The organism is Pseudolysinimonas sp. 10J20-29, assembly GCF_055809595.1.
Map to the genome: position 1 here is coordinate 334,967 of NZ_CM147917.1, position 113,591 is coordinate 448,557.

99 protein-coding genes, 2 tRNA genes and 4 pseudogenes (2 of these 105 running past the window's edge) are annotated in these 113,591 nt (G+C 70.0%); 66 read left to right on the forward strand and 39 right to left on the reverse strand.

Features of this window, described 5'->3' with window-relative positions:
* Positions 1 to 405, forward strand: partial view of a GNAT family N-acetyltransferase gene (locus AC0L6Y_RS01720; RefSeq protein WP_473554109.1) — the 3' portion only. The gene continues 135 nt to the left of window position 1, outside the view; only the last 405 of its 540 coding nucleotides appear in the window; its start codon lies beyond the left edge, outside the window; the stop codon is at positions 403 to 405.
* Here the strand turns inward: AC0L6Y_RS01720 and hrpA are convergent.
* From hrpA to AC0L6Y_RS01740, 4 genes are read right to left on the reverse strand one after another with little or no spacing between them, the layout of a single operon-like run.
* On the reverse strand, positions 383 to 4,231 hold the full coding sequence (gene hrpA, locus AC0L6Y_RS01725) for an ATP-dependent RNA helicase HrpA (protein ID WP_473554114.1): 3,849 nt from the start codon (positions 4,229 to 4,231) through the stop codon (positions 383 to 385). The genes AC0L6Y_RS01720 and hrpA overlap by 23 nt on opposite strands.
* Before the next feature lie 37 nt (positions 4,232 to 4,268).
* Positions 4,269 to 5,078: a MetQ/NlpA family ABC transporter substrate-binding protein gene (locus tag AC0L6Y_RS01730; RefSeq protein ID WP_473554120.1), complete on the reverse strand. Its 810-nt coding sequence runs from the start codon at positions 5,076 to 5,078 to the stop codon at positions 4,269 to 4,271.
* Between the two features lie 18 nt (positions 5,079 to 5,096).
* Positions 5,097 to 5,798: a methionine ABC transporter permease gene (locus AC0L6Y_RS01735; protein ID WP_473554126.1), complete on the reverse strand. Its 702-nt coding sequence runs from the start codon at positions 5,796 to 5,798 to the stop codon at positions 5,097 to 5,099.
* Complete coding sequence (locus AC0L6Y_RS01740) at positions 5,795 to 6,802, reverse strand: methionine ABC transporter ATP-binding protein (protein WP_473554131.1); 1,008 nt, start codon at positions 6,800 to 6,802, stop codon at positions 5,795 to 5,797. The genes AC0L6Y_RS01735 and AC0L6Y_RS01740 overlap by 4 nt, the downstream gene beginning before the upstream one ends.
* Positions 6,803 to 7,013: 211 nt before the next feature.
* On the opposite strand from AC0L6Y_RS01740, the gene AC0L6Y_RS01745 reads away from it, so the two are divergent.
* The 3 genes from AC0L6Y_RS01745 to AC0L6Y_RS01755 are packed head-to-tail and all read left to right on the forward strand — an operon-like array spanning position 7,014 to position 9,524.
* Positions 7,014 to 7,487, forward strand: a complete 474-nt coding sequence (locus tag AC0L6Y_RS01745; protein ID WP_473554134.1) for an ArsR/SmtB family transcription factor — start codon at positions 7,014 to 7,016, stop codon at positions 7,485 to 7,487.
* Positions 7,484 to 8,314 (forward strand): aldo/keto reductase, encoded by an 831-nt coding sequence (locus AC0L6Y_RS01750; RefSeq protein ID WP_473554138.1) that lies wholly within the window; start codon positions 7,484 to 7,486, stop codon positions 8,312 to 8,314. Before AC0L6Y_RS01745 ends, AC0L6Y_RS01750 begins: the two co-directional genes overlap by 4 nt.
* 16 nt (positions 8,315 to 8,330) lie before the next feature.
* Positions 8,331 to 9,524, forward strand: coding sequence for an MFS transporter (locus AC0L6Y_RS01755; protein WP_473558593.1), 1,194 nt, complete (start codon positions 8,331 to 8,333; stop codon positions 9,522 to 9,524).
* On the opposite strand, the gene AC0L6Y_RS01760 is transcribed toward AC0L6Y_RS01755, so the two are convergent.
* The 4 genes from AC0L6Y_RS01760 to AC0L6Y_RS01775 all read right to left on the reverse strand — a co-directional run bounded on the left by AC0L6Y_RS01760 (position 9,499) and on the right by AC0L6Y_RS01775 (position 16,493).
* Entirely contained in the window at positions 9,499 to 9,987 is a 489-nt protein-coding gene (locus AC0L6Y_RS01760) for a CoA-binding protein (RefSeq protein ID WP_473558598.1), read from the reverse strand. The two genes, AC0L6Y_RS01755 and AC0L6Y_RS01760, sit on opposite strands and share 26 nt — an antisense overlap.
* 162 nt (positions 9,988 to 10,149) lie before the next feature.
* Positions 10,150 to 11,487 carry an O-acetylhomoserine aminocarboxypropyltransferase/cysteine synthase family protein gene (locus AC0L6Y_RS01765; protein ID WP_473554143.1) on the reverse strand — a complete coding sequence of 446 codons (1,338 nt, stop codon included), beginning with the start codon at positions 11,485 to 11,487 and terminating at the stop codon, positions 10,150 to 10,152.
* A gap of 28 nt (positions 11,488 to 11,515) precedes the next feature.
* Positions 11,516 to 14,872, reverse strand: coding sequence for a hypothetical protein (locus AC0L6Y_RS01770; RefSeq protein ID WP_473554148.1), 3,357 nt, complete (start codon positions 14,870 to 14,872; stop codon positions 11,516 to 11,518).
* A 115-nt stretch (positions 14,873 to 14,987) separates the two neighbouring features.
* Positions 14,988 to 16,493: a dolichyl-phosphate-mannose--protein mannosyltransferase gene (locus AC0L6Y_RS01775; protein ID WP_473554151.1), complete on the reverse strand. Its 1,506-nt coding sequence runs from the start codon at positions 16,491 to 16,493 to the stop codon at positions 14,988 to 14,990.
* A 25-nt stretch (positions 16,494 to 16,518) separates the two neighbouring features.
* Between AC0L6Y_RS01775 and rsmI the strand changes: the two genes are divergently transcribed.
* Positions 16,519 to 17,328 carry a 16S rRNA (cytidine(1402)-2'-O)-methyltransferase gene (gene rsmI, locus AC0L6Y_RS01780; RefSeq protein ID WP_473554155.1) on the forward strand — a complete coding sequence of 270 codons (810 nt, stop codon included), beginning with the start codon at positions 16,519 to 16,521 and terminating at the stop codon, positions 17,326 to 17,328.
* A gap of 19 nt (positions 17,329 to 17,347) precedes the next feature.
* Here rsmI and AC0L6Y_RS01785 read toward each other — a convergent pair whose 3' ends face one another.
* Together AC0L6Y_RS01785 and AC0L6Y_RS01790 are read right to left on the reverse strand one after the other, a co-directional pair.
* Entirely contained in the window at positions 17,348 to 20,929 is a 3,582-nt protein-coding gene (locus tag AC0L6Y_RS01785) for a polysaccharide lyase family 8 super-sandwich domain-containing protein (RefSeq protein WP_473554159.1), read from the reverse strand.
* A gap of 161 nt (positions 20,930 to 21,090) precedes the next feature.
* The gene (locus AC0L6Y_RS01790; RefSeq protein ID WP_473554164.1) at positions 21,091 to 22,251 is read right to left on the reverse strand and encodes an enolase C-terminal domain-like protein; all 1,161 of its coding nucleotides are present in this window, start codon (positions 22,249 to 22,251) and stop codon (positions 21,091 to 21,093) included.
* A 171-nt stretch (positions 22,252 to 22,422) separates the two neighbouring features.
* On the opposite strand from AC0L6Y_RS01790, the gene AC0L6Y_RS01795 reads away from it, so the two are divergent.
* From AC0L6Y_RS01795 to AC0L6Y_RS01815, 5 genes are all read left to right on the forward strand, one after another.
* Positions 22,423 to 23,124 (forward strand): RraA family protein, encoded by a 702-nt coding sequence (locus tag AC0L6Y_RS01795; RefSeq protein WP_473554168.1) that lies wholly within the window; start codon positions 22,423 to 22,425, stop codon positions 23,122 to 23,124.
* Between the two features lie 74 nt (positions 23,125 to 23,198).
* Positions 23,199 to 23,870, forward strand: a complete 672-nt coding sequence (locus tag AC0L6Y_RS01800; protein WP_473554172.1) for an SDR family NAD(P)-dependent oxidoreductase — start codon at positions 23,199 to 23,201, stop codon at positions 23,868 to 23,870.
* Positions 23,867 to 24,478 (forward strand): bifunctional 4-hydroxy-2-oxoglutarate aldolase/2-dehydro-3-deoxy-phosphogluconate aldolase, encoded by a 612-nt coding sequence (locus AC0L6Y_RS01805; protein WP_473554176.1) that lies wholly within the window; start codon positions 23,867 to 23,869, stop codon positions 24,476 to 24,478. Before AC0L6Y_RS01800 ends, AC0L6Y_RS01805 begins: the two co-directional genes overlap by 4 nt.
* Entirely contained in the window at positions 24,475 to 25,425 is a 951-nt protein-coding gene (locus AC0L6Y_RS01810; RefSeq protein ID WP_473554180.1) for a sugar kinase, read from the forward strand. Before AC0L6Y_RS01805 ends, AC0L6Y_RS01810 begins: the two co-directional genes overlap by 4 nt.
* A gap of 14 nt (positions 25,426 to 25,439) precedes the next feature.
* A complete protein-coding gene (locus tag AC0L6Y_RS01815) occupies positions 25,440 to 26,399 on the forward strand; it encodes an acetylxylan esterase (protein ID WP_473554184.1) in 960 nt (319 codons plus the stop codon).
* 24 nt (positions 26,400 to 26,423) lie between these two features.
* Here AC0L6Y_RS01815 and AC0L6Y_RS01820 read toward each other — a convergent pair whose 3' ends face one another.
* Complete coding sequence (locus tag AC0L6Y_RS01820; RefSeq protein WP_473554188.1) at positions 26,424 to 27,095, reverse strand: IclR family transcriptional regulator; 672 nt, start codon at positions 27,093 to 27,095, stop codon at positions 26,424 to 26,426.
* Positions 27,096 to 27,329: 234 nt separating this feature from the next.
* Between AC0L6Y_RS01820 and AC0L6Y_RS01825 the strand changes: the two genes are divergently transcribed.
* From AC0L6Y_RS01825 to AC0L6Y_RS01860, 8 genes and pseudogenes are all read left to right on the forward strand, one after another.
* Positions 27,330 to 28,268 (forward strand): carbohydrate ABC transporter permease, encoded by a 939-nt coding sequence (locus tag AC0L6Y_RS01825; RefSeq protein ID WP_473554196.1) that lies wholly within the window; start codon positions 27,330 to 27,332, stop codon positions 28,266 to 28,268.
* 88 nt (positions 28,269 to 28,356) lie between these two features.
* Positions 28,357 to 29,163 carry a carbohydrate ABC transporter permease gene (locus AC0L6Y_RS01830; RefSeq protein ID WP_473554199.1) on the forward strand — a complete coding sequence of 269 codons (807 nt, stop codon included), beginning with the start codon at positions 28,357 to 28,359 and terminating at the stop codon, positions 29,161 to 29,163.
* 61 nt (positions 29,164 to 29,224) lie between these two features.
* Positions 29,225 to 30,517, forward strand: a complete 1,293-nt coding sequence (locus tag AC0L6Y_RS01835) for an extracellular solute-binding protein (protein WP_473554203.1) — start codon at positions 29,225 to 29,227, stop codon at positions 30,515 to 30,517.
* A 7-nt stretch (positions 30,518 to 30,524) separates the two neighbouring features.
* Entirely contained in the window at positions 30,525 to 31,373 is an 849-nt protein-coding gene (locus tag AC0L6Y_RS01840; RefSeq protein ID WP_473554209.1) for a hypothetical protein, read from the forward strand.
* Between the two features lie 5 nt (positions 31,374 to 31,378).
* The gene (gene metG / locus AC0L6Y_RS01845) at positions 31,379 to 32,974 is read left to right on the forward strand and encodes a methionine--tRNA ligase (RefSeq protein ID WP_473554213.1); all 1,596 of its coding nucleotides are present in this window, start codon (positions 31,379 to 31,381) and stop codon (positions 32,972 to 32,974) included.
* Positions 32,971 to 33,930 (forward strand): TatD family hydrolase, encoded by a 960-nt coding sequence (locus AC0L6Y_RS01850; protein ID WP_473554218.1) that lies wholly within the window; start codon positions 32,971 to 32,973, stop codon positions 33,928 to 33,930. The genes metG and AC0L6Y_RS01850 overlap by 4 nt, the downstream gene beginning before the upstream one ends.
* Positions 33,927 to 34,770, forward strand: a pseudogene (rsmA, locus tag AC0L6Y_RS01855) (16S rRNA (adenine(1518)-N(6)/adenine(1519)-N(6))-dimethyltransferase RsmA). Before AC0L6Y_RS01850 ends, rsmA begins: the two are co-directional and overlap by 4 nt.
* A 33-nt stretch (positions 34,771 to 34,803) precedes the next feature.
* Entirely contained in the window at positions 34,804 to 35,739 is a 936-nt protein-coding gene (locus AC0L6Y_RS01860) for a 4-(cytidine 5'-diphospho)-2-C-methyl-D-erythritol kinase (protein ID WP_473554220.1), read from the forward strand.
* A 166-nt stretch (positions 35,740 to 35,905) separates the two neighbouring features.
* Here AC0L6Y_RS01860 and AC0L6Y_RS01865 read toward each other — a convergent pair whose 3' ends face one another.
* Positions 35,906 to 36,436, reverse strand: a complete 531-nt coding sequence (locus AC0L6Y_RS01865) for a molybdenum cofactor biosysynthesis protein (RefSeq protein WP_473554225.1) — start codon at positions 36,434 to 36,436, stop codon at positions 35,906 to 35,908.
* Positions 36,437 to 36,459: 23 nt separating this feature from the next.
* Here AC0L6Y_RS01865 and AC0L6Y_RS01870 point away from each other — a divergent pair, with 23 nt between their 5' ends.
* Positions 36,460 to 38,283: an ABC-F family ATP-binding cassette domain-containing protein gene (locus AC0L6Y_RS01870; protein WP_473554229.1), complete on the forward strand. Its 1,824-nt coding sequence runs from the start codon at positions 36,460 to 36,462 to the stop codon at positions 38,281 to 38,283.
* Positions 38,284 to 38,351: 68 nt separating this feature from the next.
* On the opposite strand, the gene AC0L6Y_RS01875 is transcribed toward AC0L6Y_RS01870, so the two are convergent.
* Positions 38,352 to 40,214 (reverse strand): DUF2207 domain-containing protein, encoded by a 1,863-nt coding sequence (locus AC0L6Y_RS01875; protein ID WP_473554235.1) that lies wholly within the window; start codon positions 40,212 to 40,214, stop codon positions 38,352 to 38,354.
* Positions 40,215 to 40,283: 69 nt separating this feature from the next.
* Positions 40,284 to 41,001 (reverse strand): annotated as a pseudogene (locus AC0L6Y_RS01880) (DJ-1/PfpI family protein).
* A gap of 6 nt (positions 41,002 to 41,007) precedes the next feature.
* Between AC0L6Y_RS01880 and AC0L6Y_RS01885 the strand changes: the two are divergent.
* Positions 41,008 to 41,784 (forward strand): IclR family transcriptional regulator, encoded by a 777-nt coding sequence (locus tag AC0L6Y_RS01885; protein WP_473554238.1) that lies wholly within the window; start codon positions 41,008 to 41,010, stop codon positions 41,782 to 41,784.
* A 9-nt stretch (positions 41,785 to 41,793) separates the two neighbouring features.
* Here the strand turns inward: AC0L6Y_RS01885 and epsC are convergent, their stop codons facing one another.
* On the reverse strand, positions 41,794 to 42,348 hold the full coding sequence (gene epsC, locus AC0L6Y_RS01890) for a serine O-acetyltransferase EpsC (RefSeq protein ID WP_473558603.1): 555 nt from the start codon (positions 42,346 to 42,348) through the stop codon (positions 41,794 to 41,796).
* Complete coding sequence (gene cysK, locus AC0L6Y_RS01895; RefSeq protein WP_473554244.1) at positions 42,345 to 43,280, reverse strand: cysteine synthase A; 936 nt, start codon at positions 43,278 to 43,280, stop codon at positions 42,345 to 42,347. Before cysK ends, epsC begins: the two co-directional genes overlap by 4 nt.
* A gap of 169 nt (positions 43,281 to 43,449) precedes the next feature.
* On the opposite strand from cysK, the gene AC0L6Y_RS01900 reads away from it, so the two are divergent.
* Together AC0L6Y_RS01900 and AC0L6Y_RS01905 are read left to right on the forward strand one after the other, a co-directional pair.
* Positions 43,450 to 44,343, forward strand: a complete 894-nt coding sequence (locus tag AC0L6Y_RS01900) for a metalloregulator ArsR/SmtB family transcription factor (protein ID WP_473554249.1) — start codon at positions 43,450 to 43,452, stop codon at positions 44,341 to 44,343.
* A gap of 21 nt (positions 44,344 to 44,364) precedes the next feature.
* On the forward strand, positions 44,365 to 44,769 hold the full coding sequence (locus AC0L6Y_RS01905; RefSeq protein WP_473554253.1) for an arsenate reductase ArsC: 405 nt from the start codon (positions 44,365 to 44,367) through the stop codon (positions 44,767 to 44,769).
* Here the strand turns inward: AC0L6Y_RS01905 and AC0L6Y_RS01910 are convergent.
* Positions 44,766 to 45,266 (reverse strand): MarR family winged helix-turn-helix transcriptional regulator, encoded by a 501-nt coding sequence (locus AC0L6Y_RS01910; protein WP_473554257.1) that lies wholly within the window; start codon positions 45,264 to 45,266, stop codon positions 44,766 to 44,768. The two genes, AC0L6Y_RS01905 and AC0L6Y_RS01910, sit on opposite strands and share 4 nt — an antisense overlap.
* A 75-nt stretch (positions 45,267 to 45,341) precedes the next feature.
* Here AC0L6Y_RS01910 and AC0L6Y_RS01915 point away from each other — a divergent pair.
* The 3 genes from AC0L6Y_RS01915 (at position 45,342) to AC0L6Y_RS01925 (ending at position 49,368) form a co-directional block, all read left to right on the forward strand.
* A tRNA-Gln gene (locus AC0L6Y_RS01915) sits at positions 45,342 to 45,413 on the forward strand.
* A gap of 261 nt (positions 45,414 to 45,674) precedes the next feature.
* Positions 45,675 to 46,937: an MFS transporter gene (locus tag AC0L6Y_RS01920; RefSeq protein ID WP_473554262.1), complete on the forward strand. Its 1,263-nt coding sequence runs from the start codon at positions 45,675 to 45,677 to the stop codon at positions 46,935 to 46,937.
* A gap of 1,975 nt (positions 46,938 to 48,912) precedes the next feature.
* The gene (locus AC0L6Y_RS01925; protein ID WP_473554267.1) at positions 48,913 to 49,368 is read left to right on the forward strand and encodes a hypothetical protein; all 456 of its coding nucleotides are present in this window, start codon (positions 48,913 to 48,915) and stop codon (positions 49,366 to 49,368) included.
* Positions 49,369 to 49,580: 212 nt separating this feature from the next.
* On the opposite strand, the gene AC0L6Y_RS01930 is transcribed toward AC0L6Y_RS01925, so the two are convergent.
* A complete protein-coding gene (locus AC0L6Y_RS01930) occupies positions 49,581 to 51,125 on the reverse strand; it encodes a helix-turn-helix domain-containing protein (RefSeq protein WP_473554272.1) in 1,545 nt (514 codons plus the stop codon).
* 93 nt (positions 51,126 to 51,218) lie between these two features.
* Here AC0L6Y_RS01930 and AC0L6Y_RS01935 point away from each other — a divergent pair, with 93 nt between their 5' ends.
* The 6 genes from AC0L6Y_RS01935 (at position 51,219) to AC0L6Y_RS01960 (ending at position 58,316) form a co-directional block, all read left to right on the forward strand.
* Positions 51,219 to 52,337, forward strand: coding sequence for an alcohol dehydrogenase catalytic domain-containing protein (locus tag AC0L6Y_RS01935; protein WP_473554279.1), 1,119 nt, complete (start codon positions 51,219 to 51,221; stop codon positions 52,335 to 52,337).
* A complete protein-coding gene (locus AC0L6Y_RS01940; RefSeq protein WP_473554284.1) occupies positions 52,334 to 53,149 on the forward strand; it encodes an alpha/beta fold hydrolase in 816 nt (271 codons plus the stop codon). The genes AC0L6Y_RS01935 and AC0L6Y_RS01940 overlap by 4 nt, the downstream gene beginning before the upstream one ends.
* 12 nt (positions 53,150 to 53,161) lie before the next feature.
* Positions 53,162 to 54,004 carry an alpha/beta fold hydrolase gene (locus AC0L6Y_RS01945; protein WP_473554291.1) on the forward strand — a complete coding sequence of 281 codons (843 nt, stop codon included), beginning with the start codon at positions 53,162 to 53,164 and terminating at the stop codon, positions 54,002 to 54,004.
* 107 nt (positions 54,005 to 54,111) lie between these two features.
* Positions 54,112 to 55,359 carry an esterase/lipase family protein gene (locus AC0L6Y_RS01950; protein ID WP_473554296.1) on the forward strand — a complete coding sequence of 416 codons (1,248 nt, stop codon included), beginning with the start codon at positions 54,112 to 54,114 and terminating at the stop codon, positions 55,357 to 55,359.
* A gap of 69 nt (positions 55,360 to 55,428) precedes the next feature.
* Positions 55,429 to 56,805 carry an NADP-dependent succinic semialdehyde dehydrogenase gene (locus AC0L6Y_RS01955; protein WP_473554302.1) on the forward strand — a complete coding sequence of 459 codons (1,377 nt, stop codon included), beginning with the start codon at positions 55,429 to 55,431 and terminating at the stop codon, positions 56,803 to 56,805.
* 134 nt (positions 56,806 to 56,939) lie between these two features.
* The gene (locus AC0L6Y_RS01960) at positions 56,940 to 58,316 is read left to right on the forward strand and encodes an FAD-binding oxidoreductase (RefSeq protein ID WP_473554307.1); all 1,377 of its coding nucleotides are present in this window, start codon (positions 56,940 to 56,942) and stop codon (positions 58,314 to 58,316) included.
* A gap of 48 nt (positions 58,317 to 58,364) precedes the next feature.
* Here the strand turns inward: AC0L6Y_RS01960 and AC0L6Y_RS01965 are convergent, their stop codons facing one another.
* From AC0L6Y_RS01965 to AC0L6Y_RS02015, 11 genes and pseudogenes are all read right to left on the reverse strand, one after another.
* Positions 58,365 to 59,726: a HupE/UreJ family protein gene (locus AC0L6Y_RS01965; protein WP_473554313.1), complete on the reverse strand. Its 1,362-nt coding sequence runs from the start codon at positions 59,724 to 59,726 to the stop codon at positions 58,365 to 58,367.
* Positions 59,707 to 60,801 (reverse strand): DUF3500 domain-containing protein, encoded by a 1,095-nt coding sequence (locus AC0L6Y_RS01970; RefSeq protein ID WP_473554316.1) that lies wholly within the window; start codon positions 60,799 to 60,801, stop codon positions 59,707 to 59,709. Before AC0L6Y_RS01970 ends, AC0L6Y_RS01965 begins: the two co-directional genes overlap by 20 nt.
* A gap of 129 nt (positions 60,802 to 60,930) precedes the next feature.
* Positions 60,931 to 62,253, reverse strand: a complete 1,323-nt coding sequence (locus tag AC0L6Y_RS01975; protein WP_473554321.1) for an ABC transporter substrate-binding protein — start codon at positions 62,251 to 62,253, stop codon at positions 60,931 to 60,933.
* Between the two features lie 56 nt (positions 62,254 to 62,309).
* Positions 62,310 to 63,197 carry a carbohydrate ABC transporter permease gene (locus AC0L6Y_RS01980; protein WP_473554327.1) on the reverse strand — a complete coding sequence of 296 codons (888 nt, stop codon included), beginning with the start codon at positions 63,195 to 63,197 and terminating at the stop codon, positions 62,310 to 62,312.
* Positions 63,194 to 64,075 carry a carbohydrate ABC transporter permease gene (locus AC0L6Y_RS01985; RefSeq protein WP_473554331.1) on the reverse strand — a complete coding sequence of 294 codons (882 nt, stop codon included), beginning with the start codon at positions 64,073 to 64,075 and terminating at the stop codon, positions 63,194 to 63,196. The genes AC0L6Y_RS01980 and AC0L6Y_RS01985 overlap by 4 nt, the downstream gene beginning before the upstream one ends.
* Complete coding sequence (locus AC0L6Y_RS01990; RefSeq protein WP_473558609.1) at positions 64,072 to 64,689, reverse strand: TOBE domain-containing protein; 618 nt, start codon at positions 64,687 to 64,689, stop codon at positions 64,072 to 64,074. The genes AC0L6Y_RS01985 and AC0L6Y_RS01990 overlap by 4 nt, the downstream gene beginning before the upstream one ends.
* Positions 64,690 to 64,707: 18 nt before the next feature.
* A pseudogene (locus tag AC0L6Y_RS01995) lies at positions 64,708 to 65,131 on the reverse strand (ABC transporter ATP-binding protein); the annotation flags it as partial.
* Positions 65,128 to 65,883 (reverse strand): glycerophosphodiester phosphodiesterase, encoded by a 756-nt coding sequence (locus tag AC0L6Y_RS02000; protein ID WP_473554334.1) that lies wholly within the window; start codon positions 65,881 to 65,883, stop codon positions 65,128 to 65,130. The gene AC0L6Y_RS02000 and the pseudogene AC0L6Y_RS01995, both read right to left, overlap by 4 nt.
* Entirely contained in the window at positions 65,880 to 66,620 is a 741-nt protein-coding gene (locus AC0L6Y_RS02005; RefSeq protein ID WP_473554339.1) for a glycerophosphodiester phosphodiesterase, read from the reverse strand. The genes AC0L6Y_RS02000 and AC0L6Y_RS02005 overlap by 4 nt, the downstream gene beginning before the upstream one ends.
* Complete coding sequence (locus AC0L6Y_RS02010) at positions 66,617 to 67,381, reverse strand: glycerophosphodiester phosphodiesterase family protein (RefSeq protein WP_473554343.1); 765 nt, start codon at positions 67,379 to 67,381, stop codon at positions 66,617 to 66,619. The genes AC0L6Y_RS02005 and AC0L6Y_RS02010 overlap by 4 nt, the downstream gene beginning before the upstream one ends.
* A 159-nt stretch (positions 67,382 to 67,540) precedes the next feature.
* Complete coding sequence (locus AC0L6Y_RS02015) at positions 67,541 to 68,134, reverse strand: glycerol-3-phosphate responsive antiterminator (RefSeq protein WP_473554349.1); 594 nt, start codon at positions 68,132 to 68,134, stop codon at positions 67,541 to 67,543.
* A 192-nt stretch (positions 68,135 to 68,326) separates the two neighbouring features.
* Between AC0L6Y_RS02015 and AC0L6Y_RS02020 the strand changes: the two genes are divergently transcribed.
* The 3 genes from AC0L6Y_RS02020 (at position 68,327) to AC0L6Y_RS02030 (ending at position 71,619) form a co-directional block, all read left to right on the forward strand.
* On the forward strand, positions 68,327 to 69,073 hold the full coding sequence (locus AC0L6Y_RS02020; RefSeq protein ID WP_473554356.1) for a glutamine amidotransferase: 747 nt from the start codon (positions 68,327 to 68,329) through the stop codon (positions 69,071 to 69,073).
* Positions 69,074 to 69,149: 76 nt separating this feature from the next.
* A complete protein-coding gene (gene glmU / locus AC0L6Y_RS02025; RefSeq protein ID WP_473554362.1) occupies positions 69,150 to 70,592 on the forward strand; it encodes a bifunctional UDP-N-acetylglucosamine diphosphorylase/glucosamine-1-phosphate N-acetyltransferase GlmU in 1,443 nt (480 codons plus the stop codon).
* 109 nt (positions 70,593 to 70,701) lie between these two features.
* Complete coding sequence (locus AC0L6Y_RS02030) at positions 70,702 to 71,619, forward strand: ribose-phosphate diphosphokinase (RefSeq protein WP_473558614.1); 918 nt, start codon at positions 70,702 to 70,704, stop codon at positions 71,617 to 71,619.
* Positions 71,620 to 71,631: 12 nt separating this feature from the next.
* Here the strand turns inward: AC0L6Y_RS02030 and AC0L6Y_RS02035 are convergent, their stop codons facing one another.
* Together AC0L6Y_RS02035 and AC0L6Y_RS02040 are read right to left on the reverse strand one after the other, a co-directional pair.
* On the reverse strand, positions 71,632 to 71,994 hold the full coding sequence (locus tag AC0L6Y_RS02035; RefSeq protein ID WP_473554367.1) for a hypothetical protein: 363 nt from the start codon (positions 71,992 to 71,994) through the stop codon (positions 71,632 to 71,634).
* Positions 71,991 to 73,262, reverse strand: a complete 1,272-nt coding sequence (locus AC0L6Y_RS02040; protein WP_473554370.1) for an APC family permease — start codon at positions 73,260 to 73,262, stop codon at positions 71,991 to 71,993. Before AC0L6Y_RS02040 ends, AC0L6Y_RS02035 begins: the two co-directional genes overlap by 4 nt.
* A gap of 87 nt (positions 73,263 to 73,349) precedes the next feature.
* Between AC0L6Y_RS02040 and AC0L6Y_RS02045 the strand changes: the two genes are divergently transcribed.
* The 3 genes from AC0L6Y_RS02045 (at position 73,350) to AC0L6Y_RS02055 (ending at position 77,219) form a co-directional block, all read left to right on the forward strand.
* Positions 73,350 to 74,759: a CoA transferase gene (locus tag AC0L6Y_RS02045; RefSeq protein ID WP_473554374.1), complete on the forward strand. Its 1,410-nt coding sequence runs from the start codon at positions 73,350 to 73,352 to the stop codon at positions 74,757 to 74,759.
* Positions 74,760 to 74,925: 166 nt separating this feature from the next.
* Positions 74,926 to 75,921, forward strand: coding sequence for an aldo/keto reductase (locus tag AC0L6Y_RS02050; RefSeq protein WP_473554377.1), 996 nt, complete (start codon positions 74,926 to 74,928; stop codon positions 75,919 to 75,921).
* Positions 75,918 to 77,219, forward strand: coding sequence for an L-fuconate dehydratase (locus tag AC0L6Y_RS02055; RefSeq protein WP_473554382.1), 1,302 nt, complete (start codon positions 75,918 to 75,920; stop codon positions 77,217 to 77,219). The genes AC0L6Y_RS02050 and AC0L6Y_RS02055 overlap by 4 nt, the downstream gene beginning before the upstream one ends.
* A gap of 36 nt (positions 77,220 to 77,255) precedes the next feature.
* Here the strand turns inward: AC0L6Y_RS02055 and AC0L6Y_RS02060 are convergent, their stop codons facing one another.
* Positions 77,256 to 77,690: a FadR/GntR family transcriptional regulator gene (locus AC0L6Y_RS02060; protein WP_473554387.1), complete on the reverse strand. Its 435-nt coding sequence runs from the start codon at positions 77,688 to 77,690 to the stop codon at positions 77,256 to 77,258.
* A 157-nt stretch (positions 77,691 to 77,847) separates the two neighbouring features.
* Positions 77,848 to 78,015, reverse strand: a pseudogene (locus AC0L6Y_RS02065) (GntR family transcriptional regulator); the annotation flags it as partial.
* 125 nt (positions 78,016 to 78,140) lie between these two features.
* Between AC0L6Y_RS02065 and AC0L6Y_RS02070 the strand changes: the two are divergent.
* The 4 genes from AC0L6Y_RS02070 (at position 78,141) to AC0L6Y_RS02085 (ending at position 81,091) form a co-directional block, all read left to right on the forward strand.
* A complete protein-coding gene (locus tag AC0L6Y_RS02070; protein ID WP_473554392.1) occupies positions 78,141 to 79,007 on the forward strand; it encodes an amidohydrolase family protein in 867 nt (288 codons plus the stop codon).
* A gap of 163 nt (positions 79,008 to 79,170) precedes the next feature.
* Positions 79,171 to 80,019 (forward strand): fumarylacetoacetate hydrolase family protein, encoded by an 849-nt coding sequence (locus tag AC0L6Y_RS02075; RefSeq protein WP_473554397.1) that lies wholly within the window; start codon positions 79,171 to 79,173, stop codon positions 80,017 to 80,019.
* Complete coding sequence (locus AC0L6Y_RS02080) at positions 80,016 to 80,771, forward strand: SDR family NAD(P)-dependent oxidoreductase (protein ID WP_473554401.1); 756 nt, start codon at positions 80,016 to 80,018, stop codon at positions 80,769 to 80,771. Before AC0L6Y_RS02075 ends, AC0L6Y_RS02080 begins: the two co-directional genes overlap by 4 nt.
* Positions 80,768 to 81,091, forward strand: coding sequence for an L-rhamnose mutarotase (locus tag AC0L6Y_RS02085; RefSeq protein ID WP_473554406.1), 324 nt, complete (start codon positions 80,768 to 80,770; stop codon positions 81,089 to 81,091). The genes AC0L6Y_RS02080 and AC0L6Y_RS02085 overlap by 4 nt, the downstream gene beginning before the upstream one ends.
* 77 nt (positions 81,092 to 81,168) lie before the next feature.
* Here AC0L6Y_RS02085 and gndA read toward each other — a convergent pair whose 3' ends face one another.
* Together gndA and AC0L6Y_RS02095 are read right to left on the reverse strand one after the other, a co-directional pair.
* The gene (gene gndA, locus AC0L6Y_RS02090) at positions 81,169 to 82,572 is read right to left on the reverse strand and encodes an NADP-dependent phosphogluconate dehydrogenase (protein ID WP_473558618.1); all 1,404 of its coding nucleotides are present in this window, start codon (positions 82,570 to 82,572) and stop codon (positions 81,169 to 81,171) included.
* Between the two features lie 116 nt (positions 82,573 to 82,688).
* Positions 82,689 to 83,426, reverse strand: a complete 738-nt coding sequence (locus AC0L6Y_RS02095) for a FadR/GntR family transcriptional regulator (RefSeq protein WP_473554412.1) — start codon at positions 83,424 to 83,426, stop codon at positions 82,689 to 82,691.
* A gap of 190 nt (positions 83,427 to 83,616) precedes the next feature.
* On the opposite strand from AC0L6Y_RS02095, the gene AC0L6Y_RS02100 reads away from it, so the two are divergent.
* The 8 genes from AC0L6Y_RS02100 (at position 83,617) to mfd (ending at position 94,655) form a co-directional block, all read left to right on the forward strand.
* On the forward strand, positions 83,617 to 85,008 hold the full coding sequence (locus AC0L6Y_RS02100; protein ID WP_473554418.1) for a GntP family permease: 1,392 nt from the start codon (positions 83,617 to 83,619) through the stop codon (positions 85,006 to 85,008).
* 87 nt (positions 85,009 to 85,095) lie between these two features.
* Positions 85,096 to 85,863, forward strand: coding sequence for an SDR family oxidoreductase (locus tag AC0L6Y_RS02105; protein ID WP_473554422.1), 768 nt, complete (start codon positions 85,096 to 85,098; stop codon positions 85,861 to 85,863).
* A gap of 55 nt (positions 85,864 to 85,918) precedes the next feature.
* Positions 85,919 to 86,944, forward strand: a complete 1,026-nt coding sequence (locus tag AC0L6Y_RS02110) for an L-idonate 5-dehydrogenase (RefSeq protein WP_473554424.1) — start codon at positions 85,919 to 85,921, stop codon at positions 86,942 to 86,944.
* A gap of 12 nt (positions 86,945 to 86,956) precedes the next feature.
* Positions 86,957 to 88,504 (forward strand): gluconokinase, encoded by a 1,548-nt coding sequence (locus AC0L6Y_RS02115; protein WP_473554428.1) that lies wholly within the window; start codon positions 86,957 to 86,959, stop codon positions 88,502 to 88,504.
* Positions 88,505 to 88,561: 57 nt separating this feature from the next.
* Positions 88,562 to 89,578, forward strand: a complete 1,017-nt coding sequence (locus tag AC0L6Y_RS02120; protein WP_473554433.1) for a D-2-hydroxyacid dehydrogenase — start codon at positions 88,562 to 88,564, stop codon at positions 89,576 to 89,578.
* A 255-nt stretch (positions 89,579 to 89,833) separates the two neighbouring features.
* Positions 89,834 to 90,466 (forward strand): 50S ribosomal protein L25/general stress protein Ctc, encoded by a 633-nt coding sequence (locus AC0L6Y_RS02125; RefSeq protein WP_473554437.1) that lies wholly within the window; start codon positions 89,834 to 89,836, stop codon positions 90,464 to 90,466.
* Between the two features lie 24 nt (positions 90,467 to 90,490).
* Positions 90,491 to 91,063: an aminoacyl-tRNA hydrolase gene (gene pth, locus AC0L6Y_RS02130; protein WP_473554441.1), complete on the forward strand. Its 573-nt coding sequence runs from the start codon at positions 90,491 to 90,493 to the stop codon at positions 91,061 to 91,063.
* Between the two features lie 10 nt (positions 91,064 to 91,073).
* A complete protein-coding gene (gene mfd, locus AC0L6Y_RS02135; protein WP_473554447.1) occupies positions 91,074 to 94,655 on the forward strand; it encodes a transcription-repair coupling factor in 3,582 nt (1,193 codons plus the stop codon).
* Here the strand turns inward: mfd and AC0L6Y_RS02140 are convergent.
* Complete coding sequence (locus tag AC0L6Y_RS02140) at positions 94,606 to 95,415, reverse strand: CPBP family intramembrane glutamic endopeptidase (RefSeq protein ID WP_473554451.1); 810 nt, start codon at positions 95,413 to 95,415, stop codon at positions 94,606 to 94,608. The two genes, mfd and AC0L6Y_RS02140, sit on opposite strands and share 50 nt — an antisense overlap.
* 111 nt (positions 95,416 to 95,526) lie before the next feature.
* Here AC0L6Y_RS02140 and AC0L6Y_RS02145 point away from each other — a divergent pair, with 111 nt between their 5' ends.
* From AC0L6Y_RS02145 to AC0L6Y_RS02210, 14 genes are all read left to right on the forward strand, one after another.
* Positions 95,527 to 96,930: an MFS transporter gene (locus AC0L6Y_RS02145; protein ID WP_473558625.1), complete on the forward strand. Its 1,404-nt coding sequence runs from the start codon at positions 95,527 to 95,529 to the stop codon at positions 96,928 to 96,930.
* A gap of 41 nt (positions 96,931 to 96,971) precedes the next feature.
* Positions 96,972 to 97,574 carry a gamma carbonic anhydrase family protein gene (locus AC0L6Y_RS02150; RefSeq protein WP_473554455.1) on the forward strand — a complete coding sequence of 201 codons (603 nt, stop codon included), beginning with the start codon at positions 96,972 to 96,974 and terminating at the stop codon, positions 97,572 to 97,574.
* The gene (gene mazG / locus AC0L6Y_RS02155; protein WP_473554459.1) at positions 97,571 to 98,227 is read left to right on the forward strand and encodes a nucleoside triphosphate pyrophosphohydrolase; all 657 of its coding nucleotides are present in this window, start codon (positions 97,571 to 97,573) and stop codon (positions 98,225 to 98,227) included. Before AC0L6Y_RS02150 ends, mazG begins: the two co-directional genes overlap by 4 nt.
* 34 nt (positions 98,228 to 98,261) lie before the next feature.
* A complete protein-coding gene (locus AC0L6Y_RS02160) occupies positions 98,262 to 99,512 on the forward strand; it encodes a histidine--tRNA ligase (protein ID WP_473558628.1) in 1,251 nt (416 codons plus the stop codon).
* A 95-nt stretch (positions 99,513 to 99,607) separates the two neighbouring features.
* On the forward strand, positions 99,608 to 101,278 hold the full coding sequence (locus AC0L6Y_RS02165) for an MDR family MFS transporter (protein ID WP_473558631.1): 1,671 nt from the start codon (positions 99,608 to 99,610) through the stop codon (positions 101,276 to 101,278).
* Positions 101,279 to 101,304: 26 nt separating this feature from the next.
* Positions 101,305 to 101,763, forward strand: a complete 459-nt coding sequence (locus AC0L6Y_RS02170; protein ID WP_473554464.1) for a MarR family winged helix-turn-helix transcriptional regulator — start codon at positions 101,305 to 101,307, stop codon at positions 101,761 to 101,763.
* Between the two features lie 88 nt (positions 101,764 to 101,851).
* Entirely contained in the window at positions 101,852 to 103,132 is a 1,281-nt protein-coding gene (gene eno / locus AC0L6Y_RS02175; RefSeq protein ID WP_473554468.1) for a phosphopyruvate hydratase, read from the forward strand.
* A gap of 18 nt (positions 103,133 to 103,150) precedes the next feature.
* A complete protein-coding gene (locus AC0L6Y_RS02180) occupies positions 103,151 to 103,681 on the forward strand; it encodes an FtsB family cell division protein (RefSeq protein ID WP_473554473.1) in 531 nt (176 codons plus the stop codon).
* Positions 103,678 to 104,205 carry a DUF501 domain-containing protein gene (locus AC0L6Y_RS02185; RefSeq protein ID WP_473554478.1) on the forward strand — a complete coding sequence of 176 codons (528 nt, stop codon included), beginning with the start codon at positions 103,678 to 103,680 and terminating at the stop codon, positions 104,203 to 104,205. Before AC0L6Y_RS02180 ends, AC0L6Y_RS02185 begins: the two co-directional genes overlap by 4 nt.
* Positions 104,206 to 104,209: 4 nt before the next feature.
* Positions 104,210 to 105,457, forward strand: a complete 1,248-nt coding sequence (locus AC0L6Y_RS02190; RefSeq protein WP_473554482.1) for a S8 family peptidase — start codon at positions 104,210 to 104,212, stop codon at positions 105,455 to 105,457.
* Positions 105,458 to 105,492: 35 nt separating this feature from the next.
* Entirely contained in the window at positions 105,493 to 106,821 is a 1,329-nt protein-coding gene (locus tag AC0L6Y_RS02195) for an NAD(P)/FAD-dependent oxidoreductase (RefSeq protein ID WP_473554489.1), read from the forward strand.
* Positions 106,822 to 107,265: 444 nt separating this feature from the next.
* Positions 107,266 to 107,339 (forward strand) — tRNA-Leu (locus AC0L6Y_RS02200).
* Between the two features lie 60 nt (positions 107,340 to 107,399).
* Positions 107,400 to 107,966, forward strand: a complete 567-nt coding sequence (locus tag AC0L6Y_RS02205) for a LemA family protein (protein ID WP_473554493.1) — start codon at positions 107,400 to 107,402, stop codon at positions 107,964 to 107,966.
* 36 nt (positions 107,967 to 108,002) lie between these two features.
* On the forward strand, positions 108,003 to 108,887 hold the full coding sequence (locus tag AC0L6Y_RS02210; RefSeq protein ID WP_473554497.1) for a M48 family metallopeptidase: 885 nt from the start codon (positions 108,003 to 108,005) through the stop codon (positions 108,885 to 108,887).
* 173 nt (positions 108,888 to 109,060) lie between these two features.
* Here the strand turns inward: AC0L6Y_RS02210 and AC0L6Y_RS02215 are convergent, their stop codons facing one another.
* On the reverse strand, positions 109,061 to 110,269 hold the full coding sequence (locus tag AC0L6Y_RS02215; protein WP_473554501.1) for a winged helix-turn-helix domain-containing protein: 1,209 nt from the start codon (positions 110,267 to 110,269) through the stop codon (positions 109,061 to 109,063).
* Between the two features lie 90 nt (positions 110,270 to 110,359).
* Here AC0L6Y_RS02215 and AC0L6Y_RS02220 point away from each other — a divergent pair, with 90 nt between their 5' ends.
* Positions 110,360 to 111,589 carry an AI-2E family transporter gene (locus tag AC0L6Y_RS02220; RefSeq protein ID WP_473554506.1) on the forward strand — a complete coding sequence of 410 codons (1,230 nt, stop codon included), beginning with the start codon at positions 110,360 to 110,362 and terminating at the stop codon, positions 111,587 to 111,589.
* Positions 111,586 to 112,848, forward strand: coding sequence for a threonine ammonia-lyase (ilvA, locus tag AC0L6Y_RS02225; protein ID WP_473554511.1), 1,263 nt, complete (start codon positions 111,586 to 111,588; stop codon positions 112,846 to 112,848). The genes AC0L6Y_RS02220 and ilvA overlap by 4 nt, the downstream gene beginning before the upstream one ends.
* 6 nt (positions 112,849 to 112,854) lie before the next feature.
* Here the strand turns inward: ilvA and AC0L6Y_RS02230 are convergent, their stop codons facing one another.
* The gene (locus AC0L6Y_RS02230) at positions 112,855 to 112,992 is read right to left on the reverse strand and encodes a hypothetical protein (protein ID WP_473554516.1); all 138 of its coding nucleotides are present in this window, start codon (positions 112,990 to 112,992) and stop codon (positions 112,855 to 112,857) included.
* Between the two features lie 56 nt (positions 112,993 to 113,048).
* Here AC0L6Y_RS02230 and AC0L6Y_RS02235 point away from each other — a divergent pair, with 56 nt between their 5' ends.
* The gene (locus AC0L6Y_RS02235; protein WP_473554521.1) at positions 113,049 to 113,189 is read left to right on the forward strand and encodes a hypothetical protein; all 141 of its coding nucleotides are present in this window, start codon (positions 113,049 to 113,051) and stop codon (positions 113,187 to 113,189) included.
* A 101-nt stretch (positions 113,190 to 113,290) separates the two neighbouring features.
* On the opposite strand, the gene greA is transcribed toward AC0L6Y_RS02235, so the two are convergent.
* Positions 113,291 to 113,591, reverse strand: the 3' portion of a protein-coding gene (gene greA, locus AC0L6Y_RS02240; RefSeq protein WP_473554529.1) for a transcription elongation factor GreA. 191 nt of this gene lie beyond the right edge of the window; 301 of the gene's 492 nt are visible here — the last part of the coding sequence; its start codon lies beyond the right edge, outside the window — the gene reads right to left on this strand; the stop codon is at positions 113,291 to 113,293.

The window sequence follows — 113,591 nt, forward strand, 5'->3', positions numbered from 1 at the left end:
CTCGACCCCGAGGTCGCCGCGAGGTCGGCGCGCGCGCTCGCGATCGATCCGGCGGCGATCGCCGTGACCGTGCTCGCGCTCGTCGACGGCGCGCCCGTCGGGCATGCCGCACTCCGTCCGTTCGGTGCGGAGTTCGAGGTGAAGAAGCTGTTCGTCGCGCCCGAGGCGCGCGGCACCGCGGCGGCGCGGCGGCTGATGGCGTGGCTCGAGGAGTTCGCGCGGGAGCGCGGCGCTGCATCCCTGGTGCTGCAGACCGGACCGCTGCAGGCCGCCGCCATCGCGCTCTACGAACGCCTCGGCTTTCGGGCGATCCCGCCGTACGGGCTCTACGGCGACATGGTCGATGCGCGCTGCTATCGCAAGATGCTCGGCGCGGAGCCGCCTAGCCCGCGAGCGCCTTCGTGATCCGCTGAACGCTCACCGGGCCCTGGGCTCCCAGGTGCTGGGCGAAGAGCGACAGCCGCAGTTCCTCGAGCATCCAGCGGGCAGTGCGGATCCGCTCGGGCGCGGCGAGCGGCAGCGGCAGCTCGCCGCCCGCATCCCGGTACGTCGAGGTGGCCTTCTCGACCTCGGTCTGCCACTGCCGATCGCGGCCGAGGTTCTCGGCCATCTTCTCGGCGCGGTGCGTGATGCCGGCGAGGTACACCGGCACGCGGCGCAGCCGCTCGAGTCCGGTGGCGCGCACGAAACCGGGGTAGACAAGGCTGTCTAGTTGGGCGCGCGCGTCGGCGAGCGGCGACATCAGCGCCAGGCTCGACCGGGCCGAGATCGCCTTGTCGGCGACGCGCGCGGCGTCGAGCACCCGCGCGGTCAGCTGCACGGCCTCGAACGCCCCGTCGATGAGCCCCGCCGAGACCTCGGCGCGCAGCGCCTCGAACTCCGGCTGGCTGAACGGCGCGCGGCCGTCGGCGGCCTGGTCGATCACCGCGAGCAGGGCGTCATCCAGCAGCGCCGCGGTGGAGCGGTAGGGGCTCGCCGCGAGCTCGAGCTTCTCGGCGCCGGTGAGGTGCTCCTGCACGTAGCCGAGCGGGCTCGGCAGGCTCAGCGCGATCAGGCGTCGCACGCCGAACGGATGCGCCGCCGCCTGCTCGGCGGCCGTGCCGAAGACCCGAATCGCGACGCTCTGGCCCTCGTCGACCAGCGCCGGGAAGGCCCGCACCGTCGAGCCGCCCTGCTTCGCCTCGACGAGCTTCGGCAGCTCGCCGAGATCCCAGCCGGTGATGCCCGAGCGCTCCAGATCGCGCCCCGGGGTGACCGTCTCGGCGACCTTCGCGACGCTCGAGCGTGCCCGTTCGGCGAAGCGCGCCTGCAGCTCGGCGAGGCTCTTCGACAGCCCCACGCGGCGGCCCCGACCGTCGATCGCGGCGAACCCCATCCGCAGGTGCGCCGCCACCCGCTCGAGGTCGAAGTCGGTGGGCGAGACGACGGTGTGCGTCGCGCGCCGGATCTCCTGGGCGAGCAGCTCGGTCAGCGGCGTCTCGGCGTGCTCGGGCAGCTCGGCCATGAGCTTCCGCGCCCAGTCGGCGGCGGGCACCACGTTCTTGCGGATGTGCTTGGGCAGGCTCTTGATGAGCGCCGTCACCAGCTCCTCGCGCAGCCCCGGCACCAGCCAGTCGAAGCCGCGATCCTCCAGCCGCGGCAGCACGGCGAGCGGAACCTCGAGCGTGACCCCGTCGTCCTCGGCGCCGGGCTCGAAGCGGTAGGCGAGCCGCAGCCGCTGCTCGCCCGCCTGCCAGTGCGCGGGGAAGCCCTGCTCGTCGCGCTCGGGCGCGGCCTCCTGCTCGCCGAGCAGCGCCTCCCGGGTCATCGTGAGCAGCTCGGGGGTCTTCGTTCGCGCGTCGCGCCACCAGCGCTCGAAGCGCCGGACGTCGGTGACGTCGGCGGGAATCCGCCGGTCGTAGAAGTCGACCACCGCCTCGTCGTCGACCAGGATGTCGCGGCGGCGGGTGCGCTCCTCCAGCTGCTCGAGCTCGCGGCGCAGCGCCCGGTTCCGGCGGTCGAAGTCGTAGAGGGCGTTGCTGCGGATCTCGAACGGCCACTCGCCGGGCTTGCCGTCGAGCCCGACGAGGGCGTGCCGGATGAACAGCTCGCGGGCCTGCTCGGCGTCGATCCGCGCCAGCTGGATGCGCCGCTTCGGCACGATCGGCACGCCGTAGAGGGTGACCTTCTCGTCGGCGACCGCCGAGCCCTGCCGCTTCTCCCAGCGCGGCAGACCGTAGCTGCGCTTCACCAGGTGCTCGGCCAGCGGCTCCGCCCAGGCGGGGTCGATGCGCGCGACGGTGCGCGCGAACAGTCGGCTGGTCTCCACCAGCTCGGCGGCCATCACCGCGGCCGGCGGCTTCTTCGCGAGCACCGAGCCGGGGAACACGGTGAAGCGCTGCTGCCGGGAGCCGAGGAACTCGGTGGGGCGGCGCCCCTTCTCGCCCGGCTTCGCGCGCACCCGCTCGTCGAGCAGCCCGATGCGGCTGAGCAGCCCGGAGAGCAGCGAGATGTGGATGGCGTCGGCGTCGGTGCTGGCCCCGCGGGCGACGATGCCGAGCGGCTTCGCGGCGCGGGCCAGCTGGCGATACAGCTCCTGCCATTCGCGCACCCGCATGTAGTTGAGGAACTCGGCCTTGCACAGCCGCCGGAACGCGCTGCTGGAGAGCTCGCGCTGCTGGTGCTCGAGGTGGTTCCAGAGGTTCAGCAGGCTGATGAAGTCGCTCGTCGGGTCGGTGAAGCGGGCGTGCGAGGCATCCGCCGTTCCGCGCTTCTCGAGCGGGCGCTCGCGCGGGTCCTGGATGCTCAGCCCCGCCACGATCGCCATCACCTCGCGCGCGACACCGCGGCGCTCGGCCTCGACGATCATGCGGCCGAAGCGCGGGTCGACGGGCAGCCGGGCGAGGTCGCGACCGACCTTGGTGATGCGGGTGTGGCCGGTCGTCGCGTCGGCCGAGATCGCGCCGAGCTCCAGCAGCAGGTCGGTGCCGTCCTTGATGCCGCGGGCATCCGGCGGTTCGACGAAGGGGAACTCGGAGATGTCGCCGAGGCGCAGGTCGATCATCTGCAGGATCACCGCCGCGAGGCTGGTGCGCAGGATCTCGGGGTCGGTGAACTCGGGGCGGGAGTCGAAGTCCTCCTCCGAGTAGAGCCGGATCGCGATGCCGTCGCTCGTGCGCCCGGCGCGACCGGAGCGCTGGTTGGCGCTGGCCTGGCTGATCGCCTCGATCGGCAGGCGCTGCACCTTGGAGCGGGCCGAGTAGCGGCTGATGCGGGCGGTGCCGGTGTCGATGACGTACTTGATGCCGGGCACCGTGAGGCTCGTCTCGGCGACGTTGGTGGCGAGCACGATGCGGCGGCGGATGCCGGGGCGCGCGCGCTCGAACACGCGGTGCTGCTCGGCGGAGCTCAGCCGACCGTAGAGGGGCAGCACCTCGGTGGCCTCGCCAGCCGCGCCGCGCGCGGTGAGGCGGCCGCGGATCGCGTCGGCGGCATCCCGGATCTCGTTCTCGCCGCTGAAGAAGACCAGCACGTCGCCGTTGCCCTCGCGCTCCAGCTCGTCGAGGCCATCCAGCACGCCCTGCACGATGTCGCGATCGTCGCGGGTCGCGCCGTCGTCGCTGTCGTCGTCGCCGGACTCGGCGACGAGCGGACGGTAGCGGATCTCGACCGGGTAGCTGCGCCCGCTCACCTCGACGATGGGGGCGGGGGTGCCGTCGGCGCGGGCAAAGTGCTTCGCGAAGCGCTCCGGGTCGATCGTCGCGCTCGTGATGATGACCTTGAGCTCGGGGCGACGCGGCAGCAGACGCGTCAGATAGCCGAGCAGGAAGTCGATGGTGAGGCTGCGCTCGTGGGCCTCGTCGATGATGATCGTGTCGTAGCGGCGCAGGTCGCGGTCGCGGTTGATCTCGGCCAGCAGCACGCCGTCGGTCATCAGCTTGACTGCGGTCTCGCGCTTCGTGCGGTCATCGAACCGCACCTGGTATCCGACGAGGGTGCCGAGCTCGACGTCGAGCTCTTCGGCGATGCGCTCGGCGACGCTGCGCGCGGCGATGCGGCGGGGCTGGGTGTGCCCGATCTTCTCGCGCCCCAGCTCGAGCAGGATCTTCGGCAGCTGGGTCGTCTTGCCCGAGCCGGTGGCCCCCGCCACGATCACCACCTGGTTCGCGGCGATGGTGCGCGCGAGCTCCTCCCGCGCGGCGCTGACGGGCAGCTCCGGCGGGTAGGTGATCGGCGGCAGGTCGAGGGGCATAGCCGTCCAGGCTAGCGCCCCTCGACCCGCGTCCGCGTTACGCGGCCGGGGTGACCAGGCCCGAGTACTGCTCCAGGATCCAGGCGGCCGTCTCCTCGGAGGTCAGCAGCTCGTAGAGCGTGGCGACGCGCGGGTCGTCGGCGAGCTCGGCGCGGGTGGCGAGGATGTTGAAGTAGCTGCTCTCGGCGCCCTCGGCGAAGAGCTGCAGGTCGCTGGAGAGCCCGGCGGCGGCCGCGAAGCTGAAGTTCACGATCGCGGCGTCCTTCTCGTCGAGCGCCTGCGGCAGGCTCGCGGCGTCGATCTCGCTGAACTCGAAACCGCGCGGGTTGGCGGTGATGTCGGCGACGGTGCTCGGGGCGTCCGCCGTCTCGATCAGGCCGTGCGCGGCGAGCAGCAGCAGCGCGCGCGACTCGTTGCTCGCGTCGTTCGGCAGCGCGATGCTCGCGCCGTCCGGCAGGTCGGCGATGTCGTCGACGGTGTTCGAGTAGAGCGCGAGCGGCGGCAGGTAGACCTTGCCGACGGCGACCAGGTCGTCGCCGGACTCCGAGTTGTACAGGTTCAGGTACGGCTCGTGCTGGAACAGGTTGGCGTCGTTGGTGCCGTCGGAGAGCGCCTGGTTGGGGGTGACGTAGTCGGCGTACTCCTGGACGGTGATGGTGAGTCCCGCCTCCTCGGCCTGGCCGGAGTCGATCACGAACTGCAGGATCTCGGCGGCCGGAACGGCGGTCGCGCCGACGCTCAGCGTCGACTCGTCGTCGGAGGCGGCGGCACCGCAGGCGCTGAGCGCGAGGGTCGCGGCGAGGGCGGCGGTGGTGGCGAGCGCGGCTCGCGAGAAGCGGTGGGACATGAGGGGCCTTTCGATGGTTCAGCGGTGGGAGAGTCGGGTGGCGAGGCGGTTGCCGAGCCACTGCAGAAGGTGAACGAGCGCGACCAGCAGCGCGACCACGGCGAGGATGTGGATCACGCTGTAGCGCTGGTAGCCGTTCACGTAGGCGAAGGAGCCGAGGCCGTAGTTGCCGACCACGGTCACGATCGCCGAGTAGTTCACGATGGTGACGAGCGTCGTGGTGAAGCCGCGCAGCAGCGCCGGCACGGCCTCCGGCACGAGCACCTTGACGAGCAGCTGCACCGGGGAGGCGCCCATCGCGGTGCCCGCCTCGACCAGGCCGCTCGGCACCTCGCGCAGCGCGATCTCGGCGATGCGGGCGAAGAACGGCACGGCGGCGACGCACAGCGGCACGATGGCGCCCTCGAGGCTGAAGGCGCTGCCGACGAGGAATCGCGAGACCGGGATCAGCGCGACCATCAGGATGATGAACGGCACCGAGCGACCGATGTTGACGATCGTGCCGAGCACGAGGTTGATGCCACGGCCGAGCGCGCGTGAGCCGAACGGAGCGGCGAGCACGCCGTCGGCATCCGTCGCGACCAGGATCACGCCGAGCGCGAGACCGCCGATGAGCGTGACCAGGCCGGTGACGATGAGCATGATGAGGGTCTCGCCGCTCGCGACGAGCAGGCCGTCGAGCAGGCGCGGCCAGAACTCCGGATCGGTGGGGTCGATCATGAGGCACCTCCGTTCGCGGCGACGACGTCGACGACGTAGCCCTCAGCTCGCAGGCTCTCGATGGCGGCCGACTTCGCGGTCTCGGTGCCGGGCAGCTCGAGGCGGATGCGCCCCGTCTGCTCACCGGAGACCGTCTCGATCATGGCGCCGAGGATGCTGATGTCGAGCCCGTGGTCGCGTGCGAGGCGCGCGATGACGGGGCGGCTCGAGTCGAGGCCCGTGAAGGTGACCTCGACGATCGTGTTGCCGCGCTCGGGGGCGTGCTCGCCGAGCGGGAAGAGCTGGTGCGCGATGCGCGATCCGGGAGTCTGCAGCAGGTCGTGGATGCGGCCCTGCTCGACGATGCGGCCGTGCTCGATCAGCGCGGCCGAGTGGCACACCTGCTTGATGACCTCCATCTCGTGCGTGATCAGCACGATGGTGAGGCCGAGCTCGCGATTGAGCTTGGCCAGCAGGTCGAGGATCGAGCGGGTCGTCGCCGGGTCCAGGGCGCTGGTGGCCTCGTCGGAGAGCAGCACCCGCGGGCGCGGGGCGAGGGCGCGGGCGATGCCGACCCGCTGCTTCTGGCCGCCGGAGAGCTGCGCCGGGTAGGCATCCGCCCGGTCGGTGAGTCCGACCAGGTCGAGGATCTCGTCGACGCGGGCGCGCCGTTCGCGCGCGGGGATGCCGAGCACCTCGAGCGGGAGGGCGACGTTCTCGCGCACGGTGCGGCGCGACAGCAGCTGGAACTGCTGGAAGATCATGCCGATCTGGTGACGCTCGCGGCGCAGTGCGCGCTCATCCAGCGCGGTGAGGTCGGTGCCGTCGAGAATCACGCTGCCGGAGTCGGGGCGCTCCAGCAGGTTGAGCAGTCGCACCAGGGTGCTCTTGCCGGCGCCGCTCTGCCCCACGATGCCGAAGATCTCGCCCTCGGCAATGCGCAGGCTCACATCATCGACCGCGTGCACGGGGCTCTGGGAGTCGGTGCTCGCGAAGGTCTTCACGAGCCGTTCGGCGACAATCACGCGCGTTCCTCTCTGCTGGTCGGGTTCGCGCGTCATCGAGCGGGGGAGGCGTGGCCTCGGGACCCTCCGACACTAGATCGCGTTCCCGCGCGCTCGAAATCGCGTGACGAAATGTTGCCGCGCCTCCTCCCCACGCCCGCTCCCCACCCGGCCTCTCTCAGATGAGCTGCCAATTGAACCTGGCGCCAAGCTGAATTGGCACCATGTTCTCGTGCATGTGTTCGAGGTGGTGGCGGAGCCGATCCGGCGGCGGCTCGTGGAGGTGCTGGCGTCCGGCTCGCACTACCTGGGCGACCTGGAGGACGTCATCCGGCACGAATTCGGCGTCAGTCGGGCGGCCGTGCATCACCACCTGAAGGTGCTGCGCGAGCACGGCGCGGTGCTGCAGCACGACGACTGGCCGCGCAGCCTGTACGAGCTCGACTCGGCGATCCTGGAGCAGCTCGCGAGCGAGCTCGACCACTGGGACTACCTGTTCGATCGCCGCATCGGCTGGCGCACCCCGCAGGAGCTGCTCCCGGACGAGGAGTCGGGGCCGGCGAGCGCGCGCGGGTGGCGTGGGCACGACCTGGACCCGGATGACCCGTGGCGGCGACCGTCCCGCCGCGCGAGCAGCGGACGGCGCGCCGAATGGGAGGCACCGACCGGCGCGCCCCCGCCGAGTCGTGCCAGCATAGGAGCATGACTGTTCCCACCATTGCGCTCAACGACGGCCACCAGATCCCGCAGCTCGGCTTCGGCGTGTTCAAGGTCGACCCCGTCGAAACCGAGCGCATCGTGCTCGACGCGCTCGAGGTGGGCTACCGCCACATCGACACGGCGGCCGTCTACGGCAACGAGGAGGGCGTCGGTCGCGCCCTCGCCGCCTCCGGCATCCCGCGCGAGGAGCTGTTCGTCACCACGAAGCTCTGGAACTCCGACCACGTCGCCGGCACCGCGCCCGCCGCGATCGCCGCGAGCCTGGAGAAGCTCGGACTCGACTTCGTCGACCTGTACCTGATCCACTGGCCGCGTCCCGACGCCGACAAGTACGTGGATGCCTGGAAGGCGCTGGAGCAGATCAACTCCGCCGGACTCGCCCGCTCCATCGGCGTCAGCAACTTCCACGTGCCGCACCTGGAGCGCCTCGCGGCCGAGACCGGCACCGTTCCCGCGGTCAACCAGATCGAGCTGCACCCGGGCCTGGCCCAGAAGGAGCTGCGCGCCTACGGCGCTGACCACGGCATCGTCACCGAGGCGTGGGGTCCGCTCGGGCAGGGCAAGTACCCGCTGCTCGAGATGGCGCCCATCGCCGGAGCCGCCGCCGCGCACGGGGTCACCCCGGCTCAGATCGTGCTGCGCTGGCACCTGCAGCAGGGCATCGTCGTCTTCCCGAAGACGACCAGCCGCGAGCGGATGGCCGAGAACTTCGACGTCTTCGGCTTCGAGCTGAGCGGCGACGAGATGGCGGCGATCGACCGCCTCGACGCCGGACTGCGCCAGGGCGCGGACCCGGACACCGCCACCTTCTGATCCGCGCGTGCGGGACATGACCGCGGCGAGCTACCTCGTCGCTTCGGTGCCGTTGCGCCTCGCCACCTCGGGGGTCATGGTCGCGCTGCCGATTCTGGCGGCGACGGAGTTCGGCGATCTCGCGCTCGGCGGGCAGCTCGTCGCGGCGACCCTGGGGCCGAGCGTGCTGGCGGCTCCGCTCGTCGGGGTGATCCTCGACCGGACGCGCCGGCCGCGTCAGTGGATGCTCGCCGGTGCGGTGCTCACCGCGGCGTCGTTCGCGCTCGCCGCCGCCCTCGGAAGCGTGCCGATCCCGCTCGTGATGATCGCGCTCGTGCTCAGCGGCATCGCCGCACCGTTCTTCATGGGCGGCCTGTCGAGCTTCGTCGCCGACGAGTTCGCGGATGCGCGACGCGGCTACGCGCACGACGCGCTCTCCTACAACGTCGGCTCGGTCGGCGGCCCGGCCCTGGTCGCGGTGCTCGCCGTGGCCGGCTCCGCCCGCACCGCGCTGCTGGTACTCGGCGCGATCTGCCTGCTCGGATGCGCGGGATTGTTCGCGCTGCGGCTCGCGCCGCGCCCCGCGCCCGGCGTCGGCGCGCTGCGCACCATGGCGACGGGGCTCCGGCATCTGGTGGCGCACCGACCGATCGCGATCGTCACCCTGTCGGGCACACTCAGTCAGCTGGGCGCGGGCGGTCTGGCGGTCGCGGCGGTCGCGGTTGCGATCGAGCGCTCCGGCAGCGCCGAGCGGGCGGCGTGGATCGTCACCGCCTTCGCCGTCGGCGGGCTGCTCGGTGCGCTGGCTGCCGCCGCGCGACGCTGGGGCTCCGCCCCGCCGATCGTCGTCATGGGGGCCGGATTCGCGGCGACCGGCGTGGCCACCATCGTGGCCGCGATCGACCTGGGGCTGGCGTGGACGGTCGCCGCGATCGGGGTGTCGGGGCTGTTCACGGCCTCCAGTGCGGCGGCCATGCTGCTGCTGCGCAAGGAGCAGAGCCCGCTCGCGGTGCGCTCGCAGGTCTTCACCGTCGGCTCCGGACTGCGCGCCTCGGCCGCGGCGGGCGGCGCGGCCATCGCCGGAGCCCTCGCGCACGCGAGCGGCGGGACGCTGCTGGCCGTGATCGGCGCCGTCTGGGTGCTCTCGGCGCTCGTGCTGCTGGCGTATCCGCGCGGCGCCGTGCCCCTGGCGACCGGGCCGATTCCTACCGGAGCTGCTTCTTCGAGCTGATCACGCCGGTGTCGAATCCGAGCAGGTGCAGCCCGCCGTGGAAGCGCGCGTGCTCGACCTTGATGCAGCGATCCATCACGACCGTGAGGCCGTGCTCTTCGCCGTAGCGCGCCGCCTCCTCGTTCCAGATGCCGAGCTGCACCCAGACGGTCGTCGCGCCGATCGCGATCGCGTCCTCCATCACCTGCGGGATGTCGCTCGCGCGCCGGAACACGTCGACGATGTCGGGCACGACCGGCAGGTCGGCGAGCGACTTGTATACCGGGCGGCCGAGGATCTCGGTCGCGTTCGGGTTCACGAAGTACAGCTCGTAGTCGCTGGACTGCGACAGATAGGTGGCGACGAAGTAGCTGGAGCGCGCCGGATTCGCCGAAGCGCCGACGATCGCGACCGACTTCGCGCGGCGCAGGATGCCGAGGCGCTCCTGCGCGCTGGGACCCACCCAGGTGCGCTGGCCGCGCATCAGCTTCGCGAGCGGCGAGCTCGCGGGCAGGCTGCAGCTCAGCCCATTCGTCAGCTGCACCGTCTCCACCGAGTCGACCTCGCCGGTTGAGCCTGTCGAAACCGAGCCGGTTGAGCCCGTCGAAACCGAGCCTGTCGAAACCCCTGTCGCGCCCATGCCCGATTATCCCTCCACCGCGACCGACAGCGCTCGATCGAGGTCGTAGATGATGTCGTCGACCTCTTCGATGCCGACGCTGATGCGGATCAGGCCCGGCAGCACGCCGCCGTCGAGCAGCTGCTGCTCGGAGAGCTGCGCGTGGGTGGTCGACGCCGGGTGGATGACGAGCGTCTTCGCGTCGCCGATGTTCGCCAGATGGCTGGCGAGCTCCACGTTCTCGATGACGCGCTGGCCGATCTCGCGGCTGCTCGCCGTGCCGGAGGCGCGCACCCCGAAGCTGAACACCGATCCGGGGCCGAGCGGCAGGTACGCGTTCGCGCGCTCGTGATGCGGATGCGAGGCGAGCCCCGCCCAGTTGACGAACTCGATGCGCGGGTCGGCCTCCAGGAACTCGGCGACCGCGCGCGCGTTGCTCACGTGCGCCTGCATCCGGTAGGGGAGCGTCTCGACGCCCTGCGCGAGCAGGAACGCGGAGTGCGGCGCGAGCGTGGGACCGACGTCGCGCAGCTGCTCGGCGCGCAGCCGGGTGAGGAAGGCGTACTCGCCGAAGTTGCCGTGCCAGTTGAGGCCGCCGTAGTGGGCCGCATCCTCGCTGAACAGCGGGAAGCGCTCGCTCGCCCAGTCGAAGCGGCCCGACTCGACGACGACACCTCCGAGGGTGGTGCCGTGCCCGCCGAGGAACTTGGTGGCGGAGTGGATGACGATGTCGGCACCCCACTCGATCGGCCGGTTCAGGTACGGGGTGGCGACGGTCGAGTCGATGATGAGCGGGATGCCGGCGGCGTGGGCCACGTCGGCCAGGCCCTCCAGATCGGCGATCTCGCCCGAGGGGTTCGCGATCGTCTCGGCGAAGATCAGCTTCGTCTTGTCGGTGATCGCGGCCGCGTAGTCGGCCGGGTCGGTGCCCGGCACGAAGGTCGTCTCCACGCCGAAGCGTCGCAGCGTCACGTCGAGCTGGGTGACGGTGCCGCCGTACAGGCTCTGCGCGGCGACGATGTGGTCGCCGGCGCCCGCGAGCGAGGCGAAGGTGATGAACTCGGCGCTCAGGCCCGAGGCGGTGGCGACGGCGCCGAGGCCGCCCTCGAGGGAGGCGATCCGCTCCTCGAAGCTGGCGACGGTCGGGTTCGAGACGCGCGAGTAGATGTTGCCGTACTTCTGCAGCGCGAAGCGGGCCGCGGCGTCCTCGGTGGAGTCGAAGACGAACGCGCTGGTCTGGTGGATCGGGAGCGCGCGCGAGCCGTGCACCGCATCCGGGATGTTGCCCGCATGGATGGCTCGGGTGCGGAACCCCCAGTTGCGGTCGGACGCGCGCGGGACCTCGGGCAGGGCGGAGTCTGGCATGCCGCCAGGCTACCGGCGCACCCTGCGCCTAAGCCGTTGTGTTGCGTTCCGTTGCGTCGGCCTCGGCGCGCTCGCCGACGCGCGCCCGCCAGGCGAAGTAGCCCCACGCGGCGAAGGCGAGCGCGCCGAACACGGCGAGCACCACGTACCAGACGCCGACATCCGCCGGATCGGTCTCCTCCAGCGCGGTCGGCAGCACGATCAGGGAGAACGAGGTCGCGATCACCAGGAAGGTGCCGAACCACAGCGACTTGGAGGCCTCCCACAGGGTGCGGCCCTCGAGGAACGCCAGCGGAAGGATCGCGATCGCGACACCGGTGAGGCCCTCCGAGGTGATGGCGGCCAGGGTGTCGACGGTCAGCGCGCCCCAGAAGTCGTGCGGGTCGCCTGCGACGGTCAGCGCGGAGTAGCCGAACCAGGCGGCGATGCTCAGCGCGAAGACGCCCGTGAACTGCACGAGTGCCGCCCCGAGCTCGGCCCGCCGCGAGGCGTTGAACATCTCGATGCCGATCACGACGCCGATGAAGATCCCGGGGGCGAAGCCGACGAGGCGCGAGAACACCACGCCGAGGATCGCGAACAGCACGATCGACGGCTGGATCGTGACGACGGAGGGCACCTGCCAGCCGCGTTCGACGATCAGTCCGGTCAGCCAGCTCACCCCGTAGAACAGGATGAAGAAGGCGATCGCGAGCGAGAGGACGAGGCGCAGCGACACCAGGTCGACGCCGAAGGCCGGATCGCTGAAGCCGAAGACGATGCTCACCAGCACGACGAGCACCGCGGCGGCGGCGGCGCGACTGCCGGTGAGGGCGATGAACCGGTCGCGCAGCCGATCGGCGGCGGCCTCGACGCGCGCGATCCCGCGGCCCATCCGGCCGGTGTTCGACGACAGCGTCGCCGTCAGCAGCTCGGTCGGAATCGCGACGAGGAACAGCAGCGCCAGGGCGAGGCCGCCCGCGGCGGCGAGCAGCCCCGGATTGTCGAGGATCCGCCCGAACGTCACCAGCGCCTCGGTGAGCACGCTCGGCGCGGCCGGCTCCGATCGCGGCGCGACCTCGCCGCCCGCGGCTGACGCGCCGCCGTCGTCGACGACGGTGGTGGGGCCGGCTTCGTCGGGAGAGCCGTCGGGGCTCGCGGTGGGAAGGTCGATGACGATCGGCTGGGTGACGACCGAGAGCGCTCCGCTCTCGCCCATCACCATGATCACGAACTCGTGCTCGCCGGGCTCGACATCCTCCGGGATGACGGCGACGATCCGGAATCCGCCGTCGCTGTCGGCGGTCGTCTGCCCGAGCACCACCGGCGTGGAGTGCAGCTCCGCGGTCACGGGCGCGCCCGCGGGAGCCCCGCTGCCGCTGAAGGTCACGGTGTCGCCCGGGAAGTACGGTCCCGGCGAGACCGTGAAGCTGAGCGCCGTCGCTGTCGCTGTCGCAGTTGTCGGCGCCGGCGCGGGCGCGGAGGTCGGGGGCGACGTCACGGCGACGCTCGCCACGGTGGTGGCGCTCCACGTCGAGAACCCCTGGAAGGAGCTGCCGTACTCGTCCGGCCGATGGAGGGCGTCGACGTTGATCTCGAAGCCCAGCGAGCGGGAGATCGCGCGGTAGCTGTGCGTTCCCGCGCCGGGAGTGTCGCTGCAGGTCCAGGTGTCGGATGCGGTGGCCGTGGTCGAGCACGCCTCGGCGCCCTCCAGGGTGAACACGCTCACCCGGTCGCCGGCGTCGGCGATCCCGCTGAAGGTCACCGAGCCCGAGGAGCTCACGGTGGATCCGAGGGTCGGGGTGCTCGGGATCATCACGTAGTCGTCGCGGTAGTGGGTCTCCGCAGACTCATCGCCGAAGAAGACCGCTGCCCACGAGTACACGTTCCAGATGCCCGGCTCGAGTCCGTCCAGACCGCACTCGATGCTCGAGGTGTCACCCTCCGTCGCGCCGTGCTCGCAGGATTCGACCGGGTACCCGTAGGAGTAGCCGCCCTCGCCGTCGCTGGTCACGCGGTAGAACTCGACGCCGGTCAGGCTTCCGGCGACGCCGGTGACCAGCACCTCGATGGCGGCGGCATCGAGGGTGAGCGAGCTCGCCGGGCGGAACGGGGCGACCTCCACCTCGACGGTCGCGGATCGCGGGGAGACTCCGTCGTGGTAGCCGTCGAGCACGCCGGCGACGTCCGGGTCGTCGGCGAAGCCTCGCGAGATCGCGTACGCGTCGACGGTCTGCAGGCCGCTCGGGGCGAGTCCCGTGCACTCCCAGGCCCCGCTCGCGTCGGTGTCGGCCTCGCAGATGTCGAATTCACTGACGAGCTCGACGACAACGGTGCTGCCCGCGTGGACGGTCGGAAACGCGCTGTCCCACGTCGGGTCGACCGTGCCGCGGAACGTGAGCGAGCCATCGGGGTTGGTGACGATCTCGCTGATGACCGGGACCTCGGGGATCCGCACGAGATCGCCGCGGTCGAAGGAGTGAGTGCCGTTGACGAAGTCGATGCTCGTGAGCAGATACACACCCGGGGTCGGCTCCGGCACGGCGCAGGAGACCACGGGGCCGTCGTCGGGCCGGTCTTCGCCGTAGTCGCCGGACCAGCCGACGGGGCAGCGCCAGAATCCGGTGACCGACTCGCCGTCGAACTCGCGCCAGATCGCGCCGGCGTCGCCGCCGGAGGTCGCGGTGGTGAGCGACTGGAGCAGCCCCGGGCCGGCGGCGATCGCCACGTCGGGCTTGGGGGGATACACCTCGAGCCACTGCCATTCGCTCGCGTCGGGAGCGCCATCGATGCGCGTCGCGTCGATGCCGACGTTGTAGTAGCCCGGGTCGATCGCGTCGACGGTGCAGCTCCAAGTGCCGTCGAGGGCGACCTCGACGTCGCACCACGACGTGACGACTTCGCCGTCCGAGTGGCCGAGGTTGACGCGTCCGAGCGCGGGGCCGGTGCCCGAGAAGCTCACACTGCCCGTTTCGAAGGCGGCGTCGGGGGCGGGGGAGTCGATCGTGGGCGATTGCGTTCCGCCGCGGGTGATCGTGATCTGGTCGGTGCCGCCGGTCTCCTCGTCGGCGAAGGTCTCGGCGGTGATGAGGTTGTCGCCGAGCAGCAGATCGACGTCGCAGCTCCACTCGGTCTCGTAGTACTCCAACCAGCCGGAGTCGCACGTGCCGACCACGACTCCGTCGTTGGTGGCCGTGACCTCGACGTAGCCGCCCGTGCCGCCCCAGTCGGCGACGCTGCCGCTGATCGTCGCCGTGTCGCTGGTCGTAACCGCGCCGTCGCTCGGCGCGACGATGACCGGCGCGTCGGGCGCGGCGAGGGCGGCGGGCGCCGCGCCGAACACGATGACCGCGATCGCGATCAGGGGCGCGGCGAAGCCGACGGCGCGACGATGCGGGGAGGGCACAGAACGGGAGGAGCGTGGAGCGAACATGGGGGACTCCAGCGGGGGACGCTGCTTCGGGCGCAGGGTGAGAACACTGTAGCGCCAACGATCACTGTGCGACAGAGCGAAGTTGAGGTTATATCCAGCTGGCGAACCAGTAGTGCGCGCGCAGGTACTCGATCGGGATCGGCTCCCCGATCCACAGCGGCCAGAAGAACACGCTGAGCGCGGCCACGGCGACCAGGAACACCGCGACCAGCCCGCGACCGACCACGTAGTGCCGCTCGGGGTCACCGGGTGGGCCGATCAGCAGTCCGATCGCCGCCACCAGTGCGAGCACCAGAAACGCCTCAAAGGCGATCGTGTAGAACTGGAACACCGTGCGGTGCAGGTAGAGCATCCACGGCAGGTAGCCGGCCGCCATCCCGGTGAGGATGAACGCCTCGGCGCGCGCATCCCGTCCGTGCCGCAGCAGCCAGCCGAAGCGCACCAGCACCGCGACAAGCGCGGCCGTGCCCGCCCACCAGATCAGCGGATTTCCGAGGTCGAGGATCTCGGCTGCCGTGCCGTCGCCGAAGTCCTCGTAGTACATGCTCGTCGGGCGCACCAGCAGCAGCCAGCCGAGCGGACTCGCCTGGTAGGAGTGGGGGGTGTTCTCGCCGACGTGGTAGCCGTACATCGACGCCTGGTAGTGCCACCAGTTCTGGACGTCGACCGGTACCCAGGAGAGAAGCCCCGACCAGGCTTCGCCGCCCTCTTCCACCCAGCGGCGGTAGTAGCCGCCGTCGGTGGCGAACCAGCCGGTCCAGCTGGCGACGTTGACGAGCAGGGCGAGAGGAACGAGCAGCACGGCGTTGACGGGCGCCTGGCGCAGCACGGCGCCGCTGGCCCAGAGATCGACGCCCGCGCGCCGGCGGTCGAGCGCATCCGCCACGACCGAGTAGATCCCGAACACCGCCAGGAAGTACAGCCCGCTCCACTTGACCGCCGAGGCCAGCCCGAAGGTGAGCGCCGCGGCGAGCAGCCACGGCCTCGCCCAGAAGACGGGGCCCCACTCCCGCACGGCCACCATGCCGTCGCCCGCGGCGAGCCAGGAGGCAAGCCGGACGCGCGCCTGCACCCGGTCGAGCAGCATGAAGCACGCCCCGAGCAGGGCGAACAGGGCGAGGGCGCTGTCCAGCAGGGCGACGCGGCTGAGCACGATCGCGTTGCCATCGATCGCGATCAGCCCGCCGGCGATCGTCGTCAGCAGCGGGCGGTGGAACAACAGGTGCGCGGCGAACATCGTGACGGCGACGAGCAGGATGCCGGTGACGGCGATCCCGATCCGCCAGCCCCAGCTCGACTCGGCCCCGAACGCCGCGAGCCCCGCGGCGATGATCCACTTGCCGAGCGGCGGGTGGGCGATGAACGACGGATTCGACGAGTAGCCGTCCGGGTTGCCGCCCGCGAAGCTCTCGTTCGCCCCCTCGCCCCACGAGCCCTCGTAGCCGAGATTCATCAGCGTGTAGGCGTCTTTGACGTAGTAGGTCTCGTCGAAGACGAGCTCGTGCGGGCGGTCGAGCGCCCACAACCGGGTCGCCGCGGCGACGGCCATGACGGCCGCCGGGCCCACCCAGGTCGGGAGTCGCGAGACGATCACCCGCTCATGCTAGGAGAATGGACGCGTGCTCATCCTCGCCGCGACGCCCATCGGCAATCTTGGCGACGCCTCCCGCCGCCTGATCGAGGCGCTGCAGAACGCCGAGACGATCGCCGCGGAGGACACCCGCACGGCGATCCAACTGATGCGCGCGCTCGGCGTCGACAACCGTCCGCGCCTCGTGGCGCTGCACGAGCACAACGAGCGCGAGCGCGCCGCATCGCTGGCCGAGGAGGCACGGGAGGCCGACATCCTGGTGCTGACGGATGCCGGAATGCCGACCGTGAGCGACCCCGGCTTCGTGCTCGTGCAGACCGCCGTCGCCGCCGGGGTGACGGTGACCGCGATCCCCGGACCGAGTGCGGTGCTGACGGCGCTCGCGCTCAGCGGGCTGCCGACCGACCGGTTCGCCTTCGAGGGCTTCGTGCCGCGTAAGGGCCGGGTCGCGTCGTTCCGGGCGGTCGCCGCCGAGGCGCGCACGCTCGTGTTCTTCGAGAGCCCGCACCGCATCGGCGACGCCCTGCGAGATGCGGCGACGGCGTTCGGCGAGGATCGCCGCGCGGCCGTCTGCCGCGAACTCACCAAGCTGCACGAGGAGGTCGCGCGCGGCACGCTCGCCGAGCTGGCCGAGCGCTTCGCCGACGGCGCCCGCGGCGAGATCGTGCTCGTGGTCGCCGGCGCCGACCCGGTCGAGGCCTCCCTCGAGGACGGCGTCGGCCGCGTGCTCACCCTCGTGGCGGAGGGCTCGCGGCTCAAGGAGGCGAGCGCCGAGGTGGCCGAGCAGACCGGGCTCTCGCGCAAAGAGCTCTACGACGCGGCGCTGAAGGCGCGGTGACGGTCCGCGAGCTCGTGCATCACGGTGCGAGCGCCAGGCGGACGACGAACGCGGCGCCGCGGGCGTTGGTCACATTGATCGAGAGCTGCGCCGTGGGCCCCGTCCGCACCACGCTCACACCGGGGGAGCTCTCGATCACGGCGTCGGCGTCGAGGTGGAGCTCTACGGTCACCGTCCCGGTTCGGGCCCGAGTGGGCTCGACGATCGTGAGGGCGATCTCGTCACCGGCTTGCTCCGTGGTCACCGACAGCGGGGCTGAGGTGGTCAGGTAGTCTACGTCGTCGCGGGTGAGTGTCGCCGCATCCCAGAAGTTCGCGGCGATGGCCGAGTTGGCCGTATCCTCAGCCGCGGAGACGGTCGGCCCGTCGGCGAGAATCCGAATCGTGGGGGCCGCGGCGAATGCCTGAGTCGTGGCCTCGGTTGCGCCGGGGAGAATGATGTACGCGTACCCGGCGTTGCTCGGAGTCGTCCCGTGGTCAATCCAGAGCGTCGAGTAGTCACCGGTCCGCGTCGTCGAGGAGCCACTCGCCGAGTTGATCGTCGCCCAGCTCCCGGTGCGCGACTCGCGCAGAACCTCAAGGTCGATTCCGCCAGGAAAGACGTAGCCGAGGCGGCTGTCGCCATTGGTCAGCTGCGCCCACTCCGCTCCAGAGATCGATTCGACCGCGCCGCTCGTCGTGCCTGCGGCGCTGCCATTGACGACGAGGCTCGATCCTGGCTCGGTGCGGCGATTCTCGATGATCGTCTCGATGTGGCGAGCGGTCCCGTCCCAACCGTTGCCCGCAACACTCGAGCGCGAGATCTCACTTCCCACCGCCACGATTGCGCCGTCGAAGAAGAACCACGACTTCTGTGCTTCGAGGTCGCTTCCGTAGGCGTCGAGCACCATGCCGGACGCGGCGGCGGTCCCATCGACTCCGGCGGACGTCCCCGCGAAGGTATTCGTCGGCTTGTATCCGGCGCCGTTGGTCGCCGAACGTGTGTGGGTGTCGACCGTTGTGCCGGGAAGGCGGTAGCGATTGACCGTGGCCCAGTAGTCCTCAGAGAACTGCTCGCCGTCGGCGTCGTGAATGTACGTCATGCCGTCGGCTGTGTACCACGACCGGAAGTTCTCGTTGTTGATCGATTCGAATGTCGCCAGCCGGTTGCTGGACATGGCGACGGCGACCGCGTAGTCGCCGTCGTGATGGACGACGCGCGCCATGCTGGTGAACGCCCAGGTGCCGTTCAGGGCGGCGGCGGGCCCCGAGGCAATAGCGGCTTCGCCGAGCGCGAGTTCGCTCAGCGATCCGTTCTCCCAGAAGGTGGTGACGTCGCTGCCGAGGTGGCGGGCGACGATCGCGCGGATGCCGTCGGAGTCGCCCACCGGGGCCGACTCGGCCAGGACGAGCAGCGCACGCAACGCGGTTGATCCCGCTTCCACATCGGGGTTGTACTCCCGCGACATCTCGCGGCCGCGCACGCTGTCCATCATGATGCCGTCGAACATGACCGGGTCGAATGCGTCGCTGGCCCACGCATAGACCCGAGCGACATCCGGGTCGGTCACCTCCCACGGAGTGCCGCTGAGGAGCAACAGGATGTCGGCAAGGTTGAGCAGGAGCGAGCTCCCGTAGCCTCCCGTGTACGGGTACCAGGCGTGTTGGACGAATGACCCATCGGCGTAGAAGCCGTCTCCCGATGTCACCAGATCGAACACCGGCGAGAGGCCGGTGCTCGCCGCGCTGATCTTCGCGCTGTCCCCGACGATGACGCCGCGGAGTCCGACGACCATCGCCTTCCAGACCCGATTGGCGCCGGTGAGGTTCACGCTCGGGCTGAAATGGTCGACGGCGTCCATCGCTGCGTTGATGTCGGCCGCGGCCAGTTCGTCGTGCAGCACGACGACGATTTCGTTGACCTCGAGCGGAAAGCCGATCTGGGGGTACCACCAGTTGCCAGTCGCGGGCATTCCGTCGTAGTAACGCTGCGCGATCACCCAGTTGAACGTCGTCACGGTGTCCTCGAGCAGGTCGGGGTCGTCGCTCAGTGCCGACCCCGGCGTTGCCCACGCGACTGCCATCGCCTTGATCCTGCGAAGCGCCTCGAGGGTGTCCGCCTGCGCCGCGGTGCTGAGGTCGCTCCAGGGCTCCGCGCCGGGCGACACGCTCGACCAGTAGCCGAGCGCCGTCGCGGTCTGCGCGGCGAGACGGGATGCGTACGGCTCATGCGTCGTGTCGATGGCGGTATCGCCGATCAGGTGGGCGCGCCACGCCTCGCGCGCTGTTGCCGCGGGTCCGGTCGTCGGGTCGGTCGTCGGATGCCCGCATTCGATCAGCTCGGACGACGTCGGCGACCAGCGGAACCACTCGAAGTGGGCGTTGACCGAGCCGGCACTGCTCGCGGCGCCGCGGAGAGCCGTCGGGCCGACGCCGGTGGGTGCGAAGGCGCCGAGCGCAACACTGCCGGACAATCCCGAGAAGGTTTCGCCGTCGAGCGAGTACGAGCCGGTGATACTCCCGTTGGTGTTCGTCAGTCGAAACCAGTAACTCGACCCGTGCCCGGAGGGAACCGAGATGAAGCCGGAGTTGGTGCCGCTGCGATTGAACTGAATCCGACGTTCGCCAGACGACCAGTACACGTCGAGGACTATCCACTCGTCGGAGTCATCCCACAGCAGCAGCCCCGCCTGCTGGTAGCTGCCGGTCGGATCGATGGTGACCTGCGTCGTCACCTGCCAATCGCCGCTGGGGACCGGTTGGAGTGGCGCCGGCGCCGCGGAGGAGTTGGCGGCGACCGTGGGCATGATGAGCTGGCCCGCCGCCAGGCTGGAGCTGACGGGGCCGTTCGCACTCGCCGTCCAGATCGCTGGGTCGAGGGCGGTCCCCTCGAACTCATCAGAGCCCTCGGCAGCGCAGATGTTGAAGAGAGGGCCGTCGCATGCCGCGAAGGCTTCGGCGTCGGGCGTCAACCGGAACCAGGAGAAGCGGGCGTCAATCTCTGCTGCCGAGCTCGAAGCGCCGCGCAGCGCCGTCGGCCCGATCCCGCTGGGCGCGAACGCGCCGAGCGGGATCGTCGCGCCGACGCTCTGAAAGGTTTCGCCGTCGGTGGAGTACTCGCCGCGGATGTGGGTGCCGTCGCTCGACATCCGCAGCAGATAGCTCGGGCCGGCGCCCCCGGGCAGGGTGATCGGGCCGGCGTTCGCGCCGCCGAAGTTGAGCTGCACGCGTTGTTGTCCATTCGAGTGATACACGGTCAGTGCAAGCCACTCGCTCGCGTTCTCGCGCAGCATCAGTCCGGCCTGCTGGTACGAGCCGATGGGTGAGATCTCGACCTCGGTCGTGATCTCCCATGTGCCCTCGGGCACCGGTTGCTGCAGGTGTGGCACGGTCGCGGAGTTCTCGGCGACGGTGGTCAGGACGAGATCGCCGTCGTGGAGGGTGTACGGAACGGGCGCCCCGGTGCTCGACGCCCAGAGGGACGTGTCGAGCGTTGCGTCAGAGAACTCGTCCGACCCGGGGGCGGCGCACGCTTGCGCGAGGGGGTCGCCGGGCGCCGCGGCGGTTGCGGAAGGGGCGTGCGGTGCGATCAAGGCCGTGACGGCGACGAGGGTCGCTACCACGAGCGACGCGGTGGCGGTTCGGCGTGACGGCGCAGGGAATGCGAACATCTCAACTCTCCATTGAGTCCAGCCGCTTGTTGCATTTAGTGCAACAAGCGAATCATCTGACACAACGAACAGTAGGCGCCTGCGGCGCGCGCGTCAACGGTGCGAGTGGTCCGTCACAGCCCCGCGACGGTCGGAACCCAGTCGGGCCGACGCTCGTCGACGTGAAAGCGTGCGTAGTAGTCGCCGACCTTCTCGTAGTGACGCTCGTACTTGTCCATCTTCTCCGGGTCGAGTTCGACGCCGAGGCCGGGGCCCGTCGGGACGCGGATGGCGCCGTCGACGTAGGGCATCTTGCCGCCGACGATGATGTCGTCGACAAGGTAGTGGTAGTGGGCATCGCCGGCGGTCGACATCTCCGGAATCGTGCTCGCCGTGTGGAGCATGGCGGCGAGTTCGACTCCGAACTCCACTCCTGAGTGCATGGCGACACCGAGGCCGAACGTGCGGCAGATTGCGGCAAGCTCTTTCACTCCGCGCGGGCCTTCCCAGTAGTGCACGTCCGTGAGCACGATGTCGACGGCGCCGAGCTTGATGGACGGTGCGAGGTCGTCGAACTTGGCTGGGTACATGTTGGTCGCGATCGGGATCCGCACTTGCTCGCGAACCGCCGCGTTGCCGGTGAGCCCCCATGCGGGGTCTTCGAAGTACTCCGGGCGCACGGCCTCGAGTCGCTGGCCCATCCGGATCGCGGTCGGCACGGACCAGACGCCGTTTGGATCGATGCGGAGGCGGTAGTCGTCGCCGAGCCGCTCGCGACAGACCTCGAGCACTCGCACTTCTTCTTCCGGCGACATGACGCCAGCCTTCAGCTTCATCGCGCTGACTCCGAGATCTTCGGTGAGCTGCTCGCAGAAGTCGGCCATGTCTTCGGCGCGCTCGTCGTCCCCGCCGCCCGGGCGGTCGTAGCGCCAGAAGAGGTAGGCGATGAACGGGATCTCGTCGTGCACGGCACCGCCGAGCAGATCGCTCACGGGGCGCCCGACGGCCTTGCCCTGGATGTCGAGGCAGGCCATCTCGATGGCGGCATAGAGGCGCGCGTTCGACATGTAGTAGATCGATCGGAGCACCTTGAGCTTGATCATTTCGAGGTGGAACGGGTCGAGCCCGATGACGCGCTCCCGCAACTTCATGAGCGCTCCGCGCTGGTCTCCGCCGCCGACCTCGCCGAGGCCGACGATGCCCTCGTCGGTGACGAGCTCGAGGATCGTGCGCAAGAAGTAGCCAGGGTGCACACCCGTGGAGTGGCGGAGCTTGCCATCGGTGGGAATTGCCACGGTCCGGGCCCGGAGGTCGACGATCTTCACTGTTCTGTTCCGCCTCTTTCGTCATGATGCTGCGTCGAGTGTCAGCGTAGCGAAGTATCGAGCACTTGTCTTGTTGAGTGCAACAGCTGTATTGTCTAGTGCAACGACACGATCTTGTCGATCCACGAACAAGGAAGCTCAATGACGAACCCTTACTCCTACTCGCTTCCGGTCCCCGAACTCATCGAGCGATACCGCGCGACGTACTCGGGTGCCGTCTACGACATCCTTGATGAACTCGGCTACCCGAACCAGGCGCTCGCAATGGATATCAAGCCCATCGACAACAGCTGGGTGATGGCCGGCCCCGCCTTCACGATGAAGGGCATCCCGGAGCCGACCGGCGACGCGAAGCTGCGCGAGCGGCGCATCCACATGTTCGGGGCGATGAAGGAAGCGGGGGTTCCGATCATCAACGTGCGCGACTGCAGCTTCGACATGCAGGCCGCGCACTACGGCGAGATGAATGCGACCGTCGGCGGCGCCTGCGGTGTCATCGGCGCTCTCGTCGACGGAGGATCGCGCGACACCAAGTTCCTGCTCGAGCGCGACTTCCCCGTGTTCGCGCGCTACCTGACACCCGTCGAGGCCGTGAAGCGGTGGAGCTACTATGACTGGCAGCTCACGGTGTCGCTGCGCGGCGCCCTCACCACGACGGTCCAGGTTTCTCCAGGCGACTTCATCATGGGGGACCTCGACGGCGTCGTCGTGATCCCGCGCGAACTCGTGGTCTCGGTGCTCGAGAAGACCGAAGAACTGATCCGCCACGAAGACGCTGTGCGCACGGAGTTCGAAGCCGGCGAAGACCCGGTGGCGGTCTACCAGCGGCATGGTCGGCTCTGACCCGATCCGATAGCCTCGCGTAACAAGGATGTGAGGGGAGCGGGGTGTTCGACTTCACAGGTCTTCGCGCACTCGTGACGGGCGCGACGAGCGGCATCGGGCGTGCTGTCTCGGACGGCCTCGCCGCGGCGGGTGCCGATGTTGTCCGACACGGGCTCGAATCCGATGATCCGGAGCTCGCGGTCGATCTTGCGGCGGCGGGCGCGGCTGAGAAACTGGCGAGCACCGCGCTCGCCGGGGGGCCGATTGACATCCTGGTGCTGTCGGCATCGCTCCAGGTTCGGGCGCCCTGGCTCGCCGCTGCCCCCGTCAATGTCGAGCGGCAGCTGCGAGTCAACCTGATGGCGAGCCTCGAACTCCTGCAAGAGATCGTGCCGGACATGCAGGCGCGGGGTTTCGGTCGCGTGCTCGTGCTCGGCAGCGTTCAGCAGCGGCGGCCGCACCCCGACATGGTCGCCTATGCGGCGTCGAAGGCGGCGCTCGCCAATGTGGTGCAGAACGTCGCGCGTCAACTCGCACCGTTCGGGACGACGGTCAACATGCTGTCGCCTGGTGTCATCGAGACGCCGCGCAACTCTGAGGCGCTGGCAAATTCCGCGTATCGAGACCAGGTGCTGTCTGCGATCCCCGCCGGGCGGATCGGGTCGACGGATGACTGCATCGCGGCCGCCCTCCTTCTGTGTTCGCGCGGCAGCGGCTACATCACAGGTCAAGACCTCGTTGTCGATGGGGGCATGACGCTGTGATCGACGTCGAGAGCCGCCTCCGACGGCTCAGGGTGCTGCCGGTGCTCACCGTCGAGGATCCGGGCCGGGCAGTCGAAGTTGCCCGTGCGCTCGCCGCCGGCGGGATCCCCGGTGCCGAGGTCACGCTGCGAACCCGCGCGGGGATCGAGGCGATCGCCCGCCTCGCGGAGATCGAGGGCTTCCTTGTCGCGGCGGGGACGGTGATGCATCCCGAGGATGTCGAGCGCGTCCAGGACGCTGGCGCAGCTTTTGCTGTGTCGCCGGGATTCGACGCGGCGGTCTTCGACCGCTCGACGCGGTGCGAGCTGCCGATGCTTCCGGGGGTTGCCACCGCGACGGAGGTTCAGGCCGCCGTGCGCGCGGGGGCGAGTGCCGTCAAAGTCTTCCCGGCAGGGCAGCTCGGCGGACCGCCATTCGTGCAGGCCCTGACCGGTCCGTTCCCCGACGTCACGTTTCTTCCCAGCGGGGGCATCCGGTTGGCGTCCGCGCGCGAGTATCTGGCTGTTCCGAGCGTGCTCGCCGCCAGCGGAAGCTGGATGGTGCCGACCGGGGCTGGGCCCGAGGAGATCGAGCGCCTGGCCCGCGAAACCGTTGAGGCGCTGCGATGACGGGTCTCGTGCTGACTCTCGGAGAGAGCCTGGGGCTGGCCCGTGCGGTCGAACCGGGGCGCCTCGAGCTGGTCTCGACGATGACACTCGGGTTCGGCGGTGCCGAGTCCAACGTCGCCATCGCGCTCGCGAGGCTTGGCACCCCGGTGCGCTGGGTCGGTCGCGTCGGCGCTGACGGCGTCGGTCGGCGGATCTCTCGCGAGCTTCGCGCCGAAGGGGTCGATGCTGTGGCGATCGAGCAGCACGATGCGCCGACGGCGCTCATGCTCAAGAACGTGGTCGCGGGCACGACGGTCGTGACCTACTACCGCGCGGGAAGCGCGGGAAGCATGCTCAACCCCGGTGATGTCGAGGCCTTGGATCTCTCCGGTGTCACCCTCGTACATCTGACCGGGATCACTCTCGCCATCTCGGAAAGCGCGCGTGCCGCGGCCCGGCGCCTCCTCGATCGTGCGCGAGAGGCGGGGTGTCTTGTCTCCTTCGACGTGAATCACCGCTCGAAGCTGTGGGCGGCCGACGCCGCCGCCGCGCAGTATCGGGAGCTGGTCGCGCACGCCGACATCGTCTTCGCCGGCGCCGACGAGGCTGAGCTCGTGCTCGGCGACCGAGGTGCGCCTGCTGATCTCGCTCGCGGCCTGCGGGCGCTCGGCCCGCGAGAAGTGGTGGTCAAGCTCGGGGATGCGGGCTGCCACGCGCTGTCGGACGAGTCATCCGTCGACCAAGCCGCGTACGCCGTCGACGTGGTGGATACCGTGGGCGCGGGCGACGCCTTCGTCGCGGGCTATCTCGCCGAGTTCCTTGCGGGGTCGCCGCTCGAGAAGCGCGTTCGCACCGCAGTTCTCGCAGGCGCTCTGGCCTGCACGAGTCCGGGAGATTGGGAGGGGGCCGGGTCGCGCGACGAGCTCGAGGAGTTCGCGACGCGCGGAACAGATCCGGTGAAACGCTGATGCCGCAATGGGATATGCCGCTTGATCAACTCGAGCGCTATCGCTCCGACTACCAGGAGCCGACCGATTTCGATGACTTCTGGTCGCGAACGCTCGCCGAGTCGCGCGAACATGCGATCGGGCCCGAGGTCATCGAGCTCGACACCCCGCTTCGGCAGCTCGAGGTGTCCGACGTCACGTTCGCCGGATTCGGCGGACATCCGATTCGCGGATGGCTGATCCGGCCGCGCGCCGCGGGACCTCTGCCAGTCATCGTGAGCTTCCAGGGTTATGGCGGCGGTCGAGGGATCCCGGTCGAGTGGACGCTGTTCGCCAGCGCGGGGTATGCGCATTTCGTCGTCGACTCGAGGGGCCAGGGCTCCGTGCATCGCACCGGGGCGACGACCGATCCGGTCGGCTCGGCGCCGCACGCGCCCGGGTTTGTGACGCGGGGGATTCGGAACCCCGAGGACTCCTACTATCGTCGATTGTTCACCGATGCGGCACGCGCGATCGAGGCAGCCGCTCTGTTGCCAGGAGTCGATGCGAGCCGAGTCATCTCGGCAGGGATCAGCCAAGGCGGCGGCATGGCGCTGGCCGCGGCGGCGCTCAGCGCCGACCAGCCGTGCTCACCGATTGCGGTGCTTGTCGATGTGCCATTCCTGCAGGACATCGGCCGATCGATGCGCATCGTTGGGAACGGCGCCGCGTCGGAGATCGCCGGGTACCTGCACGCTCACCGAGACGCCCTCGATGATGTTCAGCGCACGATCGGGTACCTCGACGGCCTCGCGTTCGCGGGACGGATCGTCGTCCCGGCCCTGTACTCGGTCGGACTGATGGATGAGGTCTGTCCGCCGTCGACGGTGTACGCGTCTTTCAATCGCTATGCCGGGCCGAAGCGGCTGATCAGCTACCCGTTCAATGGTCACGAGGGCGGAGGGCCGTTTCAGCTCACGGAGCAGCTGAACTTCCTCGCCGACCTCCTCGAGTGAGGCGAGGCGACCCGGACAACGCGCTCAGATCCTGAGCGCGGCACTCAGCGCGCGAGCCGTGCGAAGCACCTGGCTTCCCAGCTCCTCGATCCGAGGTTCAACGCGGTAGTTCGGCCCGGAGAGCGTCAGTGCCGCGATCGGCTCCCCATCGCTGTCGACAATCGCCGCCGCGAGGCGGGTGACGTCGTCGTGTCGATCGACGGCGGCCCATCCGCGTTCCACCGCTTCGGCGACGTCGGCCCGAAGCTGCTCGACATCGATCTCCTCACCGCGCGCATGGGCATCGGCCTCGAGTTCGGCGATCAGGTGGTCGCGGGTCTCGACGTCGAGCTCCGCAAGCAGGGCGCGACCCATTGCCGTCCGGTGCATCGCGAGACGTGAGCCTACGGCGCTTCGCACCCGGATCGATCGGTCCGGCTGCTCTTGCGCGATGAACACGACGAAGTTCTCTTCGCGAATCGCAAGATGCACCGTCTCCTCGCTCAAGTCGCGCAGCTCGGCGAGGAAGGGTCGGGCAACGTTGCTGAGCTCCTCTTGATGGGATCGGTACTCCCGGGCAAGCCACAGGCACCGGCTGCCGAGAACGAAGCGGCGGTCGGTGGCTCGTTGTTGGACATAGCCCATCTGGCGCAGCGTCGCGAGGAGTCGAGAGACCGTCCCTTTGTCGAGATCCGCGTGGGTCGCGATCTCGGTCACGCCGATCCCGTCGGGGTTGCTGGCGACGATCTCGAGCACCGTCACGCCACGCACGAGGGTGCGAGACGGCGAAGCGGGTGCCGGCGTCTTCGCGGGCATGGGGACTCCTTGCGCTGGGGATTCTTGGACGATATTCGATGTCGACTTGACATTGGGCCAACAGGGCCGCATTCTGGTATCTCATTCTACACAACCGTGTTGCAAAAGATGCAACACCTCAATGACGAGGCGCAGATGATCAGAACCACCGAACGCGCGGCCCGCCGGGGCTCCGGTTCGCACCCCGTGCGCCGGGGACGCCTTGAACGTATCGACAGTCTGTACGGCTACGCGTTCATCGCTCCGGCGGTGCTCGGATTCATCGTGTTCGTCGCCGTCCCCATCGTGGGCGTCTTCGCGTTCAGTTTTCAGGACTACAACAGCCTGTCGGGGCGAACTAGCTTCGCGGGTTTCGACAACTACGCCGAACTCGTCGCCTCGGGCACCTTTGCCCGGGTGCTTCAGAACACCGCGCTGTTCTCCGCGTTCGTCATTCCCGCGAACATCCTGATCGGCCTCGCGCTCGCCGTGCTCGTCAACCAGCGCATTCCCGGAATCGCGATCTTCCGCACGGCGTACTTCGTGCCCGTCGTGGTCTCGCTGGTCGCTTGGTCGTTGGTGTGGGAGGTGCTGCTGCAGGACTCCGGCGGACTCAACGGCTGGCTCGCGATGGTGGGCATCGACGGCCCGAACTGGCTGGCGAGCACCGAGTGGGCCATGACGACGATCATCGGCATCCAGGTGCTGAAGTCGGTCGGCGTGAGCATGATCCTCTTCCTTGCGGCTCTGCAGGAGGTGCCGGTCGAACTGATCGAAGCGAGCCGCATTGATGGCGCACGCCGGTGGCAGTCGTTCCGCCACGTCACGGCGCCGCTGATCGCGCCGACGACGGTCATGGTCGGAATCCTCGCCACGATCGGCTCTCTGAAGGCCTTCGCCCAGGTGTACCTGCTAACCGAAGGCGGGCCGCAGCTGTCGACCTCAATCCTCGGCTACTACATCTACGAGCAGGCGTTCCGCGCGTTCCAGGTCGGCTACGCCAGCACAGCGGCCGTGTTCTTGTTCGCGATTGTCCTCGCCCTCACCCTGCTGCAGTGGTGGACCAGAAAGCGCTGGGTCTTCAATGAGTCTTGATCTCGACTACAACATCGGCGTTGACGCCGCGGCGCCGCCGCGCGAGCGACGCCGCGGCTCCTCACGAACCGGATTCGCGCGCGTCGGCATGTTCGTGCTGATGGGCCTGATTGCGATTCCGTTCGTCTTCCCCGTCTATTGGATGTTCTCGACGGCGCTGAAGACCTACGGCGGGGTCTTCGAAAGCCCGCCGGTGATCTTCCCCGCCGACCCTCAGTGGCACAACTTCCTGGCGCCGTTCGCGCAAGGGCCATTCCTCCAGCAGTTCGTCAATTCGCTCTACATCGCGACCTTGACGACGGCGGGCGTGATCGCCGTTGCGTCTCTGGCGGGCTACGCCTTCGCCCGCATTCAGTTCCGCGGTCGCAATGCGTTGTTCGTCATGCTGCTCAGCGCGCTTCTCGTCCCGCCGGAGGTCACGATCATCCCGCTGTTCCGGCTGATCTCGGCATTCGGGTGGGTGGATTCCCACCTCTCGCTCATCATTCCGTCGATGTTCGGAGTGCCCGCGGTGCTTGGGATCTTCTTGATGCGCCAGTTCTTCATCAGCATGCCGGTCGAACTCGAGCAGGCCGGGCGTGTCGATGGACTGGGACGATTCGGCATCTTCTGGCGAATCGCCATGCCGCTGGCGAAGGCACCCGTCGCGGCGCTCGCGATCTTGACCTTCTTGAACAGCTGGAACGACTTTCTTGAGCCGCTCGTCTTCTTGCGAAGCCGCGAGATGCTCACGATCCCGATTGCCCTGCAATCGTTCACAGACCCGATCACGGGTGTCCCCATCTGGAACGTCCAGATGGCGGCCACGACCTTGAGCGTGCTCCCGGTGCTCGCGGTGTTCGTCATCGCGCAGCGTCAGTTCGTCCAGGGCATCGCCGGGACCGGCATCAAATAGCGCACCACCGCGTGAGTGACATGCTCACGCATTTCCCCCCAATGATGAGGAGAACCACACCATGACACAGCGAAACTGGCGGCTGGCGGCAATCGCCGCCACCTCAGCTGGAGCTCTCGCTCTCGCGGGATGCGCCGGAAGCGGCGCCCCGACGTACGACGAGCCCGTCGACCTGACCATGACGGTCTGGACCGGCGACGAGACGATTCTCGCGACCTTCCAGACCCTCGCCGACGAATTCCGCGAGGAGAACCCCGAACTCGGCGAGCTCACGATCGAGACGATTCCGTTCGCGGAGTACAACTCCCAGCTCGCGATTCGTCTCAGCGGCGGCGACGCACCCGACCTCGGCTGGATCGTCGAGTCGGCGACCCCGGCGTGGGTCGACTCGGGAGCGCTCCACGACATCAGCGTGCTCAAGGATGACGCTGACTGGGACTTCGACGACATCATCCCGAACCTCTACGCGGAGCTGGAAGGCGACAACGGCGAGATCTTCGGCTACCCGTTCGCCGGCACGACCCACCCGGTCATGTACAACGTCGACGTCTTCGAAGAAGCGGGCGTGACGACTCCGGCGGAGCTCCTGGAGCGGGGCGAGTGGACCTGGCAGTCGCTGCGGCAGATCTCGAAAGAGCTCGTCGACTCCGGTGTCGTGACCTACGGGTTCGACATCCCCCAGTGGAACTTCACCAGCTACGCGCTGTTCACGCCGTTCTTGAAGGGCTTCGGCGGTGTCGCCTACCCCGGTGGCGACACATGCGGGTTCACCGACCCCGGAACGGTTGAAGCCTTCGAGTTCGTGCACGACATGATCTTCGAGGACGGCAGCTATCCGACCCCCGGAAACACGTCGAGCTTCCCGACCGGCGACACCGCGATGTTCCTCGGTGCACCGAGCGCGCTCGCCCAGATCGCGGACTCGACGTTCGCGTTCGACATGGTGCCGCAGCCCGAGGGCGACGTGCCCTTCAGCCCGTTCATCGGACAGGCGTCGATGGTTGTGTGGGAGGCGGGCGAGACGACCGAGCTCGCGACTCGCCTGTTCGCGCACTTCACGAGCAAGCACGGCTCGGAAGAGCTTCCGTACGTCGCGCCGCGGTTCTCGCTCGCGACCCCGGAGTTCATTCCGGCTCGCTACGCCGAAGAGTACCCGGGACTCTCGGAGGCATCGGCCCAGCGCTCGCTGATCGACACGCTCTCCGTTGCCCAGCAGATCCCCTACCCGGTCGAGTTCCCGCAGCTCGAGACGGCCACGAAGCCGGCGCTTGATGGCGTCTGGGTCGCGGACGCGGACGTCGCGGCGCAGCTGGCCGCGGTGTGCGAGATCGCCGACCCGATTCTCGCGGGCTGATCTCGGCATGAGCAACGGCGGTGGGGACGAACGACTTGGTTCGTCCCCGCCGTCGTTCGCGGATGTCCCGCCGCCGCTCGTCGAGTGGGACTTCCGGGCCCGCTTCCGCGCCGTCGACGACAGCGGGCACGGCCTGCGGCTTCGTCCGCTGTCCGGAGCCGGGCCGCGATGGCGGGCGGACAGTGAAGTCGGCGGCGCGATGCACTTCGACGGGGTCACGGATGCTCTGGCAATCCCCGCCGGCGAAACCGGAGCGCTTGACGTGTCCAGACGCGGCGACCGCGTGACCGTCGTCGCCTTGGTGCGTCGCAGCTCGCTCGCGACCGGATTCATCGCCGGCATGTGGCAAGAAGACGATTGCGATCCCCGACGGCAGTACGGTCTCTTCGTGAGCCTGCCCACCTACGGCGGCGCGCAACAAGTGTGCGGGCACGTGTCAGCGACGGGCGGCGCCAACCCGGGAATCCCGTTCAGTCGTGACTACGCCGCGAGCGAGCGGCACGTCGCCCTGGGGCGATGGAGCGTCGTTGCGTTCAGCTACGACGGCGACCAGATCGTCGCCTATCTCGATGGCGAGGCCGACCCGCGCCCCCTGTACCGTGAGCCGGAGCCACCGCTCGGCGCCGGGCTGTCGTACGCGAAGAACCCCTACCAATTCGCTGATGGCCTGAACCGGCGCGTGACCTCCGACTTCACGATCGGTGCTGTCCGGCTTTCGGCGGGCATGGGGAACCATTTCGCCGGCGACCTCGCTCGGGTTGCGGTCTGGGCGGCCGCTCTCGACGCTCCGCAGCATCTCGCGCTGGCGCGCGCCTGGCGCGACCGCAGTAACGCACCGGCGCGCTCAGTAGACTGACCCTCATGCCTGCAGGCGCCTCCTTCTACATCGCGACGCCCATCTTCTATGTCAACGACGTGCCCCACATCGGCCACGCGTACACGGAGGTGGCCGCCGATGTTCTTGCGCGCTGGCACCGGCAGGCCGGTGACGACGCCTGGCTGCTGACCGGCACCGATGAGCACGGCCAGAAGATCCTGCGCACCGCGGTCGCCAACGACACCACCCCGAAGGCCTGGGCCGACAAGCTCGTGGCGGAGGCGTGGCAGCCGCTGCTGCAGACGATCAACATCGCCAACGACGACTTCATCCGCACCACCGACGAGCGGCACGAGAAGGCCGTCGCGGTGTTCCTGCAGCAGCTCTACGACGACGGGCACATCTACGAGGGCTTCTACGAGGGCTTCTACTGCGTCGGCTGCGAGGAGTACAAGCAGCTCGACGATCTGATGGAGACCGAGTCGGGCGAGTTCGCCGGGCAGAAGCTGTGCAAGATCCACTCGCGCCCGGTGGAGATCCTGAAGGAGAAGAACTACTTCTTCCGGATGAGCGCCTTCGCCGACGATCTGATGAACCTGTACCAGTCGCAGCCGGACTTCATCCAGCCGGAGAGCGTGCGCAACGAGATCATGCAGTTCGTGCGCCAGGGGCTGTCGGATCTGTCGATCTCGCGCTCGAGCTTCGACTGGGGCATCAAGGTGCCGTGGGACGAGACGCACGTCGTCTACGTGTGGTTCGACGCGCTGCTGAACTACATCTCGGCGATCGGCTACGGCGTCGACGACGAGCAGTTCCGTCGCCGCTGGCCCGCCGTGCAGCTGGTCGGCAAGGACATCGCGCGGTTCCACGCGGTCATCTGGCCCGCGATGCTGCTGGCGGCCGGGCTCCCTGTGCCGACGCGCGTGTTCGGGCACGGCTGGCTGCTGGTCGGCGGCGAGAAGATGTCGAAGTCGAAGCTGACCGGCATCGCGCCGAGCCAGATCACCGACACCTTCGGCTCGGATGCGTTCCGCTACTACTTCATGAGCGCCATCACCTTCGGCCAGGACGGCTCGTTCTCGTGGGAGGACCTGTCGGCCCGCTACCACTCCGAGCTCGCCAACGGCTTCGGCAACCTCGCGTCGCGCGTGATCGCGATGCTCAACAAGTACTTCGACGGCGTCGTGCCGGAGGCGGGACCGTCGCAGGACGCCGACCTCGCGATCCAGCGCACGGTGGCGGCCGCCGCCCTGAACGCGGATGCCGCGATCGAGCGCCTCGCCATCAACGAGGCCATCGACGCCATCTGGACGATCGTCGACGAGCTGAACGGCTACATCACCGAGCAGGAGCCGTGGGTGCTTGCGAAGGACCCGGCGACGCGCGAGCGACTCGGCACGGTGCTCTACACCGCGGTCGAAGGTCTGCGCGCGCTCGCCGTGCTGCTGCACCCGGTGATCCCCGAGTCGACCGCGAAGCTGTGGGCGGCGCTCGGCGCGGAGCCGGCGCTCGGCGTGCTCGAGGATCAGCAGATCCGCGAGGCGGGAAGCTGGGGCCAGCTGCCGGCGGGAACGACGGTGTCGGCGCTGCAGGCGCTGTTCCCCCGCATCGAGGAGACCGCGGAGGTGGGCTCGGCGTGAGCGACTCCTTCCTCCGGGCGCGAGAGCACGCCGTCGCCGCGCGCGGCCGCGACTACCCGCCGCTGCCGGAGGCGCTCGTGGTTCCGGTCTACGACAACCACACGCACATGGAGATCGCCGACGGCGACGAGCCGCTCGACTACCGCGAGCAGCTCGACCGCGCCTCCAGCGTCGGTGTGCGCGGGGTCGTGCAGGTCGGCACCGACCTGGAGACTTCGCGCTGGAGCGCCGAGGTCGCCGCGCGCGAGCCGCGGGTGCTCGCCGCCGTCGCCATCCATCCGAACGAAGCGCCCGAGCTTGCCGAGCGCGGCGAGCTCGACGACCACCTCGCCGGCATCGCCGAACTGGCGGCGAAGCCGCGGGTGCGCGCGATCGGCGAGACGGGGCTGGACTACTTCCGCACCGAGAGCGACGAGGGCAAGGCCGCCCAGGTGCGCGCCTTCGAGGCGCACATCGCGATCGCCAAGGAGCGCGGGCTCGCGCTGCAGATCCACGACCGCGACGCGCACCTCGACATCGTGCGCGTGCTCGACCGGGTCGGGGCCCCCGACCGCGTCGTGTTCCACTGCTTCAGCGGCGACGCCGAGTTCGCCGAGCTGGTGGCGCGCCGCGGCTGGTACCTCTCCTTCGCCGGCACGGTCACGTTCAAGAACGCGCAGGGCCTGCGCGACGCGCTCGCCGCCGTGCCGCGGGCCAACCTGCTGGTGGAGACCGACGCGCCGTACCTGACGCCGACGCCGTTCCGCGGTCGGCCGAATTCGGCCTACCTGATGCCGCACACCGTGCGGGCGATGGCCGCCCACCTGGGCACGGATGCCTCGATGCTCGCCGCGCAGCTCAGCTCCAACACGGAGCTCGTCTACGGGAACTGGGACGACGAGCCGGTCGACGCGCCGCCCGGACCGTTCGCGCCGCCGACGACGCCGATCGACCTTCCCCCGCTGGGCCCCCGGTGAGCCTGCTCGGTCCCGCCGAGATCCGCGACCTCGCGACCCTGCTGGACGTTCAACCCACCAAGAAGCTCGGCCAGAACTTCGTCGTCGACGCCAACACGGTGCGGCGCATCGTCCGCCTGGCGAAGGTCGAGTCCGGCGACGAGGTGCTTGAGGTCGGTCCGGGGCTCGGCTCGCTGACCCTCGGCATCCTGGAGGCCGGAGCCCGGCTGACGGCGGTGGAGATCGATCCGCGGCTCGCCGCGCAGCTGCCGACCACGGTCGAGACGCTGCGAGCCGGGGGCGCCGCTTCAGGTCATCACGGCGGATGCGCTGCGCGTGACCGAACTGCCCGCGCCGCCGCGTCGCCTCGTCGCCAACCTCCCGTACAACGTGTCGGTTCCGGTGCTGCTGCACCTGCTCGAGACCTTCCCGAGTCTCGAGTCCGCGCTCGTCATGGTGCAGGCGGAGGTCGGCCAGCGTCTCGCCGCCGCGCCGGGGTCGAAGGTCTACGGCTCGCCGTCGGCGAAAGCAGCCTGGTACGGACGCTGGTTCACGCAAGGGCAGGTCAGTCGCCAGATCTTCTGGCCGGTGCCCAACGTCGACTCCATCCTCGTCGGCTTCGAGCGGGGCGAGCGCCCTGGAACCGAGGAGGAGCGTCGCGCGACGTTCCAGATCATCGACGCGGCGTTCGGCCAGCGCCGGAAGATGATGCGCCAGGCGCTCGCCGAGCTGTTCGGCGGCTCGGCGGCCGCGAGCGCGCGCCTCGAGGCGGCCGGCGTCGAGCCGACCGTGCGCGGCGAGCAGCTGACCGTGTCGGACTTCCTCGCGATCGCGCGCGCGGAGGCGTCTCCACACGCGTGAAGGCGTGACGCGCAGCCCGACTAGGGTTGGGGCATGGTGTCTCGGGGGCAGCTGAGTCGGGTGCACGTTCGCGCACCCGGCAAGATCAACGTCTTCTTGAAGGTCGGCGCGCTGCAGGACGACGGCTATCACGATGTCGCGATCGCCTATCAGGCGGTGTCGCTCTCCGAGGACGTCGCGGTCACCCCCGCCGATGACTTCTCCGTCTCGGTCTCCGGCAGCGTGGAGCTCGGACGGGTGCCGCTCGACGGCTCGAACATCGCGATCGCGGCGGCGCGCCTGCTCGCCGCCAAGACCGGTTTTCGCGGGGGCGCGCACATCGCGATCGAGAAGCACGTGCCCGTCACCGGCGGCATGGGCGGCGGGTCCGCCGACGCGGCCGCGACGCTGGTCGCCTGCGATGCCCTCTGGGGCACCGAGCTGCCGCGCGACGAGATGCACGAACTCGCGCGACGCCTCGGGGCCGACGTGCCGTTCGCGCTGACCGGCGGCACGGCGATCGGCACGGGTCGCGGCGATGAGCTCTCGCCGGCGCTGGCCTCCGGCAGCTTCCAGTGGGTGCTGGCCCTCGCCGATTTCGGACTCTCGACGCCCGCCGTGTACCGCGAGCTCGACGCGCACCGTGAACGCCACGCGCGCGACATCTCGCCCGCCGACGCGAGCCCGAGCGTCGACACCGACGTGCTGCAGGCGCTGCGCGCGGGCGATCCGCACATGCTCGCGGCGGCGATGCACAACGACCTGCAGGCTCCCGCGCTGCACCTGGAGCCGGGCCTCGGCGACGTGCTGGAGCTGGGGGAGCGCAACGGCGCCCTCGCCGGCATCGTCTCCGGCTCCGGCCCGACCGTCGCGTTCCTGGCCGCCGATCTCGACGCCGCGCTCGAACTGCAGGTGGCGCTCTCGGCCGCTCAGCTCAACGTCGTGCGGGCCACCGGCCCGGTGCACGGCGCGCGCATCATCGCCGACTGAGCTCCGCCCCGCGCCCCCTGCCCGCGGCGCCCGCGCGCAGTGTGACGTTTCTCCGGAGGTTTCGCGCCGAGGGGCCGTCGAGCTCAACAAGCGCGGGCGTGCGGGCGAGCAGAGTGCGGGATTCTCCGGAGAAACGTCACACTGCGGGTGCGGGTGTGGGTGCGGCTCAGTCGGCGTTGACCGTCAGGGTCGCGCGGCCGAGGGTGAGGGTGCCGTCGCTGAGCGGTTCGGCGCGGATGCCGCCGCGGCGCAGCAGCGCCCGGTGGGCCCCCGGCGCGATCGCCTCGTTCATCCAGGCGCACGGATTCGCGGGTCGGTGCGCGCGGAAGCGGACCGGCCCGGCGCCGGAGTCGAGGGCGAAGGTCATGCCGACCAGGGCATCCACGTCGACACCGCGCAGCAGGACGTTGCGCCGCGTCTCGGTGAGCCCCGGCACCGGGACGCCGAGCTCGGCGGCGACGTGCTCGAGCGCCTCGACGCTCTGCAGCGTCACGCCCGCCTGACGGTGCGCCGGATGCCCGAAGTGCCGGTCTCCGACCACGCCCAGCCCGGCGCGCAGCTCGATCGCATCGCGCAGCTCCGAGCCGTCGACCGGTCGCGGCCCGTCGGCGGGCCGCCCCTCGTAGCGGTGCACGGGGGAAGCGAGCAGCTGCACGAGTTCGACCTCGCGGGTCGTGCCGCCGAACTTCGCACCCATGCCGACACCTTAGGCTCGAAGGCATGGCACATCTGCTCGGCGCGGAGGAGCTCGCGCTCGAGTATCCGACCAAAGTCGTCTTCGAGAGCATCACCGTCGGCATCGAGGAGGGCGACCGGATCGGCGTCGTCGGTCGCAACGGCGACGGCAAGTCGACGCTGCTGCGCATCCTCGCCGGTCGTCAGGAGGCCGACTCGGGGAGGGTGACCCGCCGCGGCGGCGTCACCCTCGGCATGCTCGACCAGTCCGACCAGCTGCCCGACGACGAGCTCGTCTCGCGCGCGGTCGTCGGCGACCGCGCCGAGCACGAGTGGGCGGGGGATGCCCGCGCCCGCGACGTGATCGCGGGGCTCCTGCGCGACCTGCCGTGGGAGGCGCGCATCGGCGACCTCAGCGGCGGTCAGCGCCGGCGGGTGGCGCTCGCGGCGCTGCTCACCCGCGACTGGGACATCATCTTCCTCGACGAGCCCACCAACCACCTCGACGTGGAAGGGGTCGCCTGGCTTGCCCAGCACCTGAAGACCCGATGGTCGCCGAAGCAGGGCGGACTCGTGGTCGTCACCCACGATCGCTGGTTCCTCGACGAGGTCTCGCTCGACACCTGGGAGGTGCACGACCGCATCCTGGAGCCCTTCGAGGGCGGCTACGCGGCCTACATCCTGCAGCGCGTCGAGCGCGACCGGATGGCGGCGGCGAGCGAGGCGAAGCGGCAGAACCTGCTGCGCAAGGAGCTCGCCTGGCTGCGTCGCGGCGCCCCCGCCCGCACGAGCAAGCCGAAGTTCCGGATCGACGCCGCCAACCAGCTGATCGAGAACGAGCCGCCGGTGCGCGACAGCGTCAGCCTCTCGCAGCTCGCGGTCACCCGGCTCGGCAAGGACGTCGTCGATCTGCTCGATGTGGGCGTTCGCTACGGCGAGACCGAGGTGCTGAAAGACATTGAGTGGCGGATTGCGCCGGGGGAGCGCACCGGCATCCTCGGCGTCAATGGCGCCGGCAAGTCGACCCTGCTGGGTCTGGTCGCGGGTACGGTCACCCCGACGAGCGGGCGGGTCAAGCGCGGCAAGACGGTCAAGATCGCCGTGCTCGATCAGCGGCTCGACGAGCTCGCCTCGATCGCCGAGGAGCGGGTCAGCGCGGTGATCGGGCGGCAGAAGGCCGAGTTCGTCAGCAACGGCGTCGCCCTCACCCCGGGACAGCTGCTGGAGCGCCTCGGCTTCACGAGCGCGCAGCTCTCCACCCCGGTGAAGGATCTCAGCGGTGGCCAGAAGCGCCGCCTGCAGCTGCTGCTGATCCTGCTGGATGAGCCGAACGTGCTGATCCTCGATGAGCCCACCAACGACCTCGACACCGACATGCTCGCCGCGATGGAGGACCTGCTGGATTCCTGGCCCGGCACCCTGCTGGTGGTCAGCCACGACCGGTACCTGCTGGAGCGCGTCACCGACCAGCAGTACGCGGTGCTCGGCGGGCATCTGCGGCATCTGCCGGGCGGCGTTGACGAGTACCTTGCCCTCCGAGCCGCCTCCCTGCGCTTTTCAGGAGATTCGGTGACGCGAGTGGGTGGTGCGGCGTCCGGCGGCACTTCAGCCACATCCGTCACACAAACTCCTGAAAAAGGACTCTCAGGGGCGGATCGGCGGGCAGCCGAGAAGGAGGTGTCGGCGATCGACCGGCGGCTCGCGAAGCTCGCCGAGGCGATCAAGGATGCCCACATCGCCTTCGCCGCCCACGACCAGTCGGACTACGTCGGCCTCGCCGCCGAGCAGGAGAAGCTCGCCGCGTTGGAGCGCGAGTCGGCCGAGCTCGAGGAGCGCTGGCTCGAGCTGTCGGAGATGCTCGAAGGCTGAGCGCTCGAAGGCTGAGCGCTCGAGGGCTGACCGCTCGGAGGCTGAGCGCTCGAGTGCCGAGCTCGCGGCTAGATGCCGCCGCCGCCCCCGCCGCCGCCTCCGCCGCCGGAGAACCCGCCGCCGCCCGATCCGCCCGACGACGAGGAGCTCGCCGAACCGGAGTACGAGCTCGACACGGTCGAGCTGAACGAGCTGACCCCCGCGGTGAACCCGGCCACGGTGAAGGCGGCGTGCGAGCTGGAGTACCAGTCGGGGGACTGGTCGGCGTAGTACTTGGAGAGCTCGGAGGCCCACTGCTTCTCGAGCCCGAACAGCACCGCGTAGGGCAGGAGCCGCTCGTAGACGCGGACCACCCGGTCGCGATCGTCGCGGCCAGCCGCCCGACCGTCGAGGCCGCGCCGTTCGGCGCCCGTGACGCTCTGCAGCATCTGCAGACGGTCGGCCTCGGCCCAGCGGATGAACTCGGCGAGCCCCTCCAAGTGCTCCTTCAGCTCGGAGCCGGCCTTCGTGCGCGGGTTGCGGCTGCCGAGCACCGCGGAGGTGATGATGCCCACCCAGAGCACCGCCATCGAGCTGAGCACCCCGAAGGCCACTGCCGGCTCGCTCTCGCCGGTCGAGCCGGCCAGCAGGCAGAGCACGAAGGCGAGCGCCGCCGCCAGCACGATGATCCAGACCGGCCCGCGCTTCGGCTTGCGGCGCAGCCCCCGCTTCACGGCGAGGCTGCGCGCCGACTTCGCCTCGCGGATCACCTTGCGCCCCAGCGCGGTGTCATTCTTCTTCAGCCACTTCACGCCGCTCTGCTGGCGCGTCGAGAGCGCCGCGAGGATGCGGGCCTCATCCGGCAGCAGCGTGTCGCCGCTCGGCGGTGCGAGCTCCTCGATGCCGAACTCGGTGCGGCCCCAGCTGGCGTCGCGCTCGCGGATGCGCACCCAGTGCCGCACGGCGAGGTCGAGGATCTCGGCGGGCATCGCCTTGTTCTTCTTGCCGAGGATCTCGGCGGCGAGGAACAGGCTGACCCCCTCCGGCGGCTCGTACTGGGCGATCACGGTGCCGCGCCCGGGCTCGTCGCGCCACTTCGCGAAGCGCACCCACCCGGCGTAGATGAGCGAGAGCAGGCTGACCGCGACCCCGACGATGCCGATCGCGGGGATCAGTGCGAACGGGTTCCACGGCGCGGCCGCGAACGTGCCGGCGGCGAAGGCGATGACGACGGTCACGTTCTGGTACGCGCTGAGATCGGTCCCGGCGACGGTGACGGTGTCGCCGGAATCGACGAGCTCATCGCAGGCCACGTTCGAGCCCTCCCAGCCCTGGTAGCAGGTGGTCTCCGTGACGGTGCGCGAGAGCCCGGGCTCGAGTGTGACCGTCGCCGACACGCGGCCGAAGGGCTGCGCCCAGCCGGTGCCGTTGACATCCCAGTAGAACTCGTCGTCATTCGTGTCGGCGAAGTGCTTGGTGACGTCGCGCTGCGTGTACTCGATCACGTAGTGCTGCTCGCCGTGCACGAACTGCCCGAGCGGCACCGCGATGGTGATGGTGCGGAAGTCGCCGTCGGTGCCGAGCTCGTAGTCGCGCGGCGTGCCCGTCTCGTCGGTCACCGAGACGATCTGAAGCTCGGTCGAGTGCCCGTCGTAGATCGCGGGAACGGCGCGGATCATGCCGCGGTTCTGGTCGAACTCGGGGAACACGGCGACGAAGTGCTCGACGGCGCGCAGGGTCGAACGGCCGTCGGCGTCGCGCCCGAGCTCGAACTCCACGTCGAGGCTCTCGAACACGAAGTCGTTGACATTGGTGAGGGCGTTCGGCGCGGAGACGACGGAGACCGGCTCGGGAGCGGCGCCCTCGGCGGTGGCGGCGGAGGCGGCGGTCGGGATGAGCGCCAGCGCGATCGTGGTGAGCAGCAGGGAAGCGGAGAGGCGTTGACGTGTCACGCCCGAGAGCGTATCGGGGTCGGTGGCGCGGCGCGAGGACGGCGCCGCGCCACCGACGTGGCCCCGGCGTTAGGCGGTGATGCCCGCGGCCTCGAGGTTCTTCAGGAAGGCGCGCATCCACACCCCGTTGTCGGGCCAGGCGCGCGCGCTGACGAGGTTGCTGTCGACGACGTCGCCGCCGCCCTCGAAGGTGGCGCCGGCCAGCTCGACGTTGATCGCGAGCTCCGGGTAGGCCGAGGTGGTGCGGCCGTTCAGCACGCCCGCGGAGGCGAGCAGGCGGGCCGTGGCAGGTGGCGGCGACCGGCGACTGGCGGTCGAAGAAGGCGCGCACGATGCGCTTGGCGTCCTCGTTGTTGCGGATGTACTCGGGGGCGCGCCCGCCGGGGATGACGGCCGCGACGTAGTCGTCGGGGTTGACGTCGGCGAAGGCGATGTCGGCATCCCAGCAGTGCCCGGGCTTCTCGGTGTAGGTGTCGTAGCCGTTGACGAAGTCGTGCACCACGAACTGCAGCTTCTTCTTCGTCGGGGCGGCGATGTCGACCTCGAAGCCGGCCTCCTGCAGGCGGTGGTACGGGTAGAAGACCTCGAGCGTCTCAGCGGCGTCGCCGGTGAGGATGATGATGCGAGCCATGTGGCCAACCTCCTTGTCAGCGGGTGGCACCGTGCCTCCCGAGAGCATGGTGCGGGCGGCGGGCGGCGGCGAACAAGGCGCGTTCCCACGATGTGCGAATCTGCCGTCGATCCGCCGCCGGCCGGCTGGATGCGGCGCGGACCGCGGTCGTAGCATGACGGGGTGAGCACTGCGATGGAGCAGGAGAGCGCGTCCGGCACGCAGGCGGCCGAGCGCCTCCTCGCGGTGCTCGAAATCGTGGGGTCGAGCGACGACGGCGCCGAGGTGGCGTTGATCGCCTCCGCCCTGGGGCTCAGCCTCTCGACCACCTACCGCCTGGTCGGCGTGCTGCAGAAGCAGGGCTACCTGCTGAAGCGCCATCACGAGCCGCGCTACGTGCTCGGGCGCACTGTCGCCCTGCTGGGGCTGGCGGTCAACCGGCAGGTGCTCGCCACTCCGGAGGTGCGCACGCTGCTGGAGGCGGCCCGCGACGAGCTGCGCGCTCCGGTGTACCTGACGGCGTTCCATGCCGACGAGATCGTGGTCGCGCACATCGCCGACTCTCCCGCGCATCCGCGCATCGGTCAGCTGCATGTCGGCTTCGCGGACTCGGCGCACGTGACGGCGTTCGGCAAGCTCATGCTCGCCGCGAAGAGCCGCGAGGAGCTGGACCGGCACCTGGAGGAGCGCTCGCTGCGCGCGATCACCGGGCGCAGCACGACGGATGCGGCGGCCCTCCGCGAGCAGCTCGACACGGTGCGCCATGAGCGCATCGCCGTCGAGGTGGAGGAGTACATGCCGCGGCTTGCCTGCATCGCGGCGCCGGTGCGCTCGGCGCACGGTCACACCATCGGCGCGGTCTCCGTCTCGGTGACGGCCGACGACTTCACCTCGCGCGCCGACGCGCTGGAGCGGGTGGTGCGGCGCACCGCGTGGACGGTGTCGTCGCGCCTGTCGTAGACGCCGCGGTCAGATGACGTAGATCGCCGGGTCGGAGTAGCGCTCGGTCGACTCCGCGCAGCGCGGCTTCGCCACGGCGGGCGAGCCGACCAGCACGGAGTGGGCGGGCGCATCCGACACGACGACGGCGTTCGCGCCGATCACCGAATGCGAGCCGATCGTGACCGCGCCGAGCACGGTCGCCCCCGCGCCGACGACGATGTCGTCGCCGAGCGTCGGATGCCGCTTGCCGTCGCCGAGGCTCGTGCCGCCGAGGGTGACGCCGTGGTACATGAGCACGTCGTCGCCGATCTCGGCGGTCTGGCCGATCACGACGCCCATCCCGTGGTCGATGAAGAACCGCCGCCCGATCGTGGCGCCGGGGTGGATCTCCACCCCGGTGAGGAAGCGGGTGAACTGCGAGACGGCGCGCCCCGCGGTCTTCAGGTGATGCGTCCACAGCCAGTGCGCGAGACGGTAGCCCCACACGGCGTGCAGCCCGGAGTAGGTCAGCCAGATCTCGAACCCCGACCGCGCGGCGGGGTCGCGCCGCCGCGCGTTGCGGATGTCGTCGAGCACTCTCAGACGGCCAGGTCTTCGTAGAGAACAGTCGAGAGGTAGCGCTCGCCGTAGCTGGCGACCACGACGACGATGGTCTTGCCCGCATTCTCGGGTCGGGCGGCCAGCTGCAGTGCGGCCTCGACGGTCGCGCCGGAGGAGATGCCGGCGAGGATGCCCTCCTCGACGGCGAGACGGCGCGCCATCGCGACCGACTGCGCGATGTTGACGTCGATGACCTCGTCGTAGATCTCGCGGTCGAGGATCTCGGGCACGAAGTTGGCGCCGATGCCCTGGATCTTGTGCGGGCCGGGGGTGCCGCCATTGAGGATCGGGGACTCCTCCGGCTCGACGGCGACGACCGTCAGCTCGGCCTTCTGCTGCTTGAGGTAGCCGCCCGCGCCTGAGACGGTGCCGCCGGTGCCGACGCCCGCGACGAAGATGTCGACGGCGCCGTCGGTGTCGTTCCAGATCTCGGGACCGGTGGTGGCGAAGTGGATGGCGGGGTTCGCCGCGTTGGCGAACTGCTTCGCGAGGATGGCGCCGGGGGTCTTCGCGACGAGCTCCTCGGCCGCTGAGACCGCGCCCTTCATGCCCTCGGATCCGGGGGTGAGCACCAGCTCGGCGCCGTAGGCCTTCAGCAGCGTCTTGCGCTCCTGGCTCATCGTCTCGGGCATCGTGAGCACCGTCTTGTAGCCGCGCGCAGCCGCCACCATCGCGAGCGCGATCCCGGTGTTGCCGCTGGTCGCCTCGACGATGGTGCCGCCCGGCTTCAGCTCGCCCGACTTCTCGGCCGCGTTGACGATCGCGATGCCGAGGCGGTCCTTGACGCTCGCCGAGGGGTTGTAGAACTCGAGCTTGGCGAGCACGGTGGCGCCGAGCCCCTTCGTGACGGAGTTCAGGCGCACGAGCGGCGTGTTGCCGAAGGTCTCGGTGATGTCGTTGTGGATGCGGGCCATGGGGCGTCCTTCGCTCGGGAGTGGTCCCGTGACGGCACGGGAGGGGGCGCCGAAGCACCCGGGGTCCAGTGTTACAGCGTGCGCGGCGCCGCGGAAATTCCCGGACCGAGTGTTACGCCGCGTCCGTTCGCGGTGACGAACCGGACCCCGGGATCATAGAGTGACGTCTATGGATCGCAGGATCGACGACGCGGCGCCGCTCGCGCTGCTGGCCGATCCGACTCGGCGGCGGCTCGTGGCGCTCGTGCTCGCGGCGCCCGGTTCGCGAGCGCTCGTCGGGCGGCTCGCCGAGTCGCTCGGGCTCACCCAGCCCACCGTCAGCCATCACGTCCGGACGCTCGTCGAGCACGGCATCCTGGTCGGCGAGCCGGAGGGGCGACGCACCTGGTACTCGGTCTCACCCGACCGCCTCGACGCCGTGATCGATGCCGTCGGCGCCGAGCGCCCGAGTGCGGACGCCGCGGAGGTGCTCGGGCGGGTCGTCGACGACCTCGCGACGCGGTTCGCGGGCACGTTCTCGCGCCCGACGGTGGAGCGGTACGTGCGGGAGAGTCACGACCTGCTCGCCGAGCGCGCCTCCGATCAGCGCTACCTTGCCTCCCGCACCGCCCAGTTCGCCGCTGAGCGGTTGACGGCGCTCGCCGCGGCCGAGCACGCTCCGGGCGCTGCGCCCGAGGTGCTGTTCGTGTGCGTGCAGAACGCAGGGCGCTCGCAGCTGGCGGCCGCGATCCTGCGACAGCTCGCCGGCGAGCGCGTCGTGGTGCGGACCGCCGGATCGAGTCCGGCCGAGGCCGTGCGCTCGTCGATCGTGACGGTGCTCGACGAGATCGGGGTGCCCCTCGGGGCGGCGTTCCCGAAGCCGCTCACCGACGAGGTGGTCCGCGCCGCCGACGTCGTGGTGACGATGGGCTGCGGCGACGCCTGCCCCGTGTATCCGGGCCGGCGCTATCTCGACTGGGAGCTCGAGGATCCGGTGGGGCAGCCGCTGGAGCGGGTGCGCGAGATCCGCGACGACATCGAGCGCCGCGTGCGCGAGCTGCTGACCTCGCTCGATCTTTCATAGATCATCATCTATGATTTGAGCATGGCTGAGACCCCCACCGTTCTGTTCGTCTGCGTCCACAATGCGGGTCGCTCGCAGATGGCCGCCGGATTCCTGTCGGCGCTCGCCGGCGACCGCATCCAGGTGCTCTCCGCCGGCTCCGAGCCGAAGGACCAGATCAACCCGATCGCGATCGAGGCGATGGCCGAAGAGGGCATCGACATCACCGGCAACGTGCCGAAGATCCTGACGACGGATGCGGTGAAGGCCTCCGACGTGGTCATCACGATGGGCTGCGGCGACACCTGCCCGATCTTTCCCGGCAAGCGCTACGAGGACTGGGAGCTCGAAGACCCGGCCGGCAAGGACCTCGAGACGGTGCGCCGTGTGCGCGACGACATCAAGGGCCGCATCGAGACGCTGATCTCGGAGCTGCTGCCGGCCTAGTCGAAGTCGAGGCTGAGGCGGCGCAGGAGCCCGCTGAGTCGGTCGCGATCCGCGGGGCTCAGGTGGGCGAGCAGCTCGGCCTCGCCGACGAGCAGGGTGCTGATCGCCGCATCCACCCGCTCGCGGCCCTCCGGCGTCATCTGCACGAGCACGCCGCGGCCGTCGTGCGGGTCGGTGTGCCGCAGCACGAGGCGGCGCTCGACCAGTCGATCGATCCGGTTCGTCATGGTGCCCGAGCTCACGAGCGTCTGCTGCAGCAGCGCCTTCGGGCTGAGCGTGTAGGGCGAGCCGGCGCGGCGCAGCGCCGCGAGCACGTCGAACTCCCACGGCTCCAGATTCGAGGCGGCGAAGGCCGCGCGCCGGGCGCGCTCCAGGTGGCGCGAGAGTCGAGCGACGCGGCTGAGCACCTGCAGGGGAGCGAAGTCGAGGTCCGGCCGCTCGCGCTGCCAGGCGTTGACGATGCGGTCGACTTCGTCGGCAGGAGGTTCGGCGGTCATCTGCTCATTATCGCGGCCCGGGGCCGACGGGCGCCGAGGCGCGACGTGGCACACTGGTTGGGCGCATTTGCGCGGTCCGCTGTGGTGTAACGGCAGCACGACAGCCTTTGGAGCTGTTAGGTCCAGGTTCGAATCCTGGCGGCGGAGCTTCGAGGGATTCTGGAAACTCGTGCGCGATAGAGTGGAAACTCTGCGACGCCTGAGCGACCGATCCAAACGATTCCCGAGCGCCGTCGGCCTTTGCATCCCCTTCCTCCGCGCTGAGTGGAATGCGACCGAGCTGGCGGTTCAGGAGATCGACGCGTCTCTCGATATCTCGTTGTTGGTCGCGGTCGACAAGTTCAGACAGGTGCTCAAGGCCGAGCCCTTCTCTGAGAGGATCAAGCGAGCGATGCCGGGGGACCCGAAGTGACGGTTGCAGACCGGCTTGATCGGATTGTCAACACAGAGCCTCTTCGCGAGAATCGCCCGTTCCGGTTCTTCTGGATGGGGACGACCGCGCAGTCATTCGCCCGCCAGGTAAGCGTTGTGGCTGTGATGTTGCAGGTTTGGGACATCACACAGGACGCTCTGTGGCTCGGAATTGCAGGACTGGTGTCGGCCGTCCCGATGGTCGTGTTTGGCATGATCGGAGGCTGGCTCGCCGATCACTTCGATCGTCGAATTGTTACCTTGTGGACCACTATTGGTGCGCTGGGGTGTTCCGCGCTACTCGTCCTTCAAGCATGGCTGAGCTTGAACTCGATTCTCGTTCTTCTCCTCATCATCGCCGTCCAACTCAGCTTCACTTCCGCAGGCTCCCCGGCAAGACGGAGCATTCTCCCTCGAGTGCTTTCTGAGCAACAGCTCGGAGCCGGGATCGCGCTCACCCACGTATCCTTCCAAGCTGCAATGCTCGCCGGCCCAGCGCTCGGCGGTGCCCTCGTGCTGTGGAGCGGCTTCACCGGCGCGTACATCGTCGAAGCGGTGGGTTTTGCTGCTGCTCTGATGGGGATTGCGGCGCTTCCCAAGATCCCAGCTGCGAAGTCCGGGCGCCGGATGACAATCGCGAGTGTCTTCGCCGGCGTCGGGACAATCGCCAGTCGCCCCGTCCTTCGCGGATCTTTCCTGATCGACATCTTCGCAACGGTCCTCGTCATGCCCTTGGCTCTGCTCCCAGTACTTAACGCAGAGCGGTTCGGTGACAACCCTGTGAAAATGGGACTCCTCATCAGCGCGATGGCGGTGGGCGGCCTCCTGGCCGGCGTGCTCTCCGGACCACTCGTGCGAGCCAGCCGCAGCGGCATCGTGCAGATCCTCGCCGCGGTGACCTGGACGGCGGCCTTGGGAAGCCTCGCGTTCACATTCGACTACATCGTGGCGATCGCGCTGTTGACGATTGCCGGCGCTGCCGACACTATCGCTGTCATCACGCGCGGCAATGTCGTCCAGCTGGACACCCCCGATGACCTGCGCGGGCGCGTGAGCGCGGTCGAACAAGTCGTGGGGGTCGCAGGCCCGGAGCTCGGTAACTTTCGAGCGGGAGCGATGGCCAGCAGCTTCGGCACCACTCTGAGTATGGCCATCGGCGCCGGCGTGGCGTTGGCTGCCATTGGCACGGTCGCGGCGCTGAACCCGGATCTGCGCAACTATCGGCTCCCCGCTGATGACGACGATCCCGAGAAGATGTAGACACGTACCTGACGTTGGGGCTGACTCGCGAACTTCGACGTCGGCCTTGGCGCCGAAGTGCCGTGCGCTGACCGTTCGGTCGATTTCGAGGATCTCATCGCAGGCCCTGCGGTATGACTTGTGTGCCCGTAGGCCAGGTACGTGTGATGCGGCTGAATAGCAGGCCGTTGATGACGGCCATGTCCGGGCGACGTGTCGTCCGGTTCAGCCTCGCTTCAGTGAGCGGGTCGGCGACCATGGTTGAAGCCGGAACCCACCGGATCCGCAATGCAAGCGTGCCCTCGTGAGCGCTGTAGGAAGACGGACGTTAGCTTGTAAAAAGCGGACGGAGACAAGGACGGCAACCCGCGTCAGCAGTGGGCTGGAGCGAGTTTCCAGAATCCCTCGCTTCGAGGGATTCTGGAAACTCGTGCGCTATAGAGTGGAAACTCGTCGACTCATCCATGCCAGAGGGCGACGTCTTTCGGCTCGCCAAGCGAACCGAAGTGCTTCTCGTTCCCCGTCGCCGGGTGTCAAAAGTTCACGTCAGGGGGCAGTTGTTCCGTCTTGGCCGCGCCCTCGTTAGGTGGACTCCTACGCACGCAGACTCCCGTCAACCTGAGCACAACGGCAACGTCGACTACTTTCGTGGTGACGGGCTCCAACTAGTTCCCTGCGCCAGGGTCGACAATCAGGTTCAACACGTTTGAAAGCGGTGGTCATGTGCACCTCCAACAATCGGGCGTTGCGTGGTCGCCTACATGGGAGTTCTGGGCGGCGAAAGCAGTTGGGTTTGTCGATGCGACATGGTCGGATCAAGCGGACCGACTAGGTTGCGATCTCGGGGGGTCGGCGTGGAGCTACTGAGGCAGGATCACGGGAAGCATCGCTGGGGTAGGTTGCAGGCCGTTATCGTGATGACCGCAGGTGGTGCGGTGGTCGGTGCATGTGTCAGTTTGTTGACCGTGTTTCTCGCCGGAATCGTTGAAGGCCAGCTTGAGGCCGCCTTGTTTGCCTGGCCAATTGCATTGTTGCTCGGGGTCGTACTTGGTGGCGTTGGCGGTCTTGGTGCGGGCGGCCTCAGTTGCGTGGCCTACTCTCGCTCTTTTGGGCGTGAGAACGCGGCGCGCTCGGCCGCTCTCGCGGGTGTCGCTGGGGTGCTGCCGGTAGTAGTGCTCATGTCCGCGGGAGTGCGTTGGCACCCGGCAGGTGTAGTCGTGATCGTTGTGGCAGCAGCGGGGCTCGCCTATCTCGGAGTGCTCGCCTACTTCCGGTGGGTCTCCCGCGGTGCAATTGAGCGCCCGTGACGTCGGGGTCGTAGATCGGTCTGAATCGGCCTGATTCCCGTTCCGCTCTTCAAGCAGGGATGGGCCTCGATGAACAGTAATTAGGCGAAAGCCGGGCCGATTCAGAAACCGGGGCCGCGAACTCGTGATCGCGCCGCCGGCGTTCTTCTCCAGTCGCGCCTGTGCGGCAAACGGGGGACCACTTCCGGCAAGACACCCCTCGAGATCCGGGTGCGGGACTGTCAATGCAGTGCACGCCTGGACCGCGAATGGAACGCTGCCACCAATCTCCTCATGCTCGCCGCGAGGTCCGTGGAGAGCCGAAACGCCTGTGGACGTGTCGTCCGGTTCAGCCTCGTCTCAGCGAGCGGGTCGGCGACCATGGATGAAGCCGGAACCCACCGGATCCGCAGTGCGAGCGTGCCCTCGTGAGTGCTGTAGGAACACGGAGGCTAGCGCGTAAAAAGGCTGGCGGTGAGAAGGACGGTAACCCGTGCCGGCACTGGGCTGAAGTGAGTTACCAGAATCCCTCGCTTCGAGGGACTCGGTTCCGGGATCGACACGAGATCTCTGAGGCAGCAGCATGCCTGCCACATTCTCGGTGGCCGATTCGAACCGGGCACGTACGACCTTGAGTTGAGCCGGCCCGCGAACGACGAGTGGCTCGATCACGCGATCACCGAAACCTTGAAAATAGGTCAGAATCGAGCATGCACTTGGTGAAGGCGCGTCTTGGTTGGACGGTTCCGGTGTTCGTCGCGTGCATTGCGTTCCCCGCGATCTTGGTCCTCGTGTTGCTGCCGGCGTCGGCGGGAACGACTATGGCCGAGGTGGTCGAGCCCGATCCCGAGCTCGCGGCCATGTCGATTTCGTTCTTGGCGGCGGTGTGGATCTTCCCGATGACTGTGGTGATCGCGGTCACGTTGGTCGCCGCTCCCCACGCGGTCGTCGTGATTCTCGCCACGACAGGGACGACGCTTGCTTTCAGTTGGCCTCTCTTCCGTGTGGTGTCGTTCGCGGTCACCGACGTGAACCCGGGTCGTGATCTGTGGATCGACTACATCGCGTACCGCCTGATGTTCGTCGGGCTTGCTCTGCTCGTGAGCGCGGTGGTGCTGGCGGTGCTTTCTCATTGGCGCCGTCGGCGGCGCGCCCGTGAAGCCTGACGCGGCACGAATGGGACTGCTGAAGGTTCGAGTGCTGCGTCCTCAAGCTCGATCGGAACGCATCAGGGACCGTGCCTACGGCGGTGCTACCTGATTCATCAAAACCGCTCGGTCGGATCTCCATAGGCGTCTAACGTTGCTTTCGCGGTTGCTCCAGCACTGGGCTGAAGCGAGTTGCCAGAGTGTCTCGCTTCGAGAGGGTCCACGCCCTCTTACTGCCCATCGTGCGCCCGGGCCGCCATGAGCGCGTGGGCTCGCAGCGCGACATGGACGTCCAGGCTTCGCGGGCCGTGGCGCCAACCGGGCACCAGCTCGTCGAGCTTGTCGAGACGCTGTCGGACCGTGTTGGTGTGGATCGAGAGTGCGCGGGCGACGTCGGCGACGGAGCCTTGAGCGTCGAGGAAGGCGAGGGCGGTCTCGCGCAGGCGCGCCTCGCGATCGGCTCCGGTGAGAAGCGGTGCCAGGTAGGTCTCGACGAGGCGATGCGCGGACCCGGCGGTGTCTTCCAGCGCGAAGGCGACGACGCCGAGCTCCTGCCGGGTTCCGACCTCGCCCGCACGGTTGAGCGCGCGCATCGAGCGTGCGACCAGGGACGCCTCGTCGTAGGCCCGCGCGACGGCGGCTTCGTCGTCGGCCCGGGCCCGGCCGGCGTGGAATCGATACTCCGCCAGAAGCGGTGTCAGCTGGTCCAGGCGAAGCGTCCGCGAGATGACGACGATCTCGTGGCGGCGGTCGACCACCAGCGTGGTGCGGCCGAGCATCGTGCGCAGCGCGTTCGCCGCCGCCCGCCGTCGGTTCGGGTCGACGACGTGGATGACGTAGACGCCGAGCGGTCCGTCGCCCGCGAGCCCCGCGCGAAGCGGCCGGCCGGGGTTTTGGCCGCGCGCGTCGATGAGGCGCTCCGCGAGCTCGGATTCGCGAAGGTGCCGGGCATCCTCGATCGCCGCCTCGTACAGCAGCGAGATCGAGACGAAGGTGGCGATGGTCGGCGCGAGCGCCGACACCCGGGTCGGGTCGGTGTCGTCGATGTCGACCGCGCCGCCCACCTCGAGCGCGATGCGCCGCGTCTCGGGGGCGCCCGGCTCGTCGTCCGTGTCGCCCAGTTCGACGCGCCCTCCGACGGCGCGAGACGACACCGCCAGCAGCTCGGGCGTCCCCTCGCCGAGCAGGAGCGCGCTCGACAGCTCGGTCGCGAGCTGCAGCCTTTCGGCGTTGTCGCGGGCGGCCTCCTCCTGCGCGCTGAGCTGCCGCCGCAACTCGTACAGCTCCACCGCGATCGAGCCCATCAGAGCGGCCTCGCGGAGCACTCCGCGCTGCGCGTCATCGAACGGCCCGGGGGAGCGGTTGGCGACCGTCAGCGTTCCCACGACGTCGTCGCCGGCGCGCAGCGGCGTGCTCAGGATCGCGGCGACGCCTTCGCCTCGAACCGCCGCATCCACGTCATCGACATGGAATTTCCCGACATCGCGCAGGTAGTCGGCGGTCTCGGTCGTGACCCCGGCGGCTCCCATCCCGAGCACGCCGGTGCCGATCGGCATGCGGATCGACCGATACGCAGGGGTGCGGATGCCCTCCGAGAAGCGGATCTCGGTGTCGCGCGTGACGCTGTCGTTGAGACTCAGGTACACGAGGTCGCAGCCGAGCGCCGCCTTCACCCTCCGAACCAGACCGGTCAGGATCAGGTCCGGATCGCGCAGCGCCGTCATGTCCTGGGCGACCTCGCGGACGAGCTGCGCGCCCACCAAAGTGGAATCCATTCCCATAGATTGGCTGATAAGTGTGCAGAAATCCATAGATTCCGGGTGCCGACGCGAATCAGAATGGCTCGACCTTCAAAGGAGAACGGGTACATGAAGATCCTCGGCGCAGTGCTCACGAGCAGCGACACGGCGGGCCCCTACGCGCAGACACGGCCGCTGGCGATCGAGGAGCTTGAGCTCGCCGCGCCCGGCCCCACCGAGGTGCTCGTGCGAATCGAGGCTGCCGGCATCTGCCATTCGGACCTCTCGGTCGTCGACGGAAGTCGTCGCCGCCCCCTCCCGATGCTGCTGGGGCACGAGGCCGCGGGGACCGTCGTGGAGGTCGGCGCCGAGGTGCGGAAGCTGGCGCCCGGCCAGCGTGTCGTCGCGGCGTTCCTGCCGCGCTGCGGTGACTGCGCCGCGTGCGCCACCGACGGACGGCTGCCCTGCGAGGTCGGCTCGCGCTCCAACGGGGCGGGCGACCTGATCGCCGGCGGACGCCGGCTTCACGGGGCGCACGGCAGTGTCGCGCACCACCTCGGGGTGTCCGGGTTCGCCACGCACGCCGTGCTCGATGCACGATCGCTCGTCGCGGTCGGCCGCGACGTGCCCGCCGACATCGCCGCCGTGCTCGGCTGCGCGGTGCTCACCGGCGGCGGCGCCGTGCTCAACGCGGGACGGCCGAAGCCCGGGCAGACGATCGCGATCGTCGGACTCGGCGGCGTCGGAATGGCGGCGCTGCTCGTCGCGCGCTCGCTCCCCGGCGTCACGGTGGTCGGCGTGGACTCCAACGCCGACAAGGTCGAACTGGCTCGCGAGCTGGGCGCCGACTCGGCGCTCACCTCCGATGAGGCCGCCTCGGCGGGCTTCGTGGCGGATGTCGTGATCGAGTGCGCCGGGGCGGCCCGCGCGTTCGAGGCGGCGGTCCGCATGACGGCCGTCGGCGGCCGGATGGTCAGCGTCGGCCTTCCCGGCCCCGATGCCATGGCGTCGATCTCTCCGTTGGAACTCGTCGCCGGCGCGCGCGAGATCATCGGCAGCTATCTCGGCTCGGCTGTCCCCGCGCGGGACATCCCGTTCTACGAGAACCTCTGGCGAGAGGGCCTGCTGCCGCTCGACAAGCTCATCTCGAGTCGCATCCGGTTGGACGAGGTCAACGCGGGCTTCGACACCCTGGCCAGTGGCGCGGCGGTCCGCCAGATCATCGAGTTCCCCGAGGAGGCGCGGTGAGCGCGGTGATCGCGGCGCGCACGGTCACCGCGCGCGACGGTCTTCGGCTTCACGCCGAGGGCGTCGGCCGACCGGCCGCCGTGATGCTGCACGGTCTTGGCTACGCGAGCTGGGAGGCGAACGTTCTGCGTCCGCACCTCGGCGCGGGGCTGTGGAGCCTCGACAACCGCGGCACCGGGCGCTCGGCGACGCCGGTCGACGACTGCTCGATCGAACAGCTCGCCGACGATGCGGCCATCGCGATCGAGGAGCTCGGCGGCCCGCTCACGGTCATCGGCCACTCGATGGGCGGCTACATCGCGCTGACCCTCGCGCTGACGCGTCCGGATCTGGTGCGGTCCCTGGTGCTGATCGCCACCAGCCCCGGCGGCCCCGAGTCGACGCCGGTGCCGGCGTCCACCATCCAGGCCTGGACGGATGCGGCCGGCTCGGCCCCCGCGGAGTACGCGCGAGCGACCATGCCGCTCTCGTTCCGTGCCGGGTGGGACCGAGAGCATCCTCACGACTTCGAGCAGCTGCTCGCCGCGCGCCTGGCGCACCCGACGAGCGCGACGGTCTGGCAGGCGCAGTTCTCGGCCGCCGAGCGGTACCTCCGCACCGGGGTCGACGTGCGCCAGATCAACGTTCCCACCTTGGTCATCCACGGCGCGGACGACCGTGTCGTGCCGGTCGAGAACGGCCGACTGCTCGCGCAGCGCGTTCCCGGTGCGCAATATCGCGAGATCGCGCACGGCGGGCATCTCGTCCACCTCGAGGATCCCCGCGCGGTCTGCCGCGACATCACAACGTTCACCTCTCCAACCCTCACCTGAAAGGAAGCACTCATGCCCAACATCGAAGTTGAGCCCGGCGTCACCATGCACTACGAGGACCGGGGCACCGGATCGCCCGTCGTCTTCATCCACGGCTGGGGCGGCAGCGGCGACGCCTGGGACTACCAGGTCCTCGACCTCGCCCCGTCGCACCGCTGCATCACCGTCGACCTCCGCGGTCACGGCGACTCCGACAAGCCGTGGGGCGACTACAACTACGACCTGTTCGTGCGCGACATCTCGGCGCTGCTCACCCAGCTCGACCTCACCGACGTCACGCTCGTCGGCTGGTCGATGGGCGGTCACATCGCGCTGAAGTTCGCCCACGAGCAGCCCGAGCGGATCGCCCGCGTCGTCACCACCGGCAGCGGTCCCCGCTTCTGGGCGGCCGAGGACGCGCCGTACGGCACCCCCGCGAGCGAGGTCCAGGGCCTCATCAACGCGGTCAAGTACGCCCGCACCGAGACGATCGCCGGACTCTACGGGAACAACTTCCACCGCACTGACCTCGTGCCCACCAAGGACTGGTTCGTGCAGACCGGCTGGCGCGTGCCCGCCTTCGTCGGCGTCACCAGCTTCCAGGCGCTGATCGACAACGACCTCCGCGCGGTGCTTCCCGAGATCACCGTTCCGGTTCACGTCTTCGCGGGCCGCCACGACCTGATCTGGGACCCGCGCTGGAGCGAAGAGGCGCACCGTCTGCTGCCCGACTCGACCCTCACCTTCTTCGAGAACAGCGGCCACGTCGCGTTCATCGAGAACCGGGTCGAATGGAACCAGGCCCTGCTCGACGTGCTCGAGGGGCGCGTTCCGGCCGAATCCACTGGCGCGGCCCCCGAGACCGACGCGGCGTAACCGCGACCGGGGGCGACGCGCCGAGCGTCGCCCCCGTCCCGAGGCGCACGAACACTGTGCGCTGTCGAACCCATTTCTCAACCTCACGCACCCGAGGGGGCTTCATCGTGCTCAGATTCACACGCATCGCGGCGATCATCGTCGCAGCACTGGCGGCTGGCGCCGTGGCCGTGCCCGGCCCCGCGGCGGCGTCAGGGCCGCTCACTCTCGAGGCGACGTTCGCCTCGCCCAGTCACGGCTGGAGCAAGGTCGAGCGCTGGTACGACTCGAACCCCGGCTTCATCCCGGCGCAATACCCGGCAGACGGCAGACTCGACCACACCGGTCAACGACTCACCCATTTCGGCTCCGCGCGGCCGGATGCCGGCCGGTTCCTGCTGTCGTACGCGCCCAACTGGTCGAGCAACCCGAAGACGGTGCCGGTGCTGCTCGTGCCGGGTGCCTACGAGACCGCCGACTTCGCCTACGCGAATCCGAGCGTGAGCCCCATCGGCTGCGGGGCAGGGACGTGCCCTAGTACCGGGCTCATGCAGTCACTCGAGAGCGCGGGCTACCGCGTGTTCGGGATCACGTTCCCGCACACGGTCGGAAACAACTACAACCATGCCGAGCAGATCCGTGACGCGGTCAGCATCATCAAGGCGAACACCGGCGCATCGCAGGTCGACGTCGTGGCCTGGAGCATGGGGACGCTGTCGGCTCGGATGTACGCCTCCAGCGTGACCAAGAGCTGGGGCACCGCCTACGCCAACGACATCCGCAAGCTCGTTCTGATCGGCGGGCCCAACAACGGCTGGGACTACACCTTCCGCCACGGGACGTGGCCAGCGATCAGCACGTACTCCGAGTGCGGTGGCGGCACGATCGGCGGGACCGCGGCCATCTGGCAGAACTGCTACGGCGTTCTCTACAGTCACCCCGAGCTGACCGCCTACGTCACGCCGAGCGGCGACTTCTTTCCGGGCATTCGTCAGATGCTCAAGCGCTGGGACGGGACCTACCCGATCAACTACGCCAACCCTGATGCGCACACAACCTATTACGGCGGCACCGGCTACTACGGTCAGAGCTACGGCATCAGCTACGCCATGTCGCAGGGCTCGCTGATCTCGACCATGCGGGCCTCCACGATTCCGCCGAGCGTCTCCACCTACCTGCTGTGCGGTGACAACGCCAACATCCCGAGCTGGAACAACGAGCTTGACGGGCCGAGTGACGGCACGATCTTCCTGGCGAGCTGCAACGACACCGGTTCGATCGGGTCGCTCGGTGGCAACGTCACGTTGAACCTCAACCACATCAAACTGACCTGGGACTCGGCGGCAGTGACGCAGTTGCAGGCCTGGCTCAGCTGAGGCGTCTGAACGTGCCGAGGCTCTCGATGCAGAGCCGCTCCTCCACACGCAATCCGAGAAAGAGCAGTCATGCCCATCGCATCCATCAACCCCGCGACCGGTGAGACCGAGCAGGTCTTCGAACCGCACGATCGCGCTGAAGTCGAGCGACGGATCGCTCGTGCCGACGCCGCGTTCGGCGCGCTCAAGCGAACGACGTTCCGGCAGCGGGCCGAGTGGATGTCGGCCGCCGCCGACATCCTCGACGCCGAGCGCGAGCACATCGCCGAGATGATGACGCGCGAGATGGGCAAGCCGATCACGGCGGCGCGCGCGGAGGCCGCCAAATGCGCCAAGGGGATGCGCTTCTACGCGGCGCACGCGGAGGAGATGCTGGCCGACGAGCCGCTCGCGAACCCGGAGCAGGTCAACGCCTCGCGCGCCTGGACCCGCTACGAACCGCTGGGCGTGATCCTCGCGGTCATGCCGTGGAACTTCCCGTTCTGGCAGGTCATCCGGTTTGCCGCGCCCGCCCTCATGGCGGGGAACACGGGCCTGCTGAAGCACGCCTCGAACGTGCCTCAGGCGGCGCTCTACCTCGACGGCGTCTTCACCCGCGCCGGCTTCCCGGAGGGAGCCTTCTCGACGGTGCTGATCGGGTCGCGCGACGTCGACGCCATCATCAAGGACCCGCGCGTCAAGGCCGTCACGCTGACCGGCTCCGAGCCCGCCGGCCGCGCCGTGGCATCGAGTGCCGCAGCCGAGGTCAAGAAGGCGGTCCTCGAGCTCGGCGGCTCCGATCCGTTCATCGTCATGCCGAGCGCCGACCTGGATGAGGCGGTCGCGACCGCGGTGACGGCGCGAACCCAGAACAACGGCCAGTCCTGCATCGCCGCGAAGCGCTTCATCGTGCACGCGGACGTCTACGAGCGCTTCACCGAGAAGTTCGTCGCTGCGATGCAGGCGCTCACGATCGGCGATCCGCTCGACGAGCGCACCCAGATCGGGCCGATCGCGACGGCCTCCGGGCGGGACGACCTGGTCGAGTTGGTCGCCGACGCGCGTGCGAAGGGCGCCCGTGTGCTCACGGGCGGCGAGGTCCCGGACGGCGCCGGCTGGTTCTACCCGCCGACGGTCGTCGCCGAGGTCACCCCGGCCATGCGGCTCCACCTGGAGGAGGCGTTCGGCCCGGTCGCCACCGTCTACTCGGTGTCCGGCGTCGCGGAGGCGATCGAATTGGCCAATGCCACGCCGTTCGGTCTCAGCTCCGCCGTCTGGACGACCGACGCGGCCGAGCAGCAGCGCTTCGTCGCCGAGGTGGACGCCGGCGGGGTGTTCATCAACGGGATGACGATCTCCTACCCGGAGCTGGCGTTCGGCGGGATCAAGAACTCCGGCTTCGGGCGCGAGCTCGGAGAAGTCGGGATGAAGGAGTTCTGCAACATGAAGACGGTCTGGGCGGCCTGAGCGGTCGCACCGCCGGAGGGGTGGTCTCCGCGCCGGAGTCGTGCGAAACTCAGTGAATCCGAGTGAGGCTGGCACCGTGGCCGCCCTGTTCACGTCGACCGCCCTGCCTCGAGTTGAGAGACCCGGGAGCTGACATGACCGACTCCGCATCGTCCACCGCATCCGCCGCAGAGCCGCTTCGCGGCGTTCTCGGCGCACGCGTCCTCCTGCCGGGTGACGCCGGCTTCGATGAGGCGCGCCAGGCCTGGAACACGGCGATCGACCAGCGCCCGGCCGCCGTCACCGTTCCGCGCTCGACCGAGGAGGTGTCCGAGGTGGTGCGCGCCGCGAGCGAGGCGGGCCTGCGCATCGCCGTGCAGGCCACCGGGCACGCGGCCGAGGCGCTGGCCGGGCGGTCGCTCGACGATGTGCTGCTGATCAGCCTGCGCGACCTCACCGGCGTCGGGATCGACGAGAAGGCGCGCCGAGCTCGGGTCGCGGGTGGTACGTCGTGGCGGGAGGTGGTCGAGGCCGCTGCCGCGCACGGTCTCACCGCGCTGCACGGCTCGGCGGGCGACGTCTCGGCGGTGGGCTACAGCCTGCAGGGCGGCCTGTCGTTCTACGCGCGACGTCACGGTCTCGCGATCAACGCCGTCCGCGCCATCGAGGTCGTGCTGCCCGACGGGTCGGTCCGCCGCGCGAGCGCGGAGGAGGATCCGGAGCTCTGGTGGGCGCTGCGCGGCGGCGTCGACCTGCTGGGGGTCGTCACCGCGGTGGAGCTGGATCTGCTGCCGTACCCGGAAGTGTTCGCCGGAATGCTGCTGTGGGATGCCGGGCACGCCACCGCCGTCGCGACCGCCTGGCGCGACTGGGCGGCAACCGCACCGGATGCGGCCACGACATCGCTGCGCGTGATGCACTTCCCGCCGCTGCCGGAGCTGCCGCCGTTCCTCGCCGGTCGTTCGATCGTCGTGATCGACGGGGCGATTCTGGGCGACGACGAGGACGCCGCCCGGGTGCTCGCCCCGCTGCGGGCCCTCGGGCCTGAGATCGACACCTTCACGCGCATCCCGGCGTCCGCGCTCCTCGAGATCCACATGGATCCGCCGGTGCCGACCCCGAACGTGTCGGCTCACTCGATCCTCGGTTCGCTCCCGGATGCCGCGGTGCTGCGTTTCGTGGGCGCCGCATCGCGCGAGTCGGGGCTGATGTTCGCCGAACTGCGGCACCTCGGCGGCGCGCTCGCCGCGGCGCCGGAGGGGTCCGGGGCGATCGGCGCGGTCGCGGGGGAGTTCGCCTTGTTCACGGTGGCGATGACGCCGACCGAGGACGCGGTGCTCGCGGGCCGCGAGGCGGTCGCGGGGCCGGTGCGCGCGCTGGAGGAGTGGACGATCAACGCCCGCCTGCTGAACTTCTGCGAAGGAAGCGAGGGCCGGAAGCTCGCGCTGGGCGAGGCGACGGGCCGACTGGCGAGCATCGCACACCAGGTCGACCCGGGCGGGCGCATGCTGAACCGCGCCGCGTCGAGCTGAGCGGTCACGAGCGGCCGCGGAACCCACCGTGGCGGCGGGTCACGCGGATCACGTGCCGCGCGTCGCGGCGAACTCCTGCTGCCGTTCCGGCCCGGCGAGGTGGCGCGTCGCCCGCTCCGATATCCGCGCGCGGGCGAACACGGCCGCCGCCGCGATCCACAGCGCGAGTACGAGCCACGGCGACGCGGGCGTGAGCGCCTCCGCGGCCGTGCCGAGCGGGGTGGCAAGGCCCAGGCGATCCAGCAGCCAGCCGGTGGCCGCGACGGCGGTCAGCACGGCGGCGCCGATCCGGATCGGCCGGAACGCCGCGGTCTGGGCGAGCACGATCAGCGGCGGCAGCACCGCGGCGACGACCGCGAGCTGCATGAGCTCCACGCCGAGGTTGAATCCGAGCAGGCTGAGGACGAGCGGCCCGCCCGAGAGGTTCAGGTCGGAGAGCGCGGTCGAGAAGGCGGCCCCGTGGACGAGGCCGAACACCCCGGCGATGAGTGCCTCCCTGCCCGGGAAGATCGGACGGATCGCGTGGGCGGCGGCGATCAGGATGCTCACGGCGATCAGCACCTCGACGGGCTGGCGCGCGACCGGAATGGCCAGGGCGCCGAGCGCGAGCGTGATCGAGTGCCCCACCGTGAAGGCGAGGGTGACGGCGAGTGTTCGGCGCAGAGCGGTGCGTCGCGGCGCCGGTGCGCCCCAGCGCCCAGCCGAGAAGAGCAAGGGGGCGGGCAGCAGCAGCGTCAGCAGAAAGAGCTGGTGGTCGGTGCCCTCCGCGATGTGCGAGATGCCGAGCGCAGCCATCCCGGTGAAGCCCTGCCACCAGCTGCCGTCATCGAGATCGACCACGAGAGGGTCGACCACGCCGGTCACCGTGTTCAGGCCGATCACGCCGATCTCGCGGGCCGAGTCCAGTTCGCCGGCGGCCCAGTCGCTGCCCACGATGACGTAGATGTCGGCCGTCACCAGCTGGTGCACGACGGCGTCGTAGTCGAGCACGAACTGGCGCACGTCGCCGTCCGACGGCGGGGTGAGCAGCGCGGTCGCCGTGATCGCCGGGAACGCCCCGACACTCTCCTGCTCCACCTCGTCGAGGGTGACCTCGTCGACCTCCACCGCCCATGTGCCCGCATCCGAGCTCACCTGGGTGTGCGCCTCCAGATACGCCGTGACCTGCTCGGCCTCAGCCGAGCTGATCGCGCCCGTCGGGTCGGCGAAGGCGATGCCGGCCGCAACCTGAAGGTCGGCCACGGGGATCGTGAGGTCGGCGGTGATGTGGTCTTCGGCGACGTCGAGCTCGATCGTGCTCGACGGCACGACGTGGGCCGACGCGGGGAGCGCGGGCCCCCACACCGCGGCGCCCGCCGCCAGAACGGCGACGAGCGCGACGCGGTGCCGGCTACGAAGTGAGCCCGCCATAGTCGGTGGTCTTGTCGCGCCACACCGCGTGCGGGTGCGCCTCGGGGAGCGTGACACCGGCCTGCATCGAGAACTCGATCCACACCGACGGCCCGTCGATGCGCACGTAGTCGCCCGCGGAGTCGACGGCGCTGGTGCCGGAGAAGGAGATGTAGGTCTCGTCGAGCTCCGCCTCGTACTCGGCCAGGATCGCGGCCGCGCCGGCCTCCGCCAGGTCGCCCACGTAGGTGTTGATCGCGGCGAGCACGAGCGCCTTCTGCTCGTCGCTCAGCTCGGAACCGGGGATGCCGTCCGAGCTCGTCGGGAACGCCCAGTCGTCGCCCGGGCCGAGCAGCACGTCGCCGAAGGAGCTGCCCAGCTCCGCCGTCGCGAGCTGGTCGGCGTCGAACGAGGCCAGCATGGCGGCGAAGGCCGCCTGCTCCTGCTGCTCCGCCTCGATTGTCAGGCCGTCGTAGTCCTCGGTCGTGAACGGCTCGATGCCGCGGAACGACGGGGTCGCGCCGGCGAGCTCGCCGTCGATGTAGGTGTTGGCCAGCGCGAGGTGGTGGCCGCCGAACTGGAGCTCCCACGTGCCCGTGGTGCTCGGGGTGCCGAGGAACGCGATGTAGAAGTTGCCACGGCCATAGACCGGGTCGGTGCTCACGTCGTCGAGGTAGTCGTCGGCGGCGAGGTGCTGAAGGATCTCATCGAAGCCTTCGTTGTCGTCGGCGCCGGTCGCGGCGGCCAGCAGCTCCTCGAGGGCGGCCCACTGCTCGTCGGAGAGGCTCTCCGTCCTGAGCCCGGCACGGTCGCCGCCCGCCGGCAGGTTCGACCAGTTGGAGGCGTTCGCGAACGTGTAGTCGTCGTTCAGGTCGGCGCTCTGCGAGTCCGACAGCGTCGCGTCGAAGGCTTCCGCGAGGGCGACGACGGTCGAGTCGCCGGTCGTCTCCGTCGTGGTGGTGTCGGCGGTGCTGGTGTCCGTCGCGGTGTCGTCGACGGCGGCGCAGCTGGTGAGCGTCAGAGCGAGCGCGGCAGCGGCTGCGCTGGCAACGAGCGGGGTGCGCGTCGCCTTCCGGGTCAAGGGGTGATTGAGCATTCGATGAATCTAGGGGCAGTTCCTATGGCGAATCTGTGTCCGGCCGTGCGCCGCGGCATCGACCGACGTGCACGGCGCGGGGCCCACAGGAGCTCCTGTGCGACCCCGCGCCGGTCGTCCGGTGTGTGCCTAGCGCGACAGCACGGCGTCGACCTCGGCGGCCAGGTCGGTGAGCGCGGACTGCGCGTCGAGGTCGTCGAAGTAGATCGCGTGGATCCGCTCGATCATCAGCTGCTCGAGCTCGCTGTACGCCTTCGGCATCGGGCGGGCCTTGCCGTACTGGATCTGCTCGGCGGCGACCGAGTAGCCGGGGATCGTGTCGAACATCTCGAGCATGGTGTCGGTGTCGAACGCCGAGAGGCGAACCGGCAGGTATCCGGTGCGCGAGGACGCGTAGGCGGTCTGCTCGGTGTCGCTCAGCCAGGTCATGAACTCGAAGGCGGCCGCCTTCTCGTTGTCGGTGCCCGTGTTCGCGAGGTAGACGTTCGAACCGCCCACCGACACGCCGCGCTGGTCGCCCTCACCCGCGGGGATGAGCGAGACCCCGATGTCGACTCCGTTGCCCTCGGCGATCGCGCGGATCGACTGGATGCCGCCCGAGCTGAGGAACGTGAACGCCGTGGTCGGCGCACCCGATGCCGCGAAGAACGCCTGCACGTCAGCGGCCGAGGTCACCTTGATGAGGCCGCGGTCCTCGAGGTCGGCGATCCACTCGACCGTGGCGACCGCGCCCGCCGAGTCGATGGTCGACTCGGACTCGTCGTCGTTGAGCACGGCGGTTCCGCCGTAGCTGTAGAACAGCGCCTCCATCACCCAGAAGTCGTAGTCGCAGAGAATCATCGCCGGGCCGCCGACGAGCTCCGCGGCCGCTTCGAGGTAGGACTCGAACTCGACGAACGTCTCGGGGCCGTCCTCCTTGAGCCCCAGCTCGCGCATCATGTCCCGGTTCACGTACATCACGGGAACGCTGCGCATGTGCGGGAAGGCATACATGTCCTCGCCCACGTAGAGGTTGCCGGTCTCGCCCACCTGGAAGTCGGCGTCATCCATGCCCGCGGCCTCCAGATAGGGGGTCAGGCTCACGGTGATGTTCGAGTCCGCGAAGCGCTGCGTCATTCCGACCTCATCCACGAACAGGTTCGGGAGCGTGTCCGCGACGGCGGAGGCGTTGACCTTCTGCTCGGTCTGCACGTAGTCGCCCTGGTACTCGGCGGTCACCTGAATGCCGAGCTCGGCTCCGCGGCTCTCGTTGAACTGGTCGACGAGCTCCTGGTTGACGTCCTCGACGGCGGCCGTCCAGAACGTGAGCTCGATGGGCTCATCGCCCTGTTCGTAGCTGAAGCTTCCGGCGGCGCTACCGGCGGCGCCGGCGCAGCCGGAGACCAGGACGGTCGTGGCGAGACCGAGGGTGACGGCGGTCGCGGCGCGGCCGCGACGGGTGAGCGGTGACATGGTGGTGCCTTTCTCTGGTGAGGGGTGGGTTCTCCGGTGGTCGGAGTCTGGGGTGCTCACTTGACACCGGTGTCGGTGAACGCGGTCATGAAGTGTCGCCGGGCGACAAGGAAGGCGATGAGCACGGGAATGACGAGCAGCATGTTCCCGGCCATCACGACGGTCGGCGCGATCTGGTCGAGCGACTCGAGTCGGGGAATCGCGACCGGGAGGGTGCGCGCCGCATCGGTCGTGGTCCACACCAGCGGGAAGAAGTAGCTGTTCCAGCTGCCGATGAACGTGATCAGCGCGATGGTGACGATCGTGGGCTGCGCGATCGGCAGCATGATCTTGCGGATGATCGTGAACTCGCTCGCGTTGTCCAGGCGCGCCGCCTCGAGCAGTTCGTCCGGAACGCGCATGAACGTCTGCCGGAGCAGGAAGATCGCGAAGCCGCTGGCGACGAACGGCAGGATCAGCGACAGCTGCGTGTTCAGCAGGCCGGCCCCGGCGTACATCACGAAGACCGGCAGGAAGATGAGCTGGCCGGGGATCATCATCGTCGCGAGGACGGTGCCGAACAGCGCGCCGCGCCCCCGGAACTCGTAGCGGGCGAAGGCGTAGGCCGCGGGGACGACGACGAGGAACTGGCCGAGCAGCGTGCCCCCCGTGATGATCACCGAGTTCAGAGCGAAATGACCGAAGTCGACGCGATCGAAGGCGGCGACGAAGTTGTCCCAGCGCACGGTGTCGACCCAGAACTGCGGAGGGATCGACATCGCCTCCGCGACCGTCTGGAACGCGGTGAGCACCATCCAGTAGAAGGGCCCGGCGAACACCAGGACCAGCACGATGCCGACGACGAGGTGCGCGGCGCCGACGCCGAGGCGCGCGAGCGCGCGACCCAGTCGACGGGCGGGGAGAGCGCTGGCGGAGACCGCGGGGGAGCTGACGTGGGCAGTCATCGGTAGTGGACCCTCTTCTGCAGAACCTGGAAGTAGACGATGGTGAAGATGCCGACGATCACCATCAGCACCAGGGCCATGGCGGCGGCGTAGCCGACGCGGTAGTACTCGAAGCCCTCGCGGTAGATGCTGAAGATGAGCGTGTTCGTCGAGTTGCGCGGGCCTCCGCGGGTCATCACGTTGATCGTGTCGAAGGCCTGAAATGACCCGATGACGTTCACCAGCGTGAGGAAGAACAGCGTCGGCGAGATCATCGGCAGCGTGATCCGGCGCAGCTGGGTGAACGGGGACGCGTTGTCGAGCGAGGCCGCCTCGAACAGGTGCGTCGGGATCGAGCGCAACGCGGCGAGCAGGATGAGCGCGTTCAACCCGACCGACTTCCACACCGAGACCAGCACCAGGGAGAACAGGGCGACGTCGGGGTCGGAGAGCCACCCGACCTCCGGCAGTCCGGCACTGGACAGGAGCTGGTTGAACAGGCCGTTGTCGGTGTCCATCAGCCAGACGAAGATCAGCGAGACCGACACGAGCGCCACCACGTTGGGGGCGAAGGTGACGGCCTGAAGGAACCCGCCGAATCGCCGGAGGCTGTTCAGGTACAGCGCCAGGCCGAGCCCGATGAGCATCACGAGAACGACCTCGGTAACCGTGTAGACGACCGTGTTGCGCAGCGCCAGCCCGAAGTCGGGGTCGCTGGCGAGTTCCGCGAAGTTGTCGAACCCGATGAAGGTCATCGGCCCGCGCAGATCCCACGAGAACAGGCTGAGAACGGCGTTGTACCCGATGGGGTACAGGTAGAAGACGGAGAGCAGGACGATCGCGGGGGCGATCAGCGCGTAGGGCAGCAGGCGACGGTCCCGCAGCAGGGTGGCGTTCATCCGCTGACCTCCGCGTGCGCGATCCGCTGCTCGCGCTCGTCGAACCACTGCAGTTCGGCGATCGGAATCGCCACCCGCACGGTCGAGCCGAGCTCGCGCACCGGCTCGTCGAAGCGCTTCAGGGCGACGCGACTGCCGTCGCGAAGCTCGGCGCGGTAGATCTGCTCCGCCCCGAGGTTCTCCAGCGCGATGAACGACGCGGGCAGTTCGATCGCACCCGCCGGGGCGGAGGAGTCGCCGTCGAGCAGGCCGATGCGCTCCGGGCGGAAACCCACCCAGGCCGCCCCGCTCGGGGCGTAGGCGCTCGCGCCGGTCACGGCGCTCACCGGGACGACGTTCAACGGCGGGGTTCCGATGAAGCGGCCGGCGAACACGTTGCGCGGCGCCCGATACAGCTGCTCGGGCGCGTCCTGCTGCATGATGGCGCCGTCGCGCATCAGCACGATGTCGGTGCCCATGCTCATCGCCTCGACCTGGTCGTGCGTCACGTAGACGAACGTGGCGCCGATGCGCTCGTGCAGCTCGATCAGCTCGACGCGCATCTTCTGGCGGAGTCGCGCATCGAGGTTCGACAGCGGCTCGTCCATCAGGAACACGGCGGGGTTCTTCACCATGGCGCGGGCCAGCGCGACCCGCTGGCGCTCGCCGCCGGAGAGCGCGGACGGACGCTTCCGCAGGTGATCGGTGAGCCCGACGGTCTCCGCGATCTCGGCGACCCGGTCGCGTTCGATCCTGCTTCGGCACGCCGATGTTGCGCAGCCCGAACTCGATGTTCTCGCCCACGGTCATCGTCGGGTACAGCGCGTAGTTCTGGAACACCATCGCCACGCCCCGGCGGCCGGCCGGAACATCCGCCATCGGCTCGCCGCCGATCGTGATCGAGCCGCCCGTCTGCGCTTCGAGACCCGCGATCATCCGCAGAGTGGTCGACTTGCCGCAGCCGGACGGGCCGACGAGGACGGTGAAGCTGCCGGATTCGATCGTCAGGTGGAGTCCGGTGATGACGTCGCGGTCGCCGTAGCGCTTCGAGATGTCGGTGAGTTCGATACGGCTCACGGGTGTGTCTCCTCAGGGTGGGTCGCGGCCAGGGCGCGCAGTCCGATGTCGGGTCGATTGGTCATGAGTCCGTCGATGCCGGTCGCCAGCAGCCGCGTCGCGGTCGCCTCGTCATCGACCGTCCAGGCGTTCACGCCGAGCCCGGCCGCATGGGCCCGCTCGACGAAGGACGCCTCGATGAGCGAGAAGTGCGGGTGGAGCACCTGGGCTCCGCACCGGGCGGCGTAGGCGGGAACGTTGACGAAGGTCTCCAGGAACGCGATCGCCGTGGGCAGCTCGGGATGCGTGCGCGACAGGCCCGCCATCGCCCGGTGGTTGATCGACGAGACGAGGGTCTGCTCGGCGAGATCGCGCGAGCGGATCGCGGTGCCGACGAGCTCGTTGACGGCAGCCCAGTCGTCTGAGTAGTCCTTGGTCTCGACGTTGACCCACAGCCCCCGCTCCACGGCGAAGTCGAGAACCTCGGCGAGGGTGGGGATCCGGGTGGCCTCGTCCGGGAACCGCCCCTCGAAGCCGCGGTCGAAGCGGAGCGCCCGCAGCTCCTCGAGCCGGAAGTCGCGCACGTGTCCGACGCCGTTGGAGGTGCGGTCGACGCGGGAGTCGTGCAGCACGACGAGGTGCCCGTCGCGGGTGACGTCAACGTCGAGCTCCAGTGAGGTGGCGCCGAGCTCGACGGCGAGCTGGAACGCGGCGAAGGTGTTCTCGGGCGCGGCGACGCTGGCGCCGCGGTGGGCGATGATGCGGGGGCTCATGCGCTCGCCTCCCGTCGGGCGATCGCTCGTCGCGGGTTGCCGGTGATCACGGCGTCGACCTCGAGATCGAGCAGCGCATCGATCTGTGCGGACTCCGAGACCGGCCAGCCGGGAGCCGAGACGGTCCAGGCGTGCACCTGGACGCCGGCGGCTCGTGCCTCGGCGAGGGTGCCGGGCGTGACGGCGAGCGACACCGGCATGCTCACATCGGCGCCCAACTCGCGGAGGTAGCCCCCCGCGTCGGCAAGCTGCGCCACGTGGCGCGCCCCGATCATGAGGGTCGGGTCGGCGAGTTTGAGGGCCGCGAGCGAGTCGTGGCGGTACGAGCTGAGCACGACGCGGTCACCCAGCTCCCGCGACCGCAGGAGCTCCGCCGCCGCGACCGCGGTGGGGCTCACTCCGGGGCCGTGGCGCGGCGCTTCGTGGACCTCGACGGTGACCAGGGCGTCGGCGCCCTCCACCAGATCGAGGACCTCGTGCAGCGTGGGGATGCGCTCGGCGCACCCGTCGCCTCCCACATCGAGGCACTGCAGCTCGGCGAGGGTCAGCTCGTCGACCGCGCCGCGGCCGTCGCTCGCGCGGTCGACGGTGGCGTCGCGGATCACGACGAGCTCGGCATCGCGCGAGAGGCGAACGTCCAGGCTGAAGCCGTCGACGCCGGCGTCGAGACAGGCGGTGAAGGCCCGGAGCGTGTTCGGCGGCCCGTCGAGGCCGCCCGAGGCCAGGATGCGCGTCACGCCAGCTCCGCCCGCAGAGCGACGGCGACGTCCGGAATGTTCGTGATGACGGCGTCGACTCCCGCGGCCCACATCGCGCGCAGCTGCTCCTCCTCGGGAAGCGGGGAGAACGGCGGTGCGATCGTCCACGCGTTGACGGCGAGATTCGCCTCGCGGGCCTGCGTGATCAGCGCGGGGGTGAGTGCCGCGAGCGCAGGATGCAGGGCATCGGCGCCGGTCGTGCGGGCGTAGGCGCCCACCTCGTGAAGCGGCATCATCATGAGCAGACCGGTGGTGAGCTCCGGGTGGCGGGACTTCAGCCCCGCCATCGAGGTGTGGTTGAAGGACGAGAAGACGACCTGTTCGGCCAGGCCCCGCGCCAGCACGGCCTCGGCAGCGGCCTCGGCGGCGCCGTCGTAGGCCGCGTCGTGCCGATAGATGTCCTTGACCTCGATGTTGAGCACGAGGCCGTGGCGGGCGGTCAGGTCGAGAACCTCGTCGAGTGTCGGCACGGGGACGCCGCGGAAGTCGGGCGAGAAGCCGGAGCCGGCGTCGAGCTGGCGGATCTCGGCGAGCGTGAGCTCGGTGACGCGCCCCCGGCCGTCCGTGGTGCGATCGACCGAGTCGTCGTGAATCGACACCAGGTGGCCGTCGCGCGTGGGGTGCACGTCGATCTCAAGGCCGTCGGCGCCCTGCTCGATCGCGAGCTCGTAGGCGACGAGGGTGTTCTCCGGCGCGGCGGCGCTGGCGCCGCGGTGGGCGAGGATGAGCGGGGCGGGCATCGAAACTCCAATCGGTTGAGGGCATGAAAAAACCCGGGGTCGACTCCGCTTCGCCTGCGGACGGACCGCGGGCGGTGCTTCGTCGACCTCCGGGTGAACTCTTTTTCTCTGCCCAGGGGGTCGTATTCAGTTGTCGCGTCGGTGGTGCGGACGCGTGAGTCAGGCGACGCGCACGGCGCCCCAGTCTCGGCGACGCCACAGGTCGGCGCCCCCGGTTGAGACGTAGTCGGCGCCGCACGCCAGCGCATGCTCGACCTCGCGAGCATGGCGAATGAGTCCGCCGACGATGAGCGGCTGGCTCAGCTTTCCCCGCACCTCGCGGATGATGCGCGGCATCAGGCCGGGCATCACCTCGACCTCGGTGGGGCGGCTCGCGTTGATCTGCCGCAGTGCGTGGGTGACCGCGTGGGTGTCGACGGCGAAGAAGCGCTGCACCGAGTCGATCCCGAGCTGGCGGGCTGCGGCCACGGCGGAGCTCTTCGTCGAGATGACACCATCGGCGCCGACGTGCTCCGCGAGGAACCGCACCGCGGCGCCATCGCGTCCGATGCCGCCGACGAGCTCCAGGTGCACGTGCGCGGTCTTGCCCGCCGCGTGCACCTCCGACACCAGTTCGGCGAGCGAGTTGATGTCGCCGATGAGAAGGTTCACGCGCTCGACGTCGCTGTCCAGCGCCGCGCCGAGCTGGTCGAACGCCTCCACGGAGGCGATCAGCGGGAACGGTCGCTGCGCCTCGGCGGAAGCTGTTCGCATCGTCATAACGCGGTCGACGGTAGGTGCGCAATGTTCCCGGCAGGTGGCCCGCGGGTGAACAGAAGGTCGCGGCCGGGTTCGAGCGGGTGTCACGTCACGAGATACTGGAGGCCGAGCACCGCCCGCATGCGCGGCTTCGGCCGTCCGCGGCGGCTCGTGACGAAATCGCACCCCGCAGCTGAAAGGCACCACGTGAAAAGCGCACTCCTCCTCGGTGAGTCCTGGACCACCCACATGATCCACCAGAAGGGGTTCGACAGCTTCACGTCGACCGAGTACGTCGAGGGCGGGCAGGAGTTCCGCGCGGCGCTCGAGGCCGACGGCTGGAGCGTCACCCACCTGCCGGCGCACACCATCGAGACGTCGTTCCCGGCGACCGCCGAGGCGCTCGCCGAGTACGACCTCGTCGTCATCAGCGATGTCGGCGCCAACACGCTCCTGCTGAGCCGCGCCGTGTTCGGGCGCAGCGCCTCCGAGCCGAACAAGCTGACCGCGATCCGCGACTACGTCCTCGCGGGCGGCGGCCTGCTGATGGTCGGCGGCTACCTCTCGTTCTCGGGCATCGACGCGAAGGCCAACTACGCCAACACCGAGCTCGCCGAGATCCTGCCGGTCGGAATGCTCACCACCGACGACCGTGCCGAGCGTCCCGAGGGCGCGCCGATCGAGGTGCTGGCGCCCGAGCACGCCGCGCTCGGCGGCGTCGGCACCGAGTGGCCGGCGCTGCTCGGCTACAACCGCACGACCCCGCGCGAGGGCGCCGAGCTGCTGGCGACCGTGGCCGGCGACCCGCTGGTGGCGGTGACGACGGCCGGAGCCGGACGCACCGGCGTCTTCACCTCCGACATGTCGCCGCACTGGGCGCCGCCGCCGTTCATGGAGTGGGACGGGTACGCGCCGCTGTGGCAGGCGCTCTCGACCTGGGTCGCACGCGACTGACTCGACAGCGCGGGGGAACGGGTGCGGTGCGCTCGTTCCCCCGCGCGGTCTCGGCCGGATAGGGGAGAATCACCCCATGACCGATTCCCGTCTTGCCGTGATCGTCTTGGCCGCCGGGGCTGGCACCCGCATGAAGTCGCGCCGCCCCAAGGTGCTGCATCCGCTCGCCGGGGTGCCGCTCATCGGCCACGTGCTGGCCAGTGCCCGCGAGCTCTCGGCCGAGTTCGTGGTGACGGTGGTGCGGCACGAGCGCGACGCCGTCGCGAGCGCCATCCACGAGCTGCTGCCCGAGGCGATCCTCGTCGACCAGGACGACATCCCCGGCACCGGGCGTGCCGTCGAGCTCGGCCTGGCGGCGCTGCCCGACGACTTCGAGGGCGAGGTGGTCGTCGTCAGCGGCGACGTGCCGCTGCTGGACGTGGCGACCCTGTCCTCCCTGCTGGAGGCGCACCGCGGCGAGGGCGCGGCGGCGACCGTGCTGAGTGCCATCGTGGATGACGCGACCGGCTACGGACGCATCATCCGCGACGCGGCGGGCGCGCTGGATCGCATCGTCGAGCAGCGCGACGCCGCCGACGACGAGCTTCAGATCACCGAGATCAACTCCGGCACCTACGTCTTCGCCGCCGCGGCCGTGCGCGAGCACCTCTCGCAGCTCGGCTCGCAGAACGATCAGGGCGAGCGCTACCTCACCGACGTCGTCGCGCTGCTGCGCCGGGCCGGCCACCCGGTCGCCGCGGTTCCGGCTCCGGACGCCTGGGTCGTCGAGGGCGTCAACGACCGCGTGCAGCTGGCCCGCACCGCCGCGCGCCTGAACGCGATGATCGTGCGCGGCTGGCAGCTGGCCGGGGTCACCGTCGTCGACCCGGCGACCACCTGGATCGACCTGCGCGCCACCCTCGCCGAAGACGTCGAACTGCTGCCGGGCACGCACATCGCCGGCTCCACCACGGTGGCGCGGGGCGCGCGCATCGGCCCGCAGACGACGCTGCTCGACTGCGAGGTCGGCGAGGACGCCGTCATCACCCGCACCGATGCGACGCTCGCCGTGATCGGGGAGCGCGCCACCGTCGGACCGTTCGCCTACCTGCGCCCCAACACGCAGCTCGGCGCCGACGGCAAGATCGGCACCTTCGTCGAGACGAAGAACTCGCAGATCGGCGCCGGCAGCAAGGTCCCGCACCTCAGCTACCTCGGCGACACGACCGTCGGCGAGGGCTCGAACATCGGCGCGGGCACCATCACCGCCAACTACGACGGCGTGAAGAAGCACCCGACGACGGTCGGCTCGCACGTGCGCACCGGCTCCCACAACGTGTTCGTGGCTCCGGTCACGATCGGCGACGGCGCCTACAGCGGGGCCGGCACGGTCATCCGCAAGGACGTGCCCGCCGGCGCGCTCGCGATCCTGCAGGCTCCGCAGCGCAACGTCGAGCGCTGGGTCGCGGCCAATCGGCCGGGCTCGGCGGCGGCCGACGCGGCCGCGCGCGCGCAGGCCGAGGAGGGGTCGGCGAACTAGCCGGACGCCGGGTCGCTAGACTGACAGTCCGAGGGCGAAAGGCGGAGGCGTGGCGGCCATCAAAATCCAGGGTGAGAAGCGTCTGGTCCTGGTATCGGGCCGAGCACACATGCAGCTCGCGGAGGACATCGCGACCGAGCTCGACTCCGAACTCGTTCACACCGATGCCCGCACCTTCGCCAACGGCGAGATCTACGCGCGCTTCGATGAGAGCCTGCGCGGCACCGACGTCTTCGTGATCCAGTCGCACACGAGCCCGATCAACGAGTGGCTCATGGAGCAGCTCATCATGATCGACGCGGCCAAGCGCGCGAGCGCCAAGCGCATCACCGTCGTCGCCCCCTTCTACCCGTACGCGCGTCAGGACAAGAAGGGTCGCGGCCGCGAGCCGATCTCGGCCCGACTGGTCGCCGACCTGTTCAAGGCGGCCGGCGCCGACCGCATCATGAGCGTCGACCTGCACGCGGCGCAGATCCAGGGCTTCTTCGACGGCCCCGTCGACCACCTGTTCGCGATGCCGGTGCTGCTGGAGCACTTCCGCCAGAGCCTCAACCCCGAGACGCTCACCGTCGTCAGCCCCGACATGGGCCGCGTGCGCGTCGCCGACGTCTGGAGCGACAAGCTCGGCGCCCCGCTCGCGATCATCCACAAGCGCCGCGACCCGATGGTGCACAACCAGGTGACGGTGCACGAGATCGTCGGCGAGGTCGAGGGTCGCGTCTGCCTGCTCGTCGACGACCTGATCGACACCGGCCGCACGATCGTCCGCGCCGCCGAGGCGCTGAAGGATCACGGTGCGACCGGCGTCGTGGTCGCCGCCACCCACGCGGTGTTCTCCGACCCCGCGCCGGAGATCCTGCAGAGCTCCTTCATCGACCAGGTGGTCGTCACGGACACCCTGCCGGTGCCGGACGAGAAGCGCTGGGACCGGCTGCAGGTACTGCCGATCGCCCCGCTCATCGCCCGGGCCATTCACGAGGTGTTCGACGACGGCTCCGTCACCTCGATGTTCGACGGCGCCGCGTAGGGGATACCCGAACTAGGCGGGGACGCCCGGCTCCGGCAGATTGCTGAGCCCGGGGATCAGCCCCAGGTAGGCGAGCACCGTCTCGGTGCCGTCGGTCTCGCGCGCCACGCAGTACCAGCCCGGTCCCGCGGGAGCGATCAGCTCGAGCTTGGCCACCGCGGTCACACCGCGCAGCTGGTACGAGCTGACGATCGTGCGGCAGGCGAGCTCGGCCGTGCGAGCCTGCGTCGTGAACGCCGAGAGCACCGACGGCAGGATGAGCGCGAGCACCCCGATCACGATCACGACCCGCAGCAGGCGCTGCACGAGCGGATGCCGAACCGGCCGCTCGTCCGGGGACGGCTGCGACAGTTCGGGGTTGGCGTCGTCGATCATCGTCCCGACAGTCTGTCACCCCGCCGGGCGGTGACGCCGAGGCGCGTGGCGCGCACCGCCAGCCCGACGACGATCACCACGCCGCCTCCGATGACGCCGACCAGCGGCAGCGTCGCGGCGAGGCCCAGGCACCCGATGACGCCGATGACCGCGATCGCGCGCGGGTAGCGGCGCTCGGCGGCAGGTTGGCGCAGCGCCGCGAGGTTGGCGACGACGTAGTAGAGCAGCACGCCGAATGAGGAGAATGCGATCGCCCCGCGCAGATCGGCGATCAGCACGATGACCGCGACCAGCAGTCCCAGCCCGAGCTCCGCGATGTACGGGGTGCGGAACCTCGGGTGGATGCGTGCGAGCACACCGGGCAGTTCGGAGTCGCGCGCCATGGCGAGGCTCGTGCGTCCGATGCCGGCGATCATCGCCAGCAGTGCGCCGAGCGAGGCGAGCGCCGCGCCGACGCGCACGAGCGGCACCGCCGCCTCCCAGCCCGCGGCGGCGACGACGTCGGCGAGCGGTTCGCGGCTGCCCGCGAGCGCCTCCGGGCCGAGAGCGGCGAGTGCGGCGGCCGCGACGAGGGCGTAGACCAGGAGCGCGGTGGCGAGGGCGATGATGATCGCGCGGGGGATGATGCGGGCGGGGTCACGCACCTCCTCGCCCATCGTCGCGATGCGCGCGTAGCCGGCGAAGGCGAAGAAGAGCAGACCGGCGGCCTGCAGAACCCCGAATGCGGATCCCGGCGCCAGGTCGAGCTCGATCGACGGGGCGGGCGCGGCGCTGAACCCGGCGGCCACGACGAGCGCGAGCACCGCGAGGGTGCCGACGACGAGCACCTTGGCGGCGAGGGCGGTGCGCGTGACCCCGAGCGTGTTGACGATCGCGAGCGCCAGCACCGCGGCGGCGGCGACCGGCTTCTGCCACTCGGGCGGCACGGCGTAGGCGGCGAACGTCAGCGCCATCGCGGCGCAGCTGGCGGTCTTGCCGACGACGAAGCTCCATCCGGCGAGGTACCCCCACCACGGGCCGAGCACCTCGCGCCCGTAGAGGTAGCTGCCGCCGGAGGCCGGGTAGCGGGCGGCGAGCTGCGCCGAGGAGAGCGCGTTGGCGATGGCGACGACCGCGGCGATGCCGAGCCCCAGCAGCAGCGCGCCGCCGGCCGCCTCGGCGGCGGGGGCGAGTGCGGCGAAGATGCCCGCGCCGATCATCGAGCCGAGCCCGATCGCGACGGCGTCGGTGGTGCCGAGGCGGCGGGTCAGACCGGCGGAGTTGCTCACGCCCGGATGCTAGCGGAGCGAGGTGGCCGGTCCACGTCTCGGGGATCGGCTCTCGCCCGCGGCTCCGCTTGGGCGTAGCGTCGCATCATGGTCGACGACGCGGAAGGCTGGATGCGGGAGCGCTTCGCCGCCGCGCTCGGCATCGACTCCGACGCGGTCGACCCCGGCCGCGTCGATCCCGACGCCGTCCACCTCGTCGGGGAGCCCCGGCTCGCCTCGAGCTACCCCGTGTCGGCTCTCGCCACCGCGTCGGTCGCCGCCGCGGCGAGCGCGGCAGCCGAGCTCATCGCCGAGGTCGCCGGCGCACGTCCGACGGTGCGCGTCGACCGGGGGCTCGCCGACTCCTGGTTCGGCACCGCTGTCTCACCGCTCGGCTGGAGTCTGCCCTCGCCGTGGGATTCGATCGCCGGCGACTACGCGACGGCCTCGGGCTGGATCCGGCTGCACACGAACGCGCCGCATCACCGCGCCGCGGCGCTTCGCGTGCTCGGGGTGGCGGGGGAGCGGGACGAGGTCGCCGCCGCGGTCGCGGTGTGGAACGCTGCCGAGCTCGAGACCGCGGTGGTGGAGGAGGGCGGCTGCGCCGCCGAGCTGCGCACGCCCGCCGAGTGGGCGGTGCATCCCCAGGGACTCGCGGTCGCGAGCGAGCCGCTCGTGGCGTGGAGTGCCACCGGCGACGCGGGCGGGGCCGCGAGCCAGTGGGCGCCGAGCGCCGAGCGCCCGCTCGCCGGACTTCGCGTGCTCGATCTCACCCGGGTGCTCGCGGGGCCGGTGGCGACGCGCCTGCTCGCCGGGCTCGGTGCGAACGTGCTGCGCATCGACCCGCCCGGCTGGGCGGAGCCCGCTCTCGAACTCGACATGACTCTCGGCAAGCACTGCGCCCTCGTCGACGGCCGCGACCCCGCGGGGCGCGACCGGCTGCTCGAACTGCTGAGCACCGCCGACGTGCTCGTGCACGGCTACCGGCCGGGCGCCCTCGACTCCTTCGGCTTCGGCGACGTGGTGCGCGCGGTCACACGTCCCGGACTCATCGAGGTCTCGCTCGACGCCTACGGCCACACCGGTCCTTGGTCCGCGCGGCGGGGCTTCGACAGCCTGGTGCAGATGTCGAGCGGGATCGCGGCGGCGGGGCTGCTCGACGGCAGCGCGACGGCGCCGACGCCGCTCCCTGTGCAGGCGCTCGACCACGCCACCGGATACCTGATGGCGGCGGCCGCGCTGGCCGGGCTCACCCGGCGGGCCCGCACCGAAGAGGGATCACGGGCGCGGCTCTCGCTCGCGCGCACCGCTCTCGAGCTGGAGTCGGCGCCGCGCGGTCGGGCTGCGGGCGATCGCACCGCGCCCGCCGTCGCCGGAGCGCTCGACGCCGCGAGCATCCGGATCGACTCGCCGTGGGGCGAGGCGGAGCTCACCGCGCCGCCATTCCGCATCGACGGTGCGCCGCTCGCCTGGGAGCGGTCGCCGCGCGCGCTCGGCAGCGACCCGTCCCGCTGGTAGACGCGACCACGTCAGTCGAAACCGTTGACGGCGTTCGGATGCCAGCGCGGTCGATAGAACTGATCTATCAGTGCTGTGGACGATCATTCGCGAGCGTTCGGGGCACGCGCGACCCTAAACATCCAATGTTTCCCCTAGACTGGCGGATGACTTTGGAGGGATCACTATGCGGACTCGCGCGACGGCGCGCGGACTCGAGCTCACGGAGCTCGGGCTCGGCGCAGCCCAACTCGGCAATCTCTACCGGGAAACGACCGAGGCTGAGGTCGTCGAGACCGTGGACGCGGCGTGGGACGCGGGGATCCGCTACTTCGATACCGCACCCCATTACGGCCTCGGCCTCTCGGAGCGTCGACTCGGCGAGCAGCTTCGGTCGCGCCCGCGCGACGAGTACCTGATCTCGACCAAGGTCGGCAAGATGCTGGTGCCGAGTCCCGAGCGCGCGCACCTGCGCGACGATGAGAGCTACGACGTGCCCGCCGACCATCGGCGCGTCTTCGACTTCAGCCGTGACGCGGTGCTCCGCTCGATCGAGCAGTCGCTCGAGCGCCTCGGCCTCGACCGGATCGACATCGCCTACCTGCACGACGCCGAGAACCACTTCGAGCAGGCCTCGACCGAGGGCATCAGCGCGCTCATCGAGCTGCGCGAGCAGGGCGTCCTGCGCGCGGTCGGGGCGGGCATGAACTTCGCCGCCCCGCTCGCCGAGCTCATCCGCCGCGCCGACGTCGATCTGCTGATGTGCGCCGGCCGCTTCACGCTGCTCGACGGCGAGGCGCTCGATGACCTGATGCCGCTCGCGCTCGAGCGCCAGGTCGGCATCGTCGTCGCGGGTGTCTACAACTCGGGGCTCCTGGGACGCGCACGGCCCAAGCCCGACGCGACCTTCGACTACGGGCCCGCGCCCGCCGAGCTCATCGCGCGAGCCAACCAGATCGCCGACATCTGCGAGGCGCACGGCGTCACGCTGCCCGCCGCGGCGATGAACTACGTCTACCGCCACCCGGCGGTGGTCTCCGTCGTCATGGGCGCGCGCGGCGGCGAGCAGACGCGACAGAACGTCGAGCGCTACGAGACCGCGATTCCCGACGCCGTCTGGCGCGAGCTCGTGGCCGCGGGCCTCACCCGAGAGATTTCGAACATGGGAGAACACTCAGCATGACCATCATCACCGCCGTGACCGCGCACGATGTGCGCTTCCCGACCTCGCTGAACGCGGATGGCTCGGATGCGATGAACAAGGACGCCGACTACTCCGCCGCCTACGTCGTCATCCACACCGACGACCCCGAGCTGAAGGGCTACGGCTTCACCTTCACGATCGGCCGCGGCAACGATCTCTGCGTCGAGGCGGCCCGCCAGCGCGGTGCTGCGCTCGTGGGCCGTTCGGTCGAGGAGTCGGTCGCCGATCTGGGCGGCGTGTACCGCTCACTCTCCTCCGACTCGCAGCTGCGCTGGCTCGGCCCGGAGAAGGGCGTCGTGCACCTCGCGATGGCCGCCGTCATGAACGCGATGTGGGACCTTGCCGCTCGCGTCGCCGGCAAGCCGCTGTGGCGCATGCTCGCGGAGATGACGCCCGAGCAGATCGTCAACGCGGCCGACCTGAAGTACCTCTCGGATGCGCTGACCCGCGAGGAGGCGCTCGAGATCCTGCGTGAGAAGGAGTCGACGCGCGCCGAGCGCATCGCCGACCTCGAATCGCGCGGCGGCTACCCCTGCTACACGACGAGCGCGGGCTGGCTCGGCTACAGCGACGAGAAGCTCCGCCGCCTGCTCCAGGAGGCCGTGGACGAGGGCTACCGCCACCTCAAGCTCAAGGTCGGCGGCAACGTCGAAGACGACATCCGCCGTCTGCGCATCGCCCGCGAGGTGATCGGCTGGGACGCCAACCTGATGATCGACGCCAACCAGGTCTGGGACGTCCCGGAGGCGATCGAATGGATGGAGCGCCTCGCCGAGTTCAAGCCGCTCTGGATCGAGGAGCCGACGAGCCCCGACGACGTGCTCGGGCACGCCGCGATCCGCAAGGCGGTCGCGCCGATCGGCGTCGCCACGGGCGAGCACGGCATGAACCGCGTGCTGTTCAAGCAGATGTTCCAGGCCGAGGCGATCGACTTCTGCCAGCTCGACTCGGCGCGGCTGGCGAGCGTCAACGAGATCCTCTCGGTGTACCTGATGGCCCAGAAGTTCGGCATCCCGGTCTGCCCGCACGCGGGCGGTGTCGGCCTCTGCGAGCTCGTGCAGCACCTGTCGATCTTCGACTACGTGTGCGTCTCGGGCTCGCTCGAGAACCGGGTGACCGAGTTCGTCGACCACCTGCACGAGCACTTCACCGACCCGTGCATCGTCGAGAACGGGCACTACACGCTGCCCGGGCTGCCCGGCTACAGCGCCGAGATGCACGAGTCCTCGGTGGCGGAGTACAGCTTCCCGAACGGAAGCTACTGGGCGTCCCGCTAGCGGGTCGAACCCGGGTGCGGCGCTGCCGCGCCCGGGTTACGCCGTCGGCTCCGGTGCGCGGGCCTCGGGGTCCTCGTCCGCGTGCGCGGCGCTGAACTCCTCGACGCCGAGCAGGTGCACCTCCATGCGGATCCGGGCGCGCTCGGGATCGCGGCGCTGCAGCTCGGCGAGGATGGCGCGATGCTCGCGCTGCGTCTCGGCGATCGACCCCCGGTGCGAGACGGCGCGCCACAGACGCGCACGGAAGGTGCGTCCCACGAGGGTGTCGATGATCGCCGCCAGGGCGGGGTTCCCGCTCGCGTGCGCGATGATCCGATGGAAGTCGGCATCGGCCTGGATGAAGCCCTCGAGATCCATGTCGGGGTCGTCGCGAATGATCTCGTCGACTCCGGCGAGCACCGTCTCGAGCTCCTCGAGTTCGCCCTCGGTCAGCCGGGTCGCGGCGATCGCGACGCTCTCGGATTCGAGCACGCGGCGCACCGCGAGCAGGTCGGCGGCGTGCGCGGGCTGCCTGCAGGTCGGCGAGGAAGCCGAGCGGGCTGAGGAGGGTCAGCGGGTCGAGGGCGGTGACGTAGGTGCCGTCGCCCTGGCGGGTCTCGAGAACGCCGAGCGTCGCGAGGGCGCGGACGCCTTCGCGCAGCGAGCCGCGTGATACGCCGAGGATCGCCGCCAGCTCCTTCTCGATCGGGAGCCGTGATCCGGGTCGCAGTTCGCCCCGCGTCAGCATGGCCTTGATGCCGTCGATCACGACATCGGTCTGCGATCGACTGGGGTCGAGCCGCTCGGCGTTGGTCATCCCTCAATTGTAGAGTTGTTGCATGTTCATCGGATGAATCAGCGTCGATTCGGCTCGCATCTCCTGTGCGGCCGAGCTGCGGTGTTGATTTGTCGGACCACGCGCGTCTCGCCGAGGAGTAAGCCATGGCCTTTCCCGTCATCGATTCCCACCAGCACGTCTGGGATCCCGCCCGCGCGGAGTACGCGTGGCTCGGGCCCGAATTGGCACCGATCAACCGAGCCTTCGGCATGGGGGAGCTCCTGCCCGAGCTCGCGGCCGTGGGAGTCGACGCGACGGTGCTGGTGCAGGCGGCCGACAACGCGGACGACACCGCGCTGATGGTCGCCACCGCGGACGCGCATCCCGAGGTCGCCGCGATCGTCGGCTACGCCCCGCTCGAACGTCCGGCCGAGGTGGCCGAGACGCTCGCGCGCTGGCAGGGGGACTCGCGCATGGTCGGCGTCCGCACGCTCATCCACAATCAGCCCGACCCGGACTGGCTGCTGCGCCCGGACGTCAATGAGGGGCTCGGCCTGCTCGAGGAGGCCGGCATCGCCTTCGACATCGTGGCGGAGCTGCCGCGGCATCTCGAGCTCATCCCCGTGCTGTCGGAGCGGCACCCGGGCCTGCGCATGGTGATCGACCACCTCGCGAAGCCGCCGATCGGCCTCGCCGACCGCGAGCCGTGGTGGAGCCTCATCGCGGTCGCGGCCGAGAACCCGAACGTCTTCGGCAAGCTGAGCGGTCTCTACTCGGCGACGGGTGCCCCCGACGCCTGGACCACGGCGCAGGTGCGCCCGTTCTTCGATCGCGCGGTCGAGCTCTTCGGCCCGTCGCGGCTGATGTACGGCGGCGACTGGCCCGTCGCGATCCTCGCCGGCGGCTACACCCGTCTCTGGGAGGGGCTGGCGCCGCTGCTCGCCTCGCTCTCGAGCGAGGACCGGGAGCGGGTGCTGGGGCGGACGACCGCCGACTTCTACCGCATCGACCCCGCCCGACTCGCCCTCTGACGGCGCGAACGGTCGGCTTAGGTTTGACGATTACCCGACAGGGGCCGTTCTTCGCACGTTCTGATGGGCAATCTCGCCGCGAGAGGCCGTATTCATCTGATCTCTTGTACAGTGGTGACCGGACGCGGGTGTTCAGGCCCGCGGGAAACAAGGAGCACCACACGTGAACTTCGCCCGTCTCGGCCCGGTTGGGTCCGAAATCCCCGTACTCCAGCACGACGGCGCCAGCTTTGACCTGCGGCCGATCACGGCCGACATCAATGGCGCGTTCCTCGCCGGAGGCGGCATCGCGGCCGCGCGGGCGGCCCTCGAGAAGGGCGAGCTGCCGGAGCTCGACGCCGCGGACCTGCGCGTCGGAGCGCCGATCGCCCGTCCCGGCAAGATCGTGTGCATCGGCCTGAACTACGCCGACCACGCGGCCGAGGGCGGAATGGCAATCCCCGACGAACCGGTCATCTTCATGAAGGACCCCACGACCATGGTCGGGCCGTTCGACGACGTGCTCATCCCGCGCCAGTCGGTCAAGACCGACTGGGAGGTCGAGCTCGGCGTCGTCATCGGCTCGACGGCCCGCTACCTCGACTCGCCCGAGGACGCCGACGCGGTGATCGCCGGCTACGCCGTCTCGCACGACGTCTCCGAGCGCGAGTACCAGCTCGAGCGCGGCGGCCAGTGGGACAAGGGCAAGAGCTGCGAGACCTTCAACCCCTTCGGCCCCGCCCTCGTGCCGGCCGACGAGGTGGCCGACCCGCAGGCCCTGGGGCTGCGGCTCTGGGTCAACGGCGTGGAGCGTCAGAACGGCACCACCGCCAACATGATCTTCGGCATCCGCCACATCGTGTGGTACCTCTCGCAGTTCATGGTGCTGCACCCGGGAGATGTCGTGAACACCGGCACCCCGGCGGGAGTGGCGCTCGGCATCGAGGGCCAGCCGTACCTGCGTGCGGGTGACGTGGTCGAACTCGAGATCGACGGCCTCGGCCGTGCGCGACAGGAGATGGTGCAGGCATGACCAGCGAATTCAACGGCCTCGTCGCCGTCGTCACCGGCGGTGCCTCGGGCATCGGCCTCGCGACCGCGCTCGCCTTCGCGGACAAGGGCGCGCACGTCGCCGTGCTCGACCTCAAGCCCGAGACCCTGACGGACGACCGGCTCACCGGCTTCGTCGCGAACGTCGCCGACCGGGACTCGGTCAACGCGGCGATCGCGGCGGTGGTCGAGAAGTTCGGCGGCATCGACATCGTCGTGAACAACGCCGGCATCTCGGCGATCGGCACCGTCGAAGAGCTCTCCGATGAGGACTGGACTCGCGTGCTCGACATCAACGTCACCGGGATAGCCCGCGTCAGCGCGGCCGCACTGCCGCACCTGCGCGCCTCGCAGAACGCCGCGATCGTCAACCTGTGCTCGATCGGGGCGCTCAACGGGCTGCCGCAGCGCGCGCTCTACAACGCCTCCAAGGGCGCGGTGCTCTCGCTCACCTACGCGATGGCGACCGACCACGTGCGGGAGGGCGTCCGCGTCAATGCGGTCAGCCCCGGCACCGTGGCGACCCCGTTCGTCGACAACTTCCTCAAGCAGTTCGACGACCCGGTGAAGGAGCGCGCGGCGCTCGACGCCCGTCAGGCCACCGGCCGCATGGTCACGCCGGAGGAGGTCGCCGGAGCGATCCTGTACCTCGCGAGCCCGCTGTCCGGCTCGACGACCGGAACCGCGCTCGAGGTCGACGGCGGCGTCACCCACCTGCGGGTTCGGCAGCAGTGAAGCGCGTCGCCCAGGTGATCGGGCTGCCGCCCGAGAACCGCGCCGAGTACGAGCGCTACCACGCCGCGGTGTGGCCGAGCGTGCTCGAGCGCCTGGCGCTCAGCAACATCCACAACTACTCGATCTACCGTCACGGCGACCTGCTGTTCTCGTACTTCGAGTACACCGGCGACGACTACGAGGCCGACATGGCCGCGATCGCCGCCGACCCCGAGACGCAGCGCTGGTGGGCCGTGCAGGAGCCCCTGCAGCGTCCGCTCGACGACCGCGCCGAGGGCGAGTGGTGGAAAGAGCTTCCTGAGGTCTTCCACACCGACTGATCGGTGCGGGAGGGGAGAAACGCGAACGGGCGGTGCTGCGTGGTGGCAGCACCGCCCGTTCGGCGTTTCGAGACCGACTAGTGCGCGTCGGTGGCGCTGATCTCGCTGCGGTCGCCCGACCACAGCGTGTGGAAGGTGCCGTCCTTGTCGACGCGCTTGTAGGTGTGCGCGCCGAAGAAGTCGCGCTGACCCTGCACGAGCGCGGCCGGCAGGCGGTCGGCGCGCAGTCCGTCGTAGTACGACAGCGACGACGAGAACGCCGGCGAGGGGATGCCCGCCTGCGCGGCCGCCACGACGACGCGACGCCAGGCCTCCTGGGCGCCGGTGAGCGCCTCACGGAAGTACGGCGCGGTGAGCAGCGCGACAAGGCCCGGGTTCTCGGCGTAGGCCTCGGTGATGCGGTTGAGGAACTGGGCGCGGATGATGCAGCCGCCGCGCCAGATCTTGGCGATCTCGCCCTTCTGGATGTCCCAGCCGTACTCCTCGGCACCGGCGATGATCTCGTCGAAGCCCTGCGAGTAGGCGACGATCTTCGAGGCGTAGAGCGCGCGGCGCACGTCCTCGACGAAGGCGTCGACATCCGTCACCGTCCACTCCTCGGCCGGGCCGGGGAGGTCGGCGGCAGCGGCGCGCTGCGCGGGCTTGGAGGAGAGCGAGCGGGCGAACACGGCCTCGGCGATGCCCGAGACCGGGATGCCCAGGTCGAGCGCCGACTGCACGGTCCAGGCGCCGGTGCCCTTGGCGCCGGCCTGGTCGAGGATGACGTCGACGAGCGGCGCGCCGGTCTCGGCGTCCACCTGGCGCAGCACCTCGGCGGTGATCTCGATGAGGTAGCTCTCGAGCTCGCCGCGGTTCCACTCGGCGAAGATGTCGGCGATCTCGGCCGGGCTCTTGCCGGTGCCGCGACGGATCAGGTCGTAGGCCTCGGCGATGAGCTGCATGTCGGCGTACTCGATGCCGTTGTGGATCATCTTGACGAAGTGGCCGGCGCCGTCGGTGCCGACGTGGGTGACGCAGGGCTCGCCCTCGGCGACCGCGGCGATCGACTTGAGGATCGGGCCGAGCGTGACCCAGGCCTCGGCGGAGCCGCCGGGCATGATCGAGGGGCCGAGCAGGGCGCCCTCTTCGCCGCCGGAGATGCCGGCGCCGACGAAGTTGATCCCCGTGGCGCGGACGGCCTTCTCGCGACGGATGGTGTCGGTGAACAGCGCGTTGCCGCCGTCGACGATGATGTCGCCCGGCTCGAACACCTTGACGAGCTCGTCGATGACGGCGTCGGTGGCGCGGCCGGCCTGCACCATGATGATCGCGGTGCGCGGCGTGCTGAGCGACTCGGCGAAGTCGGCGTAGGTCTTCGCGGGGACGAAGCCGGCCTCGGGGTGCTCGGTGACGAGGGTCTCGGTCTTCTCATACGACCGGTTGAATACCGCGACGGTGTTTCCTTCGCGACTGGCGAGGTTGCGGGCCAAGTTCGAGCCCATCACCGCCAATCCGATGACGCCGATGTTGGCCTTCGACTGCTCTGGCACGTCACTCCTTTTGTGATTCTGGGCCCGATGTGTGTCGGGAGGTCGGGGCTGCGGACAGCCGCTTCAGCCTAGCCCGCCTCGCGCGGGCGCTCCCCGCGAGCGAGGTCACCCACCTCGAGTGCGACGAGCGAGACGTAGGTGCGCGCCCCCGCTTCGGCGGCGTGCGCATCGCTCGCCGAGATCGCGGCGGCGGTGGCGACGTGGTTCTCGAGGGTGCCCTCGGCGGGCATCGCGGGCGTGAGCCCGAGCGCCGCTCGACCGCGCAGCACCTCTTCGACGGGGACGGCGAGCTGGGCCAGCATGGCGTTGCCGGAGGCCTCCAGCAGCAGACGGTGGAAGGCGACGTCGACCTCGAGATACTCGGAGCTGGCGCCGAGGCCGCGCCGGCCGAGCGCGTCCAGCTCGTCGCCGAGCTGACGGAGGCGGGCCCGGTCGTCGAAGCTCGCGCGGACCGCGGCGAGGCGCGCGGCGGTCGGCTCGATCGCCCCGCGGAGCTCGGTCAGCATCGCGAGCTGCTCCTGGCGACGCGGGCCGGCGAGATTCCAGCGGATGACCGCGGCGTCGAAGGCATCCCATTCGCCGTGCGGCCGGACGGTGATGCCGACGCGCCGACGGGAGGCCAGCATGCCGCGCGATTCGAGCACCCGCACGGCCTCGCGGATCACCGTCCGGCTGGCGCCGTGCTCGAGCTCGAGGTCGGCGAGGGTGAGGATCCGACCTTCGGGCAGCTCGCCGGTGGCGATGCGGCGGCCGAGGGTCTCGAGCACATCGCTGTGCGATCCCCGGCCGTGTGCGGTGCCTGTCATCTGCTCATCTTCCGTCGTCGCTGACGTCAATCTAAAAATATGATCATCTAGTTGTAAAAGTATGATCATTATGCCACAGTGGCTCCCACTGTTCCGGGACGCGACGCCATTGTCGGCGCCGTCGAGCCGAGCACACACCCCGACGCGCGGATTCGCGCGCCGATTCCATCAATTCAACGGAGAAGTCTCAATGGAAGATTGGACACAGACCCTCGAGGTTGGTCCCTTGCTCGGCATCGCTGCCGGCGCGATCGCCCTGATCCTGGTGCTCGTCATCGTGTTCCGGGTTCATGCGTTCTTGACCCTCGTCCTCGTCTCGCTGGCGACGGCGATCGTCGCCGGAATCCCGATCGGCCAGGTCGCCAACGTCCTGATCTCCGGGTTCGGCTCGACCTTGGGCTCCGTGGCTCTGCTGGTCGGGCTCGGCGCGATGCTCGGGCGACTGGTCGAGGCCAGCGGCGGCGCCCGCATCCTCGCCGACAAGATGGTCGACGTCTTCGGTGAGAAGCGCGCCCCCTTCGCCCTCGGCATCGCCTCGCTCGTCATGGGCTTCCCGATCTTCTTCGACGCGGGCCTCATCGTCATGCTCCCGATCGTGTTCGCGGTGGCGCGACGCCTCGGCGGCAAGAACATGCTGCTCTACGGCATCACGGCGGCCGCTGGCTTCTCGGTGATGCACATCTTCCTGCCCCCGCACCCGGGCCCCATCACCGCCACCGAGTACTACGGCGCCGACCTCGGCATCGTGCTCATCGTCGGACTGATCATCGCGTTCCCGCTCTGGTACCTCTCCGGCTACCTGTGGGCCAAGTTCATCAACAAGCGCATTCCGCTTCCCGTGCTGTCGCTGTTCGGCGGCCCCGAAGACGACGTCGAGCCCACGAACCCGCCGAAGGCCGGCACCGTCATCGCGCTGCTCGCCCTGCCGCTCGTGCTCATCCTGATGAACACCGGCCTCAACTCGCTGCGCTCCGTCGGCGTCGTCAACGAGACCACCTGGTGGTACCAGGCCATGACGCTCATCGGCACCAGCTCGATCGCGCTGCTCATCTCGGTGTTCGTCGCCGCCTTCGTGCTCGGACGCCGTCGCGGCGTGAACGGCACGGCGCTCGAGCGCATCCTCGACACGGCGCTCGGCCCGATCTGCTCGGTCGTGCTCATCACCGGTGCCGGCGGCATGTTCGGCGGCGTGCTGCGCACCTCGGGCATCGGCACCGCGCTCGCGGAGGTGCTCAGCGACATCGGCCTGCCGCTCATCGTGGCGGTCTACGTCGCCGCCGTCGTGCTGCGCGTCGCGCAGGGCTCGGCCACCGTCGCGCTTGTCACCGCGGCGGGCCTGTTCGCCCCGGCGGTCATCGCGGCGGGCTTCAACCCGCTGCAGCTCGCGGCCGTCGTCATCGCGACCGCGGCGGGATCGGTCTTCGCCGGTCACGTCAACGACTCCGGCTTCTGGCTGGTCGGTCGACTGATGGGCATGGACGTCAAGACCACCCTGAAGACCTGGACCGTGCAGCAGACCATCGAATCCCTCGCCGGATTCGTGGCCGCGCTGCTGGTCTTCGCCGTGGGCTCGATGGTCTAGCCCGCACCCACCCTGTCGCGGCGGGAGCGTGCGATCACCACACGCCCGCTCCCGCCGCACCCTCACTCGGCAACTCGGAGAGACACCATGACCACCTCGTTCGACCTCGGCGGCAAGCTCGCCCTCGTCACCGGATCCTCGCGCGGCCTCGGGCGCGGCCTCGCGCTCGCCCTCGCTGACGCCGGGGCGCGCCTGGTCATCCACGGCCGCGACGCCAGCGCCCTGCAGGAGACCGCCGACGCGATCGAGCGCAGCCACGGCACGCGCCCCGAGCTCGTGATCTTCGACGTCACCGACGCCGCCGCGGTCGAGGCCGGCATCGCCGAGCTGGTCGAGCGCGTCGGCGTGCCCGACATCCTCGTCAACAACGCGGGCCTGCAGCGTCGTGCGCCGTTCGCCGAGTTCCCGGTCGCCGACTGGGATGCGCTCGTCGCGGGCAACCTCTCCGGCGTCTTCTACGTCTCTCGTTTCGTCGCGCCCGGCATGGTCGAGCGCGGCTCCGGCAAGATCATCAACATCGCCTCGGTGCAGTCGCAGCTCGCGCGGCAGACGATCGCCCCCTACGGCGCCACCAAGGCCGGCGTCGCCCAGCTCAGCCGCGGCATGGCCGCCGACCTGGCGCGCCACAACATCCAGGTCAATACGCTCTCGCCGGGCTACTTCGCCACCGACATGAACAAGGCCCTCGTCGAGGATCCGGAGTTCACCGCCTGGCTCGAGAACCGCACGCCGGCCCGTCGCTGGGGTCAGGTCGAGGAGCTCGCCGGCACCCTGATCTATCTCGCCTCGCCCGCGAGCGACTTCGTCAGCGGCCAGAACATCTTCGTCGACGGCGGAATGACCTCGGTCGTCTGACCCGAATCCCGGGCGCCCGCGCGGCGCTCCCGCACCACAACTTCAGGAGGATGCCGTGAAGGCGCTCTACATCGACGGCAAGCTCGACCTCGTCGAGCGCGAGGTCCCGCTGCCCGAGCCCGGCGAGGGCCAGGTGCGCATCCGCGTCCACTACGTCGGCATCTGCGGCTCCGACCTGCACTACTACTTCGAGGGCGCGAACGGCGCGTTCGTCGTGAAGGAGCCGCTGACCCCCGGGCACGAGCTCTCGGGCCGCGTCGACCTGGACCCGAGCGGCACCTGGGCGCCCGGAACCCCGGTGACGGTGCACCCGGCGCGCTTCGGCCAGAGCGAGGCGGGCATCGAGGATGCGCCGAACCTGTGGCCGGGCGGGTCGTACCTGGGCAGCGCCTCCACGACGCCGCACACGCAGGGCGGCATGAGCGAGTTCCTGATCGTCGAGGCTCGCATGGTGCGCGTCGTGCCCGAGGGGCTCTCGCTCGAGGCCGCCGCGCTCGCCGAGCCGCTCGCCGTCTCGCTGCACGGCGTGACGCGCGCGGGCGACGTGGCCGGCAAGCGCGTGCTGGTCTCCGGCGCCGGCCCGATCGGCCTGCTCGCGGTCGCCGCAGCCAAGAGCCGCGGCGCCGCCGAGGTCACCATCACCGACCTGCTGCCCGAGCCGCTCGCCCGCGGCCGGGCCGTGGGCGCTGACCACACGATCCAGATCGGCGTCGAGGAGATTCCCGAGAACGCCTTCGATGTGGTTCTGGAGTGCTCCGGCGCCGCACCCGCGATCTCGCAGGCGTTCCGCTCGGCGCGACGCCGCGGCATCGTCGTGCAGATCGGCATGGTTCCCGACGAGGGGCGACCGATCAACCTCGCCCCGGCGATCTCGAAGGAGATCAGCATCCACGGCGTCTTCCGCTTCGTCGACGAGATCGACGAGGCGATCCGCATCCTGGCGGCCGAGCCCGCCGTGGCCTCGGTGGTCACCCAGGTGATTCCGGCGACGTCGGCGGCGGAGGCCTTCGACATCGCGCGCGATTCGAGCGCGAGCGGCAAGGTGCTCGTCTCGACCTGGCTCGACGACCCCGCCGCCTGAGAGGATTCGGAGATGACCGGCGCAGCCGCCGTGCGCGATGTCGTGATCGGCCTCGACCTCGGCACCACGAGCACGAAGGCAGTCGCCTTCACCCCGGACGGCAGTCAGCTGGCTCAGGCCTCGCACGGCTATGAGCTGCAGACCCCGCACCCCGGCTATGCGGTGCAGGATCCGCAGCAGATCCTCGCCGCCGCCTACCGAGCGGTGGCGGACGTCGCCCGCGAGGTGGGCGCCGACCGCGTGCGCGGCATCTCGTTCTCCTCGGCGATGCACAGCCTGATGGGCCTCGGCCCGCTCTACGAGCCGATGACCCCGGTCATCACCTGGGGCGACACGCGTGCGGCGCCGCAGGCCGAGCGGCTGCGGGGCGGAGTGAACGGGCTCGCGCTGCATCGCCGAACCGGCACCCCCATCCATCCGATGTCGCCGCTGACCAAGCTGATCTGGTTCCGCGAGATGGAGCCCAAGCTGCACGAGTCGGTGGCGTTCTGGGTGGGCATCAAGGACTGGGTGCTCGTGCACATGTGCGGCGCGCTCGTCATCGACCACTCGCTCGCCTCGGGCACCGGGCTGATGGACATCCACCAGCTCGCCTGGGATGCGGAGGCGCTGGCCCTGGCCGGGGTGTCGCCGGAGCAGCTTCCCGAGCTGGTGCGCACGCGGGACGTGCTCCCCGGACTCACTCCCGAGGCGGCCGAGGCGATGGGACTTCCCGAGACCCTCGAGGTGGTGGTCGGCGCGGGAGACGGGCCGCTCGCGAACCTCGGCGTCGGGGCGGTGCGCCCGGGCGTCGCCGCCTGCTCGATCGGCACCAGCGGCGCACTGCGCGTCGGCGTCGACCGCCCCGCGGTCGACCCGCAGGGCGGCGTGTTCTGCTACGCGCTCACCGAGGACCGCTGGGTCGTCGGCGGCGCCATCAACAACGGGGGAGCGACGCTCGGCTGGGCTCGCGGCATCTTCGCCCCCGAACTCGGCGAGGGCAGCGAGGCCGAACTGCTCGAGCTCGCCGCCCGCGCCCAGCCCGGCTCCGGCGGGCTCATCATGCTGCCGTACCTGCTGTCCGAGCGCGCCCCGCACTGGAGCGCGCTGCCGACCGGCGCGTACCTGGGGCTCACCCGGGGCCATCGGCGCGAGCACCTGCTGCGCGCCTCGGTCGAAGGCGTCTGCCTGCAGCTCGCGCTCGTGCTGCAGTCGATGCGCGCCGCGGGCCTCGACGTGACGCACGTGCGAGCCACCGGCGGCGTCACGCGCAATGACCTCTGGCGGGGCGTCCTCGCGGCGGCGCTCGGCATGACGGTCGACTTCGCCGAGGGGCAGGAGGGCTCGAGCTTCGGCGCGGCGCTGCTCGGCATGGAGGCGCTCGGGCTGATCGACTCGATCGACATCGTCGACGAGCTGATCCCCGTCGAGGACTCCGTTCGGCCGGAGCCGCGCGCGCTCGCCGTCTACAGCCAGCTGCTGCCGGTGTTCGCCGAGCTCTACACGCACCTGGTGCCGACCTTCCAGAGCCTGCGGCGCCTCGCCCCGAACCTGCCGCTCGACCTCCTCGACGAGGACTAGGCGCGCGCCGGATCGGTAACCTGGGAGCACATGGACACCTCAGCTCGCCTTCGCGTCGTGGTTGCGACTCCTCTGTTCCCCGCGGACGCCGCGATGATCGTCGAGCGCGAGCCGCGCATCGACCTCGTGCACGCGCCCGAACTGCTCGCCGAGCCGAGCGTCGACTGGATGACCTGGTCGAAGCGGACCCCGGAAGACCAGGCGCGCTTCGAGCAGCTCGTCGACTCGGCGGATGCGCTCTACGGGGTACCCGACCACTCCGGCAAGGCGCTCGCGCGCACCGTGGCCGCGAACCCGAAGCTCCGCTGGGTGCACACGATCCCCGCGGGCGGCGGCCAGCAGGTGAAGGCCGCGAACCTCTCCGAGGAGGCGCTGGAGCGCATCGCGTTCTCCACCTCCGCCGGCGTGCACGCGGCTCCGCTCGCCGAGTTCGCGATCTTCGGCGTGCTCGCGGGGGCGAAGCAGCTGCCCTGGCTGCAGGCCACCCAGCGCCGCCGCGAGTGGGCGCCGCGTCGAGCGCTCGGCCGCGCCGCCGACTCGACCGTCGCCGTCGTCGGCCTCGGCTCGATCGGCCGCCACACCGCCGAGAAGCTCGCGCAGCTGGGCTTCCGCGTGGTCGGGGTCCATCGCCGCCCCGTCGAGGCGCCCGGTGTCAGCGAGATCTTCCCGGTGGAGGACCTCGCGCGCGTCGCGAGCGAGGTCGACGCGATCGTGCTGGCGCTGCCCGGCACGGCCGAGACCGAGAAGATGCTCAGCCGCGAGGTGCTCGCCGCCGCGAAACCCGGCATCACGATCGTGAACGTCGGGCGCGGGACGACCGTCGACGAGCCGGCGCTCGTCGAGGCGCTCACCGACGGCCGGGTCGGTCTCGCGGTGCTCGACGTCACCTACGTCGAACCGCTTCCCGCCGACAGCCCGCTGTGGGATCTGCCGAACGCGATCATCGCGCCGCACACCGCCGCGATCAGCACCGACGAGCCTCGCCTGATCGCGGAGCTGTTCGTCGAGAACGCGCGCCGCTTCCTCGACGGCGAGCCGCTCATCAACCGCGTCAACACGCGCGAGTTCTACTGACCCCTCCGCACCGATTTCAGGAGTTGGTGTGACCAAAGTGACAGGAGTCACCGGTCGAGCGGTCATCCGCCTCATCCGTCACACGAACTCCTGAAAAAGGTTGATGTAGAGTGAGGGCGAACTTCGGCGAGGGATGCGCACGCATCCGTGATCAACGCGGTGGGCTGGCCCCGGGAGAAGATCCCGTGTCGTCCTCACGCAGTCTGCGTTCGAGTTGACCAACACACGGGCCCTGGGCCCATTCAGGAGAGAGCAATGTCTGACGACAACAACCTCGTTGCCGAGGTTCGCACCGAATTCGGCAAGGGAGCGGCCCGCCGCATCCGCGCCGACCACAAGATCCCCGCCGTGCTCTACGGCCACGGCACCGAGCCGCAGCACCTCACGCTGCCGGGCCACGAGACCGCGCTGATCCTGCGCAAGTCGAACGCGCTGCTGACGCTCGACATCGCCGGCACCCCCTCGCTCGCGCTCGTCAAGGACGTGCAGAAGGACCCGGTGCGCCAGATCATCGAGCACGTCGACCTGATCGTCGTCCGCAAGGGCGAGAAGGTCACCGTCGACGTCTACGTGCACGTCGAGGGCGAGCCCGCCGTCGGCACGATCGTCGCGCTCGACGCGAACACGCTGTCGCTCGAGGTCGAGGCGACCCACATCCCCGAGAGCATCACCGTCTCGGTCGAGGGCCTCGAGGCCGGATCGCAGATCCACGCCTCCGACCTCACGCTGCCGACCGGCGCCGCGCTGGTCAGCGACCCCGAGACGCTCGTCGTCAACATCACCGTGCCGGCCGTCGCCGACCTCGGTGAGACCGACGAGGCCGAGGGCGAGGAAGCCGCCGAGGGCGAGGCCGAGGCCGAGGCCGACGCCGCGGGCGACGCCGAGTAGTTCGGAGAGATCATCTCCGCAGATGTGTGGCTCGTAGTCGGGCTCGGGAACCCCGGGCCCGACTACGCCGCGCATCGCCACAACGTCGGCCAGATGGCGCTCGACGTGCTCGCCGAGCGGATCGGCGCGAGCTTCCGGCTGCACAAGGCCCGTGCCGCGGTCGCGGAGGGCCGGGTCGCTCCGGGCGCCGCGAAGCTCATCCTCGCGAAGCCGGCCAGCTTCATGAACCTCTCCGGCGGACCGGTCGCGGCCCTGCTGAAGTTCTACTCGCTCGACGCCTCGCGGCTCGTGGTGCTGCACGACGAGCTCGACCTGCCGTTCGACACCGTCCGGCTGAAGCAGGGCGGCGGCCACGGCGGCCACAACGGCCTGCGCGACATCAGCGCCGCCGTCAGCCCCGACTACACGCGCGTGCGCATCGGCATCGGGCGCCCGCCCGGCCGGCAGGACGCCGCCGACTTCGTGCTGAAGCCGTTCTCGTCCACGGAGCGCGGCGCGCTGCCGAACCTGCTCGGCGATGCCGCCGACGCGACGGAGGACGTGGTGACCCGGGGCCTGCTCGACGCCCAGCAGAAGTGGCACGCCCCGCGCGCGTAGACTCGTCCAAATGGGCCTGAAACGGATTCTCCCGGCGCTCGCGCGCGCCCACAGCGTCGAAACCGCTCTGGATGAGGCCCGGCACGACACCGACTTCGCGGTCGTCGAGGGTGTGCGGATTCCGCTGCTCGCCGAGCTGCTCGAACAGCGCGACGGACCGAGCGCGCTGCTCGTCATCACGGCGACCAGTCGTGAATCGGAGAGCGTCCAGGCGGCCCTGTCCAGCTATCTCCCCGAGGCCCACGTGCTCGGGTTCCCCGCGTGGGAGACGCTGCCGCACGAGCGGCTGAGCCCGAGCGCCGAGACGGTCGGCGCCCGCATCCGCACGCTGCGGCGCCTGCGGACCTGGAGCACCGAGCGCGACGCGCACCTGATCGTCGTGGCGAGCGTCCGCGCCGCGCTGCAGCCGATCGCGCCGGGGCTCGCCGAGGTGGCGCCGCTGGAGCTGCGCACCGGCGGCCGCGGCTACGCCCTCGACGAGATCGCCACCCGGCTCGTCGAGCTCGCCTACACGCGCGTCGACCTGGTCACCCGGCGCGGCGAGTTCGCGCTGCGCGGCGGCATCCTCGACGCGTTCCCGCCGGACGCCGAGCACCCGGTGCGCGCCGACTTCTTCGGCGACGAGCTCGAACAGCTGCGCGCCTTCTCGGTCGCCGACCAGCGCTCGCTGCCGGGCGATCTCGCCGGCGTCGAACTGCCGCCGAGCCGCGAGATGCTGCTGACCGAACCGGTGCGCCAGCGCGCCCGCGAGATGCAGTCCGAGTTCCCGACGCTGCAGCAGATGCTCGCCAAGATCGCCGAGGGCATCCCGGTGGAGGGCATGGAGTCGCTCGCCCCCGCCCTGCTGGAGCGGCTCGAGCCGCTGACCGCCGCCTTCCCGACGGACGCCGCGGTCGCCCTGATGTCGCCCGAGCGGATCGCGAACCGGGCGGTGAGCCTGGTCGAGACGAACCGCGAGTTCCTGTCGGCGGCCTGGAACGCGGCCACCGCTGGGGCCACCGCCCCGATCGACCTGGATGCGGGCGACTTCCTCACCATCGCCGACCTGCGCGAGGCGGCGCGTCCGCGCACCTGGTGGACCTTCTCGCCCTTCGGTCTCGGCGCGGCCGACACCGACGACGACCTGGTGCGCATCGACGCGGATGCGGCCCCGACCTTCGCGGGCAAGTACGGCGGCGCCGTCGACCACGTCGCCGAGCGTCTCGGTGCCGGCTGGTCGGCGGTGATCGCGGCGCAGGGGCCGGGGCTGCTGGAGCGCGCGGCCCAGGTGCTCGGCGAGCAGGGTCTCGCCGCCCGCCCCGTCGACGAGCTTCCCGACGCCCTCGACGCCGGGGTCGCCTACCTGGTGCAAGGTGCGGTCGAGGCCGGCTTCGAGTCGCCCGAGCTGCGCCTGGCGCTGCTGAGCGAGGCGGAGTTCTTCGGCCGTTCGGTCGGCGTCGACTCGCGCCAGGTGAAGAAGCTCGCCAGTCGCCGCAAGAACGTGGTCGACCCGCTGCAGCTGAAGGCCGGCGACGTCGTGGTGCATGCCACACACGGCATCGGCCGTTTCGTCGAGCTGGTGCAGCGCGAGGTCGCGAGCGGCGAGCGGCAGGCCCGCGGCCCGCTCGGCTCGAAGGCCGCGAAGGTGATGCGCGAGTACCTGGTGATCGAGTACGCGCCCTCGAAGCGGGGCATGCCGGGCGACCGGCTGTTCGTGCCGACCGACCAGCTCGACCAGCTGAGCCGCTACGTCGGCGGCGAGTCGCCGACGCTCAGCAAGATGGGCGGCTCCGACTGGTCGGCCGCGAAGGGCCGCGCGCGCAAGGCGGTGCGCGACATCGCCGTCGAGCTGGTCAAGCTCTACAGCGCCCGGATGGCGTCGAAGGGGCACGCCTTCGGCCCGGACACCCCGTGGCAGCGCGAGCTGGAGGAGGCGTTCCCCTTCGCGGAGACCCCCGACCAGCTGCAGACCATCGATGAGGTGAAGGCCGACATGGAGCGGCCGATCCCGATGGACCGCCTCATCTCGGGCGACGTCGGCTACGGCAAGACCGAGATCGCGGTGCGTGCCGCGTTCAAGGCGGTGCAGGACGGCAAGCAGGTCGCGATGCTCGTGCCCACGACGCTGCTGGTGCGTCAGCACATGGAGACCTTCGCCGAGCGCTTCGCCGGGTTCCCCGTGCATCTGCGCGCGCTCAGCCGGTTCCAGACCGAGAAGGAGTCGAAGGAGACGATCGACGGGCTCGCCCGCGGCGAGATCGACGTCGTCATCGGCACCCACCGCATCCTCAGCGAGTCGGTGAAGTTCAAGGATCTGGGCCTCGTCATCATCGACGAGGAGCAGCGCTTCGGCGTGGAGCACAAGGATGCGCTGAAGAAGCTCCGGACGAACGTCGACATCCTGGCGATGAGTGCGACGCCGATCCCGCGCACCCTCGAGATGGCGGTCACCGGCATCCGCGAGATGTCGACGCTGGCGACGCCGCCCGAGGATCGCCACCCGATCCTCAGCTACGTCGGGGCCTACAACGACCAGCAGGTGACCGCCGCGATCCGCCGCGAACTGCTGCGCGAGGGCCAGGTGTTCTACGTGCACAACCGGGTCTCGAGCATCCAGAGCGTGGCCTCGCACATCGCCGAGCTGGTGCCGGAGGCGCGCGTCGCCGTCGCCCACGGGCAGATGAGCGAGAGCGCGCTCGAGCAGGTCATCGTCGACTTCTGGGAGCGCCGTGCCGACGTGCTGGTGACCACGACGATCATCGAGACCGGCATCGACATCGCCAACGCGAACACCCTGATCATCGACCGGGCCGACAAGTACGGCCTGAGCCAGCTGCACCAGATCCGCGGACGCGTGGGTCGCGGTCGCGAGCGCGCCTACGCCTACTTCCTCTACGACGCCGACAAGCCGCTCGGCGAGACGGCGCAGGACCGCCTCGAGACGATCGCGGCGAACAACGAGCTCGGCGGCGGCATGCAGATCGCGCTCAAGGACCTCGAGATCCGCGGCGCCGGCAACCTGCTCGGCGGCGAGCAGTCCGGCCACATCGCGGGGGTCGGCTTCGACCTCTACCTGCGCATGATCGGCGAGGCGGTGAGCGCGTTCCGCGGCGACGTGGCCGAGGGCCAGACGGAGCTGCGCCTGGAGCTTCCGATCGACGCGCACGTGCCCGAGGAGTACATCGAGTCGGAGCGCCTCCGTCTCGAGGCGTACCAGAAGCTCTCGACGGCCACCTCGCCCTCCTCACCCGACGACGCCCTCGACTCGGTGGTCGAGGAGCTCACCGATCGCTACGGCGAACCGCCCGAGCCGGTGCGCCACCTGGTGGCGGTCTCGCGGCTGCGTCGCCTGGCGCAGAAGGCGCTGCTCGGCGACGTCGTCGCGATGGGCGGCAACCTGCGGCTCGCCCCGGTCGAGCTTCCGGACTCGCGCACCGTGCGACTCCAGCGCCTCTACCCGGGCGCCCGCATCTTCGCGCAGGCCAAGGCGCTCAGCGTGCCGCTGCCGAAGGAGCTGGCGGATGCCGAGCTGATCGCCTGGGTGACGCAGCTGATCGAGGCGATCATTCCGATGCCGGAGCAGGCGGAGGCTCCGGCGACGTCGGCGGGGTGACCGGGGCGGGCGTCGGCCGCGGCTTCCAGGCCGAGCCGAGCACGACCGGGATCAGCACCAGGGAGCGCAGGTCGATCAGCGCGTGCACCAGGATCGGCAGCGCGATCGACCCGCTGACGACGTAGAGCAGCGCGAAGCCGACGCCGAGGGCGCTCGCCGCGGCGATCCCGGTCGGGCCCTGGTAGAGGTGCAGCAGGCCGAACAGGATCGAGCTCACGGCGAACGCGAGCAGGGCGTCGCCGGTGATGCCGAACAGCAGGGCGGGCAGCGCGAGCCGGAACAGCAGCTCCTCGAAGACCCCGGCGCTCAGCGCGAGACCGAGCCCGTAGGGCAGCTCGCCGCGCGTGCGGGGGAGCAGCGCCCGGATGTTGCCGACGGTCGGGATCTCCTCGATCGGGGTGCGGCGCAGCAGGATCACCGGCAGCACGAAGCCGAGCACCGCGCCGACGGCGAGACCGATCGCGATGCCGAAGCCGACATCGGTGCCGAACCAGTCCCGCAGCTCGCCGATGCCGGGAAGCTCCTGCGCCTCGACCAGCACCGCGCTCAGCCACGACGCGCTCGCGAACAGCGTCACCGCGCTGAGTCCGCCCATCACGACGAGCGACTCGATGAGCCACCGACGGTAGACCTTCTGGCGTGCGACGGTGCTGCGCAGGCGCCGGAACCGCGCGAACTCGTTGCGCTCGCGGGTGACCGCGCGGCCGATCAGCAGCGCGACGATCAACGCGAACAGGGCGATCAGCGGCGCGGAGTCCATCGGCCCATTCTCCGCCACCCAGCGCGAGGTCGCCGTCGTGGTCCAAGATGAGAGATTGTGTCAACGAATGTGGGTCTGAGGTCGGAGCGCGGGCCGATTCTGCTCGCCATCATGGTGGCGACGGCGGTCGTCGCGATCGACGCCACGGTGCTGTCGACGGCGGTGCCGACGATCGTCTCCGAGATCGGCGGCTTCAGCTCCTTCCCCTGGCTGTTCTCGATCTACCTGCTCGCGCAGGCGGTCACCGTCCCCGTCTACTCCAAGCTCGCCGACACGGTCGGCCGCAAGCCCATCGTGCTGTTCGGCATCGCGCTCTTCCTCGTCGGCTCGGTCCTGTGCGGGGTGGCCTGGGACATGACCTCGCTCATCGTGTTCCGTGCGATCCAGGGCCTCGGCGCCGGCGCGATCCTCCCGATCACGATCACCATCGTGGGCGACATCTACACGCTGGAGGAGCGCGCCCGGGTGCAGGGATACATCGCGAGCGTCTGGGCGGTCGCCGCCGTGCTCGGCCCGACGCTCGGCGGCATCTTCGCCCAGCTGGATGCCTGGCGCGGCATCTTCTGGATCAACATCCCGCTGTGCCTTGTCGCCGGCTGGCTGCTGATCCGCAACTTCGTCGAGAAGCGCGAGGCGCAGCGGCACCGGGTCGACTACGCGGGCGCCACCGTGCTGACGCTCGCGCTGGTGCTCCTGCTGCTCGGCGTGCTCGAAGGCGGCAACGCGTGGGCGTGGGACTCGCCGATCAGCATCGCGGTGCTGACCGGAGGCGCCGTGCTGCTCGTCGTGTTCGTCGCGATCGAGCGCCGCGCTGCCGAACCGGTGCTCTCGCTGCCGCTGCTCGGGCGTCGCATCGTCTGGTCGACCTCGATCATGGGGCTCGCGATCGGCGCCGTCGTGATCGGGCTCACCGCCTTCATCCCCACCTATCTGGAGGGCACCATCGGCGTCGCGCCGATCATCGCCGGTCTGGCGCTGGCGACCCTGACCATCGGGTGGCCGATCGCGGCCTCGCTCGCCGGCCACGCCTATCTGCGCTGGGGGTTCCGTCGCACGGCGATCGGCGGCAGCGTGCTCGTGCTCGTGTCGACCGTCGGTCTCGCGGTCGCCGTCGTGGCCTGGCCGCCGTCGCCCTGGGTGGTCGCCGCGTTCTGCCTGTTCGTCGGGCTCGGGATGGGATTCACCGCCCTGCCGAGCCTCGTGGCGGTGCAGTCCAGCGCCCCGTGGCACGAGCGCGGCGTGGTGACGGGAACCAACCTGTTCTCCCGCACGATCGGCCAGGCGGTCGGCGCGGCGGTGCTCGGCGCGATCGCCAACGCGGTGGTGGCCCGCCGCGGCGGTGACGAGACGGATCCGGCCACGGTGCTCGAGGCATCCGGCGCGGTCTTCATCGCGGTCGCGGTGATGGGGGTGGCGCTCGCCGCGCTCACCTGGGCGATGCCGCGCGACCGCACCGGGGTCGCGCCGGCCGAGCCGGAGCCGACCGAGACCGGTCCGATCGCCACGGTCGGCTGATTCGCCGCGAGCCTCGCACGGGCGCGGAGTAAGTTCGAGGCATGCGCTACGAGCACGCGGGGCATGCCCCCCGCATCGATCCCACCGCCGTCGTGTCGCCGAGCGCCATCATCAGCGGTGACGTCACGATCGGCCCGGACTGCCAGATCCTGCACGGCGCCGTCATCTCGGCCGAGGGCGGCCCGATCCGCATCGGGGCGCACGTGATCGTGATGGAGAACGCCGTGCTGCGCGCCGCCGCGAGCGACCCGCTGACGATCGGCGACCACTGCCTGGTCGGCCCGCAGGCGTCGATCTCGGGGGCGACCGTCGGCGACGAGGTGTTCATCGCGACCGGGGTCCGCGTCTTCAACGGCGCGGTCATCGGCGACCGCAGCGAGATCCGCATCAACGCCGTCGTCCACCTGCGCACCGAGCTGCCGCCCGAGTCGGTGGTGCCGATCGCCTGGATCGCGGTCGGGTCGCCGCCGCGCATTCTCTCGCCGGATCGCCACGACGAGATCTGGGAGGTGCAGCAGGCGCTCGACTTCCCGGGCTACGTGTTCGGTCTCGACCGCGACACCCCGGACCTGATGGTGCAGCTCACCGAGCGCTACGCCCGGCACCTCGCGGCGCACGCCGACGACCGCGAGGTGGAGGCGTGACGGGACCGAACCCGAAGCTCGACGAGCTGATCGCGACGGCGGCGCGGCTGCGCGCGCCGGGCGGCTGCGCCTGGGACCGCGAGCAGACCCACGAGAGCCTGGTCCAGTACCTCGTCGAGGAGAGCTACGAGTTGATCGAGGCGATCGAATCGGGCTCGCGCGAGGAGCTGATCGAGGAGCTCGGCGATGTGCTCTACCAGGTGCTCTTCCACGCCGACATCGAGGCGGAGGCCGGCAGCTTCACGCTCGAGGACGTCGCTGAGCATATGACGGCGAAGATGGTGTCGCGTCACCCGCACGTCTTCGGCGATGTCGTTGCCGACTCGGCCGATGCAGTCGTGGCGAACTGGGATGCGATCAAGGCGGTCGAGAAGGCGCATCGCACGAGCGTGCTCGACGGCATTCCCGAGGCGATGCCGGCGCTGGCGCTCGCCGACAAGGTGCTCGGCCGGGCGGCCAAGGTCGGGGTCGAGCGCGCGGCCGCGCCGATCCCGGCGACGGAGGAGGAGCTCGGCGAGCAGCTGCTCGCCATGGTCGCCGCGGCCCGCGAGCAGGGGCTCGACGCCGAGCGCGCCCTGCGCGGCGCCCTGCGCTCCCTGCGTGACGACGTGCGCTCGGTGGAGACCGGCGGCACGCCCGACCTGGAAGAATGACCGGGTGGCAAGCTCCGTCAATCCTCCCCGCGGCATGCGGGACTTCCTTCCCGCCGACAAGGCGCAGCGCGAACGCGTGCTCGCCGTCATCCGTGAGCGGTACCGGCACCACGGCTTCGATGAGATCGAGACCCCGGTCGTCGAAGACAGCTCGCGCCTGAACGCCGGGCTCGGCGGAGACAACGAGAAGCTCGCCTTCGGGGTGCTCAAGCGCGGCCTCACGGTCGAGGAGCTCCACGTCGCCGAGTCGACGCTCGACCTCGTCGACCTCGGCCTGCGCTTCGATCTCACGGTTCCCCTCGCGCGCTTCTACGCCTCCCACCGTGCCGAGCTGCCGAGCGTCTTCCGCTCGATCCAGATCGCCCCGGTCTGGCGGGCGGAGCGTCCGCAGAAGGGCCGCTACCGGCAGTTCGTGCAGTGCGACATCGACATCATCGGCGAGCCGACGATCCGCGCCGAGGCGGAGCTGCTGCTGGCGACCCTCGACACCCTCGATGCGCTGGGGCTTCAGGGCGGCACGATCCGCGTCAACGACCGGCGGCTGCTGAACGGCATGCTCACCGGGTTCGGATTCCCCGAGGCCACCCACGAGTCGGTGCTGATCACGATCGACAAGCTCGACAAGCTCGGGCCCGAGGGCGTGATCGCCGAACTGCGCGGGCGCGAGGTCGCCGGGCACGCGGTCGACGCGTTCGAGGTGTTCCTGCGTCGTCCGCGGGCGGCCGAGGCGGCGCCGTTCGGCGCCGAGACGATCCGGGCCGCGCTGCCGGAGGGCGCCGACGGCGCCGTGATCGCGCAGCTGGCGGAGCTGGGGGAGGCCGTGACGGCGGCGCGCGGGGAGGCATCCGCGCTCGAGTTCGATCCGTTCCTGGTGCGCGGCATGGGCTACTACACGGGCCCGATCTTCGAGCTGGCGCACCCGAGCGTCGGATACTCGCTCGGCGGCGGAGGGCGCTACGACGGGATGATCGGCCGGTTCCTCGGCAGCGATGTCCCGGCGACCGGCTTCTCGCTCGGCTTCGAGCGCCTCGTCGAGCTGGTGAGTCTGAGCGATCAGGCTGAGGTGGATGCCGTCGCGCTCGTGCACGACGCCGACGCGCCGCTCGACCGGCTGCTGGCGCTCAAGGCGCGGATGCTCGAGCAGGCGGGACGCGTGCGGCTCGTGCAGCGGACCAAGAACGTGAAGGTGCTGCTCGACGCCCTGGCCGCCGACGGCTTCACGCACTTCGCGTTCGTCTCGGCGGCGACCTCGCCGGAGGAGCTGGAGCTGCGCCCGCTGGGATAGTTGACTTTTGTCAACTCCGGCGTATGGTTGACCGTTGTCAACCAATGCCAGGAGTCCTTGTGAGTTCATCCCCGCGCGAAAGCGCGCCCGCCGCCATGTCACGTCGTGAGGTCCTCGAGGCCATCTCCGGCCTTCTCGCCGGCATGCTGGTCGCGATCCTCTCCACCACGGTCGTGTCCACCTCGCTGCCGGTCATCGTGACCGAGCTCGGCGGCGACCAGGCGACCTTCACCTGGATCATCACCGCGACCCTGCTCGCCACCACCGTGAGCACGCCGATCTGGGGCAAGCTCGCCGACATGCTCGACCGCAAGCTGCTCGTGCAGCTGGCGCTCGCCATCTTCGTGGTGGCCTCGGTGGCCTCCGGCTTCGCGCAGGACCCGGGAACGCTGATCGCGTTCCGCGCCGTGCAGGGCATCGGCGCCGGCGGCCTGATGGCCCTGGTCCAGGTGATCTTCTCCGACATCGTCAGCCCCCGCGAGCGCGGACGCTACATGGGCATCCTCGGCGGCATCATGGCGCTCGGCATCGCCGGCGGCCCGCTGCTCGGCGGCGTCATCACCGACACGATCGGCTGGCGCTGGAACTTCTACGTCGCGGTGCCGATCGCGATCGTCGCCATCATCCTCATCCAGCGCACCCTCCACCTGCCCAAGCACTCGCGCCGGGTCAAGATCGACCTCCTCGGTGCCGCGCTCATCGCGGGCGGCGTCTCGCTGCTGCTGATCTGGGTGACGCTCGGCGGCAGCCAGTTCGAGTGGAACTCGCTGACCTCCTGGCTGATGCTCGGCGGCGCGATCGCGCTCCTCGCGCTCGCCGTCCTCGTCGAGCTCAAGGTCGAGGAGCCGATCATCCCGCTCTCGCTGTTCCAGAACCGCACCTTCACGCTCACCACGATGGCGAGCCTCGCGGTCGGCGTCGGCATGTTCGGCACCTCCGTGTTCCTCAGCCAGTACCTGCAGCTCTCGCGCGGCATGACGCCGACCGAGTCGGGCATCTTCACGCTGCCGCAGGTCGCCGGCATGCTCGTCGCCTCCACCGTGGCGGGCGCCGTCATCAGCCGCACCGGCGCCTGGAAGCGCTGGATGGTGACCGGGGCGACGCTGCTCACCGTCGGGCTCGCCCTCATGTCGACGCTGCGCTACGACACCCCCTTCGGGCTGATGTTCCTCTACATGGCGGTGCTCGGACTCGGGGTTGGCATGCTCATGCAGAACCTCGTCCTGGTGGTGCAGAACACGGTGGATGTGAGCGAGATCGGCGCCGCCAGCGCCGGCGTCGCGTTCTTCCGCACCCTCGGCGGCGCCGCCGGTGTGGCCGCGCTCGGCGCGGCGCTCGCCGCCCGCGTGCGCACCGAGGTCGAGTCGGGGCTCGTCGCCCTCGGCATCTCGGCCGACGACGCCTCCGCGGTCGGCTCCGGGTCGATCCCCGACCTGACGACGCTGCCCGAGCCGGTGCGCCTCGTCATCGAACAGGCCTACGGGCTCGCGATCGGCGAGATCTTCCTCATCGCGGTGCCGCTCGGCGTGCTCACGATCGTCCTCGTCGCGCTGCTGCCCAACATCGCGCTCGGCACGAAGAACGGCATCCAGCAGCGCGCCGAGAAGGACTCGGCCGCCGAGGCCGCGACGCGGGACGAGATCCTCGCCGACACCCCCGCCGAGCTCCTCATCGAGGTGGCGACCGACGTCGGCGGCGGCGCGCCTGTGCTCGACGACGCCGAGCGCGGTCCGCAGGGTGACGACCGCAGCGCGGCGCGGGACTGATCCGGGAAGACGGCACAATGGTGGCCATGACCAGCGGGAGAACCGGCGACGCCGAGCGCGAGCGCGCCACGAGCGAGATCGAGGGTGCCGTCTCCGAGCTGTTCCGCACCGTCAAGGGGTGGAACCGCGAACTCGCCCGCCGCTTCGACCCGCCGCTCTCCCTCGTCGCCTTCGGCCTGCTGCGCTACGTCCGACACCACGGCCCGGTGCGCGCGGGGGATCTGGCCGCGGCCTTCGATCTCGACAAGGCCTTCGTCAGCCGCAGCGTCGGACAGTTGCGCGAGGCGGGACTGCTCGAGCAGACCCCCGACCCCGGGGACGGTCGGGCCACCCTGCTCGTCGCGACTCCGGGGGCCATCGAGCAGTTCGATCGCATCCGCGTCGACGTGCGCCGCAACTACGAAGGCATTCTGGATGACTGGGAGATCGACGACCTGACGCAGTTCTCGGAGCTGCTCACGCGGTTCCAACGCGCCCTGCCCTGACCCGGCGTTCCGGTGAGGCGGCTAGGATTCCAGTCGGGCCAGCCCCCGGAATCGCTGGCACCCCCATCCACCACGCAAGGAGATCCCCGTGTCTGCAATCGAGGCCGTCGGCGCCCGTGAAATTCTCGACTCCCGAGGCAACCCGACCGTCGAGGTCGAGGTTCTTCTCGAAGACGGCACCGTCTCGCGTGCCGCTGTCCCCTCCGGCGCCTCCACCGGTGCTTTCGAGGCCTACGAGCTGCGCGACGGCGACAAGGACCGCTACCTCGGCAAGGGCGTGCAGAAGGCCGTCGACGCCGTGCTCGACGTGCTCGGCCCGGCCATCGAAGGATTCGACGCCGCCGACCAGCGACTGGTCGACGCGGAGCTGATCGCCGCCGACGGCACCGAGAACAAGTCGAAGCTCGGCGCCAACGCCATCCTCGGCGTCTCGCTCGCCGTCGCCAAGGCCGCCGCCGACTCCTCCGACCTGCCGCTGTTCCGCTACCTCGGCGGACCGAACGCCCACACCCTGCCGGTGCCGCTGCTCAACGTCATCAACGGCGGCTCGCACGCCGACACCAACGTCGACATCCAGGAGTTCTTCCTCGTGCCGCTCGGCGCCGAGACCTTCTCCGAGTCGCTGCGCTGGGGCGTCGAGACCTACCACGGCCTCAAGGGACTGCTGAAGGCCAAGGGCCTCGCGACCGGTCTCGGCGACGAGGGCGGCTTCGCCCCCGAGCTCGCCAGCAACCGCGCCGCGCTCGACTTCCTCATGGAGGCCATCGAGAAGGCCGGCTTCACCCCCGGCAAGGACATCGCCGTCGGCCTCGACGTCGCCTCGACCGAGTTCTTCCACGACGGCGCGTACCAGTTCGAGGGCACCGCGCGCAGCGCCGCCGAGATGACCGCGTACTTCGCCGACCTGGTCGCGAACTACCCGCTCATCACCATCGAGGACCCGCTCGCCGAGGACGACTGGCAGGGCTACGTCGACTTCACCGCCGAGCTCGGCGACAAGGTGCAGATCGTCGGCGACGACCTGTTCGTCACCAACCCGACGCGCCTCGCCGACGGCATCTCGAAGAAGGCCGCCAACTCGATCCTGGTGAAGGTGAACCAGATCGGCACCCTGACCGAGACGCTGGATGCGGTCACCATGGCGCAGCGCGCCGGCTTCACCGCGATCATCTCGCACCGTTCGGGCGAGACCGAGGACACCACGATCGCCGACCTCGCGGTGGCGACCGACGCTGGCCAGATCAAGACCGGCGCCCCGGCCCGCTCCGACCGCGTCGCCAAGTACAACCAGCTGCTGCGCATCGAGGAGGAGCTCGGCGAGGCCGCCACCTTCGCCGGACGCGGCGCCTTCCCGCGCGCCCAGGCGTAGCCCGCCTACCCTGGAGTCATGACCAGGTCGACGCGTGCTCCTCGGGGCCGGCGCATTCCCGTTGCGCTCCCCGAGGAGTCGCGCTCGACGGCGTGGCTGCGCGAGTTCCGCCCCTCGGGTTTCGCGCTCGGGGTGCTGTCGCTCGTCGTCGGCGCCCTCGTCGTGCTGGCGCCGAGCCTGAAGAACTTCGTCGAGCAGCGCCAGGAGATCGCCCGGCTCGAGGAGGCGGTGCGCGAGGCGCAGGCCGACGTCGACGAGTTGGAGGCCGAGATCGCGCGCTGGGATGACCCGGCGTACATCGAGGCGCAGGCGCGCGACCGGCTGTACTACGTGTTCCCGGGCGACCGCAGCTACCTCGTCGTCGGCGACGACGGTCTCCTGGAATCCAGCGACGACCTGCCGATCAGCGACCAGATCCAGACGACTCGGGTCGACTGGCTGCGATCGCTGCTCGGCTCGGTGTACGAGGCGGGGCTCACCGAGCTCTCGCCGAACGAATTGGACGAGTCGGGGCAGCTCGACAGTCCCCGATTGAGGAGCGACGGATGACCCGTCCGCCATTCGAAGCCCCCACCCCCGCCGAGGTCGACACGGTGACCGCGCAGCTCGGGCGACCCGCGCGCGGGGTCATCGGGATCGCGGCGCGCTGCGTCTGCGGCAACCCGACCGTCGTCGCCACCCAGCCGCGCCTCGACGACGGGACGCCGTTCCCGACGCTCTACTACCTGACGCATCCCGCGGCGACCGCCGCGATCTCGACGCTGGAGGCGACCGGGGTCATGGCGGAGCTTTCGGCCGAACTCGAGGCGGATGCCGACCTCGCCGCCGCCTACACCGCCGCGCACGAGTCCTACCTGGCCGACCGCGAGAGCATCCTCGTCGTCGACGAGGTCGCCGGGTTCTCGGCCGGCGGCATGCCCACCCGGGTGAAGTGCCTGCACGCCCTCGCCGGGCACGCCCTCGCGGCGGGCCCCGGCGTCAACCCGATCGGAGACCGGGCCCTCGCGCGTGCGACGTGGAGCCCCGAGCGCTGCGAGTGCGACGAGCCGGGTCGCGCTCTCGCGGCCGCGTAGGACCATGCGCCGCGCCGCGGTCGTGCTCGCGGGGCTCCTCCTCGCGCTCGCGCCGAGCGCGGCCCCCGCGGCACTCGCCGAGGTCTCCGCCCCGCAGGCTGAAGGGGCCGCCGCCGACGGGGTGCGCGACGCGCAGTACTGGCTCGACGACCTCGGCATCCGCACCGCGTGGCAGACGACCCGCGGTGCCGGGCAGACGATCGCGGTCATCGACACCGGCGTCGCCGCCGGCGTCGCCGAGCTCGACGCGGCCGTCACCGGCGGGGCCGATTTCTCGGGCTCCGGGTCGCGCGACGGCCGCACCCCCGTCGGCGAGAGCTCCGAGCACGGCACCCTCGTCGCCTCGCTCGCCGCCGGTCGAGGAACGGGCGCGTCGAGCGGGGTGATCGGGGCAGCGCCCGAGGCCGACCTGCTGTCCATCTCGATCTCGTTCGGCAGCGGGTCCGACGACCAGATCGCCGAGGCCGTCGTCTGGGCGGTCGACAACGGCGCGACGGTCATCAACATGTCGCTCACCCGCAACACCCTCGACTGGCCGGCCTCGTGGGATGACGCGTTCCTCTACGCCGCCGACCACGATGTGGTCATCGTGGTGGCCGCCGGAAACCGCGGCAGCGGCACCGAGCGGGTCGGTGCGCCCGCCACCATCCCCGGCGTGCTCACTGTCGCCGGCGTCACGCGGGCGGGCGTGGCGAGCATCGACGCCAGCTCCCAGGGCATCACGATCGGCGTCGCGGCGCCGAGCGAATCGCTCGTCGGGGTCACCCCCTCGGGCGGTTACGTGTCGTGGCAGGGCACCAGCGGGGCGACCCCGATCGTCGCCGGAATCGTCGCGCTCGTGCGGGCGGCGCATCCCGACCTCGACGCCGCGAACGTGATCCAACGGGTGCTCGCCACCGCGCGGGACGAAGGCCCCGAGGGGCCCGACGTGAGCTACGGCTACGGGATCGTGGATGCCTCCGCCGCGGTCAGCGCCGACGTCGCCGCGGTGGAGGCGAATCCGCTCGGCGAGCTCCGCGAGTGGATCGGGCTGCACCGCCACGTCGCGACGGCGAGCGTGTTCCCCGGCGATCGCGCCGCCTCCCCGCCCGCCGAGCCCGTCGTCGACGAGGCCGTTGCACTCGTGCTCTCGCCCGCGTGGTGGCAGCTGGCGGTTCTTCCGTGGCTGGCGACCGGCATCCTCGCCTACATCGCGGTCGGGTTCACGTGGGGGCTGGCCCTGCATTTCAGGCGGGCCCGCGCAAGCGACTAGATTGGGACCGACTTTTCCAACAAGGAGACCCCCCAGTGCGCAAGATTCTCATCGTCGGTGGCGGCTACGCCGGCCTGTACACCGCGAAGAAGCTCGAGAAGTACCTCGCCCGCGGCGAGGCCGAGGTCACGATGGTTGACCCGCTTCCCTACATGACCTACCAGCCGTTCCTCCCCGAGGTCGCGGCCGGGTCGATCGAGCCGCGGCACGCGATCGTCGGTCACCGCCGTCACCTGAAGAAGACGCGGATCATCACCGCCAAGGTCACCGGCATCGACCACGCCGCCAAGACCGCCACGATCACGCCCGAGGTCGGCGAGCCGTGGACCGAGAGCTACGACACGCTCGTCGTGACCGCGGGCGCCGTCTCGCGCACCTTCCCGATTCCGGGTGTCGCCGACGAGGCGATCGGCCTCAAGACGATCGAAGAGGCGACCGCGATCCGCGACCGCGTCACCGACAACTTCGCCAAGGCGGCCAACCTGCCCGCCGGCCCCGAGCGCGACCGACTTCTCACCTTCGTGGTGGTCGGCGGCGGCTTCGCCGGCATCGAGGTCTTCGGCGAGCTGCGCAGCTTCGCGAGCTCGCTGATCGGCCAGTACCCGCAGCTGAGCACCGATGACGTGCAGTTCCACCTCATCGAGGCGATGGGCCGCATCATGCCCGAGGTCTCGCTGAAGACCAGCCAGTGGGTCATCAAGAACCTCGCGCAGCGCGACGCCGAGATCCACCTCGACACGCAGCTCGCGAGCGCGGTCGACGGCAAGATCGAGCTCTCCACGGGCGAGACCTTCGAGTCCGACCTCATCGTCTGGACCGCCGGCGTCATGGCCAGCCCGATGCTGCGCGGCACCGACCTGCCGCTCGAGCCCCGCGGTCGCGTGACCGTGAAGGCCGACCTCCGCGTCGTGGACGCCGAGGGCGAGATCGTCGCCGACGCCTGGGGCTGCGGCGACGCGGCCGCCGTGCCGGACATCTCCGGCGGCAGCCCGCTGCCCGACGGCTCGTGCGTGCCCAACGCGCAGCACGCGGTGCGCCAGGCCAAGCTGCTGGCCAAGAACCTCGTGGCCGACATCCGCGGCGAGGACCCGCGCGAGTACTTCCACAAGAACCTCGGTGCGGTCGCCGGTCTCGGCCTCTACATCGGCGTGTTCCAGAAGGGCGGCCTCGCGTTCAAGGGCTTCTTCGCCTGGCTGATGCACCGCGGCTACCACGGCTTCGCGATGCCGATGTGGGAGCGCAAGGCTCGCGTCTTCGGCAACTGGATCATCAACTTCCTGTTCCGTCGCGACCTCGTCGGCATCCCCGCGCGCGAGACGCCGCGTGAAGCCTTCGAGACCTTCGCCTCGCGCCCCAAGGCGTAGTCGACGACCTCACCGGCCGGCGCTCTGCACCCGGCCCCACGATGCCCCGCCCGGTCTCCGGGCGGGGCATCGTCCGTCTCAGGGCCTTTCCGCCCGCGCCCACGCCCCCCCCGCGCCCATCCGCCCCGGGCCCATCCGCCCCGGCCCATCCGCCCCGCCCGCATCCTGCCCACCATTGACGAAATGCAGGAGATCCTGGCGCGGATGCGCATCCCCGGCCCGAAATGGCGGGCAGTCATCCTCGTTCTTCCTGCATTTCGTCACGGGGAGGCGGGGCAGAGGGTGGGGAGGCAGGGCAGAGGGTGGGGAAGCGCGGCGGGGACTGAGGCGAGCGGAGGCTGAGGTGGCGGAGGCGGGCGGAGGCGGCGAGCGGAGGCCGAGCCGCGGCCGAGGACGGGGAGGCGGGGCCGGGCGCGCGAGAGGGAGCGGTAACGTGAGCGGAGCGCTCCCGTAGCCCAATCGGCAGAGGCAGCCGACTTAAAATCGGCCGAGTCTGGGTTCGAGTCCCAGCGGGAGCACCGTTCGCGGGGGCGGTCGGTCCATAGGAAACCGCAAGTATCGCCCCCTATATTTGAGGCATGGAACTTCTCCTCGTGGTTGGTGTCTTTGTTCTGCTCGCGGTCATCGTGGGCATCTACCTGTGGTCGACCTACAACGGTCTCGTGCGTCTCAACGTGCGCGTCGACGAGGCGTGGAGCGACATCACGGTGCAGCTCAAGCGCCGTGCCGACCTGATCCCGAACCTCATCGAGGCGGTCAAGGGCTATGCCGCGCACGAGAAGCAGGTGTTCGAAAACGTGACGAAGGCGCGGTCGGAGACCGTCAACGCCTCCACGCCGGCCGAGGCGGGCGTCGCGGAGAACCACTTCCAGTCGGCGCTGAAGAGCCTGTTCGCGGTGGCGGAGGCCTACCCGCAGCTGCAGGCCAACCAGAACTTCCTGCAGCTCCAGGGCGAGCTCGTCGACACCGAGGACAAGATCCAGGCCTCGCGTCGCTTCTACAACGGCGGCGTGCGCGAGCTCAACACCAAGATCAAGATCTTCCCCAACACGCTGTTCGTGCGGGGCCTCGGCTTCACCGAGCGCGACTTCTTCGAGGTCGACGAGCCGTCGGCGATCGCCGAGCCGCCGCGCGTCCAGTTCTGATTCCGTTCGTGCAGCTGAGTAGTTCAGGAGTGACGCGTGTATAGCGCGATTGCGCGGAACAAGCGCAACACCGTTTTCATCATCCTGGTGTTCATCCTGATCATCGGAGCGCTCGCGACGATCGCGGCCTGGTACGTCGGCGACTGGTCGATCGCGATCATCGCGGTGTCGATCGCGATCGTCTACGCGATCTTCCAGTACTACATGGCGACGCGGGAGACGCTCGCGATGGCGGGCGCCCAGCAGATCGAGAAGCGCGACAACCCGCGGCTGTACCGGATCGTCGAGAACCTGGCGATCACCGAGGGCATGCCGATGCCGAAGGTCTACATCATCAACGACCCGGCGCCGAACGCGTTCGCCACCGGCCGCGACCCGGAGCACGCGGTCGTCGCCGCCACGACGGGGTTGCTCGACATCATGTCCGACTCGGAGCTCGAGGGCGTCATGGCGCACGAGATGGGGCACGTCAAGAACTACGACATCCGCGTCTCGCTGATCGTCTTCGGACTCGTCATCGCCATCGGCCTGATCGCCGACATCCTGCTGCGAATGGTCTTCTTCGGCGGACGCGGCCGGAACAACAACAACGGCGGCGGCATCATCCTGATCGTCGTCGGGCTTGCGGCGGCGATCCTCGCCCCGCTCGTGGCAGCGGCGGTGCAGGCGGCGGTCTCGCGTCAGCGCGAGTACCTGGCGGATGCGACGGGCGCGCTCACCACCCGCCACCCGGAGGCGCTCGCGAGCGCCCTGCTCAAGCTGCAGGAGTACGGCCGCCCGGTCCAGAAGACCAACACGAGCATGTCGCACCTGTGGATCAGCGACCCCAACAAGCCCGGCTTCTTCGCCAAGATGTTCGCCACGCACCCGCCCATCCCGGACCGGGTTGCGCGCCTGCGCAACAACGCGACGAAGTTCTAGCCGGCTCTTCGGGCCGGGCTCGCGCGCGCAGAATCGGAGTTCGGGCGAGCTCGTCCACGACTCGTGGATGAGGTGCCCGATTCTCCGACTTTGCGGGAGAACCGGGGCTGCGGATGCGCCGCGGCGCTGCTGCGCCGCAGCGCGCGCCGCGCCGCGCGCCGCGCCGCAGGTGGCTAGCCGACCGTGACTGCGACGCCGAGCGCCCCAGCGAGATCCCGCGCGAGGTCGCCGCGATCGGCCACGGCGATCGACTCGAGCCCCTGCCAGGCGGCCATCGCGCGCACCTCCGACGCGACGCGCTGCTCGATGCCGGCGGGGGCATGCGGTTCCCGCCAGGCCGACTGCACGCGCAGCACGCGCGCCTGCCGGTCGTTCTTCAGGTCGATGCGGCCGACGAGGCGGTCATCGACCAGCACCGGCAGCGTGTAGTACCCGTAGACGCGCTTCGGCGCCGGCGTGTAGATCTCGATCCGGTAGTGGAAGTCGAACAGCCGCAGCGCCCGATCGCGCTCCCAGACCACGGGGTCGAAGGGGGAGAGCAGGGCGGTCGCCTCGATGCGGCGGGGGATGCGCGCCTCCGCGTGCAGGAACGCCGGCTGCGCCCAGCCCTCGACCGAGACCCGGCGCACCACGCCCGCGTCCTCCAGGTCGCGCAGCGCCCGCGTCGTGTCGGCGACGGAGAGCCGGTAGTAGTCGCCGATGTCCTTGACGGTGCCGATGCCGTGGGCCCGCGCGGCGCGCGCGACGAGCTCGCGCTGCGCATCCTCGCGCGATACCTCGGTCTCGAGCACCTCGTCGGGCAGCACCTGCTCGGGCAGCGCGTAGACGCGCTCGAAGCGGCGGCGACCGGCGGTGGCGACGTCCCCGAAGAGGAACAGGTGCTCGAGCGCCTCCTTCACATCGCTCCAGCCCCACCACGGGCCGCGGCGCACGTTCGCGTCGTGCTCCATCTCGCTCGCGGCCATCGGGCCGTTCGCGGCGAGCTCGGCCCGCACCCACCCGAGCATGTCGCTGTGGGTGCTCGCCCAGGCATCGGGTCGTCGCGTGTACTTCTCGCGGAGGTCATCCATTCGCCAGCGCCACAGCGGCCAGTCGGCGCGCGGCACGAACGTCGCCACGTGCGCCCAGTACTCGAGATAGCGTGCCTTCGGGCGCAGGGTCAGCCGGTCGAGCAGCTCCTTGTCGTAGCCGCCGAGCCGCGCGAAGACGGGCAGGTAGTGGCTGCGCTCGAGCACGTTGACGGAGTCGATCTGCAGGATTCCCAGGCGATCGAGCAGCAGGTTCAGCTGGCGCGTGCCGACCGTCGTGGGCCTCGGGGCGCCGAAGCCCTGCGCGGCGAGCGCGACGCGGCGGGCCGTGGCGAGCGAGAGGGAGTCGGGCACGTCTCGACCTTAGTGAGCGGGCCCGTGAGCGCGAGTCGCGTCCGCGGCGCCGACGCGTCCCGCGCGGAGCGCGCGTCCTAGACTGGGCCGGTGCCCACGAAAGCGTCGAACAGCCCGGAGCGCGCGGTCACCCCACGAAGCGGAGCCGAGGCGGTGAGCCCCGGCATGCGCACTGCGGCCGCCTGGTCGTGGCGCATCCTCGTCGTGGCGGCGGTCGCCGCCCTCGTCATCTTCCTCGTCATCCAGCTCCGGCTGATCGTCATCCCGCTCATGGTGGCGCTGCTGCTGGCGGCCCTGCTGGTGCCGTTCTCGAACTTCCTGCAGAAGCACGGCTGGCCGAAGTGGCTCGCCGTGGCGGTCAACGAGGTCGGGATCATCGCCGTCGTGGCGGGACTGATCACGATCGTGGTCTGGCAGGTTCGCGCGGGCTTCCCCTCGCTGCAGGAGCAGACGATCGCGAAGTTCATCGAGTTCGAGCAGTTCCTGGTCGAACTGCCGCTCGGCCTGTCCGAGGAGGACATCACCGGCTTCGTCAACGATGCGATCGCCACCATCCAGGACGACATCGGCACCATCGTCAGCGTCGCGCTGGGTCTCGGCGGCGACCTCGGCGAGATCCTCGCCGGCGCCCTCATCGCGCTGTTCGCGACGCTCTTCATCCTGATCGACGGCCGCGCGATCTGGGACTGGATCGTGCGCCTGTTCCCCCGGCCGGCGCGCGTCGCCGTCTCCGGCGCGGGCGGGGCCGGCTGGATCACGCTCACCTCCTTCGTCAAGGTGCAGATCTTGGTCGCCGCGATCGACGCCGTCGGCATCGGCCTCGGCGCCTGGATCCTGGGGCTGTTCCTCGGCGGATTCCCGCTCGTCATCCCGATCGCCATCGCGGTGTTCCTCGGCTCGTTCATCCCGATCGTCGGAGCGGTGCTCTCGGGCGCTCTCGCCGTGTTCATCGCGCTCATCTACCTCGGCCCGATCCCGGCGATCATCATGCTCGGCATCGTGATCGGCGTGCAGCAGCTCGAAGGCAATGTGCTGCAGCCGTTCCTGATCGGGACCGCGGTGAAGGTTCATCCGCTGCCGGTGGTGCTCGCCGTGTCGACCGGAGGCTTCATCGCGGGGATCGCGGGCGCGCTGTTCGCGGTGCCGGTGGTCGCGGTGGCCAACGTCATGATCGGCTACCTGGCCCGCGGCGAGTGGCGCACCAACCCGAACCCCAGCGCGAGCGACCTGTTCCCGCCTTCCGAGACGCCGCCCCGCACGCGACGCACCAAGACGGCGGCGGCCGCGACGCCGAGCCCGATGACGGAGTCCGATTCATGACCGACCAGATCGCCCCCGACCTGACGTCCCCGCCGCTGCCGGGACCGACGCTGGATGACTTCCGCGCGGCGCGTGAGCGCGTCGCCGATGTGGTGAGCGTCACCCCGCTCGAGCACTCGAGCTACCTGTCGGGGCTGCTCGGCAGCCCCACCTGGTTCAAAGCGGAGAGCCTGCAGAAGACCGGCTCCTACAAGATCCGCGGGGCCTACAACCGCCTCGCGCGGCTCAGCGAGGACGAGCGGGCCCGCGGCGTCGTGGCGGCGTCGGCCGGCAACCACGCCCAGGGCGTCGCCCTGGCCGCGCGCGAGCTGGGCATCAAGGCCACGATCTTCATGCCGATCGGCGTCGCCCTGCCGAAGCTGCAGGCGACTCGCGGCTACGGCGCCGACGTCGTCCTGCACGGTCACGTCGTCGACGAGACGCTGCACGCGGCGGCCGAGTTCGCCGAGCGCACCGGCGCCGTGCTGATCCCGCCCTTCGACCACCCGGATGTCGTCGCCGGTCAGGGCACGATCGCCCTCGAGATCCTGGATCAGCTGCCCGACGTCGCCAACGTCATCGTGCCGATCGGCGGCGGCGGACTCGCTTCCGGGATCGCCTCCGCCTTCGCTCAGCTCGCCCCGAGCATCGGACGCCAGGTCCGGGTCGTGGGGGTGCAGGCGGCGAACGCGGCCCCGTATCCGGTGTCGCTGGCGGCGGGCGAGATCGTCACGGTGGCGACCGCGCCGACGATCGCCGACGGGATCGCGGTCGCGCGGCCCGGCGCGCTGAACTTCGAGATCATCCGCCGCGCCGTCGACGGGGTCGTGACGGTCGAGGATGACGAGACTGCGAAGGCGCTCGTCATGCTGCTGGAGCGGGCGAAGCTCGTCGTCGAGCCCGCGGGCGCCGTCGGCGTCGCCGCGGTGCTCTCCGGCAAGATCCAGGTCGAGGGTCCGACCGTGATCGTGCTGAGCGGGGCGAACATCGACCCGATGGTGATGGAGCGCGTGATCAGCCGCGGTCTCGCCGCCTCCGCGCGCTACCTGAAGGTCAACATCCCGCTGCCGGATCGCCCCGGACAGCTGGCCCGCATCGCCGAGATCATCGCCGACGCGAACGCGAACGTCGTCGAGGTGCTGCACACGCGGCACGGCTACGGGCTGCAGATCAGCGAGGTCGAGATCGAGATCCATATGGAGACGCGGGGCGCCGAGCACGCCGACCTGGTGCTCGACCACCTGCGCGCCGCCGGCTACGAGCCGCGCATCGACGCGTAGCGCCGACTAGGGCAGCTGCTCCGGATCCATCCAGTGCACGTGCCAGATGTGGCCGTCGGGGTCGGTCATGCCGCGGGCGTACATGAAGCCGAGCTCCTGCGGCTCGCCGAGCGGCGCGGCACCCGCGGTGAGTGCGCGGGTCATGAACGCATCCACCTCGGCGCGCGACTCCAGCTCGCAGCGCGTTCGAGATCGACGGCGTGCCGGAGGGCACAGCCATGCCGTTCTCGGCGGCGAACGCGGGGGAGAGCAGCATGATGACGACCTCGTCGCTCACCACCATGGCGGCCGCGTTCTCGTCGGTGAACCCGGCATGGTTCTCAAAGCCGAGTGCCGAATAGAACGCGATCAACGCGCTCAGGTTGCTGACGGCGAGGTTCGGGAAGAACATTCGTGCCATGGGCTGAGCCAAGCACGATTCTCGCGCGACCGCGAGGGTTTTTCAGCCGCGGTAGGTCTCGACCGCGACGACCTCGACGCTGATCTGCTTGCCGTTCGGGGCCGTGTAGCTGGTCGACTCGCCGACCTTCAGCCCCATGATCGCCGCGCCGAGCGGGCTCGACGACGGGTAGACCTCGAGGTCCTCCTGATCGGCTGCGATCTCGCGGTTGCCGAGCAGGAACTTCGACTCCTCGCCGAAGATCTTCGCGGTGACGACCGTGCCCGTCTCGACGACGCCCGTCGACTCCGGCGGCTCGCCGACCGTCGCGGTGCGCAGCAGCAGCGTGAGCTGGCGGATGCGG

Coding starts and splice junctions, on each gene's coding strand:
- AC0L6Y_RS01905 (WP_473554253.1), top strand. CDS start 44,365: ATGGCTGAGACCCCCACCGTTCTGTTCGTCTGCGTCCACAATGCGGGT.
- AC0L6Y_RS02030 (WP_473558614.1), top strand. CDS start 70,702: ATGCAGCTCGCGGAGGACATCGCGACCGAGCTCGACTCCGAACTCGTT.
- AC0L6Y_RS02180 (WP_473554473.1), top strand. CDS start 103,151: ATGACCAGGTCGACGCGTGCTCCTCGGGGCCGGCGCATTCCCGTTGCG.
- AC0L6Y_RS01955 (WP_473554302.1), top strand. CDS start 55,429: ATGCCCATCGCATCCATCAACCCCGCGACCGGTGAGACCGAGCAGGTC.
- AC0L6Y_RS01960 (WP_473554307.1), top strand. CDS start 56,940: ATGACCGACTCCGCATCGTCCACCGCATCCGCCGCAGAGCCGCTTCGC.
- AC0L6Y_RS01765 (WP_473554143.1), bottom strand. CDS start 11,487: ATGCCAGACTCCGCCCTGCCCGAGGTCCCGCGCGCGTCCGACCGCAAC.
- AC0L6Y_RS01755 (WP_473558593.1), top strand. CDS start 8,331: ATGACCGCGGCGAGCTACCTCGTCGCTTCGGTGCCGTTGCGCCTCGCC.
- ilvA (WP_473554511.1), top strand. CDS start 111,586: ATGACCGACCAGATCGCCCCCGACCTGACGTCCCCGCCGCTGCCGGGA.
- AC0L6Y_RS01980 (WP_473554327.1), bottom strand. CDS start 63,197: ATGACTGCCCACGTCAGCTCCCCCGCGGTCTCCGCCAGCGCTCTCCCC.
- AC0L6Y_RS02035 (WP_473554367.1), bottom strand. CDS start 71,994: ATGATCGACGACGCCAACCCCGAACTGTCGCAGCCGTCCCCGGACGAG.
- AC0L6Y_RS01970 (WP_473554316.1), bottom strand. CDS start 60,801: ATGCTCAATCACCCCTTGACCCGGAAGGCGACGCGCACCCCGCTCGTT.
- AC0L6Y_RS01760 (WP_473558598.1), bottom strand. CDS start 9,987: ATGCGCGGCCAGCGCACCTGGGTGGGTCCCAGCGCGCAGGAGCGCCTC.
- AC0L6Y_RS01815 (WP_473554184.1), top strand. CDS start 25,440: ATGCCGCTTGATCAACTCGAGCGCTATCGCTCCGACTACCAGGAGCCG.
- AC0L6Y_RS01865 (WP_473554225.1), bottom strand. CDS start 36,436: ATGGGTGCGAAGTTCGGCGGCACGACCCGCGAGGTCGAACTCGTGCAG.
- AC0L6Y_RS01935 (WP_473554279.1), top strand. CDS start 51,219: ATGAAGATCCTCGGCGCAGTGCTCACGAGCAGCGACACGGCGGGCCCC.
- AC0L6Y_RS02205 (WP_473554493.1), top strand. CDS start 107,400: ATGGAACTTCTCCTCGTGGTTGGTGTCTTTGTTCTGCTCGCGGTCATC.
- AC0L6Y_RS02100 (WP_473554418.1), top strand. CDS start 83,617: ATGGAAGATTGGACACAGACCCTCGAGGTTGGTCCCTTGCTCGGCATC.
- AC0L6Y_RS01900 (WP_473554249.1), top strand. CDS start 43,450: ATGGATCGCAGGATCGACGACGCGGCGCCGCTCGCGCTGCTGGCCGAT.
- AC0L6Y_RS02055 (WP_473554382.1), top strand. CDS start 75,918: ATGACCATCATCACCGCCGTGACCGCGCACGATGTGCGCTTCCCGACC.
- AC0L6Y_RS02150 (WP_473554455.1), top strand. CDS start 96,972: ATGCGCTACGAGCACGCGGGGCATGCCCCCCGCATCGATCCCACCGCC.
- AC0L6Y_RS02015 (WP_473554349.1), bottom strand. CDS start 68,134: ATGCGAACAGCTTCCGCCGAGGCGCAGCGACCGTTCCCGCTGATCGCC.
- AC0L6Y_RS02000 (WP_473554334.1), bottom strand. CDS start 65,883: ATGAGCCCCCGCATCATCGCCCACCGCGGCGCCAGCGTCGCCGCGCCC.
- AC0L6Y_RS02140 (WP_473554451.1), bottom strand. CDS start 95,415: ATGGACTCCGCGCCGCTGATCGCCCTGTTCGCGTTGATCGTCGCGCTG.
- AC0L6Y_RS02190 (WP_473554482.1), top strand. CDS start 104,210: ATGCGCCGCGCCGCGGTCGTGCTCGCGGGGCTCCTCCTCGCGCTCGCG.
- AC0L6Y_RS01945 (WP_473554291.1), top strand. CDS start 53,162: ATGCCCAACATCGAAGTTGAGCCCGGCGTCACCATGCACTACGAGGAC.
- AC0L6Y_RS02070 (WP_473554392.1), top strand. CDS start 78,141: ATGGCCTTTCCCGTCATCGATTCCCACCAGCACGTCTGGGATCCCGCC.
- AC0L6Y_RS01975 (WP_473554321.1), bottom strand. CDS start 62,253: ATGTCACCGCTCACCCGTCGCGGCCGCGCCGCGACCGCCGTCACCCTC.
- AC0L6Y_RS01870 (WP_473554229.1), top strand. CDS start 36,460: ATGGCACATCTGCTCGGCGCGGAGGAGCTCGCGCTCGAGTATCCGACC.
- AC0L6Y_RS02105 (WP_473554422.1), top strand. CDS start 85,096: ATGACCACCTCGTTCGACCTCGGCGGCAAGCTCGCCCTCGTCACCGGA.
- cysK (WP_473554244.1), bottom strand. CDS start 43,280: ATGGCCCGCATCCACAACGACATCACCGAGACCTTCGGCAACACGCCG.
- AC0L6Y_RS01930 (WP_473554272.1), bottom strand. CDS start 51,125: ATGGATTCCACTTTGGTGGGCGCGCAGCTCGTCCGCGAGGTCGCCCAG.
- mfd (WP_473554447.1), top strand. CDS start 91,074: ATGGGCCTGAAACGGATTCTCCCGGCGCTCGCGCGCGCCCACAGCGTC.
- glmU (WP_473554362.1), top strand. CDS start 69,150: ATGACCGATTCCCGTCTTGCCGTGATCGTCTTGGCCGCCGGGGCTGGC.
- AC0L6Y_RS02185 (WP_473554478.1), top strand. CDS start 103,678: ATGACCCGTCCGCCATTCGAAGCCCCCACCCCCGCCGAGGTCGACACG.
- metG (WP_473554213.1), top strand. CDS start 31,379: ATGCCTGCAGGCGCCTCCTTCTACATCGCGACGCCCATCTTCTATGTC.
- AC0L6Y_RS01910 (WP_473554257.1), bottom strand. CDS start 45,266: ATGACCGCCGAACCTCCTGCCGACGAAGTCGACCGCATCGTCAACGCC.
- AC0L6Y_RS01825 (WP_473554196.1), top strand. CDS start 27,330: ATGATCAGAACCACCGAACGCGCGGCCCGCCGGGGCTCCGGTTCGCAC.
- AC0L6Y_RS01840 (WP_473554209.1), top strand. CDS start 30,525: ATGAGCAACGGCGGTGGGGACGAACGACTTGGTTCGTCCCCGCCGTCG.
- AC0L6Y_RS01810 (WP_473554180.1), top strand. CDS start 24,475: ATGACGGGTCTCGTGCTGACTCTCGGAGAGAGCCTGGGGCTGGCCCGT.
- AC0L6Y_RS01925 (WP_473554267.1), top strand. CDS start 48,913: ATGCACTTGGTGAAGGCGCGTCTTGGTTGGACGGTTCCGGTGTTCGTC.
- AC0L6Y_RS02045 (WP_473554374.1), top strand. CDS start 73,350: ATGGTCGACGACGCGGAAGGCTGGATGCGGGAGCGCTTCGCCGCCGCG.
- AC0L6Y_RS01965 (WP_473554313.1), bottom strand. CDS start 59,726: ATGGCGGGCTCACTTCGTAGCCGGCACCGCGTCGCGCTCGTCGCCGTT.
- AC0L6Y_RS02165 (WP_473558631.1), top strand. CDS start 99,608: ATGTCACGTCGTGAGGTCCTCGAGGCCATCTCCGGCCTTCTCGCCGGC.
- AC0L6Y_RS01730 (WP_473554120.1), bottom strand. CDS start 5,078: ATGTCCCACCGCTTCTCGCGAGCCGCGCTCGCCACCACCGCCGCCCTC.
- AC0L6Y_RS02115 (WP_473554428.1), top strand. CDS start 86,957: ATGACCGGCGCAGCCGCCGTGCGCGATGTCGTGATCGGCCTCGACCTC.
- AC0L6Y_RS01985 (WP_473554331.1), bottom strand. CDS start 64,075: ATGAACGCCACCCTGCTGCGGGACCGTCGCCTGCTGCCCTACGCGCTG.
- AC0L6Y_RS02145 (WP_473558625.1), top strand. CDS start 95,527: ATGGTGGCGACGGCGGTCGTCGCGATCGACGCCACGGTGCTGTCGACG.
- AC0L6Y_RS01830 (WP_473554199.1), top strand. CDS start 28,357: ATGTTCGTGCTGATGGGCCTGATTGCGATTCCGTTCGTCTTCCCCGTC.
- AC0L6Y_RS02170 (WP_473554464.1), top strand. CDS start 101,305: ATGACCAGCGGGAGAACCGGCGACGCCGAGCGCGAGCGCGCCACGAGC.
- AC0L6Y_RS01750 (WP_473554138.1), top strand. CDS start 7,484: ATGACTGTTCCCACCATTGCGCTCAACGACGGCCACCAGATCCCGCAG.
- AC0L6Y_RS01860 (WP_473554220.1), top strand. CDS start 34,804: ATGGTGTCTCGGGGGCAGCTGAGTCGGGTGCACGTTCGCGCACCCGGC.
- AC0L6Y_RS01795 (WP_473554168.1), top strand. CDS start 22,423: ATGACGAACCCTTACTCCTACTCGCTTCCGGTCCCCGAACTCATCGAG.
- AC0L6Y_RS02080 (WP_473554401.1), top strand. CDS start 80,016: ATGACCAGCGAATTCAACGGCCTCGTCGCCGTCGTCACCGGCGGTGCC.
- hrpA (WP_473554114.1), bottom strand. CDS start 4,231: ATGCCCCTCGACCTGCCGCCGATCACCTACCCGCCGGAGCTGCCCGTC.
- AC0L6Y_RS01735 (WP_473554126.1), bottom strand. CDS start 5,798: ATGATCGACCCCACCGATCCGGAGTTCTGGCCGCGCCTGCTCGACGGC.
- AC0L6Y_RS01990 (WP_473558609.1), bottom strand. CDS start 64,689: ATGGTGAAGAACCCCGCCGTGTTCCTGATGGACGAGCCGCTGTCGAAC.
- AC0L6Y_RS02010 (WP_473554343.1), bottom strand. CDS start 67,381: ATGCCCGCCCCGCTCATCCTCGCCCACCGCGGCGCCAGCGCCGCCGCG.
- AC0L6Y_RS01835 (WP_473554203.1), top strand. CDS start 29,225: ATGACACAGCGAAACTGGCGGCTGGCGGCAATCGCCGCCACCTCAGCT.
- AC0L6Y_RS02160 (WP_473558628.1), top strand. CDS start 98,262: ATGCGGGACTTCCTTCCCGCCGACAAGGCGCAGCGCGAACGCGTGCTC.
- gndA (WP_473558618.1), bottom strand. CDS start 82,572: ATGGGCTCGAACTTGGCCCGCAACCTCGCCAGTCGCGAAGGAAACACC.
- AC0L6Y_RS02125 (WP_473554437.1), top strand. CDS start 89,834: ATGTCTGACGACAACAACCTCGTTGCCGAGGTTCGCACCGAATTCGGC.
- AC0L6Y_RS02050 (WP_473554377.1), top strand. CDS start 74,926: ATGCGGACTCGCGCGACGGCGCGCGGACTCGAGCTCACGGAGCTCGGG.
- AC0L6Y_RS02095 (WP_473554412.1), bottom strand. CDS start 83,426: ATGACAGGCACCGCACACGGCCGGGGATCGCACAGCGATGTGCTCGAG.
- AC0L6Y_RS02230 (WP_473554516.1), bottom strand. CDS start 112,992: ATGACCCGCGCACTCACCGCGGGTGCCGCGCCGCTCGGCGAGCCGCAG.